Source organism: Bacillus sp. FSL K6-1338 (assembly GCF_038006965.1).
Classification (GTDB): Bacteria; Bacillota; Bacilli; order Bacillales; family Bacillaceae_G; genus Bacillus_A; species Bacillus_A thuringiensis_S.
This window is the reverse complement of the sequence record NZ_JBBOWI010000001.1, coordinates 2087970-2203312: the sequence shown is the minus strand read 5'-3', so window position 1 is coordinate 2203312 and position 115343 is coordinate 2087970. Positions and strand designations below refer to the sequence as shown.

Genomic DNA, 115343 nt, shown 5'->3' with positions numbered 1-115343 from the left:
TTAGTTCTTCAATTTTATCTTTTGAGCGTCCACAACCATATATGTTCCACCCTAATTCATGAAATCGATCAACCATCGCACGTCCTAACCCTTGTGTCACACCTGTAATAATTACAGACTTACCAATTTCTTTTCTCTTCATTTCGCTCATCCTCCTTCCCTATATATTACTCTCTTCATTTTTATTCAGCCATTTACTATAGTATCAACTCAACTCATACTTTAGTAATAGTTTTGATATTGCATACATAAACAAAAAAAGTAACCATCATGGTTACTTTTTGCTACCTATCTAAAAATTCATTGTTTATTTCATTATTGTTTTTACATTTCAACTTCTCTTTTCCACATTTCTCACACTAGTAAATATAAACTACACCTAATGTACCTTTTTTTAAAATCCTCATTATCCTGCATCTTAATAAAAATATATTTATGTTTACAATGCGATTCACCCAAATAATTTTTAAACCACTTTTTCAACACAACACATTCCACCTTTATGATAGAACCTTTATTTAGCTGCCTTATGACATACTTTTATTTAAATGTTCAATCTCATATTGCAATTTTTTAAATTGCTCAAAATGCATGGTAATAGATTGACTACTACCATAATCAACATTTTGTTTCACTAATATAACACCCGTATCATGAAAAAGCGCTTCAAGTTCTTTCCTAATAGAAACTTTCGCAATATGAGCTGTTTTAATTGCAGATAAAATTGCAATTTCATTAAACTTTAATTTTATTTCATTTGGACAAAATGCGTCTTCAACTAATATAACTTCATTACTATAAATTAGTGCAACAAGATTACTTGATTTGGCATCTGTTAAATCAACTTTTTTCATAATATCTTTCATTACATTTTGCCTCCTTTATTTTCATATATATTAATTATACAAATTTTTCAAAAAAATACTCAACTTTATTATATTAATTTTAACACACTTTTATTGAAATCCATGCTCCAAACGTTTTACTATCCCACAATTTTTATTGTATGAACCATCTGGACTATAACTCCATATAGTAATGTTAACAACTTATTATAAAGCAGGTGAAAATTATGCCATCAGTTGTAGGAAATTTAGTTGTACAAAATAGTAATGGTTCATTTAACTTAGGTGATTTCTACAACGTTTCTCCGAAAGAAAATACGAAAGCTTATAATGGCTCCGGCGCATCAAACGTTGGTTTTGTTGTTAATACTTTTAGCGGTGTTAGCGCGACCAATACATTTGATTCTGACCTTGCAGATCAAAACCAAGTGGGTACAGCCTAATCTTATGTTTAACTTTCTGTATAGAAAATTTTAATTTGTCTATACTATAATCAGGCTGTTTGACAGCTCTTGTTGATTTTGGAGTACCCTATCTTTTTCTCCCTTTCCCTGGGGCTCAGCAGCTAGCGCGAAGCTAGCTGCTTTTTCTTGTATTATTTATTTCATAAATCAGAAATAAAAGAAGCTGCCATTTAATATTCAGCTTCTTTTACGTTATTTCAATAATATCCATAGCGTTAAATACGTAAGTTTTATAAAAGGCGTCTGTACAAATTACAAATTGTTTTACCGGATTAATATGTACAACTGTCATGTAGCTTGTTAATATGTAGCCATCTTCAAAATATGTTATCAATATTTCTTTCTCAGACAGTAATGAATTTAATAATTTATCAGAAATTCTCTCTTTTGCTTCATTTGTTAAAAGCGGTTTTTGTACTTTTAATTTCTCTCCAATAATCTTTCTCATATTTAAAAGTTGTTCGGATATTACTGTAAACGGAACCCACTCTCTTTCTTCTTTTTGTATCTTTACATCGTTCATTTTTTATCTCCTTGATCATTTATACATTTATTTAGTCATACTATCCCTTAGTTATTTTTAATACTCACTAAACTCGGATTTACTTCTAAATTATAATTAGGTTATCCCTCTAAGGAACATTAGTTCTTATTATACACGAACTTACGTTCTTTTGAGAAGAGCCATACTTATTATTTTTTAACAAAAAACACAATTTTATTTACCTCTATACTTTCTTTTTCCTTTATCAAATAAACTTCTCATTTCTTATGTAAAATGAAATACATATAACAACTAAAAAGCGACTTCACACAAAGTGAAATCGCCTTTTTCTAAAAAATATTTCAAATTTTATTTTTCTATCCTAACTAATGTTCTTTCTGGAATACATAATTCATCTATATTAAAATGATTTATTTTTAATTTCAATTCCCCTACTCATTCCTTACCTTCATCACCAACCCAACAACTAAATAATTCGAAATAGTCTCCATCTTCCAAATAGCCTTCCATAATCTTGCATAAAGTTAAAAGTTTTTCTTTCGCTTCTTTTTTCCTTTACGTTTTGCCACTCGACAAATTCAATTCCCCAACTAGTTGAAACCTCATATGTGAAATTTGTTTGGAATTGATACTCTTGTACAATTTCAAGCATACTTTCATCTGAAAAACACGGTCCAAAAACAATTACATCATTAGAATCTGGAACCGTTAACTGAATTTCTACATTACAGCCTATGTAACTAGCTAAACTCATTTTATACTCCTCCAATATTCGTATAAAAAATACTTCATAGTATATTTATTCATATATAAAATCCCTACCCAAACAAAAAAGTTTTAAATTTTTTCGTTTATTAACCATCTATAACTGAAAACATATACTATGATGAACGAACTCACAAAGCATAAGAAAAGAGAACATTTACAACACTCTCTTTTCTTACATACTCTATGAAACTTTGCAAAACTGAATCAGTGATTTTTATTATTATATTTTATTACATAGGTTGTACTATTATATGTAACTCTCTCTCTGTATCCGATTTTTTCGGATGACGAAAATAATTAAGTTCGTACTTTAACACTTTATACTTAACCATCCCTATTTTAATCCCTTTCGTTTCTTTTAATATTGCTAATAAATCACTTATATTTTCATCATATGACTCAAATATTTTCGCGCCGCCCTCTCCCTGAAAGATTACTTTCATATATTCTCTCCACCTTAATTTATTGATATGGTAAATGACGCGTTTAAAGCGATTCATTCTTTATCCTAAAATTTTCATACTAAAAAGAACATCCTTTCCAATCGAATGCTCAGCTTTTTACTAATTATCCACGTTAAATATTTATTCAAAAACATTATATGTATTATTTTGTAAATTATGTTCGATACCCATTATTAAAGAGTAAATATATGTAACAAACTTGCATAATGAAAACCGTATCATATCTACTTCCATTGAAATAATTATAATTCCTTTAATTTAAACCCATAATTTCCCATTGTAATTCTTAATATTTAAATGTAATATTGTATTGTCTTACTATCTATTTATAACTCACACACTAATTAGAAAAGGGAACTCTATATGAGTTCCCTTTTCTAGTTATGATTACAGTCATTATTTCTTTTCTAGAAATTTAAATGTATCTTTAAATTCTTTATTATTCACTTTAATATTAGCATCTTTCAATAAATCATTGACTACTTGTTGTTTCCATTTACCTGTCGTATCTTCTAGTCTTTGTTGTTCTAAATCTTTACGAATTTTATCTTTTACTTCATCAAATGGCTTCAATTCTTTTTTATCCGTCACTTTAATAATATGGTAACCGTAAGTTGTTTTAACTGGATCACTTACTTGGCCTGCATCTAATTTATACGCAGCTTCCTCAAATTCTTTCACTGTTTGCCCAGGAGCAAAACCAGATATTTCCCCGCCCTGTTCCTTTGAACCAGTATCTTCTGAATACTGTTTTGCTAAGGCAGCAAAATCTTCACCATTATTTACTTTCTCCTTTATTTCTTTAGCCGTTTTTTCATCTTTCACTAAAATGTGACTTACTTTCATTTCTGGTTTATAGTTATCTTTCACATCTTTTTCTGTAACTGTTGCTTTGATTGCTTTCTCAAATGCAATTTCTGGCTTCATTTTTTCTTTTAATTCATCTTCATTTTTCAATCCAAGTTGTTCTAAAGTCGATTTAAAGTTCTCACCCATTTTATCTTTTGCTTCTTCTACTTTCTTTTTTGCTTCCTCATCTGAAACTTTATATTTATCTAGCAATGCCTTACTTAACATCATTTGATATAAAGTACTTTCTCCATATTGTTGTCGTAATTCTTTACTTAATTCTTTCTCTGTAACATTTCCTACTTTTGATGTTACTACGTTGTCTGAGGAACCACATGCAGATAATGCTAGCATCAAGCATGAAATAATCGTTCCAATAAATATCTTTTTCTTTTTCAATTCAAATACCTCACTTTTATCATTATGCAAATTAACTATACACAGTCATTGTGAAAACAGTGTGTTTTCTACATGTAATTCATTTCATATGAGTAGACTATGCATCATGTATTTTCATTTTTAAATATAAAGAGTTTTCTTACTATGTATAGTAAGAAAACTCTTTATATGCTCCAAAAAAATATAACTTCTATAGTTACTTAATAATTACATGTTCTTCAGGTATCCAACTATTCTGCCCGATATCTACCGCATTTCCCACTCTATCCCACACTCGAAAAGATGTCGATCCATCTATATTTCCTTTATAATTCATACATTCAGGCTCTTCATAATAATTTACTCTGTAGCCGACAGGATATTTCGAAGTTGCATAAAACCATTTCACCTTAAAATGTTTTAAATATGCCCACTGCTTATCGTTCCCTAAACAAATCATATCTTGCTCACCGCCTTCCCAATAACCTGTTAAGATTAAATATGGAATTTTCTGAGTGAGTGCACCTGTAAATTGAGGATTCATAGGGTTCTCATATAAATTTATTCCGTATCCATCAGGATATTTCGAAACTGCAATACCAATGCCATTCGGTTGCTGTGTATACACTATGTTAGGTTGATTTGCTTTGTTCGAATCTATAAACCAAGAAAGTGACTTATTTCCTACTAATCGATTCAGATCACATTTCCCAACCCCAGGAACATTCCCTGAATCCGTATATTGCCAAATATCACATGGATATGCTGGCTTATTCCCTCCATAACGAGGGATCCATACGAAATCAGCTTCAATATTACGTGCTCCAAATGATAAATACATGTGATGCCCTACATATAATCCTACTTTTTCCGCACCTAAACGGCGTAATTCATCAATAAATGCCTGTGTCCCGCCTTGCATATCTGCCATCGTTTGAACTTCTACGTCCGCCACCCAAAACTTAGCTGATTGATCACCACGATTCCAAAAATCTTGTGCCTCTTTCTTTGCATCAGCAATAGATATAAAACGGCAAAAAGCATAATTACCGAATGGGATACTATACTTTTTCATTTCACTAACATAATTTTGATACATAAAATCCACCGTATTAGAGCCATCTTGAACTCTAGCTATCACTAAATCTAGCTGAGATGCTGCAATATCCCAATTGATAGTTCCATTCCATTTTGAAATATCTACAATATAACCCATACATTCCAGCTCCTTTTTAATGTCTTATTCATAGCTTGTTTTATTGTAAGCCTTATCTCTCTAAAACTAGCTATCTATAATATAAATAAAAAGAATCGTTACTGTTTTTCAAAATATATTCTCTTTCAGAAATATTTCTATTAGCTTTAACATGTATGTCACAAAAAATATTATCATATTCGAAATATACCTTACTATTTGTTATGTAGTCTCATCCTATCAATTTAGGTATTGATCATTTTTACGGATATTAGAAAAAATCCTCCTATAGTATTAACTTAAAACTTCCAGTATCAATTCCCTTTCAGTTAATAAAAATCATTCCTCATTTTCTATATATTCTTAAATCAAAATTACTATCTTTCCATGAAATATGAGATTTAGAAAAATTTTAATTAATTGAAAATTATTCCTGTTAACCTACAATTGTCCAACCTGAACACTATTGGTGCATAAAAAAGACATTTTCTATTACTGAAAATGTCTTTTTATAGTCTAATAAAACAATTTTGGTGTTAAATCTTTATTTTGTAATTGTGTATTTTCACTGTTCATAACACAACTTGTAGAAAATAATATTGGGCTATCACAAACCTCATCATTCATTACATCACGAAATACATTGGCAGCAACACCTGTAAACGTTTGACATAAGTTAGAAATATCGTCATTGAAAAACTGAATGACTTCCGCAGTGAACACCGGAAAGACAACATTCGGTCCGCCAGGGAACTGAGGCTGTACCACAACTTGTTCAAAATAAGGATTGTTTTCTAGTGCTACTTGAAATAAATGAGCTATTTCAAATGCATCTAGTGGACAAGGAAATGGATTTACAATTTCATTCTCATTATTCGTTACAATAACTGTCACACTTACATTCCCAAATTGTACAAAAGATTTTAAAAACGTTGCTAACGCTCTCGCTTTTTCATTACTTAACGCATGCACTAAAATAATATAATTACCACCAACAGGAATAAGTGGCCCAACTGTAACAGTTGGATCAGCACCTATTGAATTTTTTAATTCATTAAAATATGTGATCCACGGTGGCGAAAGCTGAGCTTGTACATTTTCTTCCACTATTTTATACTACCTCCTTATACAATTCTTACTAACATGATATGTAACAAATTAAAAAATGTATTAGTTATATTAACTATTTTCGTATTTATTGATTATATTAATTAAACATTTTATTTCGCATTCTCAATTTCCCTTTTACATCTTTAAGCACTTTTACTACTATGAAATTCTTTATTATAAGCAAATCCACTGAAATTTCATATTATACTAATACGACTCTATATCCATTAAATTATAATACTCAATATTAGGAGCTGATTTCATGGAAAAAAAGCCTATCGTGTTCAAAATCCCACCAAATTCAAAGCTAAAAGTTACATTTTTCGGTCCTTGTAACGAAGTAATTACAAATGTGTCTATTATTAATCAACTATGCACCCCAAAATGTCAAACTATCACGCAATATCCAGACTTTAAGAAATATGTAACTGAAGTACGATCGTTATCCCGTTGTTAGTCCGCATAATGCACGATTTTCACAACTTTGTTACCTAAAATAACTGAGAAAGAAAATGACTGCATTCCTAGACTAAAATTACTCATTTTATGATATTCCATTGATAATTCATTGATTTTTTACACGTTTTTATTAAAAGGACATATATTATCGTATGGAGATTATCCACTCATAAAACCTATCTTTCTTTGGAGCGTACTTATTATGTATGCTCTTTTTTTATGTAACCGTCCCCTTCTAAATTGACCAACAATATATTAAAATTCTTTATGTACTCAAGGAGGTCAAATATGTTCAAGCTGCATCCAATACTACTCATCTTAGGATTGATTTTGTTTTTATATAGTGTAATCGCCTTTATGTTATTCTTTTCAGTGTACTAGCATTCCCTACACAAATTTATGTTCAATATGTAATTTCTATATAGTAAAGAAAAAACGTAATGATGCGATCTTTTATGTATTTCGTCTTTCTTGTTCTATAAAAAAACTAGTAAACTTACTAACACTGAGTTTTCACAAGCATGTTACTTATTTACATATTATTTTTTTCATTATCTGAATAAGGTTAAAGCCTCTACAAATTAAACTACACTTTACCTGTTTACTTATATATTTTAGAAAAACAATAATAATCCCCCACCATTTGGTAAGGGGATTAACTAAACCTACTAAAAAACATTTAATGATCTGTTTTATTTAATTGGAGAAGGAAATCTTGCCGCTTCAAAGTGAACCGTATTTAAACCATTAACATTTTGTACAATTACGCCCGCAATACTACTTTCTGCAAAAACTTCAACTGAATCTCCTGCTTCTAATTGAAGAATAGTAGTTACTGAAACATCATTATTAAAAAATACTCCTGTTCCAAAGAAATCATTATCTATCGCTATTGCTAGATTTCCATTTACACGAATTTCTACTCTAGCTCTGTAATTCACATTAAAATCATTTGGAGAAAATGTTATATTTCCTAATACACTATATACCCCTCTAGTTTTCGGAGTGAAAATGGATGTTACTGGATTATATTCATTCGCTAGATCAAATTGTTCATTTTGAAATAATACTTTAACAGGAGTATTTGCTAGAACAGGTTGATTAACTGTATTCACAGCTCTAAATGCCGATGCCCTTACAAGCTCCTCTTTCTTATCATCACAACACTTCACCTTTACATACTTCCTATCACATTTACTACTTTTTCTATAACAATCATGACTTTCCTTTTTGTAATCTTTACAATACTTACAGTAATAATAAGACATAGTTAGTCCCCCTTTACACTTATTTTTATATAGTATGCTATATAGATTAGAATAGCTTGGACGACCTGTTACTATTTTTAATAGAGTAAAAAACCCTCACCATTTCGGTGAGGATTTACCTTTAAGCTTCTGTAAACTCAATGTTTAATGACTTTATTTAATCGGAGAAGGAAATCTTGCTACTTCAAAATGTGCACCATCTTCTAAAGGACTTAAAACTCCATCTATACTACTTTGTGCATAAACCTCAACTTCATCCCCTGCATTCAATTGAACAATCGTCGAAACACTTACTACATTTCCAAAACTTATTGGACCAAAAAAGTCATTATCTATAGCTATCGCTGCGTTTCCATTCACACGAATTTCTACACGCGCTCTATAATTTAAAGTTGGATCGTTTGGAAAGAAACCAATCGTTCCAATAATAGAATATACTCCTTTAGTCTTCGGCATAAAAATAGATGTTGCTGGATTATACTCATTCGCTAAATCAAATTGTTCATTTTGAAATAACACTTTCACAAAAGTATTAGCAGGAACATTTTGATTCACAGTATTTCTAGCTCTAAATGCCGATGCTCTAACAAGATTGTCCTTGTTATCATGGCACTTACTAGTGTTCTTACAACAATCATGGTGCTTCTTTTTATACTCCTTACAATACTTACAGTAGTAATAACAAGACATACTAATTCCCCTTTCAAACTTATTACTACATATTATGTAAGATTGATTTATAAGGTTTGGACTAGCTATTTTTATTGTTCATAAGGGCGCTATTAACCTGCACCCTTATTTATATACACCACTTCATTCCTTACTAGTTATAAGTTGTATACAGTTCCATATGGAATAGTAAGAAAAGAACTTCCATACGGTGTAACATGATGTACTGGGTAAAAATACTCTACGGATGAGTAATATGGTTGTACTCCTTGCTGCTGCATTTGCATTTGTTGTTGCATTTGTAATGCTTGTTGAATAGCTTGGACTGTACTTTGTGCTCCACTATACGTTATAGACGTACCATACGCTGGTCGCATGCCAGCTTGAGAATTAAAATATGAATAAAACATGATTTTCAACTCACTTCCATATAATTTGTTACAAATTATATTATGATTCTTTATTTCAGTGGGTACTATAAAGCTAGTCCGCTCGCTTATATTCAAATGACAAAATAAAAAAGTAGCTGCTAGACTACCTCGAATTCTTCTTATCACCAAATGAAATGATATACATATTCTCCTGTTACACGCTCATCAATTCCCGCAACCCTAACGAACCTCAGTAAATCCGCCCCTTGAAGAAAATATACCGAAATCGTAACCGGTACTTGTGACCACATGAATTGATAAAGCTCATTCACTCTCTGATTCGTCGTAACAATTAAATCATTTACAGGTCCATGATTCCATGCAGAGGTTTGAACTGAAGTGAAAGAAAGATCTTTTCCATTAACCACTATTCTTGATACGCTTTGAGTTATGTCCACAATAATCCCCTCCAACATTACAAAAATCGGACCTTTTTTAGTTCATATTATTATAAATATTCTTAACTGCAATAAATGTTTAAGGCAAATCCCTAATAAAATTTTTTTATTAATATCCCTTAATTCCCATTACAATCATATAATTTCTAACCTTATTCAATTTTTGTAATTAAAATAAAAAGGCATCTTAATTAGATGCCCTTTACTTATCTTTTAATACAATTCTACTGTTAAAATAGCGATGCCGCATCTGATACAAGCGATAGAATCCTTAAGTTTATGAAACATACAAGAAACATCTTTATCTTCCCATGATAGAGAATTATTCAAGCTTAGGTTATTTATTGCAGTAAATAATCTAGAATTCAATTATTTGTTTTTTCTTTCTTGTTTTCTTTTTAAATAGGCGAAACTTTCTAATAATAAAAACAGACGATTTAATGTAAATGGTAACCCTGCAATTCAGAAGTTTGACACAATCCTGGAAAAAGCTTATAAAGAAAAGTGAGGTTCCGTTATTTTCACACTTAGAAGTGCAGTCATGTTATATACAAGTTAAAATACAGTTTTATAAGTGTGAACGAACTACAAAACTAAAAAACAAATAATAAGTTTGCAACATGTTTGCAAATACGAATTTTGCATATAAATTCGTGTAATATTGAAAGGAGTTTTACTTATGAAAGAAATTAAAACAGAACAAGAATTCAAAGACATCATCGCAAGCGAGGAGCCAGTAGTTGTTAAGTTCTTTACTACATGGTGCCCAGATTGCGTACGTATGGACAACTTTATCGGAGATGTAATGGAAGAGTTCAATAAATTTGAATGGTATTCTATTAATAAAGATGAGTTTCCAAGTATCGCTGAAGAGTATCAAGTAATGGGTATTCCAAGTTTACTTGTATACCAAAATGGTGAGAAGCTAGGCCACTTACATAGTGCTAATGCAAAAACTGAAGAGCAAGTTACTGAGTTTTTAGAAGCATACTAAAATAAAAGCCCTCTGGAAAATATTTTTCAGAGGGCTTTCATCTGTTTTCACAATTATCTTTTGATGTTTTTCATCGTTTAATGAATTACACCCTGTCATTATAAGAATAGTACATAGTAAGAAAAGTATTCGCTTCTTCATCCATCTACCCTCCTATCTCTTTAGTAAATAAACTCTAATTAGGTTCACACCCTGACTTTGTACTTTTCAACATATTTTTCCTTCACGAAACTTTGTTATCCCCTTCTTAAAAAGCTATAAAACGTCAACAATGTTTGTATAGACCCACACGACTTTCGTTTGATACTCTATTTATAGAAAGAAATTCCTTTAAAGAAAGGTGAGTGATTAAAATGGATACTCTTTCTCATAAAGAAGCTGATAAAGGTGCTATTGTCAGCATTATGGCCTACATATTTTTATCCTCTATGAAAATCATCATCAGTTATATTACCCTCTCTAGCGCATTACGTGCTGACGGTTTAAATAACTTAACGGATATCGGTGCTTCTTTAGCGATATTAATTGGTCTAAAAATATCTCGTAAACCTCGTGACCCAGATCATCCGTATGGGCATTCACGGGCCGAACAAATCGCATCACTTGTTGCGTCCTTCATTATGGCAACAGTCGGATTAGAAGTTGTTATTAGTGCCATTCAATCTTTCTTAAATCCGAAACAAGCAGCACCTAATGTACTCGCTGCATGGGTTGCTTTATTTTCTGCTGTCGTTATGTACTGCGTGTATTTGTATACGAAAAAAATTGCAGCACGAACAAAAAGTAAATCACTAGAAGCTGCTGCAAAAGATAATTTATCAGATGCACTCGTAAGTATCGGTACTGTAGTAGGTATTGTCGGTTCTCAGTTCCAAATGCCTATTTTAGACCCTATTGCCGCTTTAATTGTTGGTCTTATTATTTGTAAAACTGCATGGGAGATTTTCGTAGAATCTTCTCATATGCTAACAGATGGAATTGATCCTGATAAAATGGAGGAATACGCTGATGCTATTGAGCATATTGGCGGTGTGGAAAACATTGTAGATATTCGAGCACGTATGTACGGGAATCAAACGTACGTTGATATTACAATTGAAGTAGATGCTCGTATGGATGTTGGAGAAAGTCACTGTATTACCGACAACATCGAAGCTATGCTTCGCAAAAAGTTTGGAATTTACCATGCACACATTCATGTTGAGCCAATGAAAAAAGAACCTATTATGACATAGGTTCTTTTTTTATGAACGTTTTATGGAATATAACACATAAAACGAGCCAGCTACCGCCAGCTGCCCATCCTGCTAATATGTCAGATGGATAGTGCACGCCAAGATATATTCGGCTAACTGAAATAGATAATACAACAAAGCTTGCTATAAGAATAATTAGCAATTTTTTATGCAACGAAATACGATCTTCAGTAATTGTGACGTATGCAATAAATCCTAAAAAAGCCGTAGCATTCATCGTATGACCGCTCGGAAAACTATATCCAGTTGCAGTAACAAGCTGCGTAACATCAGGTCTTGCTCGTTCGTACCATAGTTTAAGCAGACTGTTTAAATAACGAGATCCGTAGTAATTAATTGTTAGAAGCAATGCACTAAGCAACTTTTTTCTAACGAGAAAATACATTACAAGAATAATGAGTAATGGGAAAAATATCCTTTTGGAACCGATAAAAGACACCCAAGTAAAATAGGTCGTCAAATAATCGTTTCGAAAGCTTTGAATAAAATGTGCGACTATATTGTCAAAATTCTCAATACAAGCGGTATGATACGAAAGTGATAATACGACAAAACAAATGAGTAACGTAAAACTTAGCAAGTATAAATGTCGATATCGTTTCACATACATAACCTCACTATGCAAAAAAATGGAGCGGTTGTTTTAGTTTTCCTCTCCATTCCTTTTTTATGCATAGTTTATTAAAAAATATAATTATTAATTTTTTGCTTCATCTCAGGGATATCTTCTCTTGTTACGGTAAAACGAATCACCTTCTCATCAAGATCAAGCGCCTCAGCGAATAATCCAGCTAAACCACGAGATTTTCTATCTACTTCCATAATAATTTCTAGTCGATCGTATGCACGTGGCAAGATTAATAATTCTAATTCATCTAATTTCCCATAATACTCTCCAGAAACTGGAATAAACTCAAATTCTTGTGCGAATGGAACTTGCTTACGTAATCGATGCGGTAATTCTTCACATTCTATATGACGTGCTTTAAACCCTAATTCATTTACACTATCTAAAACACTACTTAATAATGCATTGGGTAACACTTGAACGTAGTCGCGGTCACTTGGGTCTATACTATGTTTAATATCAAGACCTGTATGAATCCAAACCGTTTTCATATCAAGTGTAAGTGGTGCTTCAATTGGCATTGGAAAAGAAAATGGAATTTCAACTTTTTCATTCGGTTCTATAGAAAATGGTTCTGTTAAGCGTACTCGCTCTAAATCATACGTTGCTGTTACTTTTTTATCATCCACTTCTCGTACATACGACGTCGATAATGTTAAGTAAATGCTTTCAATTTGCTGGCTAACTGAACCTCCAGTTATATGAACATTTCCAACTATTTCTTCCCCAACAATATACTCATCTTTTTCAAGAACAGTATCTACCTTTGCACTCCCAATACCAACGCTTGCTAAAAACTTTTGAAACATGGAGTCTCCATCCTTTCTAAAGCAGAAGCTACATCTTGTTTTAAATCTTGTACATTCTCATAGTACGGCGTTTTTATTTGTAACATTCGCATAAGCATTTCGCGATTATAATTTTCCAAAGTTAATTCTTCGTACCATGGTTTTTCCTGTTTTTCATTAGATTCATATCCTGCATATAATAAAAATAACGAGAAATGACCGAGTGCATAAAAGTCGCTACGAAAGTGGACTTCTCGCATCAAAGCTTGTTCACCTTCGTAAGTTGTAGCTCTCTCATCACCCTCACCTTTCCATTTAGCCAATCCAAAATCAATAATACTAATTTGATTTTCTTTCATTAATATGTTTGGAATGCGTAAATCTCGGTGAATAATGCCTTCACTATGAAACACCGATACAATTTCTAATATTTCATATAAAATCTCAAAAACTTCACGTTCTGTATATACATACCCATCTATGAAAATATAATCTTCAAAATTTTTACCAGGCATGTACTCCATCACAAAGAAGCTCTTTTTCTCCCATATGAAATGATCATACAGACTAGGAATTGCATGATGATTTAATGTTTGTAAAATCATTTTCTCTTGTTCAAATGATTTTCTACCAGACTCATATCTTTGTTTACTTTGTCTTAATTGTTTTAAGACTTTATATCTATTTACTTGTAAATCATTAACGACATATGTGACCCCATAACTGCCCATTCCAATTACTGATTCAATTTTATAACGTTCTGCAACAATTGTATTTTTCCGCAGTGGTCTATCAAATAATGCTAGTACACGACGCCATTTCATCAGCTACTTGAAAAGAAGCTACGGCTTTTACGTTTTCTTTTATAATGTTGATGTCCATAACCAGATGAACGTCGTTTATAATCGCTACTTGAATACGAGCGCCCTCTACGACGGTAATCACTACTTGAATACGAACGATATTTTTTCTTTCCTAATAAAGAATCAATAATTTTTTTGAACATCCCTTCACCTCTTGAGTAAAATTTCATTTTAATTATACCAATAATTATTGACTATATTTGTGACAGGTTTGTAAAGAGTAAAAAAACGACGAGTTATGCCCGTCGTTACTTTCATTCATCCTCTTCATCAAAAACTTCATCAATCATGCATTTCTCTAATAAATACTCAAATGTAATATCTGCGAGATCTTCAATTTCTTCTCGTTTCGGGACGTACCCTCTTTCAATTAGTTGCTCATAAAAAAACTCCGCAATCTCTTCCGTATCAATCACGACTTCAATTTCCTTCATGAGCATCACTCCTTTATTTCTGTTTTATGAAAAAATCTCAAAATTATGTATATGAGATTAGAAAAATAGATTTTATTTTTTTATAGGTCATAAGCTTTGGACGAGATGCATACGATTGTAGTACAAGCTATTCAAAGGGGGAAATAATAATGGAAAATCAATATGAAGTAGGACAAACAAAAGAAGAGTTCATGCATGAAGATCAATGGGCAGACTCTCTTATAAAGTGGCTTTTTATTTTTTTAATAATTGTAGGCATACCTTATACTGCATATGTTGTTGTTCAATTTATTCTCTCTTTCTAGTTAACTATTTTTTCTCTGTCAATTTAACTAAATAATTATGAACAACATCCATTACAATTTTATATTCTTCATCTTTAAATGTATCGAACAATAATTGATAATCGTTATAAATATCAAGTAATCCATCAATGATTTCTTGACGATTCGTCTTAACACTCACTTTTTTCGAGTTGTTAATTGACTTTAACTTACCTAAATCTAATTTATTCATACCTGCTTTATCTTGTTTCAGTTTCTTCAAAATTGCATTTGCCGTTTGAGCATTGGCAAGTAACGTTAAATCTGACTCATCCGCTTCTAACCATTCACCATCCGTAATCCGTGACAATTCATAAATTGTATCTTCCCATGCGTCATTCTTATATCTCCATACTTCTGTACGAAAACCAACAATACGGAAAACATCTTTATCATATCCAGTTACTTGCACAAGATCACCAAACGTGAAATTATAATTTAATTCAATCCACTCCGTATCGCCCTTCTTCATATCTTGCTCTGTAACGTGCTGCAGCGTTTGCTCTACGTAAAAACCATCGTGATTATTGACTTCGTATACATAAACTCCATCTAAAACCTTCATATTTGTGATTTTCCCAACGGTTCCATATAGCGTAATCACGACTATGTCCCCTACGTTATATTTAGGTTGTTTTTTTCTTGCCATCTCTATCTCTCCTTTTTTTGACGTCGTGATTTTGATAACAGTATATGCAACCTACATAAAAACGCTTATCACAGAAGCTTATATTCATAAATTTTTTCAATAAAAATTATAATCTTATAAAATTTACGTTACACTCAAAAGAAAAGCTAGTAACTAGACTAGCTTCAAATCAATAAAAAAACATACAGAATACTTCACTTTAAATAAAGTAATGTATTCTGTATGTTTTCAAATAGTTTTTATCTATCTTGTATGTATAAATCCCAGGCTTCATCAAATATAGACATACTTTCTAGCATTCCGCTCAACTCTAAGTATGAACTAATTTCATCATAGTCTTCAGATTGCTTCGGAAAACTTAAATCATCATACATCGCCTCTGCTAAATCTGAAATTTCATTTCTAAATAAAGCTGCACGATGCTTCATCATATAATGGTAAAATGTCTTTTTCAAAAATATTCCCTACCTTTCTAACTTGGGTACATTATACAAGGCAAAAAAGAAAAAAACCAGCATAAAAGCTGGTTAAAAGTCGAAGTAATTTCTTTTTAATAGACGTGGTCTTCCCATTAATTCTTCATATGTTAGTTGTTTTGGTAAATCTTTCGTATAAATTAAAAATAACTGATCTTCAATTTCTTTTACTGTATGGTCTGATTGATAGTCCATCCCGCACGAGGAACAAGAAATACATGGTGTCTTTTGGATTTCAATGGCTTTCGTACCATCTGGTAATTCCCAATATACAGTATTCAAGCTTTCTTTCGCTTCTGTACTGTCACACCACATACAATTCATACTGCATCACCCTCAGTTTTTTTGTCGTTTTCTTCTAATTTAGCCATTTGTGCTTGATATTTTTTATCTTTTAATTGATCACGCTTATCACGTTTATCTTTTAAAGATGCATGAGTATCATTATCTTCGTAGTCTTTACGACGGTTCATACGCTGTAAGTCGTCTGGAACGAGGTTAAATTTCTTATCGCTCATAAGACCTGCGATACCAACATCTGAACGTTTTTCTTCGTAGTTCGGATAAATCTCTTTAAAGTATCCTTCCGCTCTTCCTGGAATATAGCTCTCTGGCTCTGGATACGTCGTAATAACACCTTCAAAGTTACGAAGTACAACTTTATCTGCACTTTGTGAGATTAAATAGTTTGGTTGAAGTGCAATTTTACCGCCTCCACCTGGCGCATCAACAACGAATGTCGGAACAGCATAACCAGATGTGTGTCCACGTAAACCTTCAATAATTTCAAGACCTTTAGATACTGGTGCACGGAAGTGACCGATACCTTCAGATAAATCACATTGATAAATGTAATATGGACGTACACGGATTTTTACTAAGTCATGCATAAGTTTTTTCATAATTGGAACGCTGTCGTTAATACCAGCTAAAATTACTGCTTGGTTTCCGACTGGAACACCAGCATTCGCTAACATTTCACATGCCTTTTTCGATTCTTCAGTAATTTCAATAGATGTATTGAAATGTGTATTTAACCATACTGGATGGTATTTTTTAATAATGTTACATAAATTTTCTGTAATACGTTGTGGGAATACTACTGGTGCTCTCGTTCCGATACGAATAATCTCAACATGCGGAATCTCTCGTAAATTTTTTAATACATATTCTAAAATTTTATCGTTAATTAGAAGTCCATCACCACCGGAGATTAATACATCTCGTACTTGTGGTGTTTCACTAATATAAGCAATCGCATCATCTAATTGTTTCTTCGGTACACCCATTCCAATTTGTCCACTAAAACGACGGCGTGTACAGTAACGACAATACATAGAACATTGATTTGTTACTAAGAATAGTACACGGTCCGGATAACGATGTGTTAGCCCTGGAACTGGTGAATCTTCATCTTCGTGAAGCGGATCTTCTAAATCATATTTTGTTTTATATAACTCTTCCGAAATCGGTACTGATTGCATCCGAATCGGACAGCGTGGATCATCAGGATTCATTAGCCAAGCATAGTACGGTGTAATGTTTAACGGGATCGTTTTCGTTGAAATTTTAACGCCCTCTTCTTCTTCAGGTGTTAAGTTAATTACTTTTCTTAAGTCATCTAACGTTTTGATCGTATTCGTTAATTGCCAAACCCAATCATTCCATTGCTCTTCAGTAACATCTTTCCATAATTCGATATCCTTCCAGTGACGATTTGGTTTGTATACATCATGTAACATTGCTATTCCCCCTTTTTATACGCTCATCCTTTATATAAGCAATAGTTATGCCAACTTTACATTGTTGATAAGTAAATGTGCGGAGAACCCTATTACATAAGCGAAAAAATATTTTTAAGCGTTGTATGAAATCAATACTTAACATTATATTCATTACTTTTTATATATGTAAACGCTCTTTTATTCGTGCAAACACACAAAAACCGCCGATTATTCGGCGGTTTTGTCGTACTTGCTCAGTTTATATTGAAGCGTTTGACGAGGGATACCTAACATTTTTGCGGCTTGTAATATATTCCCTTCCGTTTCAATCAACGCTTGATCTATTAATTCTTTTTCTGTTTGATGAAGTGCTTCTCTAAGTGGCAATATGCTCTTCTTCTTCGGAAGATTCTCTTTCCGAAATGTACGCGGTAAACAATTAGCTGTTAATGTATTACCTTCTGCAATTATGACAGCATGTTCAATCGTATGTTTTAACTCCCGGACATTTCCAGGCCACTGATAAGCTTGCAGTCTATCTTTCGCTTCCTCATCAATTTGAAGTACACCTTTTTTATAACTTTTATTATATTCTTTCAAAAAATAAGATGCTAATAATAGTACATCCTCAGTTCTTTCACGAAGCGGTGGGATATATAATGAAAATACGTTTAAGCGATAATATAAATCAGTGCGAATTTTATTCTCTCGTAAACATATTTCTGGAGGCTGGTTCATTGCGGTAATAACGCGAACATCTACTTTTCTCGTCTTATTATCACCAATTCTTCTAATGACTCCATCTTCTAACACTCGTAACATTTTTGCCTGCAAATCAAGAGGCATTGAATTCAGTTCATCTAAAAATAATGTACCACCATCAACAAGTTCAAATAGCCCAGCTCTTTCAATCGCTCCTGTATAGCTTCCTTTTGTCGTTCCAAACAATAAACTTTCTAATAACGACTCTGGTAAAGCTGCACAGTTTTGTGCAATAAATGGCTTGTTTTTTCTTTTAGAAGCTTCATGAATTGCTTGTACGAACAGTTCTTTTCCTGTTCCTGTTTCACCATATATTAAAACATTTGCGTCTGTTGGTGCTACTTTTTGTGCTAGCTCTTTCGTCTGTTTAAACCGCGTATCATTTGTCACTATCGTCTCAAATGCAGCATGCTTTTTAATCAATTTTTTTCTAGATGACCGTTTTATTTTCGACTGTAAATCAACAATTGTGTCAGTAAGTTTTTGAATTGTAGAGTAATCCTTTGCAATTTCAACAGCCCCGGCAATATTTCCATCTATAAAAATAGGTAACGTCGTATTTACTGTACAAACATCTTCACCATTTAAATTTTGATAATGCTGTACTTGATGTACGATAGGTTTTTTTGTATCTAATACTTTCATCAATGTACTCGTTTCCCTTGATAAAGACGGGAACACTTCTAACAAATGCTTCCCTAACACTTTTTCAATCTTGGATCCATCGTGTTTTGCAGCTACAGAGTTATAAAATATTGTAATTCCATTTTCATCTACAGCGTGTATAGCCTCATCAATGCTGCCCAAAATCGCTTCAATGACTTCTTGTGTCGAAACTGCTAGCAATGTCATCCCCCCTTTTGCCGAAAATCCAGCAATTACATGCCGGATTTTCGGCATACCTATGTGCGATTGTAAGCATGACGATTCCGTTCTATAATTTTGATCAATTTTATATTTTAATTAGTACGGCTTTTTCGAACACCCAGCTCCACCTAACTATTTTGCTTTACAGCCGAATTTTGAGGCGGAATTTTTACTGCTTTCGAATAGCTAGATAAATCTTTCACCCATATATTCATATCTTCCAACTTATCGAAAATGTAGCAATTATTCGCCAGTCTTCCTGTATACGTATAGCCTAATTGATGAAATGCAGCATTCATTCCGAAAGAAAGCGATCGAGCAATTGTATAGGAACAGAAAATAGATTTTTCTCGGAGCTCTTCCTCTAATTTAATTAGTAAACTTTTCATAAATCCATGTTTACGATATTCAGGTAAAGTAGCACAATTTGTTAATTCTGCATTCCCTTCTTTTATATTCATTTCTGCAGATGCTGTACTAATAATTTCCCCCTCAAATTCATACACGTAGTAAATTGTATCGTCTTCTTTCATCGTCTGTAATACATAACTCGCTTCATTTAAAGGTGTCGGATACACTTCAAATACTTTTCCGAATACAGTTGCTAATTCTTCTGCATCTTCTTCAGTCGCTTTTCTCAGCAGAAATTTCTCTGGAACTACTTTTTCTTTTATTTCTTTTCCTTTTACACCGCTTAATATAGTATCTTCCTCAGTCCAATGCATACTATTTCGTCTTTCATCATTATTATATTTCACAAAAAAGTATGCATCGTGTCCTTGAAAATAATGAGGTATCGTTGCTTCCAACAAAAAACCGAAAGAGAGCCATGTTGAAACATGCTCTCCCTTTCCTTTAATAATACATTTAGTGAAAGAATGTTTCTCTGCTAGTTCGTCAATTGTCTGTATAATACTTTCAACATTTCCTGTATAGTGGTCTACTCGGATACGTTTATTAAAATAATCTAAAACGCCTTCTACTGTATAACAATTCGTCTGTTCTCTAAAAGATTCATAGTATTTCATTTTTTCACCTCACACCAATCTAGTAATGTACATGCAATAATTTTTGCGGCAGCTATCATTTTATCAACTTCTATATACTCGTTTGGATAGTGTGCTACTTTTGTCTCTCCTGGACCAAATACTATAGTTGGTACACCTGAGATTTGTGTAAATAAACCTCCATCAGTCCCCCAAGGAGATGCTTCAATAATTGGTTCGTTCCCTTCGATTTCAACAAAGTTATGATGAAGTGCGGTAATAAGTTCATGATTTTCTTCTAATTCACCAGGAACCCATCTCGCTCCAAACCATTCTACTTCTACTGGATTTTCAACAAACCAATTGTCCACATCATTTAATTCAGCAATCCAATTCTCAAATTCTTCTTTTGCCGCCTCTATAGTCTCATTCGGCGCAACACCGCATCTTCCTTCTAAAATTAATTCATCGGGAACAGAACTTGGCCAACTCCCTCCTTCAATTTTCCCAATGTTAATTGGAATTGGAATCGGAATTCCTTTAAATAACGGATCTGTGATTCGACTATTTCTTTTCTCCTCTAGCTTTCTTACATGTTCTATAACAAACATACTTTTTTCAATTGCACTAACCCCTTCATAACGCGTTCCACCGTGTGCTGCTTTCCCTTTTACACGTAGACGAAACCACATGGAACCTTGTTGTTTCGGGAAAAACTTCATATTAGTAGGTTCTGGAATAATGACACCATCTGCCTTATATCCTCGTAATATAGTTGCTAATGTCCCTGCTCCGCCACTTTCCTCTTCTATTACACTTTGAAAATAGATGTCTCCTTTTAATTCAATGCTAGATTCAATAATCGCTTCCATCGCAAGCATGAGTGCGACATTTCCGCCTTTCATATCCGTCGTTCCACGGCCATATATACGATTTCCTATTCTCTCACCACTATAAGGATGATGTTCCCACTGATTCACATCCCCTTCCGGAACTACATCAATATGCCCATTTAATATCATAGATTTCCCGTCGCCACTTCCTTTTAAAGTTGCTACAATATTTGGGCTATCTGAAAAACTTGTACGGGGTGATACAAAATAAGGATGACCTTTCATTTTAGAAAAAGAAGGCTCCCAAATATCGAGGTCTAAACCTAATTCACGTAATTTTTCAATCACAATCGCCTGCGCACCGCTTTCATCACCAGATACGCTCTTTTCTTGAATTAATCGCTTTAAAAATTTTACACTTTCTTCTTCATGACTCTCAATATAATCACAAACTTGCTTTTTTAATTGCTCCACATATTACATCTCCCTTCATTCAATTACTAGTAAGTTAGAACTAATTTGAAAATCAGCTTCTGTATGTCGTTTTACATCTTCTACTGTGTATGGACTCATTAATTCTTGTAATATAAGTCCACTCGGAGTTACCTCCATGACCGCCATATCAGTAATAATTAAATCTACACATTTCTTTGAAGTTAATGGCAATGTACACTCTGAAACAATTTTTGCATTTCCATACTTATCAACATGATTCATCACAACAACGACCCGCTTCGCCTTTTGTGCTAAATCCATTGCTCCACCAATGCCTGGAACACGTTTTCCAGGTACAATCCAGTTTGCTAAATCACCATTTTCACTTACCTGTAATGAACCAAGAATCGTTATATCTAGCAAACCTTTTCGAATCATACCAAACGCTGTACAGCTATCGAAATAACTCGCTCCTGTTATAAGAGAAGTTGGTAAACCTGCTGCGTTACACAAATTTTCATCTTCATTCCCTTTACTTGGTGTTGGTCCCATTCCGACGATTCCATTTTCCGCATGAAACATAACATTTATATCGTCAGGCAAATGATTTGGTACAAGCGATGGTATGCCAATACCTAAATTTACAATCATGCCATTTTGTATTTCTTTCGCCGCTCGCCTAGCAATCTTATCTCTCACTTCTACGCCCATACCCATTTCCAGTTCACTCCTTCCGACGGTACAATATAATTTACGAAAACACCTGGAACGACGATTTCCTCTGGATCTAAACTTCCTAGCGGGACTATTTCTTCTGCTTCTACAATTGTTATATCCCCAGCCATTGCTACGTGAGGATTCATATTTCGTGCACTTTTGTCAAAAACAAGGTTACCAAACGGATCTGACTTTTTCGCATATACAATTGAAACTTCAGCAGTTAATGCTGTTTCAACTAAATATGTCTTACCATTCATTTCAACCGTTCGTTTTCCCTCTTCCACAATCGTATCAACACCTACATCAACTAAAACACCACCAAGACCAACACCACCAGCACGAATGCGCTCTGCTAATGTTCCCTGCGGAGAAAACTCAATTTGTAATCTTCCCTCGTTTAGTTGCCTTCCTGCATTTGGGTTGGAGCCAATGTGAGAAGTAATTAGTGATTTAACTCTTTCATTTGTAACAAGACGACCGATACCTACATCAGGAAATCCAGTGTCATTTCCAACCAAATTTAAATTTGTAACGCCTTTTTCTAAAATTGCCTGTATTAAAGATGGAGGGGATCCAATCCCTCCAAATCCCCCAAACATTAATGTCATATCATCATGGAACAAAGAAATTACTTCCTCAATTTCTTTTAATTTACCGAATGTATTTGTAATAGTTGTCATGCGATACTATGCCCTCCTTTTTGCATCATCTCTTCCACACTTTTAGAGAAAATTGAAAGTAATTCATCTAACTCGGAATATGTAGTTGTCATTGGCGGTGCTACTAGCAGTGCACTATCTTCTTTTCCTGCTTGCCCTGAAACTGCTTGGTATAAAAGCAGGCCATTTTTAGCTGCAACCGAAATAAGCTCCGACGCTTTTGTAAACGGTTGCAATTCTACTCCAATTAGCAACCCTTTTCCGCGCACATCAGCAATGATTGTCGATTGTTGTTGAACTTTCTGTAAGCCTTTTATTAAATATTCTCCCTTTTCTGCTGTTTTTTCAGGGAGATTATGTTTCTCCATATATTCAATAACAGCTAAAGCCGTTGCTGCAGACAATGGATTTGCACTTAACGTATGACCGCTCATTACTGAACGTGATCCACGTAATATTGGTTCCATAACACGATCACTTACAACTGTCGCTGCCATCGGTGTATATCCCGCTCCTAGCCCTTTACCAAGTGTCATAATATCAGGTTCTACACCCCAATGCTCCATCGCAAACCATGCTCCCGTACGACCAAGCCCAGTCATTACTTCATCCGCAATAAATAAAATATCGTAATGGTTGCAAATATCTTTAATGACTTTATAATAGTCTTTTGGCGGAACAACCGCGCCTCCAGCTGCTCCGATAATCGGCTCAGCAATAAAAGCAGCAATATGCTCTGCACCAATTCTTTCAATTGATCTTTCTAATTCAGTCGCACATGCCAGCTGACAAGTTGGATATACCTTTTGAACAGGACACCTGAAACAATATGGAGCTGGTATAGTCGGATAATCTTCCAAAATAGATACGAAACGTTGTCTACGTAGTGGGTGACCAGACATCGATAACGCACCCATCGTAATACCGTGATAACTCATCCATCTCGATAAAATTTTATGCTTACCTTGAATACCTCGCTCTTGAAAATGCTGAATTGCAATTTTCATAGCTGTTTCATTTGCTTCCGTACCACTATTTACAAAGAAACTCCAGTTCAAATCTCCTACACTTAAATCACTTAACTTCTTCGCTAATTTTTCAGCTGGTTCACTCGTAAACTGTGATCTATAAACAAAAGCAATCTCCTCAGCTTGCTTTTTAATAACGTCTGCAATCTCCTTTACGCCATGCCCAATACCTGCCGTAATTGCTCCTGACGAACCATCAAAATATTTATTACCATTTTGATCATACAAATAAACACCTTTTCCATGTGAAATCATTGGATACGGCTGACCAACAAGTGGTTTAATTAAGTAATCGCGCATAGCGCTCCCCCATTTCTCCAATTTGTATATATATATGAAGAAAATTGACGTTTCTTTCATAAAAAAGAATCCTCTGCAAAAGCAGTGAATTTATCAAAAAACTATTATAAAATATACAAATGAGTGCTTAAAAATACCTATAAAACAGAAAATTCAGAACTTAAAAATGAAGACCAACCCTTTTCTATACGCCCAAGTAACCCTCCCTTTTATATGAAATGACTACATCACCAAATGTTTTTATAGCATAATGCCAGCTGCCCTCAAATGCCGACATTCTGTACACTTCGACGGAACTCCCGTTAAACTCCTTCCTATTATCCTACTTTAAATTGCATATTTTAAAACAAATTTCGACAACGCTACACCTTTCTAATCAGTTCAGATTCATATTTAATATGTAAATTTTTCATTTTTAAACTATAAAAAAAGAACCGATTAACCACATTAATCAGTTCGTCATGACGCTCTCTTATGGGTTAATACTGTCAATTGCTAAAATAAATAGAAAAATCAAGTTTACAAATTCATCCTACAGCCTATAACACAAAACCTTTTCATAACTTCATTCACAATTACTATCAGGATATCCCTATCCCGAAGTGGCACCCCTTTCCTCAGATTCAAACTACCTTTCCTTTATAATTTATGTAGGACAATTATCACTTTGTATGTGTATTTGCCTATAATTAAAAAAAACCCTAGTTTTCTAGCGATTGCTGGACATGTATTCAATATGTTATTGAAATGCACTTTCAATTTGGCATTTATTTTACTTTCGTGCAATCATATGTACTGCTTTACTCTGCAAAATACTCGTAAGCACAAGCACCTCTTTATGACAACATATTTGTTGTAAATTTTTAATTTTCCCCTTTATAAAATCATTTTTTCGCATAACCGCTTTCTTGCTTCGCATATAATTTTAATGATGACAAAGGAGGAATGTTCATGTCTCAATCTGAAATTGAAAAATATGGACAAGAAGTTACGCAATACGAACAGCTCGCACGTTACTATCAGTTTCGTAATCCTAAAAAATATATAGAATTATATATGAAATATTGCGATGCACTTTCAAAACTTGTACAGGCGCATGAAACAAGGGATTCACAAGAAGCTACTTTACCGTCACATATAAGAATTTTTCATGCCGATCCAAATATACCGGCGGTTGACATTTTAGTAAACGGACAAAAAGTTATTAAAAATATTTCATTTAAGCAATTCAGCCCTTATTTATCATTAGTACAAGGTAAATACCGTATAGATATTGTCCCTGTCGGAAATGAAACTCCAATCTTTTCAGCATTGGTACCAATAATGGGAAATCATACTTATACTCTTGCTGCAATAAATAGTGATAATCACCTACAATTACAACCTATACTTGATAATACACATTTACCAGCTGGTCAAGCCAAAATACGCTTTGCACATTTCTCTCCAGATACCCCTGTTGTAAATGTCGATTTAAAAGATGGAGATCATTTATTTGAAAATGTACTCTTTAAACAGATAACAGATTTTTTGCAAGTTAGCCCCGGTACAGCGGATATTGAAATTTCACTCGCAAATAATAAAAACGTTTTATTGACTATACCGAAATTCAATGTTGAACCAAATGTTATTTATACAATTTCAATAGTAGGTTATTCAACTAAAGATCCTAAATTAGAAGCCGTTATACTCACAAATTAAAACAGTCTACACCATTCATTTGGTGTAGACTGTTTATTTTTGAAATGCAATTTGAAATTCTGTCCAATCGTTATCTGATCGACACATAATGGACCCATTATGTTTTTCCACAATTTGTTTACATACAAATAAGCCAATACCAGTTCCTAACTTTTTAGTAGTTACAAACGGTTCAAAAATCGTTTCTACATTTTCAGCTGGAATCATTGGTCCATTATTTTTTATCACAATTCGAATAGCTTGATCTTCTTCAAATACATCAATGATAATTTTTCGTTCTTCTTTCATTGATTCAAGAGCATCAATTGAATTCATTAATATGTTTAAAAATACTTGTCTCACTTCACTTCGATAACCAACAAGCGGAATTGGATACGGTAAATTCTTTTCAATTGAAACATTCGCATTGACCAAACTCGGATATAAGAATTGTATAATGTCTTGAAACAAGTCATTAAGCCAAAACCGTTCCGATTCATTCCACATTTCTTTTTTCGATACGAGTAAAAATTGCGAAATACGAAAATTTAATTGATCTAATTCATGCGAAATAATATCTAAATACGATAAACTCGGATGATCTGCCTTTAATAGTTTGACAAATCCCATAATGGAAGTAAGCGGATTACGAAATTCATGTACAAAACTAGCTGACATTTGCCCTAAAATCGTCAGCCTTTCTTTATGTGTTTCATTAATATATTGCTGTTTTTCCTCTAAATTCTTCGATATAATTTCCGAGTATTTTAAAACGGTATAATAAATTAATTTGTCAAAACAAGTATGTATTTTTTCCATAATTGGTTTCAATTCACGAGCGCTAACATCTAATTCACACATCGCTTCGAAAAGTTCATTTCTTCCCACGTTTGCGTTATAAACAAAATCTCCAATATTCGCATCTGCTCCAGCACGTTCAATAGCAATTTTCTCGCATAACGGTTGAAGATAATTTATATCTTTATCTTCCATAGTAAGTTCGATAATCAACTCTAGTAAATCCTCTCCATTTTGAACTACTTCTAGTTTAAATGGATCTTTTTCGGAAATTATCATTTTGTTTTTCCAGTTCTCTACGAATTGGTGCCTATTGTTTTTCAAGTGTGAACAAAATATTTCTTTAATATCCTTATCGATTGGAAAAACCTCCATTCCCTCCATTTCCATACGACGAATACCCTTTATATTTTGAATATTAACACAAAAAAGATGATTCGTTAATAGATTTTTGTCACATTTTGTTAATTTCTGTTGATAAAATTATTTTTTTCTTTCTTATTTAACTAATTGTATGCAAATACCCTTTTTCCTTCAAACATTTTCATTATTTCCGTAGTCAACACGACTTTTTTTGCATCATTTTTAATTCTTGCGTACAATAGAAAATGAAAGGTGTGAAAAATATGGTAAATAAAAATGTGGAAGATTATCTCCAAGAAGGCATTTACGGCCAAAAGCAAAACAAACCAGAAGAACGTAATATGTATTTAACTACATTACGTGAGCGTGTAGAAATCGCTTTAACGATCGGTCAAGTAATGCAAAGTAATGTATACTCTGAAGTGGCGGGTAGCATGCGCTCTTCTCAATCATTACAACTCCTCCTAAATGGTGGCATTGCTTACCCACATTTATCAAAATACATTAAATTAGCAAACGAAAAAAATGTTCCTTTTACAATTGTTCAAAATAAAGATACAAAAACACCAATCGGTTTAGTATTAACTCATGCTACTGCTGTAGATAAAGAACAAATTTATGTAGAAGATACTATTTTCAAACAAGAAATGAAGTAAAAGTTACACTTAATTAAATAGTTACTAGAAGCGTAAAAAACGAGTATGGAATCGTAAACATTTCCTACTCGTTTTTTTAGCGCAAAGTTTAAGTTTTTCTAATTTATTTTTTAATACATACTAATTTCATTTCTGTCATTTCTTCTATTGCATATTTAATTCCTTCGCGCCCCGTGCCACTTTCTTTCACACCACCATAAGGCATATGATCTACTCTGAACGTTGGAATATCATAAATCATGACACCACCAACCTCTAACTCATCGATTGCACGCATTGCTTTAAATAAATTATTTGTAAATACTCCTGCCTGTAAGCCGTAACGCGAATTATTTACTTGCTCAATCGCTTCATCAAATTCTTTAAATGTATTTACTGTCATGAGTGGACCGAATACTTCTTGGCACTGCACAGATACATGATTTGGAACATTTGTTAATACAGTCGGTTCAAAAATTCTTGCATCCCGCTTCTTACCACCGTGTAAAATAGTTGCTCCTTCCTTGATTGCTTCTTGAACCCACATATCAATTCGCTCTACATCTTTTTTTGAAATTAAAGCTGATACATCCGTTTCTTCAAGCAGTGGATCACCAACAACTACTGATTCCATCGCTTTCTTTAGCTTCGAAAGAAATTCATGCATTTTCGTTTCATGTACAAAAACACGTTGTACGGAAATACAAACTTGCCCATTATTAACAAATGCTCCCCATTTTACACGTTCAATGATTTCATCTGTTAACTCTACATCTTCATCAATTATAACAGCAGCATTTGATCCTAGTTCTAACGTAACTCGTTTTAACCCAGCCTTTTGTTTTATTCCGATTCCAACTTTTGGACTTCCGGTAAAAGTAATAGAAGCAACATAATCATTTTTAACGATTGCCTCACCCACCGTGGAGCCAGGACCAGAAATGATATTTAAAGCTCCATTTGGCAATCCTGCCTCTTCAAATAACTCAACTAATGCATAAGATGATAATGGCGTTTGATCAGCTGGCTTTAACACAACTGTATTTCCGGCAGCAATTGCAGGTCCAACTTTATGCGCAACTAAATTTAATGGGAAATTAAATGGTGTAATAGCCCCTATTACACCAATCGGCTTTCGGATTGTATATGCAATACGCCCATCCGCACCAGGTGCGGCGTCTAATGGCAATGTCTCACCATATATACGCTTCGCTTCTTCAGCTGCAAATTTGTATGTTTGAACAGTACGATCCACTTCTCCCCTAGCAGCACGTATTGGTTTTGCAGCTTCTTTTGCAATAATCTCTGCAAATTCTTCTCTTCTTTCATCCATTTTTTGTGCAACCTTCTCTAAAATAATCGCACGATCATATGCGGATAATTTATTCATTTTTGTCATTGCATTTTTTGCAGCAATAACAGCCTCTTTTACATCTTCTTCCGTTCCTTGTGCAATTTCTGCTAATATTTCTTCAGAATATGGTGCGTATAATGGTTTATACGTGTTTACAGATTTCCAATCTCCATTTATATATAAATGCTTTTTCATACTTCTTCTCCTTCCAAATATATGTATACAACAATAATTCACCTAGTGAAAGGTCTGGCTTATGTCATTGTATCATAGCCCCTATCCCTCAAAAAACATTATGCTCAAAAAAACTCTGCTATTTAGCAGAGTTTACGAGCTAATTTGCTCTTGTAATGAAATTTGTTTTTCATCTTCTAAAATAACAATCGATTCTACTATCTTTGTAACTTCCAATCTTTTTATATAGTGTCCATCTAATTCTTTCACACAAAACTTATAATTTTCAATTTCAATGGAATCCTCTTCAGCAATCTCTATATTCTTCGTTAAAATCCAACCACCAATTGTATCAACACCATCATCATCAATCCCTAAACCAAATAACGTATTCACTTCACTAACAAGTACTTTTCCCTCTAGTATCGTCTTCGTTTCACTAACTTGTTGAATTTCTGGCTGCTCATCCGTATCAAACTCATCCTGAATATCTCCAACAATTTCTTCCAGAATATCTTCAACAGTAACAAGTCCAGATGTCCCACCATATTCATCTATCAATATAGCAATATGTGTTCTTTCTTTTTGCATTTTTAAAAACAAATCATGAATTGGGATAGAATCGATAACTAAAATAATTGGTCTCATATATTGCTCTACTGTCTTTTTATTAACAACTTTATGTTGTACAAACTCAGTAAAAATATCTTTAAAATTCACAAAACCTATTACGTGGTCTTTATCGCCATCAACAACTGGATACCTTGTATATTTTTCACGAGACATTTTTTGCAAAGCTTCTTCAGCAGGCATTTCTTTACTTATAATATTCATTTCGGTTCGAGGTACCATTATTTCTTTTGCAATCCGATCATCAAATTCAAAAATTTTATTTACATATTTATATTCAGATTGATTAATTTCACCATTTTTATAACTCTCTGAAACTAACAACCGTAATTCTTCTTCTGAATGAACCTCATCATGCCCCTTCGGCGGTTTCAACCCTAGCAGCTTCGTAATGATTCGAGCTGAACCATTTAATATCCAAATAAATGGGAATGCAATACGATAAAAGAAAATTAACGGCTTAGAAACAAGCAAACTTACTTGTTCAGATTTTTGAATTGCAAATGTTTTTGGGGCCAATTCCCCTATTACAACATGTAAAAAAGTAATTAAAAAAAATACTAAAATTACAGCAAAAATGTCTGCTAGTTGAGTAGAGATATTCCAATTTGCAAAAAGCGTATCAAACATTTGCTTTAACGCAGGTTTACCAAACCACCCAATTCCTAAAGCTGTAACAGTAATTCCTAGCTGACAAGCAGATAAATATTCGTCTAAGTTTGTAATGACTGTTTTGACCGATGTTGCACGATTATTTCCTTCTGCAATTAAATAGTCAATTCGTGAACTTCTCACTTTAACAATTGCAAATTCTGCTGCAACGAAAAATGCCGTTAAGGCAATTAAAACAATCACTATACTTATACTATATATGTCCAAATACTTTTCCTTACTTACATTGTAAGCAAGGAAGCCACCTCCTACTTAATTATATTCAAGTGAAGTAAGCATTCTAATACTCTAACAAAATTCTACATTAGCAACCACCTTTTTATATATTATATGCATACATAAAAAAGATATTTATCATTATGATAATCTAATTCATTTACACTAGTCAAATTATTCTAAATGTTACGATAAAACATTTTTATTTAAACGAACTATTCTTCTCAACTCAATTTCGTGAAAAAACACTTTCTTTGCCGATTCCACACTTCTTTTGTCGCACTAGAAGGGAACTTACTTCATAGCTCGAAATCATTCAACAGGATATATATAGGAGGGATTATTTTGGAATATAAAACACCATTTATCGCAAAAAAATTAGGTGTTAGCCCAAAGGCTGTTGTCCGGATCGCGCAACAATTAAATCTTACGATAGAAAAAAACAAATATGGCCACTTTATTTTCACACAAGATGATGTCGATCAAATGTTAGAACACCATCTATTTCAAATAGAGCAGTCTCAAAATCCTCAACCTACTCAAAAGGCTTCCTCAAATGAGGTTGAAGAATTAAAAACTCAAGTCAATACAATTGTTCAAAACATATCATCGAATGATTTTGAGCAATTAGCTAATCAATTAAACACTATTACAAGAAGGCTCGATCGAATGGAAGAACAAATGCAAGATAAGGCAAATGATGTCGTCACGTACCAACTTTTACAACACCGTCGTGAAATGGAGGAAATGTTAGAGCGAATTCAAAAGTTAGAAGCTGCGCTAACGAAAGAAGAACCCATTTATATTACTCCTGATTCAAAACCAACATACGAACGAGAAAAGAAACCGAAGCGCCGCAAAATGATTTTTAGTATATTTGGATTATAATTTTTAGACCCTTATTAAAATAATAAGGGTCTTTTTTAATGAAGAGTTATATCTTATAAAAATATTATTCTCTTTATTATACATATTCACTTCGTTTTATTTCGTTAACATAATATTTTTACTGTATTCTGCAATTAATGCCTGTGCATGAGCATTCCCTTGAATCACATCACGAAATTCTTTTAAAGAATACAAATGCGTAACCCCTTTTCGAGCATGAATTCTTACTGGTACACCTTGTAAAGTATCATGAAACTGAAATGGATTATCTATCGGTTCAATTGGAAAACCGAGTGTAAGTAAATACATATACATTCTTTTTGTCACTGCTGCAATGTACCATTCAGCTTTTGTTTCTAACGCATGTATAAATAAAATAGCTGTTAACCTTTTGAAATGTCCTCTCCCACGAGATGTTTTCGAAATACTTAACTTGCCTATTTCATACACATTCTTCAAATCTTTTACTAAATCATTTTTAGAAAACGGATAGAAAAACTCAGAATTTGATTGTTCAGGTACCGTATACTTAATACATTCTACTGTACCAATAGGATGTTCATCTTCTATTAATAAAAATCGTGATGGATTTAAATTACGTTCTACAAACATTAAGTTTCTTTCTTCACAAAAATCTCCCCATAGTTGCTCGAACCCAAAATGTTCTTCCTTTGTTTGAACACGCTGGAACATATTTAACCGCCTTTCCCATCGCCGCTCTGTTTTTGATAACGCTTTCACTATCTATCATATAAGAACAAATCTTCGTATGCAACTAAAAATATTTATGACTTATTATATTCTGCAAAGTGAATTAGATTCCAATTTAATCGACTTTTATCCCGCGCTCACATTCCTTTTAATAACACATTCGTATCACTTTTCAAACCTAAATTACATTATGTTTCTTTCCATACAGCATATAATTCTTCTTAATCTAAAAAAATCCTTTATGAAAAAGGATTTCTTTTACTTCTGAATGCTTTTTAACCATTTTTCAAAAATTTGTACCATCCCATGTTTTCCAGCTAATTTCTCTTCCCCTTGTTTCGTCTTATATGGATATAACTGCAAGAAAACACCGCATCCAGACTCAATTTTTTTACTATGCATATGGCTTCCTGGATATACACAAATGACTTCATAAATTGACCTTCGATAATAGACTCGCTTTCCATCCTGTTCTTCTACATACTTTATAGACCAGTACTTATACATTTGCTCAGTTGCTTTTGTATTTCCGACATGCTGAAAAATATTGTACATTGGACTGTATTTCACTTCAATAATAATAGAAGATTTATATACGTAGTTCCCATCTTCTTTTACATAACAGTCTAAGCGAATATCTGGCTTCTTCGTATCCTCACCATTGTAAAAATTACTACCTTTACTTAATGCAATAAGAGGATGTGTTTCAATTAAATCATTAAATGCGACATGCACCTTTATATCATCTCGTTCTAAAACTACTGTCGTTCCATCTTGTAATCCATCTACATAAAAATGTTCTTGTATTTGTTCACGAATTGAGTTTCTAGCCTCAAAACCAATTTGCTCTAAAATTGAAATAACGATAAAAAAAGCGTAATATTCATACACTAAAAACGTTGGCTTATAAACAAATAATAACGATGGAGATTGATCCGTATATTGCGGGAGTACTTCTAAATGATGTAGTAATTGTTGATGTGGTATCGGTAAATCATGTAAGTTCATGTTACTTGTTTCAGTAACTTCCCTCCAAAACGAAGAGTGCATTAACATTTGAAAGTATTGTACATTTTCATGCACGATATGCGCCAATATTTTATATTCTTGTATTTTCATTGAGCTCTTTCGTAAATCGGCTTCTTTTAGTAAATGTATATTTTTATATTTTTGCTTCTCTCTATCGGTTACCGATCCATTTCGCTCAATTGTTTGTATAATCGTTTTTACGGCTTGAAACTCTTCTGATTTTTTCTTTTTTTCTCTTTCTAAGATTTCAATTGTTTGACGTAAAAAACTTTTAGCTTCAATTAAATAATGATAAAATTGCATCGCTTTATATTTAAGAAATGCATTTTCCTTACTATTTTTTTGTTCCATAAACTTACGATTATAATGTTTGGCATAAGGTTTTCTTTCTGCCACTATAGTTCCTCTTCTTGTTGGCTTTCGCTCTTTTCCTTCCCATTTATATGCATTTATAAATTTTGAACTTGATTCTATTTTCTTAAAGATTTGCTTTATCATTTTCATTTTTTGGGGTAACTTTCTAAGCAACACTAAATAAGAAGAATCCTCAATATCGCTAAGTGCAGAGAAAGTCTTTTTATAATAACCTCTATCCAAAATCAACTCATTTAAAATTGACTTCACATAGTCTTGAATCATTTCAAATTGATCATCAAAAAAGTTTTTCGGTACGATTTGAAAAGCGCCATAATACGTTGTATCTTCTATGCGCACTTCAAAATGGTATAAACCGCAGCGCCATGGATAAAAGAATTCTGTTTTCCCATGTTCATATATTAATACTCTTTGTTTTTTTTCATTTATTTCATATTGAGCCTCTTTTATATTTTTCTGTCCCTCATATACTTTATTCCATATAAAAGTAATATTCATTGGGATTTCATAATTATACTGCAATCTAATTGGTTTTAATTCTTGTACTTTATAAATACATTGAACCAATGCTGTAGTAGATGTACAAAGACGATTTAATAAAATATAATCTCCTTTCCCCTCATTTCCAATGATTAACTTTAATACAAAAGGGAGCGTTTCATTCGTATCAACGATTTTTGTTTCGTAACGCCCTTCATTTTGCATATCCATACAGCTCCAGTTCCCTACGTTTTTCTCGTATATATGCTAAAGAATGTTCAAATGTAGATACTCTGTTTGCAAGTGCAGATTGCAAAAGAGGTACTAAGGTCGCTCCCCTTTTGGCTTCTTCAGAAAGTAAAGACCCAACCATCATTTCGGTCCCTCTGATTTTCGTTAATACACGCTGCTTTATTTGTAAATCAAACCCCTCTTCTCTACTGATCATATAGGTATGGTTATTTTGGAACGGTATGTTTTGCAAATAAGTCGCAATTGCATTTGCACATCGGAAAGAAATTCCCTTAGACGCATCATGTGATGACAATACGACATGCAACTTATCTAATAGCTCTAATTCTTCTTCAGAAAACACTTCAATCATCGCTTTATTTCTCATCCAATTTATCCGAAATTCTCCCGCTGTTACTTTCAAAGGTGGGTGTAATACGACTTTCCCCTGTTCCATGCCCATCTCACAAAACGGAATTTTCTGTAACGTTATTAGGTTCGTTCGGTCTAATAATCGATCGGAGAGCTCTTTCGTTGTTTCATCAAAATTCACAGTACCTACAAATATAATATTTTCTCCAATTTCAATTGTTGATGGAATTGAATTCTCAATGTCCTGAACACCCTCATACAAGTTTAAAATACGATTTTTTGTTTCAAGTTGAAGAACAGAGAGAAATGGAGTAAACCAATGCTCAATATGAGACATGTTCATTTCATCAAAAACGATTATATACAGTTGATTTTGATTTTCTTTCGCCTTCATTAACGTCCTAACTAACTTCGTTTCACTTTCAATAAAAGTACCATTCGGATGAAGGTAACCAAGTAAATCATGTGGTTCTTGATACGATGGCGAAATTGGAATCCAAACCAATTCCTCCCCATACTGTAACCCTAATGCTTCTGCATAAGTTTGCACAAAACGTGATTTCCCAACGCCCGGTATACCACCAAGAATCGTTAATATATTTGTTTTTACACTTATATGGAAATTATAAATATCCGTTTCATCCAAATATAGCCCTTTATTATGCACCATACTTTGTACATACTGTAAAAAGGACGATTCACGCTCATCCCATTCCCATTCCTCTTTTTGCACTTTTATATCCTCTACTTCAACTATCTTACCTTCTTCATGCATTCGTTTTTTTAATTGCTCATACACATGATCACTTACAAAATATAATTGATCTTCTACCGCTATTTCTACATACTTCGTCCAGTCACTGCAGTTTATATATTTACATTCCCGTTTCTGTTCAAAATATGCGATTGAGCTAATTGATGACTTTAAGGATATGTTTCCATACAGTCTTCCATCATGCCACAATAATTCGGGAGGCTCAAAGTCTTTCGGAAATTTTGGCATAAGAAATGATAAATAACCGTTGCTAAGTTTTCGTTCTAAAGACTCTCTTTTTTTATTATTTGTAACTTTAGGTGCCGGAATCATTTTATAGCTGCTTGCTATTTCTTTCGGTTCTTCTGTACATATTAACTCCACGTATACATTTCCTCTTTCATAATAAAGACGAAACATCACTAATTGCTTTTCTAATTTCCTCTTCTTTAATTCCGAAAAGATTTTTTCATTCTTTTTATTACTACATACCCCTTCAAATACATATGGTTCATTTGCAAATTGTTCCTGTAAAGTGAATGGTATTGGCGATAAGCATTGTACAAAGAAATTCTCTCCACTCTTCTCTTTCTCAGCTTTTGTAAATTTCCCTAAAAATCTCATATAGTACATTCGTTTTATAAAACTTGGCTGAAGAGCTTTATGTAATCTCACCTTAGTCACCTTCTTTTTTCATACTATTCTTAGTGTATGAAAGAAACGAAAAACTAGAAATAAAAAACCTGACGTTATCCGCCAGGTTCAAAATTAAAACGTATATTAATGAGAAGGAAATGCTTTTTTCTCTTGTAAAATTGCATTATGAGCAATTTTCATTTTAGCAAGTACGTAACGTAATCGATCTTCAGCATTTTCATCTTTACTTTTTTGTAATTCCGCCAAATTTTCAACAGAACTTGCTAAATTTTCAATGACTCCTCTCAATTCAGGATGATGATTAAAAAAAGATTCTTGCACTAATACTTTCCTTAACTCACTAGCTAAATCAATTATTCTAGACAACTGTTCTTTTTCTTCCATTCTCATCCCTCCTGAATATCTTATGTAGTAAATATTCTCTAAACAAAGAAAAAAGCCCTTTAAATAAAAAGGACTTTTTACATTTTTATATTTCCAGTTAATAACATATACAGGGATGTGATAGCCGCAACAATAATTGCCCCCATCACATATCTCTCTGCACCTGCAAAACAACGGTTCCCTTGTTCTTTTCTTGCAAACGTGTAAACAATAATTCCAATTCCATACACAATTGAAACGAGTAGTAAATTCTTTAAACCAGCTGCATAAAGAAGCCATACAGAGTAAATCGAAGCAATTAAAGCTAACGCTCCATTTTTTAATTTAGCGTCTTTTAGCTCGTTTGTAATGACTAATTTTAATTGGAATAACGCTGATAATAAATATGGTAATAAAATTGATGTTGATGCAATGAAATACATAATTTGATATGTTGATTCTGAAAACAGAACGATGATAAATATAATTTGAGCAACACCATTTGAAATCCATAATGCCATGTGCGGTGTTTGCTTTTTATTTGTTTTCGTAAAGACTTTTGGAAATACGCCATCTTTTCCTGCTACATGAGAAATTTCAGAAACAAGTAAAAACCAGCCAATTAATGTACCGACAAGTGAAGCAACTAACCCGATATTAATCGCACCTGCCCCCCATGGACCAACAACATGCTCTAATACATGTCCCATTGACGGAGTTTCTAACACAGAAAGTTCGCCTCTTGTCATAGCTCCCATTGATAGGACAGAAATTAAAATATAAATGGACATTACTAAAATAAGCCCCATTACTGTTGCCTTACCAACATCTCGGCTATTCTTCGCTCTTCCGGATAATACAACCGCTCCTTCAACTCCAATGAAAACCCAAAGTGTTACAAGCATTGTATTTTTCACTTGACCAAGTATAGCGGAAACTGAGATTGTTCCTTCTCCCCAAAAATCATGTGTAAATGTGTCCCAGCGAAAGACTGTTACCATTACAACAATAAATAAAACGATTGGAACTAACTTCCCTATTGTTGCGATAACATTCATAATAGAAGCTTCACGGATTCCAAATAAAATTAGAAAATGAAGTGTCCATAATAAAAGTGATGCCCCAACGATAGATGCAACATTATTTCCTCCTTTGAAAATTGGAAAGAAATAACCTAATGTACTAAACAGTAACATAATTGTTGCGACATTACCTAAGATTCCTGCTAGCCAATATCCCCAAGCACTATTAAACCCAATATATTCACCGAAACCAGCACGTGCATAACTATAAATTCCACCTTCAAGTTCCGGTTTTTGTCTTGCTAACGTTTGATATACGAGCGCAAGTGGAATCATTCCCATCGCTGTAATACACCAGCCAATTATTATTGCGCCACTGTTTGCTCCTACTGCTAAATCATGCGGTAAACTAAAAACACCGCCACCAACCATCGTTCCAACTACTAATGCGATTAATGGAAAGAATCCTAATTTCTTTTCTATTTGTACCACCCCATCTGTCATTCTAGGTGTTATGTTCGTTCAACTATTAAAGTCACCTTTTTCTCTAATAGACGTTTCTCTTATATTTTTTCAGGAAAACATTACTTATTCTAAAAGAAAATGAACAAAAATGGAATACTTTTTTGAAAAAATGTATAAGTATGCACAAAAAAACCGCTCATTTTGTAATGAACGGTCATTTCAAACATATAAATTTGTATATTTCTTGTAAATTTAACGAAGTAAATTCTCTTTTTGTAAAAATTGTTTTGCGACTTCTTCACTACTTTTACCATTCACATTAACTTCATAATTCATTTTTCGCATTTCTTCATCTGTAATCTTTCCAGATAATTCATTTAATACCTTTTCAAGTTCAGGATATTTCTGTAACGTTTCTTTTCTTAATAATGGTGCTCCTTGATAAGGTGGGAATAACCCTTTATCATCTTTTAGCACTTTTAGTCCGTATTGCTCCAATTCACTATCTGTTGAATATGCATCAATTACGTTAACATCTCCAGATTGAATTGCGCTATAACGCAGCTTCGGCTCCATCGTTTTAACATTCGAGAACTTATAGTTATATAATTTTTGCATTCCTTTATAACCATCTTCACGATCAGCAAATTCCAATGTAAATCCTACTTTGGCTTCCTGCGCAACATTCCCTAAATCAGAAATAGTATTTATATTCTTTTGATCTGCTATTTTTTTCGGCATGGCTAGTGCATATGTATTGTTATACTCCATTGGCATCAACATAATCATATTATATTTCTTTTCCAGTCCAACGCGAGCCTGCTCATATACTTCATCACGATTTGTACTCTTTGGTTCTTCTTTCACGAAAGTAGATAGCGCTGTTCCTGAAAATTCTGGGTACACATCTACTTCACCTGATTTCAACGCTTCAAATACAAATGCTGTTTTCCCAAGACCTGGTTTTAATTGTACGTGTAAATCGGTATCTTGTTCAATAAGCTGCTTATACATTTGAATTAAAATTTCAGGTTCTGATCCAAGTTTGCCCGCAATAACAATATCTTTCTTTTCTGTACTCCAAAGAAATGGAGAAGCAATCATTACTACAACTATACATATCGTCAATATAACACGCTTAGAAGAGCGTTTCGGTCGTTCAAGTATGCGAAGTACTATATCAAAGAATAAAGCGAGTAACGCGGCTGGTACGGCCCCTAAAATGATAAGTGCATGATCATTTCGATCTATACCTAATAATATAAGCTTACCTAGCCCACCAGCACCAATGAGAGCTGCTAATGTAGCCGTTCCAACAATTAATACCATCGCTGTACGAATACCGGCCATAATGATAGGCAATGCAAGAGGAAGTTCTACCTTCCACAACCTTCTCCAACTATTCATCCCCATAGCTCTCGCGGCTTCTATTAGTGATTCATCTAATTCCCTTATTCCTGTATATGTATTTCGTAAAATAGGTAATAGTGCATACACAACTAATGCGATAATCGCTGGAAGTTTTCCGATTCCTACTAACGGAATTAATAGTCCAAGTAATGCAAGTGATGGCACTGTCTGCATTACCGCAGAAGTTCCTATTATAAATTCAGCCATTCGTTCTTTTCTTGTTAATAAAATGCCAAGTGGCACCGCTATAATTACTGCAAAAAATAATGAAATAAGCGATATTTGTAAATGCTCACTTAATGCAGTTAGTAATTCTATTTTTCGTTCTTGGAACGTTTGTATAAAATTAGTCACTGTTTAACCTCTTTCCTTCATTTGTTCAACAATGTAATTGACAATATGACGACTTGTTAACGCTCCAATATATTGACCGTTTTCTTCAACTGGAACGACCTCCTCGTCACGCACACGAACTAGCGCTTCTTGTAAAGAAGAATGTAATGATAGTGCCTGCCCTTCTAATTGCACACTTTGATCAAGCGGCAATACATCTGCTACACTTTTCTCCTCATACCAAGTTCGTCCACGATTTCCAATGAACTCCTCTACAAATTCATTTTTCGGATTATGTATAATTCCTTCTGGTGTATCTAGTTGAACAACTTTTCCTTCTTTCATAATACAAATGCGATCTCCAAGTGATAATGCTTCTTGCATATCATGTGTTACGAACACGATTGTTTTTTGAATCTTTTTTTGCAACTGTACAATATCCTTCTGAAGCTGTTCCCTACTTAATGGATCTAACGCACTAAATGGTTCATCCATAAGAACGATTTTCGGGTTTGCGGCTAATGCTCGCACGACACCGACACGTTGTTTTTGTCCTCCTGACAATTCATCAGGCATACGATCTCGATATATATCCGGATCTAATCCAACCATATGTAACAAGTCATCGACGCGTGCTTTTATTTCCTTTTTGCTCCATTGCCTCATTTCAGGAACAACTGCAATATTTTCAGCGATTGTCATATGAGGAAACAAAGCAATCTGTTGCAACACGTATCCTATATCCCAACGTAATTCGTTTATATTATATTGTTGAATATCTTTTCCATCGATTAAAATCGACCCTTCAGTCGTTTCGATTAAACGATTAATCATCTTCATTGTCGTTGTTTTCCCGCAACCACTCGGACCGATGAGAACAAAAAATTCTCCCTTTTTAATTTCTAAATGCAATGAATCCACTGCTTTCGTGCCATCTTCATACGATTTTGACACATGATTAAATTGAATCACAAATACAACTCCTTTACTGTTGTTTCCTTTATTTTGATGGAATATGGCATTCATTTCAAATGATACGCTTTTAAATTAAAAAAGAGCTCGCATTTGAGCTCTAACGATCGAACAATATTGTTTTCATAATAGCAGCATATTCGCGAACATACATTTTTCTCTTAGAACGAATTGGTGTTTCAGCAGCTAGTGCCTCCATCTTCATGCCTAAACGCTTTGCAATTATTTTCGTTCGATATAAATGATACGTATTACTTACAACTACCGCATGTTTCACATTATATAAATCCATACTAAACTTTAAGTTTTCATACGTATTTGTAGATTGATCTTCTATTAAAATACGACTCTCATCTATACCATGTACCATTAAATAGTTTCTCATGCTATGAGCTTCCGGTATATCTTCATCTTCTCCTTGGCCACCTGAAACAATTACTTTCGCTTCAGGATGGGAAAATAAATACTCCAACGCTACATCCAAACGATTTTGAAGAGATAAAGACGGTCTATCTCCAAATAACTTTGCACCCAGTATAAGAACGTACGGAGAGTGATAGCTCAACTTTTCACGAGCAACTTTGTTCATTCGAAACGTCATATAAATGATGTATAGTGGCGGTAATAATAAAATTATAAGAAAGATCCATTTGTTCATAAATAAGTATTCACTCCCTTTCTTGTTATTATATAGAAAAAGAAAGGGAGGCAGAAGTGTTTTTTCAAACGATTGATTTATTAGAAACATGCGCCGCTACTTTACGTTGTGATAGTACATAATAAATAGCGATTCCTAATGAGAAGATCAATATGCAGCTTAATACGTAAAACGGCAGCATGACTCCAACTTTAGATACACCCGCTGTAAACAACATTAATAATAAAATTCGTATTCCAGTACCAATTAGGCGAAATAAGCTGTCTACACGTCCCATTACTTCATTTGGAATTTCCTCCATCATCAATACATTTCTCGCCACTCTTGTACCCGCATTTCCAACTGCATGAAAAATTGCAAGTCCATATAAGAAAATTACGGAAGGTTCAATACTCATTGCGGTAATTGAAATTACATAAATGAACATCGTCATAACGATTGAAACTTCTGTTTTTACATATTTCATTATGAGTGGAATACAGATTCCTGCAACAACCGCTCCAACACCGTACATCATCCCCTCTATTGCGTATACAGAGGCATTGGCTTTAAGTATATCCGAAATATAAACTGGTATTAAATAATTTGCCATCATAACACCTATAAACGGCATATAAGTGGCCAGTAAGAACCAAAAGAGCTTAGGACGTTTTTTCATAAAGTGAATTCCTTCAAATAATTGCTTCTTAAATGTTATTTTTCTTTTCACTTCTTTTTTCTTTACGTACGGTATACATAAGAAAAGAAAAAATGCTCCAGCAAAAGTTAACATGTCTACTAACAAAATCCACTTCAAAGATACAATTTCAATTAAGAAGCTCGCGGCCGCTCCAGAAATAACTTGTGTTAACTGTCCTTGTATTTCCATCGTTCCACTTAAACTTTTATAATGTTCCGCTTGAAATATCTCTTGGTTGAACGCAAATATTGTAGGATAAAATAATAAATAGTAGAATGATCCGGCTATATAAATAAGAATATAGTGAATAGAATGATAAGGTTGCCCAGCAAATCCCCATATAAACATTATTCCAATTACAGCTATTCCGATTCCTTCGTTACATAGCAATAAAGATTTTCTTGAAAAACGATCAATACTTTGCCCAATGAATGGTGTTAATAAAAACATAATGAGGGTTGCAATGATAGAAACATAACCAAATGTTGTCTCTCCTCCACTCTCTTTAATTAACAGCCACGGAATCGTTATCATAACAATTCCGGAACCAATAGCAGATAGACTATTGGCCCCTAGAATGTAATACAAGCGAGAATCATGATAAAGGGAGGACATATCACTCCACTCCTAGTTGCTTTTTCACCTCTTTATATACGCTCATATATGCTTTTAACTCTTTAACTACATCATGAATTAATGGTTTCGCATCTTCCCCAAGTTCCCCATCTTGCACATGTAATCCATCAAGCACAACTTGTTTTGGAATTGCATTTGCATAAACACCTCTAGCGACCGTTCGCATGCTGTTTAATGCATTTATTCCACCTTTACCGCCACCAGCAACCGCTAACAACGCAACTGGTTTATGAATAAATTCACTACTACTTAAGTAATCTAAAGAGTTTTTCAGCGCACCGCTCATCGCATTATGATATTCTGGTGTACATAATACAACCCCATCCGCAGCTTTCACTAACGTTTTCAATTTTTTTACTGCCTCTAAATCACGTTGTGACTCTTCTCCATTGTATAAAGGTAACTCCTCGATTGCTAAATCATATAATTCCCCTTCAAATTGATCCGCAATATATTTTGCCACCACGCGAGTTCTGCCAAATTTTCTTGGTGTACCGTTAATAACGACTAGTTTCATGATTATTTCTCCCCTTTGTTTTTAAGTTCTACTTATATATTATCAGAAATTTCTATACAAAATACAATATAAAGAGTTAACTTGTTTCATAAAATAGTATGATAAACAAAAAAGAACTCATACTTTCGTATGAGTTTCGTACAATTACTTCGTTTCATCTCTCAGACTCAATGTACCTAAACTTTCATTTGCTTCAAAATGATTATATGCTTTTTCCGCTAATTTTTTCCGTTCTTCTGGTAATTCTATATATTTCATTACGTTTTCAATTATTTTTTCGTACGGAGTAAATACAATTCCCGGCCACTCTACCTCATCTTCTGGATTACTATTTTCGGAAATAATAAATTTTTTATTTGCGACTGCATAAGACACGCGAGGTGTTTCAAGAATTCCTGATAAGTAAAAATGAATATTTAATATAATTTTAGCTCTAGCAATCAATTCATTTCTAACAATTCCCCACGCATTATTTTTAAAAACTATATTTAAATTTGGGGCAATCGCTTTTAGATGATCAAAAATAGCTTGTCGCCTCGGATTAAGAGCACCTATAAACAGAATATCAATATCTTCAGTAATGTCATCTTCAAATGCATCTTTTTTTATTTCCAAAGTTGGAGCATAGTTCATTTTTACATGTTTTATTTCTTTTCCTACCCCTTTTTGTTTTAGCCATTCTATATTTTGTTTACTATAATCCCAAATCACTCTATCTTTTAATAATATTAAATAAAGGGGGTGCGCATATGGACTTCCTTCGTATAGCTGTTCTAAATTATAAATAATTGCATCTTTCGGAAGATGATTCGGGTTATATGCGTATGTATGTGCTCCAAAAACAACTGTATTCTTTACATTTTCCAGTATTGTTTCTGATATAATTACTGTATTTCCCTCCTGCTCCAACCGCCACTTTAAAGCTCGCGCAACATCTATGAAACTACCGTATGTCTTTGGGCATATAAAAAGACAATAATCATATTCTTTATTCAAATAAGCTTCCATTAATTTTAAATTATTTTTATATAAATCTACATCCGGATGTTTAAGTACTAACTCATTTGCATGTTTTCTTGCTACTTTATATAATCCAGCATAATAAGCAGCGATGCATCTTCTTAATTCGATTCTTTCACGATGTTCATCTAATACATCCATGTTTAAAAGAAGATTTGCGATACAATACGCTTTTAAATGATCACGATCATAATAATAGTCTAGTAGTGGCATCAATTCTTCATACGTATTTCCATGCACCGATTCTCCTAGTTCAATCGCCCATCGCATTAATTCCATGATTACTCCACTACTCCTTTAACCGAAAATGTATTTAATAAAATTTCGCATTATTCTCTACTACATTTGCTATATGAAATGGAATCTCTTCTTTAATCGATTCCAAATACTTTTGCGACACGGCCCCTAAATGTTTTTTATGAGGTATATAGAAAGCACTAATAGAAATTTCATAGTCAAATAAGTAATCATACACATGATAATCTACAAATAAAAGATCATCCTTTGGAAAAGGAATTTCCTTTCCTTGCAGAGCATACATCAAAGCAATATTGTTTTGAGATCGTAATCGATACAACCTTGCAAGTTGGTATAATGGTTCAGCCCGAGTTGGTCTATATTCCCACGCTTTTTGAAAATAAAAAACAGCTAATGCTAAATATTTCTCTTCTTGCCCTTTAACAGTTTCTTTTTCATCAGCATCTGTCACTTCATTTTGTTTATTTGCTGAACGATTTGCTAACTGCTCATAACAAAACCCTATTCGCAATAACGAATAGAATACCTCTTCAACCCAACCCCCTGCTTCCACTCGTTTTTTATACCATTTAATCGAATCTTCAAATTGACTTAAATGAAAATAAGTTTGGGCTAAATAAAATAAATATCTTATATGCAAATCTGGCGTTGTTTCTGGGTCGTTTATTCCTTGTAACAACAACCTCTCATCTCTTTCAAATTTATCAGCTTTACTCCCGCCATCTCCGGGATCATTCACGACAAGAGTCTCTAACCGATCTACCCTCGTATTGTAATTCGCTCCAACTTTTGAGCGATCTATATCCCAATACTCATGAGTAACACCGACAGATTTCCATGGTAAAGAAGCTTTCAAAAGACGTGTAAGCCAATATTTAATATGAACATCATATTGCAATGTAAGATAATGATCTTCCGTTAAGCTCGTTTTATCGAAATTCGGATCAACCTCTAAAATCATATCTGCATCTAATATTAATAAATAATCCGCTTCTGGATATGTTTTTTGCGCTAATGAAACAGCTAGGCTTCTGTTATAACCAAAGTTTTTAAACGGCTCATGATGAACCGTTCCAGGTATCTCATTTTCCTTACACCAATTTTCAATAATTTCAGGCGTATTATCCGTCGATCCAGTATCACAAATAGAAACAAAATCTACAATTGATTTTGTTGCATTTAAACATCTTTCCATAATTCTAGACTCATTTTTGACGATCATACAAAGACATAACTTTTTTTCTTCCTTTACAGACTTCACTTGCTCATTTCCCATTTAACCACCTCATATTTTATTAGCACGCTCTTCTCATATGTAACAACATTTTTTAGCTATACTGATGACATAAGCACCCTTTTACTATTTATGAAAACTTCATTTTATTTATTCTTACTTTTATGTTGGGACATATTTCATACTTCGCTTTATATTTGATACAATCAATGCCAAAAAATATAATATGGGAATCCGTACATTTCAAAGTCTAAGGGGAGGTTATATTTTGTTGGATTACATTTGGCTAGATGACAAATCACCAATTTTAGAACAACTACCAAGAAACTTTAAATCTGCAGCTATATTGCTACATCCTTTTATCCAAATGCCTTTAGGATGGGAAAAGTCTGTGAGAAAAAGACCATATGAGCACATCTATCCTAGCACTGAAGAAATCATTCATAATGGGAAATCCGTTTCTTGGAAGGAAATGATGTCTTGTAGTGGATTACATTCATACGCAGAATTAGCAATGGCCATGTTGACTTCCATTAGTGCCCTTTCAGAAGAATATAAAAGAGAGGATTTAGCTGAAAAGCTACATTCAAACTTAAAAAAAGATCTTTATTATCCAACAGAAGATTATACGTCTATATTTTTATTACACAAATTACTTAAACTCCTCGGTTCTAAAGGTGCAAGAAATCTATATTTCTCTGAACCAATTCTTGATACAAACGGATTATTACAGGTAAATAATACTACTCCATTAGATATTTGGGACATTAGCAATAATGAGTTAATTATTACTGGCGAAGACAATGAGTATGCGTTTATGAGTATATACGATTCCTTTACAACCTTATTATTAGCTAAAGAAGAAAATATAGAATATATTGTTCAATCAATGAATGTTGAAGCTGTCATTTGTGACAAAAAAACGATGATTGATTGGTATTTGTAAATTAGTAATTTCTTAAACTATAAAAAAGAAACTTGCGCTTATGCACAAGTTTCTTTTCAAAAACATCCTTATTTTTTTACAACTTCATGTCCACCGAACTGATTACGTAGTGCTGAAACTACTTTTCCATGGAATGTATCATCTTCCTGAGAACGATAGCGCATAAATAATGACATCGCGATTACTGGTGCCGCTGCTTGTAACTCAAGCGCAGTTTCAACAGTCCATTTCCCTTCTCCTGAAGAGTTCATTACACCTTTAATGCCATCAAGTTTAGGATCATCTGCAAATGCTTTTTCAGTTAAGTCCATTAACCAACCGCGGATTACTGATCCGTTCGCCCATACTTTTGCAACATCTTCATAATTGAAATCAAAGTCACTCTTATCTAGTACTTCAAATCCTTCAGCGATTGCTTGCATCATGCCGTACTCAATACCGTTATGAACCATTTTTAAGAAATGACCACTACCAACGCGGCCAGCATAAGAATAGCCATTTTCTACTGCTAAATCTTTAAATAAAGGTTCTAATTGGTCATAAATTTCTTTTTCTCCACCAACCATTAAACAAGCACCGTATCTAGCTCCTTCTACACCGCCAGATGTACCGATATCTACATAATGTAACCCAAAGCTTTTCGCTTCTTCAGCACGGCGTAACGTATCTTTATAGAATGAATTTCCGCCTTCAATAACGATATCACCTTCATCTAATAACGGATACACATCTTTTAATACTGACTCTACAACTTCTCCTGCAGGCACCATTACCCAGATCGTACGAGGAGCTTCTAATTCAGCGATCATTTCTTTTAATGTATGACGTGCAGTAATTCCTAGTTTTCCTGCCTTTTCTACAAGCTCTTTATTTACATCGTATACAACTACTTCATGCTTGTCTTCATGTAAGTGTTCAGCTAATGGGAATCCCATTTTTCCTAATCCAATTAAACCTAGTTTCATATTAATCAATCTCCCATTCTATACAAATATATTTAATATCGAAATTAATCCAAGTGCTACAACTGATAGTATAGTCTCCATTGCGGTCCATGTTAATAATGTTTCTTTCACAGTCATTCCGAAATATTCTTTAATCATCCAAAATCCCGAATCATTCACGTGTGATAAAATTAATGACCCTGCGCCTGTTGCAAGTGCTAGTAGTTCAACATTTACACCAGGTGTACTTGCTGCAATCGGTGCTACAATTCCAGCTGCTGTCATCATAGAAACAGTTGCCGATCCAGTTGCGATTCGGATTAGTGCCGCAATTCCCCACCCTAATAATATCGGTGAAATATGCGATTCTTTCGCCATATCTGCAATTGTCGTTCCAATTCCAGAATCTAATAGTACTTTATTAAATGCGCCGCCTGCACCAATCACTAACAATATGTTTGCAATTGGCCCAAGGCAATCATTTGTAAATTGTAATACTTTATCTTTAGAAAATCCTTTTGCATAACCAAGGCTAAAGAAAGAATAAATCGTTGCAATTAATAAAGCGACTATTGGATCTCCAATAAAGTGTAACACTTGTGCAAGTTGACTCGTTTTATGTAACGCTACTTCAGCAATGGATGCACCAAGCATAAGAAATACTGGAAGTAAAATAGTAAACAATGTATTTCCGAAGCTAGGAAGTTCTTTCTTCTTATCTCTTTCAATAAATTGCTCCGCTATATCTAATGGTACTTCCTTATGGATACGAGCACCAATCCATTTCCCGTAAAGTGGACCTGAAATAATTGCAGTTGGAAGTCCGACAATTAACGCATATAAAATTGTCTTCCCTACATCTGCTTTAAAAATACCAACTGCCGCCATTGCCGCTGGATGCGGTGGAACAAGTCCGTGTACGACTGACAGTCCTGCTACTAGCGGAATACCGATTGTAATAAGTGATACCCCAGTTTCTAACGCAATTGTAAATACTAACGGAATTAATAGGACAAATCCAACTTGGAAAAATACCGGAATCCCTACTAAAAATGCAACGAACATCATCGCCCAGTGAACTCGTTTCTTCCCAAAACGATTAATTAATGTGTTAGCGATACGTTCAGCACCACCAGATTCGGCCATCATTTTTCCAAGCATCGTTCCTAGTGCTAAAACTATTGCTAAAAATCCTAACGTATTACCAAGCCCTAGTTTAATAGAATCAATAATTCCTGGATCTTTTGGTGAAGTTCCAATTAAAGGCATTCCCATTGCTAATCCTACACCAATTGCTGTTAAAATTAATGCGACAAATGGATGCCATTTTACTACCGTAATAAGTAAAAGTAGTATGACAACTGCCGCTAGTACGATCCCAACTACCATTTCTCCCAATCCCCCTATTATTTACGTTGGAAAGCAGCTATACAATCAAATTCTTCTTTCAAGCGATTGTAAAGTCGTTCATACATATAAAACATTTCTAAATATATAGCCGTATTTTCTTTATTCGGTACATGGTGATGAACAATATCAATCCAATCCTTTACCTCTTCAAGAGAATCAATTTTTCCTACAGCATATAAAGCAACTGCCGCTGCCCCAAGCGCAGATGCTTCATGACTTTCAGGTACAAGCAATTCTTTCCCCATCATATCGGACAACATTTGTCTCCAAAATGCAGATTTCGCAAACCCTCCTGAAACTCGTATTTCAGTAAGTGGCCCTGTACAATCTCTAATTGCGAGTGCTACTGAATATACACTCATACAAACACCTTCCATCACTGCACGTATAAAATGTTCTCGCTTATGTTGAAGATTGATTCCAAAGAATGTACCACGAGCATTTGCATTCCAGTAAGGTGCGCGTTCTCCAGATAAGAAAGGTAAGAACAATAGCCCATCCGCTCCAGCTGGTACGCTTTCTGCATATTTAATTAATAAATCATAAGGATCAATTCCGAGCTTTCTTGCTACTTCTTGCTCTGGACTACCAAATTCATCACGTAACCATCTCAGTAATATTCCGCCGTTATTCGTTGGACCACCGATTACCCAGTGCTCATCTGTTAATGCGTAACAAAACGTTCTCCCTTTCTCATCTGTATTTATATTTGATGAGATTGTTCGAACCGCACCACTCGTTCCAATGGTAATTGCAGCCGCACCCGGTGATATCGCCCCAACTCCTACATTTGCAAGAACCCCATCACTTGCTCCTATGACAATTGGTGTCTCTGCACTTATCCCCATCTTCTGTGCTAATTCTGGCTTCATACCTGATAAAATATATGTAGTTGGTACAGGGGTTGATAATTGTTCTGGTGACATATGTAACATAGTTAAAACATCTTCATCCCAGTTTAATGTTTCTAAATTAAATAACCCCGTAGCAGAAGCAATCGAATAATCAACTACGTAGCGTGAAAATAATTGGTAAATCACATACTCTTTAATGGAAATGAATTTATAAGCACTTGTATATAACTCTGGTTCCTCTTCTTTCATCCATAACAATTTAGAAAGTGGTGACATCGGATGAATTGGTGTACCTGTACGTCTATAAATTTCATGCCCATTCATTTGTTGTAATAATTTTTCTGATTGCTTCGTACTTCGATTATCTGCCCAAATGATAGAACGCGTTAATGGCGCACCATTTTCATCTACTGCAATTAATGCGTGCATAGCTGTACTAATACCGATTGAAGAAATATCTTCTGGTAATACATTACCCTTTTCGATGGCAACGCTTACACTTTTGTATACAGCGGCACATATTACATCAGGATCTTGCTCAGCCCATCCGACGTTCGGTTGAATAATTGGGTAATCGATTGCATGTGATGCAATGACTTTTCCTTTTTCTGTGAACACAACCGTTTTCGTACTTGTGGTACCGATATCAATCCCGATTACTCTCCCCCTTGTTTCCATGCGAATCTTCCCTTCATTTCTAGCAAAATACGATTTAGTAAACCGTTTACATGAATTAGTATATAAAATATTTTTTTATTTATCAAGTTATAAAAAGAAAATTTTTTTCATATAAAAAAATAAATCTACTCATTCCATTTCACTTATACACTAAATTTAGCTACTCCTTGCGGTAAAATTACGTTATATTCGTTACGCAATACACTCTTTCCTCTCATTAACAACACATACATAGTCCTCCATACGTTCTACTCATTTGCATGAAGAAAGAGTTGAAAAGCAATATTCATTTTTAGCGGTCACGTAATATCGCTATCAAGCCAAGAAAAGTAACTACCCGCAGAATGAAAATTCTGTGCATTTTGCTCTTGTTTATTGTTTTAAGTTCACTAGTCCTTTTGTCTTGATAAAAATAGAGCGCGGCCCCTACTATTACTTTTTTATCTTGTAAATATATCTTGCATACTATAAAATTCAACAGTATTTTTATTTTTCAGAAAAATAAAACAATAATATAGAATTTATTGTATAATGTTGTAAAAAGATGTCGGAGGGATTTAATGTTAAATACAATATCTCAATTCACAATTAAGCTTTCATCAATTCTTTTATCACTCTTACTATTATTAAATTTACCTTATTTATTTATCACTCAACAAGGATTTACCTTTCAACCAATTTATTTTTTTAATCAGATCGTTACCATGTTAAAACAGGTCTTCTCCCTTGAATCATTAGTGATTATAGGATCAGACCCGAAGTTTGGCCATTTCAAAAAAACACCATTATTTCCAACTGTTTTAGAACCTTACCTATATTCATTTACTATATTATTTTCAGCCTTTTTTCTTGCTCTCTTTTTATCATCTAGCATGGCATTTTTTTATTTTTTAGCAAAAGATTATATAAAAAAATGGATAAACCGAATTGTGTTCATATTAGAAGCTGTCCCTGATATGATGATGATGATTTGTTTGCAAATATTTTTCATATGGGTACTTCAGAAATTTGGGGAATCTCCTGTCACTATTATTTCTTTTAATGAAAATCGAGCTTATTTACTCCCTATTTTATCATTAGCTGTCTTACCTACATTACAAATGTTTCGGATGATGGTGTTATACATAAAAGAAGAACAAGGAAAACATTACGTAGAGGTTGCATATGGAAAAGGCCTTTCATCAAGTTATATATTATGCATTCATTTATTCAAAAATATATCTATCCACTTCTTCCACCATTTAAAAACGATTTTTGTTTTCTTACTTTCTAATTTATTCATTTTAGAATTTGTTTTTAATATGGAAGGCATTATTCAATTTTTATTTAATAAGGCGTTTGTTTCACCTCCAGCTACATTTATTATACTTGTTATGATTATTTTACCGTTTTACGCCATTTTCCAAATAATCTCATTCATGATGAATAGATGGAAAAAGCAATTGAAAGGAGTATCATTATGAAATCTATTTGGAAATCAAAACGCTTTTTAATCGGCTTTACTTATTTATTCATACTTATTTCAGCTAGTTTTATTTATAGTTGGTTCTTTAAAGATAACATCCCAAAACCTCCTCAGTTACTTTACAATGAAAATAACGAATTACTTGGAAAGGCTCCCTTTCCACCATCGTTAATTCCACCTTTTGGATCTGATCGTTTTGGAGAGTCTGTTTTCTTACAAATTGTAGAAGGAGCAAAATTTACTATTTTATTAGCCGTGGCAATTAGCTTCTTTCGAATTTTATGCGGAACATGTATAGGAATCCTCTTAAGTTTATTTGCTCCAAAACTCAAGAGATTTTTCCAGTCATGCTCAGAAGTTTTTTATTATATTCCAACTCTATTTATCGCATTCATACTTATCACGCCCGTTAATATTGTAATCACGTCAAATGCTGATGGGGTAGATCCAAATATTTCATTTACATTTTATCAAGTACTCGTACTTATTTTCGTCGCTCTGCCTACACTTTCTTTATACATATCCTCAGAGGTTGATGAATTTATGAAACAAGATTACATCTTAAGTTCACAATTACTGGGGGCTAGTCGTTTTCATATTATTAAAAAACACTTACGAGTCTTATTACTTGACCGCTTATTTGTATTATTTATGGAACATATCGTCCAAACACTCATACTCGTTATCCATTTAGCGTTGCTTAACATTGTAATTGGCGGCATACAAATGCGTGAACTCTATGACGGAGTGCTCAAACCTGTTTCTCTATCTAATGATTGGGCAGGCCTTATTGGATTAAATCGTAATGAAATGAATCTTTCATGGTGGATTATTTTTTATACTCTCGCTTCATTCTTTATTACGATTCTATTTATTAAGCTTATGACCATCGGGATTCAAGATGCACTGAAAGCAAGAGATTCGCAAATTGTAGCAATTCAAAACGTTCCAGATCATAAAAAATTTGTTAAACATAAAGATTCTTTTTCGTTTGCAAATAAAGTAAACCTTTAATCGTTTCTCATTAATCAAGTATTAATTGGCATCGATATTAGTAGAAAATAAAGAAGATGATCCCTATTAAATACAGGGATCATCTTTTTATGCCGTCTAACTTTTTTTACATGTCCTTTGCTAGACTCACAATTTTTATATTTAAAGTGAATTATTTGCAATCACAATTATGTTTTTTAAAATCAATTACCATACGCCCTTGAATTCTACCTTGTTCCATTTCTTCGAATACATTTTGTACTTTATCTAGCGAACAAGTTTGAACAACCGGCACTACTTTTCCTTCTGCCCCAAACATAAACGCCTCTTCCAAATCTTTACGAGTACCAACTAGAGAACCAACTACTTCAATTCCATCCAGTACAAGTCGCGGGATGTTTAAGTCCATTGTTTCTACTGGTAGCCCTACTGCAACTACTTTACCGCAAGCACGTACTGCATCAACTGCTGAGTTAAAGGCTACTTTAGAGACTGCTGTTACTACCGCAGCATAAGCGCCACCAAGCTCCTCTTGAACAATTTTATCAGCAGGACCTTGAGAAATTGGATTGATAGTCATATCAGCACCAACTTCTTTCGCTAAGGCTAATTTGTCGTCATTAATGTCTACTGCGATTACCTTTGCACCAAATACATTTTTAGCATATTGGATAGCTAAGTTACCTAATCCACCGCAGCCATAGATTACAATAGGTTGACCAGGTTTAATATCTGATACTTTAATAGCTTTATATGTAGTTACACCAGCACATGTAATTGATGATGCTTGAGCAGGATCTAATCCTTCTGGTACTTTTACCGCATAATCAGCTGTAACGATACATTGTTCAGCCATACCACCATCTACTGAATAACCTGCGTTTTTAACTTCACGGCAAAATGTTTCTCTACCAGTTACGCAATATTCACAACGTCCACAAGATTGGAACATCCATGCAATACTTACACGGTCACCTATCTTTAGCGAATTAACATCATCAGCTATTTTCGTAACAATACCTACACCCTCATGACCAAGAATACGGCCATCAGTGTTACCAAAATCATGATTCGCAACGTGTAAATCAGTGTGGCAAACTCCACAATACTCTACATCTACTAACGCTTCACCTGAGCGTAACGGACGTAATTCTTTTTCAACCACTTCGATGTTTGCTTTGCTGTTTTTATTAACCACTACTGCTTTCATATGTGATCTCCCCTTTAGTGTTCTAGCGTTTTAATGAGTTTATCTCACAACTACTTTCCTCACTACTTTGGCTAGTTACCGTACCAAATTTAAGTATTCAATCATCATTACATGTTCATCATAACATGACACTTCATAAACAAATTGTGAAATTATGAACAATATTTGAATCATTACACAAATCGGTCTTTATTTTTAATTTTTAAAAATGAGAGTTTATCACTGACTATATGTAAGTCATACATTTCTAAAAGAAAAGAAAATAAATTAACAAACTTCTCAACGATAAAAAAAAGCTCTTTACTCAATATTTTCTACATTTAAACACTTAGTTTCACAGTAATAGCCTTTACCGCCAACATAAACTTTTTCTATTTTATTTTTGCTATTGGTTGCTAATTTAACTAATATTTCGGAAGGCGAGTGTAAAGAATAACCTTGTTCAAATACATAGACTTCTTTTTGCAAATAGTGCTGTTCATAAAGGTAGCAAGCTAATGCACCGTTTGAAGTTCCAGTCGCTGCTTCTTCATTAATGTCGTATAGTGGAGCAAAATTTCTGCATATAATTCGATTGTCATTAAAAGTATATAGATGCATCCCAACAACATTATAATACTTGCTGATTTCTTTAATTTTTTCAAAATTAGGTTGCAGTGCATGTAATTGTGTTTCGCTTTTTATAGGAATTAAAATATCTTTTAAGCCCGTGGAGACAATTTGGATTGGGTATTTATTGTCTATATCTTTAATGTCAAAACAGTCGGTGAACTCATTTGGAGATACAACATCATAGAATATCGGTTTATTTTGTTCCATGAATATGATGTCATCTGTTATGGTAATAGTAAGAACACCGCTGTTCGTTTCAATCGTATAGCGATTCTTGAAAATTTTATTTAAATGCATCAGTATCGCGAAAGAGCCAATTGTGGCATGACCACATAAATCAACTTCTTCTTTTGGAGTAAAATACTCAAATTTATAATCAGCAATTTCAGATTCTGATATAAATGCGGTTTCCGCATAACCCAGTTGTTTCGCTATTGTCATTTTTTGAGTAGTGGTCAATGTATTTGTATTCTCAATAAATACCACTCCTGCTTTATTTCCGCCTTTATGATCCTTGCTAAATGCACTTGCAACATAAACGGATATTTTCATAAGACACCTTCCTCACTTATAGTAAATTATATATAGAAAGCACTACATATAAATACAATTAGATAAATTATCCATAAAATACGAGACAAACTATTTTTAGCATTTGAACTCTCCAAAAATAGTTTGTCTACAATCTGAAAGCTCTTCATTTGAAGAGCTTTTTTATATTCGCTTCATCGAAATCGTTTCACGTATACTTTGTAAATTTTTTAGTGTTTCTTCTTGTCGCTGCAACGACAACCCTACATACAAAGTATCTAATAAGCTTAACTGTGCTAATCGTGATGAACTTGCTTCTGTACGGAATTCAGTCTCACGTGTTGATGTATATAACGTTATATCAGCAAGCTGACTTAATGCTGATTTCTTATAGCTCGTAATCGCAATAATTTTGGCCCCTCTTGCTTTCGCTACTTCTAACGCTTCAAGTAACCCTTTATTGCTACCAGAATGAGAAATGCCAATAACAACTGAATTTTCCGAGAGTAAACCTGCTCCCATAATTTGAAAATGCGAATCAGTATGAGCGATACAAGAAATACCCGTTCTCATAAACTTATGATACGCATCCATCGCAATAATACCAGAGCCACCATTTCCATAAAACTCAATTCGCCTTGCTTCTTGCAAAGCTCGTACAGCCTGCTCAAGTGCTGTTTCATTTAGCAAATGTAAAGTATCTTGCAGTCCTGTAATATGCGAATGAAAAACTTTTTTAGCAACAGTTACCATACTATCTTCTGCTGATACCTCTTCATGAATATTTTGCATCGGTGTATGTACAATTTCACGAGCTAATGTAATCTTTAAATCTTGAAAACCTTGCAAACCAAGGTGTTTACATAAGCGGAATATCGTCGCTTCGGAACTACTCGTAACTTCAGCTAATTCTGTAATAGATTTATGTACAACATCTTGTGGATGTTTCAAAATATGTTCGGCAATACTTCGCAATTTCGGTGATAAACCATTTAACGAAGCCTGAATCTTTCCAATCCCACTCCTTGTACCAGGCATAGCATATCCTCCTCTTCTATCGTAGCTTTATCCTGTAAAAACCGATTAGTTTAACTTTATTGTACCTAATTATTGAAAGAAGAAAAACCTATATTAGGGATTACTATAAATTTTAATTGCTCCTATGTATTCTGTCATACGATATAACAGAATTATTCATGCTTATGAATAATCCTCCCCATGTTTCACTGCGTATAATGCGGCTTGCGTACGATCATCCACTTCTAATTTAGCTAAAACGTTTGAAACGTGTGTTTTCACAGTTTGTTCTGTAATATGAAGTTCTGCTGCAATCTCCTTGTTGCTTCTTCCTTTCGCAATTTCGCGAAGTACCTCTTGCTCTCTTTTCGTTAACATTGAAAAAGGATTTTCTATTTCCTTCTTTACTGCGGTACGCCCCATTAATGCAGGTGTTACTTTCGGGTGAAAATTCGCATTTCCTTGATGTACTGCAATAATAGAAGCGACAAGTTGCTCAGGTTGTACTTCTTTTAATTGATAACCATCTGCTCCAGCTTCAAGTGCTGGTATAACATAATCTTGCTCTGAAAAACTACTTAATATAAGTACCTTTATCGTCTCATCGTATTGCTTTAGACGTTTTGTTGCCTCAATTCCATCCATTTTCGGCATCGATACATCCATTAGTACGACATCCGGTCTTTCTTTTTGCACGAAATGTAATGCCTCTTCGCCATTTTCCGCTTCCCCAATAATTTCAAATTCTTCTCTCGTTTTCAAAAAGAATACAAGTCCTCTTCGAACGATATGATGATCCTCAACTAGTAGCAATTTAATCTTCAATCTTATTCTCCCCTTCAAATCGGCAATTGAATTTCTATTTTTGTACCCTTTCTCAGCTCTGTTATAATTTGAAACGACCCCTTCATTAACTGAATACGTTCCTTCATACTTTTCAGGCCAAGTGCTGACTCCCTTACTTGCTCTTGTATAAATCCTATTCCATTATCTTCTATGTAAAAATGTAACTGGTTATTTTCTATTTTCAAAAGAACATGTACCTTTTCACACGAAGCATGCTTTTTACAATTATGTAGCGCCTCTTGGCTAATACGCCATAAAACTTCTTCTATTTCATCCCCAATTGAAACCATCCCATCAATTCGAACTTCCACTTGAACTCCTAATAACTTCCCGTAATTTTGAATTGCTTCTGCTAACCCTTTCTCTAATCCTTCAGGTCTTAATTGCCAAATTAATAGAGTCATCTCTTGTAATGCTTCTTGTGATAATTCTCCAATATAACTTAACATCTCTTGCAATTCTCTATCTTGCGTCATATTCAAAGTACCTTTCGCTGTTAGCATAATAGAAAATAACAATTGTTTTACTGAATCATGTAAATCACGTGCAAGTCGATTTCTTTCCGCTACCACTACATATTTACGTTCTTTCTCAACTAACTGAATACGTTGTATTGTTGTTCCAATTTGAAATGCAATTGATTCTAATAATGCTAACTCTTCCTCTGAAAAATGAGTCTTATGAGGCGCAGCCACATTTAGTAGACCAAATTTTTCTGATCCAGACCTAAGCGGAATTGTCGCATGATGTGTAACATCTTCTGTCTCTCCCCAATTACATTCAATTGCATCTTCTATTCGCTTACATTCAATAATATTAGTCGCTTTTTCTAATCTTCCATTCACAAAACGTTCTACACACCAACAGTTTCCTTCACACATCGGCTTCTTCTCTTGCCACGTAAGAGCCTCTGGTAAATTTTCGTCTACAAGCATGCTATGCTTTCCACTTTCATCAATAAAGAATATCCACCCTGTTTGTAAATTCATTACTTGTAACAATGTATGCAACACTTTTTCTAACATATCCTGTAAGTTTGTTGCTTCATTTAATAATTCAGCAATTTCTTTTAATGCTTCTAAACGATGCATCTCTTTTTCTTCAAAGTTCATTCTCATCACCAACTACAATTATAACATTAAGAAATTTCTAAATTCTATAAATAAAAAAAGAACCGAATTCCTTCAGCCCTTTCTTTATATCAATCATTTTATTATTGTTATTCTATCCAATGTTGGAATCAGAATTTTTGTTAACAAGCGATTCTACTTTAGCTGTCCGATAAAGATTGTCCACCATGAATATGCTGTAAACTTTCAGTAGTAACAACCATATTCGCTGCCGGCATTTGCACTTGATTCTTATGGAATATAGACATTAATTCAAATCTTACTTGTCTAGAAGTTTCAAAATAATCTTCTGGCTTTATTAAACCTGTAATACAAAATTCATAGCCAACATATTTCAGGTTAGGATTTAAGTCTGTAACACCGACGTATTTAAATGGTTCAACAGCCTCATCCTCTACTCTATAAAGAGTTTGATCCAATTTTTCATTGCATATAACACATACTTCTTCTAACAATTCCTTCACTCTTGTTGGATCTTCCTGATAACTTACCGTGATACGTTCAATTACACGCATCCATCCTTTATTAAAATTTTGTATCGTTCTAATCTCTCCGTGTGGGATGGTAAGTAATTTTCCTGACCATTCACGTATTTGCATAAAACGAATACTAATCTCTTCAATAGTTCCTGAATTTGTTCCGTTAAAAGTTACAAAATCACCAACTCGAAACTCTTTGTCCGCTAATCTTGCAAAGCCTAATATAACATCTTTTAGCATCTGTTGTGCAGCAAAACCGATGACAACTCCAGCTATCCCTGCACCTGCAATAATACTTTTTATATCTACAAATTGGCTAATTAAATATATGATAAGACTGATGATAATGATATATCTAAAAATAGATCGAATTACACTTTGAATTGTCTGCTCTACCTCTTCATCAAAAAAGCTTGATTTCCTAAAAAACCAATCAATAATACGGTTTATTACAAACGAAATAATGATTAAAACTAAAGCAAATAGCAAAAATCTTAAAAGTAAAAACTCCCTTACATAATTAAAAAATTCTTCAGTATACGTTAATAAACTCATCCATCCACTTCCTTAACTAATAAAAATTCTATACAAAGCCGCTATATTTTTTAAATTCATTAGACATTCTTCTATAAATATACCCTTTTTCATAGCCTAAAGGGAGCTGGCAATTGAAATTTTTTATGACTTTACTTTAAAACTACACTACTCATCTCAACAAAAGGAAAACATTTACATTATATCGAATAGTTCATTTGAAAATATTATTACTCACGGAGGTTACAACCAATGGGATATATTGAAGAACTAAGAGAAGTTGTTGGATCAAGGCCACTCAATTTAGCAGGCGTTGCGGTAGCTGTTTTCAATGAACAAGGACAAATATTACTACAACAAAGGCGAAATGGCATGTGGGGTGTCCCAGGAGGTTTTGTGGAACTTGGTGAATCTACAGAAGAAGCTGGAAGACGAGAAGTACTTGAAGAAACAGGAATTGAAATTGGTACACTTCAGCTGGTAAGTGTATTTTCAGGTAAAGAATTTTTTGTGAAATTACCGAACGGAGATGAATTTTACCCTATGACAATCGCTTACCTTTGCAAAGATATTACAGGTGGCTCGCTACAAGCTGATCGAGTCGAATCATTACATGTACAGTTTTTTAATTTAAATGAGCTACCACAAAATATTAGTCCATTCATAAAAAAATTAATTGAGCAAAATGTCGTCTCGGTTTAAACGCAAAAAAGAGACCTTTTTAAAGGCCTCTTTTTCATTTCACTTCTGCATGTAAACAAGATTTAAAATGTCCAAGTGCAAATTCATGCCCTTGCGCATTAAAAGATGCAACTGCCTTTTCATAAACAACAATTTTAAATCCTTTATTATACGCATCTACTGCTGTATGAAGAACACAAATATCAGTACAAACACCTACAAGATGAACTTCTTCTATTCCTCTTTCTCTTAACTTCATCTCTAAATCTGTTCCAGCAAACGCACTGTATCGCGTTTTATCCATATAATATACATTCTCAGCATTTTTATATGTTTCGTATACTTCTTGTAACTCACCGAATAAGTCTCTACCATTTGTACCTGCTATATTATGAGGAGGGAATAATTTCGCTTCGGGATGATATTCATCATTTTCTTCATGTTTATCAATTGCAAACACTACGTAATCTCCATTTTCAATATATTGCTTCGTTATATGTACAATTTCCTGTTCGATTTCTTGACCTGGTTTTCCGCAAGTTAAAGCGCCTTTTTCCGCTACAAAATCATATGTATAATCAATATTAATAAGAGCTCGTTTCATAACTACTATCTCCCCTTCTCCTGTTTCACAGTAAACAATAGAAAATTTGTTATTACGACATCGTATGTACTATTCGACATTTCAAATGAAATACCTACATTTTTCTTGTAAAACTTATCTTAATCAAAGTTTATCATAAAACAGGCACACAATGACAAAACATATACTTCCCATTAACAAGTCATAAGTTTGATAATTAAACGTAAGTTGATTAACGTCTTGTATAGTAAACCAAATTACTGACATGATTATACTAATCAAGAAGATACGAACATATCGATTCATACCTTCAACCTTTTTCTCCATCATAGTAGTAACAAGTGATTCCTTACTGCTTAATCGTACTAGAAAACGAAATAAATTATTCCCTATTACACCATTCCATCCAAACAAAAAAGCACACTACTTTTTTGAGTAATGTACTTTTTATTCTGATTAAGACGCAGGCTTTGTCTCAAATGTTGCTTGATTAAAACTAATAACCTTTCCTTTCGGGTCATTGTTTTCATACTGAACTGCAGTAATTGTATGACTACCTGTTTCCAGCGTCTTTTCTTTTAATTGTACTGTTGTCTGTGTTGTACTAGTTACTTGATGTTTATCTGTATACATTTGATCTACAAATATGAATGTTTCTTTATCACTTTGAAAATTAGAAAGTTCTAGTTCAACTTGCTGAATTAAAGTATCCTTTTTGATGAATACAGTCGGTATATTTCCATTTTCAGAAGTACCATCTGGAGTAATAACTTTTACTTTCCCTTCTCCAATTGACATTGCGCCTTCAGGAAATACAACCATATTCTCATCACTTGCGTTTACAACTTGTTCTTCCTGTTTTGATTGCGCGTCCTCTTTTTCCTGTGGAGCACCGCAACCTACTAATAACAATACAGACAATCCAGTGATTATGAATTTTTTCAAAATTCATCCCCCCTGTCATTTGATTATAATTTATTATACAAAAATAACTTTTAAAACTTTTATGAACATATAGAAGCTTGCTCACGATTAATGTATCATACTTTCCTTAATAGAACATTAATTTTTTTTATGAAATAAATAGTAATTCCTTCTTATTTATCATTTTAGCCCAACAAATCGATATAATACCCGCTCCAAAATAAAAAGACATTGATATGTCCAATGTCTTTTTATTTTGCACTTTAAAAAACAAATGTTGTGATTTCTTCTACTTCTTTTCTTGGAAGTTTTTTTGGCTTATCTTTCGGAAATCCGAGTGAAATAACCATATTTATTTGTTTTTCAGGCTCAATTTGTAAATATTGGCGCAGTTCATCTTGAGCTAGCAATACTGGCCCTGTCATTGGACAAGTACCAAGTCCCTTTGCATGTGCAGCTAACATTAAGTTTTGTGCCGCTAAACAGCTACTCTTAATCCCTTCTTCTTCCCAAACTGAATCTGGAACAAAAGCAATGGGATCAAATATCTTTTCACGAAACTTTGATTCATATGGTGTTGCCAAGCATACGATTAATACTGGTGCCTCAGAGAAAGCTGTCGCATATGGTCCGAAAGAACGCGTAAGTAATTTCCCTGCTTTCTCTTCTCCATTATCTGTTGCTTTTGCCGCAAGTTTATGTAAAGCATCCCATGTCATTTGTTCAATTTCTTTAATCTTCTCTCGGTTCATAATGACCAAGAATTCCCACGTTTGTGAGTTCGTATCGCTCGGTGCATAACGAGCACAATCAATTATTTCTTTTATATCATTAGTAGATACTTCTTGTTCTGTGAACTTTCTAACACTTCGTCTTCCGTGAATTACTTCTTTAAAACCTTCATAATTCATACATTAAATCCCCTTTTTACAGCGTTTTCAAATCTTGTCCTACGCTTGAATTATATCATGAAAAAAAGCTGAAGGAATATCAGCTTTTTTCTTCAATATTAGTTCATAACTTTAAACAATCTAATACTTTCTTCATATGCCACTTGGAGTTTCTTTGTAATTGGTCCTCTTTCGCCGTTTCCAAACTGTTCATCACCAATTTGAACGACTGGGAATATTTCAAGCGGCGTCGCTGTAAAGAAGCACTCATCAGCCTCATATACTTCTTGTAATGAAAACTCTCGTTCCTCTACTTCGATATGTAACTCTTTCGCTAATGTAATAACATAGTGCCGCGTAATGCCCTGTAGAATGAAATTGTCAGCCGGATGTGTAATCAATTTATTATTTTTCACCATAAAGAAATTCGAATGACACCCTTCAGTCACAATGCCATCTCGTACTAATATTGCTTCTTGATACCCTTGTTCATTTATTTTATTTTTAATCATGATATTTGGTAAAAGATTTAATGATTTTATATGGCAAAACTTCCACCTGATGTCCTCTTCTACCGTTACCTTAATCCCTGCCTTCATTGAAGCAACTGGTCTTGGGAACGAAACAAGATTTGCAAAATATGTCGGTTGTAAATCTGATTCATATACATGATTGCGTGGTTGTGCACCTCTTGATATTTGTAAATATACATTCCCATCTTCTTGAAATTGATTTTTTTCAATCATTTGATGTAACTCTTCCACTAATTCTTCCTTCGTAAATGGTGGAATTAGTTTTATTTCTGCCATAGAGTTAAAGAATCGTTCCAAATGTAAATCTAATAAATGAGGCTTGCCATCGTATAGTCTAAATACTTCATAAATACCATCACCAAATTGGAAGCCGCGCTCTTCTAATGCGACCATCGGCTGTTCTTCCTTCGTATTAATCATTCTCCCATTAAACAAGATCCACTCTTTATGAGTAGCTTTCATTCTTCCCCACTCCTTTATCACATGATTGATTTTATTGTACAACTTATGTCACCCTTAAAGAAGGAATTTTCTGTATTTTCACGAACAAAAAATACATCACTTCGTAAAAGTGATGTATTTTATCATTTATTTAAGGAAATATTTTTCAATATCATCTAACATAAGATTCGCAGCTTTAATACCGCCTGCTGTATTCCAGATTACTTCATCCACTTGGAATACTTTATTATTTTTAGAAGCCTGTAGTTGCTTAAAGAGTGGATCTTCTGTCCATTCCTTTGCTAACGAATTTCCTTCATTATTCTTATCTGCATCTTTATCAGACGTGAAATAAAATAAGTAGTCCCCGTCCATATTTGGAATTTGCTCTTTTGTAATTCCTTTTATCGCAAAATCATCTTTATCTTGTAATGGTGGTCGTTTAAATCCAATATCATTTAAAACAACTCCCGAGAATGAGTTTTTTTGATAAATACGAACATCACCTGGCACGAAACGAATAATAGAAACTTTAGAATTCAATTTATCGCCTAACTTCTCTTTCATTCCTTCAATACGTTTTTTATAATCATCAAGAGCTTTTTGCCCTTCTTTTTCTTTATTTACAGCTTTTGTATAAAGCGTAAAGTTTTCTTTCCAATCACCGCGTAATGTTTCTGCATAAACAGTTGGTGCGATTTCTTTTAGCTGATCATATATTTTTTCGTGACGCATTTTATTTCCGATAATTAAATCTGGCTTAAGCTTCATTACTGCTTCTAAATTAATATCACGTTCAGTTCCTACAACTTCCGTATTTTTTAATTCTTTCGCTACATGAGGGTACCATTCATCACCAGCACGTGGTTTCGTAGTCCCCACTGGCGTTACGCCCACAGCTAGGAGAGCCTCTGCACCTTCATTTGTTAAAACAACAACTTTTTTAGGTGTACCATTTACTGTCGTTTCGCCCATTGCATGCTTGACCGTATATGAATCTTTTGCTTTAGCTGATATATCATTTTCTTTTTTCTCTTCTTTACTACATCCTGCAATTACAACCATGAGTATCATAATGCAGAACATAATTAGTTTTTTAGTATGTATCATATGTCCTCCCTAGATGAAATCGATTATCATTAACAATTAAAGATTAATGTATACTACATACATTGTCAATGTATATCAGAAAACTTTTTTAATATATACCATTTCGATTCTATTGGCTTTTCTAATGTTTCTTTTTAACATATAGTGTATAAGTATGAAAATTTATGTTGTTATTACAATGCGTATCTGAGTTATACATAACAAAGATACGCATCCATATTGCATTATCATTTTAATTCCTAATATTGAGTATACTTAATATACGATGGATCATTATATACCCACTGATTTCCACCAAGGTTTAACCAGCCATTTTCATTTATATATACTAAATAAGATTCTGGAGGATTTAATTGACGGATAACTGCAGATGTAGTTGATGGACCACTTCTTAAATTTACATTCATCCCTTGTATATATGCAACCCCAATCGGACTTCCATCACTATTGCTTGTCTTTACAAAATTAATGTAAGAAGGATCATTATACACCCATTGTCCATTCCCCAAATCTAACCATCCGTTACTTTCCTGATATACAACGTAAGATTCTGGAGAATTTAATTGACGAATAACTGAGGAAGAAGTTGATGGACCATTTCTTAAATTTACATTTTTCCCAAGGATATAAGCGATTCCCTTCGTTTGAGGTGTCGGTTGTGGGTTTGGAGGTTGTGGATTTGGAGCTACTCCAAAAATAGCCGCTATTCCATTTGCATACGCTTGACTTAGATCTTCAATAAATTGTGGATTTTTTAATAAATTTGCATCAAACGTTGTATCAATAAAGGCAGTCTCAGTTAAAATTGCATCCATTGCGGTTTCTCTTAATACCGCATAATTTTCTTTTTTTGCTCCTCGATCACGAAGACCGTATTTTGTTAATACAGGATTTACTGCTGTATGCATCTTTTGTTGCTTTGCATATGCAGTGCTGCTGTTGGATAACGCATTATAAATATAGCTTTCAAAACCTGTACCCCCGCCGCTATTAATATGAAATGAAATAAAATAATCCGCACCAAAAGCATTAGCAATATTAGCACGTTCCGATAAGGAAATAAACACGTCACTATCACGTGTCATTTTAATTGTAATTGGGTAATTTACCGTTAAAATATCTCGAACGCGTCTAGCAATTTGAAGCGTTAAGTTTTTTTCTACTAAGCCATTACCAACAGCACCAGAATCATATCCACCGTGCCCTGCGTCTATAACAAGTTTCATTTTACTACCCCGCCCCTTTCTTGTAATATGTTAGCATTGCTACTCGTCCTATTTTATGTGAAATGTACAAGTTCTGTTACAATCACAAATAAAAAAACCGCCTTATGTAAGGCGGTTTCTATCATCTTGTTTTAACCAATTTAAAATAAATATATACGATTGATAGTGAATATAACGTATGCAAAATAAAATAAATAAAAGTACTATTCCAACACCACTATAAAGTAAACCGAACTTTAAAAAAACATTCACAAGTGGTGGAAAGTTCATTATATTTTGTAATGTACTAAGCATACAAAATATAATGAAAAAGACAGGGACGTATTGTAATTCATACGGCTTTCTTTTCTTAATCATTCTTTTCCGAATGATTATATGACATAGTTCTGCTACTATAAAGCACCCTCCAATTAATACAAGACCAGAAGTCATTGTCATACATCCACCTGCCTTATATTTATTGTATCGCATAAATAATCATCGTTATATTTTCTTCACATACGCTCCATCTTCTGAAGTAAAGCCAAAACTCTCTATGAAAGAATGCGCTTTTTCTGTTAATTCCTCTTGTAGCACTTTTATTTCTTTCACATTTCTTTGTTTCATCATTTCTTCAAATGTAAAATACGTATTTGTACCATAACCATAACCTTGGTAATCAAAATGAATAATTAGCTGTGATAAAACAGCTCGTTCCTCTTGAACACTATAATCTATTACACCAATATATGTATCATCAACTTTCACACAATACTGTACCTTTTTCTCACCTAAACTATGCGATTTAAACATTTCTTTAACAACGCTTTCATTTTCTATAGTAACTTTCTCAAACGTAATCATATGTTGTCCATCCTTTTACTATTATTGTATCAATAATACTTCCTATTTATGAAAAAAACCTTAAGACCGTATGCGATCTTAAGGTTTTTCTAATTACACTAAGCTATACGCACGTTTTGTTTCTTCATGGAACTTGTTCGTATCGTATTTATGCTCAACATAAATTTGGTGCCATACCATAAACGCAAGTACAGTCCAAATTTTACGGCTATAATCGCCTTTATCTGCACAATGTGCTTCCAGTAAGTTTAATACATACTGTTTGTCGATTAAATGCTCTGTCTTACTTTCGTTTATAATATTTATAGCCCAATCATGCATTTCGTCTTTTAACCAGTGACGAATTGGTACTGGGAATCCAAGTTTTTTACGATCTAATACGTGATCTGGAACGATTCCGCGTGCTGCTTCACGTAAAATAGCTTTCGTAGTTCCGTTAGCAATCTTAAGTTCAGTTGGAATTTTAGATGCAACATCGAATACTTCTTTATCTAAGAACGGTACACGAAGTTCTAATGAGTTTGCCATTGTCATTTTATCAGCTTTTAATAAAATGTCACCGCGTAACCATGTGAACATGTCAATGTACTGCATTTTACTTACATCATCATAATCTTTAATCTCGTTATACAATGGTTTCGTGATATCCATATAGTTAACACTTTCATTGTAATACTTCATTAATTCAGCTTTTTCTTCTTCACGGAAGATTTTCGCATTTCCATAGTAACGCTCTTCAATTGGTGTACATCCACGCTCTAGGAAGCTCTTACCTTTAAATCCTTCTTTAAGAGCACCACTCAATGCTTTTAGAACACTCTTACCTGGGCTAGGAATGTAAGAGAACATTTTTAGTGAGTTTGGCTCACGGTAAATGTTATAACCACCAAATAGCTCGTCTGCGCCTTCACCTGAAAGAACAACTGTTACATGTTTACGTGCTTCTTTAGCAACGAAGTACAATGGTACAGCTGCTGGATCAGCTAAAGGATCATCCATATGCCAAATGATTTTTGGGAACTCATCCATAAATTCTTTCGCTGAAATGAATACGTTATGGTTTTTAACGCCTAATTTCTCAGCAGTTTCTTTTGCAACATCAACTTCACTGAAACCACGTTGCTCAAAACCAACAGAGAATGTTAAAAGATTTGGATTCATTTCTCTTGCAATAGAAGCGATGATAGATGAATCGATACCACCAGATAAGAATGAACCTACTGGTACATCACTACGCATATGCACTTTTACTGAATCATATAGTACATCACGAATTGCTTGGATATGCTCCTCTTTCGTTGCACTTGAAGCATTGAAATAAGGTTTCCAGTAGCGATGGATTTCCATCTCTTTACCGATTTCTTTTACGAAATAATGACCAGGCTCGATTTTATTAACATCAATTGTTAATGTTTCTGGCTCTGGGCCATATTGGTACGTAAAATAATGTTGTAGTGACGTTGGATTAACGCCTTTATCTTCCATCACATGCATAATACTTTTCTTCTCAGATGCGAAGAATGTAGTATCACCTTGCTGTGCGATGTATAGAGGTTTAATACCGAAGTGGTCACGTGCACCGAAAAGTTTCTTCTCTTCACGATCCCAAATCATAAATGCAAACATACCACGAAGGTAGTCTACACATTTTTCTTTCATATGTGCATACAATGCAATAATAACTTCTGTATCAGATTGCGTTGCAAACGTTGCACCTTTTTCAAGTAACATTTCACGTAATTCTACATAGTTGTAAATTTCACCATTAAAAATAATTACATATCGATCATTTTCATAAGTTAGCGGCTGATGTCCTGCCTCTAAGTCAATGATACTTAAACGGCGGAAGCCAAATTGTACATGTTCATCACGAAAATATCCTTCGTCATCTGGACCACGGTGGAAAATCATCGTGTTCATATTTTCAAATTGATGTTTTTCTGTTTCTGAAAACTCTCTAGGGTTTTCACATAAACATCCTACAAAACCACACATACTTCTTACCCTCTTTCGGTTTTCATTCTGTTTCTATACTACTATATCAACCCTATTTATACTAGCATAATCAACTGAATATGGCGACCAAAAACTATAAAAAAATCACTCCATTTCACATTTTTAACAATTTTTTATGAAAACATGAAAACTAGGCACTCACCTTTCTCAGCTTTTGTCATATGATATTGCAAATTGATTTCTAGGAGGGAATACCATGAGTGAAGAAAAAAAAGATTCTTCTCGCCCACCGGTTCGTAATTACTTAAAGCAAATTGATGATTTCTTCGAGCAAACACCTCTTCGCAATGTAATCGCTGATTTAAATCATTTTTTCCAAAAAGGAAACCGTTTATTAACATTCCCTGTAGATTTATATGAAGTTGGTGAAGAACTCGTTGTTACAGCTGAACTACCAGGTATACAAAAAGAGCAAATCCAAATTGAAATACAAAGTGAATACTTAAAAGTCTCTGTAAAAGAAGAGATACTCGAAGAGGAAGAAGAAACATCCCATAACTATTATCGCCGAGAACGTTCCATTTCAGAAGCATCAAGATTGATTAAGTTGCCGTATTCAATTAATAAAAAAGCAGCAAAAGCTTCTTATCAAAACGGCGTATTAGAAATTCGGGCGCCGAAACTTCCCCAACAACATGACATTTTATCCATAGACTAATGCAAAAAAATAAGGGTGCTATGCACCCTTATTTTTAATCCACTAATCGCTTCATATCACGTATAATGTCTTCGTATGGCGTATTACTAATGCCACTATACTTTTTCATTACTTTTCCGTTTTGATCAATTAAATAAAATGATGTACCATGCATGACCTGACCGTTCTCCGGCTTATCTACAAGTGATTGGAAATTATCTTTTGAAAACTTTGTAATATCTTCTAACGAATATCCCGTTAATAAATTCCAGTTACTAGTATCCTCTGTAAACTTTTGAATAAATGCTTTCAGATTTTCTGGTTTATCAAGGTCTGGATCTACACTAAATGAAACAAACTGAACGTCTATCTTCTCTTCTTTTGCCATCTTTTGCAGCTTGGCCATATTTGCAGTCATTGGTGGACAAACTGTTTGACAATTTGTGAACATAAAATCTGCAACCCAAACTTTCCCTTTTAAATCTTTTGTACCAAATTGCTTTCCATCTTGATTTGTAAATTGGAAAGTTTCTAAATCCCAATTCAATGGTTTACGAAGCTTTGAACCTGATCCACTACATCCAGCAAGTACAAAGAGACAAAATACAACCATAAGACCAATTATTTTTTGATAACGCTTCATTTATAAACCTCTTTTCTCTATCCTAAATTTAAATAGGTTATGTTTATAATAACAAAAGTTAACACTACGAGAAAATTGTTTACTACATTTGTTCACGAAATCGTACGAATTTACGTATGTTACTTCTTTATTTCAAGCGAATTACTAGACAAAATATATTTTTTTACTATTATTTCTATAAATAGAAGTGATAAAACTATTTTTATTGTTACTTTTGTAAATACCTTTCCCTATTTTTTAACAATTCCTTAAACATTAATCCATGTTTTACACTGTATTCCTTAACAACATTTCGGTACAATACAAATACAACGATTTTAAATGAGGTGATGTTCATGGCAAAGCGCTATGAAAATATGGATAATGTTAGTACAAAAAAATCAATTCGCTCTTTTTTACGCTGGCGTAAAGAACGAAAGCAAAACAAAAAAGATTTTTCTTTCTTAGTAGAACAATCACCCGTTAAACAAAGTGCATTTTTGCAAAGTAATGTAAAAAAAACGACTGTCACATGGATTGGGCATTCTACTTTTCTTATCCAAACGAATGGACTTAATATATTAACAGATCCAGTATGGGCCAATAAATTAAAGCTAGTTCCAAGACTTACAGAACCTGGACTCTCTATAGAAGCACTACCTAAAATTGATATTGTCCTTATTTCACATGGTCATTATGATCATTTAGATTTTTCAACTCTTCGTCAGTTGAATGATGATGTTCTATACCTTGTACCTATCGGATTAAAAAAATTATTTACTCGTAAGAAATTTAAACATGTAGAAGAGTATAAATGGTGGAAAAGTACGATAATTAACGAAGTTTCTTTTCACTTCGTACCTGCTCAGCACTGGACGAGAAGATTCTTATTTGATATGAATACGTCTCACTGGGGGGGATGGATTATTGATAATGAAACGACTATGGAAACCATATATTTTTGTGGCGACAGTGGCTATTTCCAAGGTTTCAAAGAAATTGGTGAACGCTTTTTAATTGATATTGCTCTTATGCCCATTGGCGCTTATGAACCAGAATGGTTTATGAAAGTATCTCATGTTTCACCTGAAGAGGCTGTGCAAGCTTATTTAGATTTAAACGCTACTCATTTTATACCGATGCATTACGGATCATTTGCACTCGCCGATGAAACACCTCGTGAAGCAATAACTAGACTTCGAAATAATTGGAATTTGCGCATGTTACCATGGGAACAACTGCATGTACTCTTTTTAGGCCAAACTTTTATTTATAGTAACGCAACAAATGATAAGCAAATAAATGAAAAAATTGAAACTTTACATGTGTAACGTAGCGACTGATTTTCTACATCTAACATATAATATAGAAAATCCTATAGTGAAGGCTTTTACGGACAGCCCGTTACCTAACCTCTTTGCTCCAGCTAAATTTTGAGGTGGGAGTTTTACTGTCCGCAAATTGCGGGATAAAGGGTGTTTTCTATGAATAGATATTTACAGACTCGCTATATCATTAGCGGTAGTGCCTGTATAGCTCTTCTTATTTCTTACTTTCTATTTACATAAAAAAGCTACTTGAAATATATTTTCAAGTAGCTTTTTTATTACTCTGCTAAATACATAAATCCGATTGCACCCGGACCTGTATGAGTACTAATTATAGGCGTTGTATAGAAAATTTCTGATTGAGCAAACCCACTCACTTTTTCAACCGCCGCTTTCATACTTTCAGCTAAAGGAATTGCTTTCGCATGTGGAATTGCAACAGCCTTTACAACTTTTCCAGCTGTATCTTGCTCAAATAACTTAGCTAATGTTTTTACAATTTGGCCTTGGCTACGAACTTTCGTTACAGGATTATAAACACCGTCTTCAAGACTAGCAATTGGCTTTATATTAAGCAGCGAACCGATAAACGCTTTTCCTTTACCGATACGTCCACCCTTCACTAAGTTTTCTAATGTATCTACTACTACATATAAACGAGTATTCTTTCTTACTTCATCTACACGTTTTAAAATTTCTTCTAGTGAGCGCCCTTCATTTGCCATTTTTGCAGCTTCAATTACTTGATATGCTAAAGCATGTGTAATAAATTGAGAATCAACAACTGTTACTTTTGTATCGGTCATTGATGCAGCACTATTTGCAGTTGCTACAGTACCACTCATTCCACTTGTCATATGAATGGAAAGTACTTCACTTCCATCTTCACCTAACTTGTTATACATTTCTACAAATGTACCCATTGCTGGTTGCGATGTTTTTGGTAATTCCTCTGATTTAAGCATTTCTTCAATAAATTCATCTGGTTGTAGATCAACGCGATCTAAATATGTTTGTCCATTTACAGAGATTGATAATGGTAGAACATGAATGTCATACTTCTCGATTACTTCTTGTGATAAATCTGCCGTTGAATCTGTTACAATTTTAATTTTTTGCATATTATATTCTTCCCTTTCCAATACGCTCTCCTTGTTATTATACTAGTATTCCCATTGCTTTCAACAATTTGGAACGAAATTTCATCAAATTAATTATATTTTTATATCTAAAATGAAAAAGACAGAGCTCCTAACCCTGTCTCTACTCTATATCATGCATTTTTTTCAAGAGTATTTGTTTTATATACATTTAAATAATCATTCCACTTCAAACAATTTTGTAAATATTCACGGAAAGAATATGCAAATCTTGGATGTTTTTGTTTTTGAATTTTTGCAATAAATAATTGAAGACGAGACTGAATTAGAAACGATAATGGATGCTGCGCCTGTAGGACAGGGATTTCGAATATTTTAATACAATCCCCTGTTGAATGAGTGAAATAAAAACTTTTCGTAATCACAATATCAATCCTCTTTTTCATTGGATTTTTGAACTTCCTCTACTTTGCGTTGTAACACGTTGTTTAACGTGGAGTAAAATCAGACTTATATGATTTCTGTAGTCCTTATGGCTAGAAGATTTATACTCTATTCATCTCCACCTAATCCATCTTCCCATCCTAAATATCTCCGAGACGGGAATCTCATTATCCATCAATTGTTTAATACATTTAGTATAAGCTTATAAAAGCGCAAAGTTTGTCTAAATTTTGGAGATTCTATAATTTTTTTCTTCTATATATTGTATACGTTTATAGCTATAGTATAACCAATAAATAAAAAAGTGCCTTTATAACGAGGCACTTTTCGACTGCATTTCTTCTCTTTTCTTTTTCCTCTTACTAACAACCTTTGATAAAGCAATACTTACTTCATAAATACAAATAAGCGGCACCGCAACTAAACTATGAGATAAAAAGTCAGGCGGTGATATACAAGATGCAATGATAATCAGTGCTACGTAAGCATATCTTCTTATTTTTATTAAAAATTCCGCCGTAAGTATTCCAATACTAGTTAAAAACATTACAACGACTGGTAATTCAAAAATCACAGCAAATGGGACTGTTAAATTAAGTACAAAATGAAAATACTTTTCTGTCGTAAACATCGTATTAAACATTTCATTACCTATCGTAGTTAAAAAGTGAAATAGAAATGGCATTACAATAAAGTATCCAAAACATAAACCTGCAATAAATAATATAGACAATACCGGTATATACATTATTGTCATCTTTTGTTCATTTGGATGTAAACCCGGTTTTACAAATAACCAAATTTGTATAGCAGCAAAAGGAATTGTACAAACGATAGCAAATACTGTAGCAATCGAGAAAAAAATCCACAATACATCACTTGGACCGAGAACAGTTAATTTCATTGGTAAATCTTTTACAAGCCAAAAATAAATATCCTTTGTAAAAGTAAATCCGATAATTAAAAATAGTACAAAGGATAACACCGTATATATTACTCTTTTTCGAAGCTCAACAATATGTTCTACTACGCTCATTTCCCGATCTTCCAACTCGTTCACCACACTTTATTTATCCATTACAAGGAAAATACATTACATTTTTTCTTTCTTTTCCTTTTCTTGAAATGCGTCATCTGTCAATTCTTTCGTTGATTTTTTAAACTCTTTTAACGTTTCCCCTAAAGCCTTCCCGATTTCCGGCAATTTTTTAGGCCCAAATAAAATGAGTACTGCTACTAAAATTAAAATTAACCCTGGAAAGCCAATATTTGAAAACATTTCCCCATCCCCTTTATTAGTAGTTTCCTTGTCCTATTATTACATAATTTTATTTTGTCAAAAAAGTTTGAAAACGTCAACAAATCCATTGCCTTTTGTCAAAAAAATTCAAAAATATAATCAATTATACAAATTTCATTTTCTATTGCCCTTGTGTATGATATGGTAAGGGAAATGACATATTATTTCATGATAGTAGAAAGGATTTGCATTATGACTGAAAAAATGACACGAATGACCCAATTTGTAAAAGAAGAAATTGCAAATGCAATTACACATGGTATCGGTGCCATTTTAAGCATCCCTGCCTTAATCATATTGATTATTCATGCTTCTAAGCACGGTACCGCATCAGCTGTAGTTGCATTTACTGTTTATGGTGTAAGCATGTTCTTACTGTACTTGTTTTCAACATTGCTACACAGCATCCATCATCCTAAAGTTGAAAAAATATTTACTATTTTAGATCATTCAGCCATTTACTTATTGATTGCTGGCACGTATACTCCTTTTCTACTTATTACACTTCGTGGCCCATTAGGATGGACGTTACTTGCTATTATATGGACACTTGCAATCGGAGGTATCGTCTTCAAAATTTTCTTTGTACGTCGCTTTATAAAGGCATCAACTTTATGTTACATCATTATGGGCTGGCTCATAATCGTTGCCATTAAACCACTTTATGAAAATCTAACTGGACATGGTTTTTCACTACTTTTAGCAGGTGGAATTTTATATTCTGTCGGAGCTATATTCTTCCTTTGGGAAAAGCTACCTTTCAACCATGCCATATGGCACCTGTTCGTTTTAGGTGGTAGTGCGATGATGTTCTTTTGTGTACTCTTTTATGTCTTACCTACAGCATAATAAAAAAGGTTTCAACTTATAGTAAGCTGAAACCTTTTTTACTACTTATGTAATTGTGATGCGATAACTTCCTGTGTATGCTTCGTTAATTCTTTAATATCCATATTCGCATAATCTTCAGGTGTAATCGGCTTAGAAATTGTTACTGTTGCATGAGCTGGCTTCATACGATTTCCATTCGCTTCAAACATCTTATATGTACCATCTAACGTTACAGGTAAAATTGCTACACCTGACTTTACTGCAAGATGAAAACTACCAGCCTTAAACTCTCCAACTTCGCCACCCTTACTTCTTGTCCCTTCTGGGAAAATTACGATAGAATGTCCATTCTTTAATAGCTCGATTCCATCTTTAATTGCTTTAAGAGATTGACGACGATCGCTACGATCCATAAATACACAATTCATAAGTTCCATCCAAGTTGGCACAACTGGGAACTTTTTAATTTCTGCTTTTGACACGAATCCAATTGGTTTATTTAAGTAACCTAGTAAAACAGGGATATCCATATTACTTTGGTGATTACTTACAACTAGTACCGGCTTGTCTTTCGGAACATTTTCAAGCCCTTTCACTTCTACTGTCCCTCCAGCTACACGTACCATTTTCTTACCAAACCAATTTGTCGTTTTGTACACAGCATTATCTTTTTCTTTTGGCGCCATCGTATTTACTTGTCTTTTAAGACGCCACATTCTCGGTGTAATCGCAATTACGATTAAAATTAAATAAAAGATTTTAAAAAACGTTTGAATCATACAGAACCCCCACCTATTATCATTCCGACCTTCATTATACTAGACAAACGAAGGAAAAAGAAGAAAAAAAGTCCAAACATCAAGTGTTTGGACTTTTTAAGGCATTCTATATTAGAAACGTTTTGCTAATTCACGAGCATTAGCAATTGCTGCTTCTTTAATTTCTTGTGCTTTTTCAGGGTTTGCATTCATACCTTCAACTGCAATATATTCAGTTTCATTTACTCCGACAAATCCTAATACAGTTTTTAAGTGATTACGACCGAAGTCTACAGCTGCGTATGCTCCTTCAGAATATACGCCACCTGTTGCTTGAATGTGAAGTGCTTTTTTACCTTCTAATAAGCCAACTGGACCATTTTCAGTATATTTGAATGTTTTACCTGCGATTGCTACGTTATCTAAGTATGCTTTTACTACTGGTGGATAGCTAAAGTTCCACATTGGAGTTACGAATACATAACGATCTGCATGCATAAATGTTTCTAAGTTTGTGTTCATTGCTGCTACTTTTTGTTGTTGAACTTCAGTTAAAGTTTCAAAGCCTTCACCTGCTGCAAATTTACCCCAAGCACCAAATACATCTGCATCGATTGCTGGTACAGTAGTATTGAATAGATCAATTGTTACAACTTCGTCTTGTGGATGCTCGTTTTTATAAGCCTCGATGAAAGCTTCCCCTACTGCCATTCCGAAAGAACCTTCTGCTGAATTTGGATTTGCTGTGATAAATAGTACTTTTGTCATTGTATTCTCTCCCTTTTTTCTCTTTATCTTTAATTCAAGATTTATTTTTCGAAAGTTAATAACTTACCTTATGTAAGTATAATACAAAAAGTTTTAATTAATGTCAATAAAAAATAGCTACTTTTTTTTCGTAAGTTAATGATTTATTTTGTTTCTTTAAAATTTAGTATACAGATATTAAGACTCCTCATACAAAAAGGCTATCTCTATAATTTATAGAGATAGCCTTTTATTACATATTATTTTTGAAAAACATGTTTTACTTTTTCAGCTGGAATGTTACTTCCACCTCTACCTTTTACATCTTCAATCATCATTGTAATAACCATATCTGGTGAATTCAAATCAAATGCAGCGAACCAGCCTAGTTCTTTTCCTTCGGCCTCTTTGGATACTTTTAATTCCGCTGTACCTGTTTTTCCAGCAAGAGTCATTCCATCAATTTTAGCAATTTTCCCTGTACCATCCGGATCATTAATTACTTTCGTCATAGCAGTTTTTAATATATCCTGATTTCCTTTAGAAATTACATTTTCTTTCCAAGCTTTTGGTTGTTTATCTGTTTTAATAATATACGGTGATGGAATCGTTCCATCATTTACAATTGGCGCATACGTTAAAGCTAAATGAAGAGGAGTCATTAATACTTGCCCTTGTCCATATCCTGTATCTGCCATTTGAATATCATTTTTAATACCGTCATTTGCAATTTTAGAAGCAGGGAATCCATATTCAATTGGTAATTTTTCATCGAATCCGAATTTTTTCGCTTCACTCATAAACTTGTCTTTTCCGATTTTCAATGCTTCTTGTGCGAAGTAAATATTATCCGAGTATTTCATCGCCTTATCAAAATCAATCGGATTTGCATCTTTCACACGCGTTACATAATAATTACCCCAAGAAGAATCTTTTGTCCATTTTAATCCTTCAATTTTTAACTCTTCTTTTGGATCAATCGTTTTCGTTTCAAGACCAATTGCAGCTGTAATTGGTTTAAATACAGAACCTGGTACCGATAATTGTGTAAAGCGATTCGTCATCGGTTTTTTCGGATCATTATTCCAAGCTTCGCGTTGTGCTTTCGATGTTCCTCGTGCAATTAAATTCGGATCATATGCTGGACTACTTACTAGTGCAATTGTTTCTCCACTTTTCGGATTAATTGCTGCACTTGAACCAGCTTCGCCCTTCATTTCATTGTACGTTTTTTCTTGAACAGCACTATCAATAGTTAAAGTTACGTTTTCTCCATCAACAGCATCTGTTTTTGCCAAGTTTTTAATTTCTTTTCCTTGTGCATCTTCTACAAAGACACGGCCACCTTTTTTACCGCGTAGCTTTTCCTCTAATACTTGCTCTAAACCAGCTTTACCAACTGGATCATCAGCTTGATAGCCTTTCTTTTGAAGCGTTTTTAAATCTTCAGCATTTACCTTTCCGATATAACCAGTTAGATGAGCTGCCGCTTCCCCTAATGGATATGTACGAACATTTACAGGTTTTGTTGAAACACCTGCTAAATCAATGTACGTATTTTGCGTTGCCCCTTCAGGCAAAATTCCAATTGGTACGAGATACCCTGGTTTTACCCATTTAGCAGCTAATTTTTGATCAATTTCTTCTACAGTCATATTTAACAACTTCGCTACTGTCTCTTTCGTTTGCGGAGCAGTATCGTCTAATTTTTCTGGAACTATTCCAATTTCAGAAGCTTTCCCATTCGTTGCAAGACCTTTTCCATTACGATCGTATATTTCACCACGTTTTGGCTGTGTTGTCTGCATACGCACTTTACTATCTTTCGTCATACCAGGGAAAATAAAATCAGGAGTCCAATCTATTTTCCAAGATTCTTTATCTCCATCTTTTTCTTTCACCATTTTTGCTTCATGGCCAAAAGTAATTTTACCACCAACTGTATCCATGCTTACTTTAAAAGGAACAGGGCCTTCATCTTTTTTATCTTCTTTTACTTCCCCTGTTTCTACCTTTAAGTCTTTTACTTCGATACCAGAATAAATTTTTTCATATTTCTCAGTAAACTCTTTCTTTGAAATATCTTTTTTTGCATTTTTTGATAGTTGATCATACATATCTGCAAATTTTTGTTTATTCCATGCTTTTACATATGTATCAAACGCTTCTTGTGGTTTTTCTTCTTTACCGCATCCAACTAACATGAATGTTAAGCAAAGAAAAAGAATCCCCCATATCTTTCTCAATCCATTCTCCTCCTCTTTCTATATTAGTAATTTTGAAAATTTTAGCATTTTTTACATGCTACCTATCATTATAGCACTATCGAATCTCATCTATAAACTTATATTGGTGAATATAAATAAAAAGATTGATGCGAATTCTCACATCAACCTTTTTTATTATTGTTGTTTCTCATATACATGGTAATAATACGTATACGGGTTTTGTTCATCCGTTAAACCTTTTTCCACAAAAATCTCTTTCCAATTTGTCATATCCATTTCTGGGAAGAATGTATCTCCTTCAAATGCATAATGGATTTTTGTTATATACAATTTGTCTACATAAGGTAAAAAGAGATCATAAATTTGCGCCCCGCCAAAAATAAAAATCTCTTCTTCATTTTTACATAGTTCAAATACTTCTTCTACAGAATGAACAACTTCACATCCTTCAACGTGATATCCTTCATTACGAGTTACAATAATATTACGTCTTCCAGGCAGCGGTCTACCAATCGCTTCATAGTTCTTTCTTCCCATAATAAGCGGGTGACCCATCGTTGTTTTCTTCACGTATTGTAATTCACTCGGTAAACGCCAAGGTAAATTATTATCTTTACCAATTACTCTATTTTCGTCCATTGCGACCATAAATGAAACAATCATTTTTTCATCTCCTCTACAATTATACTGCAACCGGTGCTTTAATTGCTGGATGCGGATCGTATCCTTCAATCGTTAAATCTTCCATTTCAAAATCGAAAACAGATTTCACATCTGAATTTAATGTAAGTTTCGGGAACGGACGTGGTTCACGTGCCAATTGCTTTTCTACTTGTTCAAAATGATTTGTATAAATGTGTGCATCTCCAATTGTATGAACAAATTCTCCTACTTCAAGACCACATTCATGTGCAATTAAATGTGTTAGTAGTGCATAACTTGCGATGTTAAATGGAATTCCAAGGAATATGTCACCACTTCTTTGATATAACTGACAAGAAAGTTTTCCGTCCGCTACATAAAACTGGAATAATGTATGACAAGGCGGTAATGCCATACTCGGTACGTCTTCAGGATTCCAAGCAGAAACGATTAAACGACGTGAGTCTGGTGTTTTTTTAATCATTTCAATTACATCTTTTAATTGATCAAGTGTCTCACCGGCTGTCGTTTTCCAAGCACGCCACTGTTTACCGTATACGTCTCCTAAATAACCATATTTATTTGAGAAATCATCATCTTCTAAAACGTTCTTTTTAAACAATTCCATTTGCTCATCGTACTGTACTTTAAATTCTTCATCTTGTTGTGAGCGAAGACCAAAATCAGTCATGTCAGGACCAGTATACTCGTCACTTTCCACCCAGCTCTTAAATGCCCATTCATTCCAAATATTATTATTATGCTGCAATAAATAGCGAATATTTGTATCACCTTTCATAAACCAAAGTAGTTCACTTGCTACAAGGCGAAATGGTACTCTTTTTGTCGTTAATAAAGGAAATCCTTTACTCAAATCAAAACGCATTTGATATCCAAATACAGATACAGTTCCTGTCCCTGTACGATCTTCTTTCTTCGTACCATGTTCCATTACATGGCGGCATAAATTTAAGTATTCATTTTCAGCATGTTTCATATGTAGGAAAACCTTCTTTCAATCGTATATGCAATTTATCATAACATGAAAAATGGTAAAGTTAATAATCCTAATTAATAAAATTTCTCCCACTAATTCTTACAAAATTATTAACTTTCCAAATTTAAAAAGGTTTTCATTTTCTATTACCGAAAGTATAGTGCGGTAGAACAAAATTTATATTTGGAGGTTAGAAGTATGTCTAAATTTGGAACGCCTGTTATGACTTCTTTACAAACAACGGTTGAAAAAATGATGAAGGATTTAAATGTTCCTGGTGCTGCTGTCGCTGTAATAAAAGACGGTGAAGTTATTATTTCAGAAGGTTTCGGCTATCGTAATATAGAAACAAAAGAGGCTGTTACACCGCATACTCGATTCGCAATCGGTTCCTCAACGAAAGCTTTTGGCACACTTTCATTAAGTTTGTTAACACAACAACAAAAATTTAATTGGGATAGTCCTGTCCAGTCTTTTATACCTAACTTCTCTTTATCTGAAGTACTTGCTAGCTCACAAGTTACCGGACGAGATTTAGCTTCTCATCGAACCGGTGTAAGCCGTCATGAGGCTCTTTGGTATAGCTCTTCCTTATCTCGAAAAAATCTCGTTGAAAAAATAAAACATTTACCACTTGATGCGCCGTTCCGAACAGCGTTTCTATATAACAACTTAATGTATACAACAATCAGCTACATTGTGGAAAATATTACAAATCAAACGTGGGAACAATACGTTACAGAACATATTTTAGAGCCTTTAAATATGAATCAAACAAACTTCTCTGTTACAGATTCACAAACTACAGATGATTATGCTTTACCTTACGTTGAAAATGAAGGTAAAATAAAAGAAGTTCCATTCCATAACATCGATACAGTTGGAGCTGCTGGGTGTATTAATTCTACAATTGAAGATATGGCAAATTGGGTCCTTCTTCACTTAAACAAAGGTAAATTTGGAAATCATGAATTAATCTCCTCTGAATTATTACAACAAATGTATACACCACATAATTCCATTCCAGATCAACCAGTTTTATCACTTCCTGAATCTCCATTAAATAGTTACGGTCTTGGTTGGTTTATTAGCGCTTACCGTGGTAATAAGGTAATTCATCATGGCGGTAATATTGATGGGTTTTCAGCACTTGTTTCATTCATACCAACAGAAAACATAGGCCTTGTCATTTTAACGAATGCTGGAGGAACATTACTTCCTACTTATCTCGCTAATCAAATTTATGACGAACTACTTGAATTAGAATCCATTGATTGGCATAAACGTGCTGTAGAAGATACTGAGAAAATGAAGGAAATGATGAAAGAAGCAACTGAATCGCTTCCTGAACAAATTAAAGGGACTACACCTTCTCACAAGTTAGAGGATTATACTGGTACTTTTGAACATCCTGCATACGGAACATTACAAGTATACAAACAAGATGATTCGTTATTTGTACAATTTATGGAGATGAAGGTTCAATTGCACCATCATCACTACGACATCTTCTCTGCAAAAATTGACTTATTCCAAATGAAAATGAGTTTATTATTCGCTTATGAAATGAATGTGAGTGGTGAATTCCCATCTCTTCAGTTACATGTGCCAGCTATGTTAAGTACTCAGCCGCTGACATTTAAGAAAATCAAATAATTATTTTGATGGTAAAAAATAAAGGTAGGTGCGAATCACACCTACCTTTTCTATTTCATATCCATCTTATCTGGTTGAAACCAAATCGGCTTCGATAGTTCAAAGTTTTTATGATCTTCTAATACAATATGAAGACGCTCTAACGTATCCTCCAACATATGCGGTGCTGCTCGTAATGTCCAGACAACTGATGAGAAAACTGTCATGCCAACGTACACCGCATATAATTTCCAGAACTCCTCTGGTATTCTCTCATTAAAGTATCCTTCTATTTGTCCGATTGAATATGGAATACTAATGTCTCTTGCAAATAGTGCAATTTTTACGAAATCATGCAGTGGGTCGCCCCAGTCATAACCATTAAAATCAACTACACCTACATATCTCCCATCCCGTACAATTATATTTTCTAAATGAAAATCATCGTGTTGAAATCGATTTGGGCGATCCTTTACATACATTTCATTTTCATCTATAAACTTAATAATTTTATCATCATTTTCAATTTTAATTCCGCATGTTTTATACGCCTCTAAATATTTCCTATGTTTTTTCATTGCTCTTTCATACCACGGAAGTATATTCTTAGGAGCTTCAAGTGTATGCATTTTCGCTAAATCTTTTCCTGCCTCTATGCCAATATCATATTGTTCTTTTGGTGAATACGTAGACAATAGTCTCTTCGCATCTTCCCCTTCTAAATATGAAAAAATACTATAGCATACACCTTCTTCTTCCAATATACCTATTTCAATTGGCCTTTGTGCCTGTACGTTACACTTTACCATTTCATTTAAAATTTGAAACTCTATTTTCTTTCTTTCATACTCTTTTATATCGCCTGTCCGAAATAAATATTTTTCATTATTCGCACTCATAATTATATATTTCTTGTCAGGCGAAAAACCTTTAGAAATTTCTTTAATATCCACTGCATCTTTTACAATTTGTATATTGTTTTGCTGCGCTGTAATTATCTTCATATCTATTCCCCTTACATTTCTGCCTTTGGTGTATAGGCAACTTCTACAATAAATCCATTCGGATCGTAAAAATCAATCGTATAGTAACCTTCCGAATAATGATTCATTTCAATTGGACCACGTATTACCTTCACTTTCGTACTAGAAAGAAAATCTGCTACTTCATCAACTACTTCTCTATGAATAGCTTGATAACAAATATGTCTAGGCCCTAACGTCCTTACGATTTCCTCATCTACTTCTTTAAAATATATTTCACTTTCTCCTGTGCTATATGCTACTTCATTTAACTTTCTCCATCCAATTATGGAAAACAACTTATTATAAAAAGAAATGGACTCCTCCAAATTCGCTACCCAAAATTCAATATGATGAATGCCTGCTCGAAGTGTATTCATATTAAGAATACGCTCCTTGTACTACTTCCACAATTTCCATCGGCTTATGAACCATATAATCTGGTGCATCTTTTTTCACTGTTTCAATGACATCATATCCCCAAGATACCCAAATCACGTTCACTCCAGCCTTTTTACACGCTGCTACATCTCGCTGTTCATCACCAACGTATAACATATCCTGCTCTGTTATCTTTTTCGATTTTAAAAATCTTTTTATCATTTTATCTTTACCAAACAGATTTTTAGAACAATACACTTCTTGTATATTTTCTATATCATTCTTGTGTAAAAATGCCCGAATATGCTCTTCTGAGTTAGATGATATAACCGCAATACCGTATCCTTTTTTATATAGTTCATCTAATACATCCTTCATCCCATGAAATAAAACAAGATCTTTTATAGCAGGCTGATATAATTTATAAAACTCCAACGCTAATATCGGTAATTTATACAGTGGTACATCGAGTTGTTTACATCTCTCTGGCATCGTTAATTTACGTAAATGTTCAATTTCTTCTTCCTTTACCGTTTTATATCCGTGCTTTTCAGCAATTTGATTATAAATTGGTACAAATATATTTTGCGAATCTACTAATGTGCCATCAAAGTCAAAAACAATGTATTTTTGCATCTCCATACTCCTTTTACTTCTTTTTTCTAAACCTATGTTATTCAACAACATAGTTGTCTGTCCCTTCTATAAACATAAAAAAGAACAAGATTTTCTCTTGTTCTTTTTAAGACAACCATTTCGGCGGTACATTTGTATTCCAATAAATATTTCCTAACTCATGATGTCCAGAGTATCCATCATCAAAACGGTGATAATGGAAATTAAAATAATAACCATCTTGCGGCGGATGATCTCTTCTTACATGGAAACGCAATAAATCATTTCCTGATTTCGTATCGTAGACGTGAAAAATCTTTTCATTATTTCCACCAGCTGGTTTTTGAGAAATCGCTAATGATTGTAGTGAGTCTTCTGGTACATCACTAGCAAGCTCAGCAATTGCCTCTTCAATTTTCGGTAATATTACATCTTTAAATTCATCTTCAATTACTGGACCAATTTTAGTACCAAACTTTTGCATCGACTGCTTCTCTGCTTCTTGCATTGCATAAGTAATAAAAGTATCGGTGGTTAACCTGTCATTCGTTTCTTCATATGTATAGGACGTGCTCTCCAAACTTTGTTGCCCAGCTGTGCTCGTAGGCTTGTCCGCAGCTTTGGCATTATCAAGCAATATGGAAGGAGGCGTCACTAAACCAAATGTAAATACGGTAATTAATGCGACTAAGGTTTTTCTAAACCAATTTGGCATTTATGTTCCCTCCCCTTTCACTCATTATTTTTTATATAACGGTGGTTTCTTCTATTATACAAAATGATTATAATTTTTGCACTTTACAATTTTGTTAACGTTCACATATTTTTCACTTGAATATGAAATTGTAAGATTTCATACAATATTAATACCACAATATTGAGGAGGCACTTGAATGACTTTAGATGTCATGTATTCCGCCGCAAGCATACTCGTTTTAGTATATTTTATTTATCAATGTGTTACAGACTAGAAAAAGAGCCGTCAATGGCTCTTTTTTTATGGTAAAAATACAATCCATACAATTAATAAAATAAAAACAAAGCCACCAATCACAGCTGGCAATAAATAAAACTGGGCAAGTATAACTATTGCATACAAGAGTATTGCTGGTAGTAGTAAATAACGATCTGCCTTCCACCTTAGCAAAAGTAATTTTCCTTCTTCACAATATAAATGAAGAAACATTTTTTTCGTAAATTCATTCCAATAATCACGCGCATAGCGAGAAATTGCAACTACAGTAAATACAAGAACAATAGCTGCAATCCACCTTGGAGTCATGATTATACTTGCAGTACTCATACATACAATTTGAATATAAAATATTCGTGCAGTACTTGTACGGAAAAATTCTTTCAAAAAAGATTCGATAATAAGAGAATCTGCTTTTTTTCCTAATAGTCTTTTAGAACGCGGAAACATCCACGGTTTTTTATTCGAGCTACTCGGTTTAGCTGCATGACCACCAACTTGCATAATTCCGCTCGTCCAGCGCATGCTTTCCTCTTTTTCTTTCTCGATTTCTTTAAAAAAGAACTTTTTATAATTCATTTTCTCTTTTACTAATACACTACTTAAGAAAATTACTAGACCGATAAATAGAATTGAATAATATAGATTTTTATAAATAAAAAATAAACTAATTCCAAAAAAGGACAAGCTCATAGAAAATACTACATTTTTTACAATCCATAAAACCCATCGTTTCCCCACCTGTACATGAATAAATCTTGTTAACAACGACAACATAAATCGAAATATAGTAAAGAATACCCAAAATAATACGACTTGTATCTCTGTTACTCCGATACTTTTCATCAACACTGGTAACATAATAACGACTACTATTACATTCGTTATCGCTATTCGAACAAATGTGTACATCATGCCATACTGGACTAATTTTCGCATATGTGTTGCATACGAAATTAAAAATAAACTATCCGCTTGCTCAAAAAACGAACGAACTCCTCTCGGATATGTTACTAGATAAAATGCGAGTAATCCTAATCCGAAATAAATCGTCTCTTCCATTGATAATTCATTTATCCATAGTGACCTATAATAGATTCCCATAAATATAAGTGTTGGAATAATAATATATAACGCGACTGTCCAATCTGTTACCGAACATATAGAATTCCACTTCCGCTGGAGCTCATGACATAATCTTTTATAAAATTGTTGTTTAATCATGTTGTTCACGCCTTACAATTATATCAAAACAGTCTAGTAATGAGCTATCCGGCATTTCCGCTAACATTTGAATAGATTCTAAATGTCCATCTGCGACTAATGTACCTTGTGAAATGAGTAAAAATCTTTCACAAATTTTTTCAGCAGTATCCAATACGTGCGTACAAAGTAAAATTCCTGCTCCGCGCTCTTTTTCTTTATATAAATAACTTAAAAACTCTTTCGTAGCTACTGGATCTAAACCGATAAAGGGTTCGTCAATTATATAAAAATCTGGCTCAGTTAAAAACGCCAATATTAGCATCGATTTTTGTTTCATACCTTTTGAAAACTTTGATAAATATTCATGTTTATGCTTATCCATTCGAAAAGTATGTAATAATTGTCCCGCTCTTTCTTCCCAGCTTCCCATTTCACTTCCACGAGCTGCCATTAATAATTCAATATGTTCCCAGAGCGTCAAGTAATCATAGTATGTTGGATGTTCTGGTACGTATGCATACGGATTTTTCTTTTCACCGAATGATATTTCACCGTCCATATTTACAAGTAATCCCAGCATCGTTTTTATCGTCGTACTCTTCCCAGCACCATTTGCTCCAATAAGAGCAACTAGTTCACCTTTTTCGATAGAAAAAGCTATATCACGAATTGTTTTTTCACCTATTTCATATCCAGCTGAGCGGATATTTACTTCTAACATGCATTTCCCCTCTTTCCATTTCCAATACAATCAAGGAAAAAGAATAACATATAACTATCTATATATCATTATAAAATATTTATTTTTATGGCAGGAAAAAACATTTTTTAACAGAATACTAAATGTTTGATTACATTTTATTGGAGTGGATAATATGTCTTTTCAAATTCGTGAAGCAACGATAGATGATATAGACGCACTTTGTTCTTTAACGAAAGAATTAAAAGGTTCCTCTATTTCCTATGAAGATATGAACAATCGATTACAATTCGTACAAATGAGTCCGTTTGATTTTTTATATGTTTACGAGGAAGAAGAAGCTATATTTGGATTACTTGGATTTCGTATACGTGAAAATTTAGAAGATGTAACACGTTATGGAGAGATTTCAATTATTAGCGTTGATTCTAACATACGACGTAAAGGCATTGGACAAGTTTTGATGGATTATGCAGAACAATTAGCAAAGAAACATAATTGCATTGGCACATGGCTAGTTAGTGGAACAAAAAGAGTAGAAGCTCATCCTTTTTACAAAAAATTAGGCTATGAGGTAAATGGCTACCGATTTGTAAAACATTTTTAAACTACTTATAAATTGAAGGGGCTATAACTATGACAAACATTAAAGCAATTTTCATTGATCGTGACGGTACAATTGGTGGTGACACTACAATACATTATCCAGGATCTTTTACATTATTTCCATTCACAAAAACATCCTTGCAAAAACTAAAAGCTAAGAATATAAAAATTTTCTCTTTCACAAATCAACCTGGGATTGCAGATGGAATAGCAACTGTAGCCGATTTTGTACAAGAATTAGAAGGCTTCGGTTTTGATGATATTTATGTATGTCCTCATAAACACGGTGATGGTTGTGAATGCCGTAAACCGAGTACAGGCATGCTGCTTAAAGCAGCAAAAAAACATGGGCTTGATTTAACACAATGTGCTGTAGTTGGTGATCGCTGGACTGATATTGTTGCAGGAGCAAAAGTAAATGCGACAACGATTCTAGTCCGAACAGGAGCTGGGTATGATGCTTTGCATACGTACCGAGACAAATGGGCACATATTGAACCAAACTACATTGCAGATAACTTTGAAGATGCAACAAACTGGGTTTTAAATCAACTATAATACAAAGGTAGCAAGTTCCCTTTTGATAAGCAGACATTGCAATTCAAATTATATTTTTTATTACTAACAGCAATTAACGTAAAGAAGGAATAGCTTAGTGGCTATCCCTTCTTTATTGACTTCTATCATTTACATTTGTTATCTGTTTTTATTGAGTATTCTCATCGTTTTTATACTCCAAAATATCCCCTGGCTGACACTCCAAAGCTTTACATATCGCTTCTAATGTTGAAAAACGAACCGCTTTTGCTTTCCCATTTTTCAAAATAGAAAGATTCGCCATCGTAATTTCAACCTTCTCCGAAAGCTCCGTTACACTCATCTTTCATTTTGCTAACATGACGTCAATATTAATAATAATTGTCATATCCGCCACCTCAAACTGTCAAATCATTTTCTGATTTTATGTTAATTGCTTCTTGTAGAAGGCGTTGAAGGATAGCGGTAAAAACAGCGCTAACGAACGAAGCAAAAATGATAATAAGTCCCACTAACCCAATAGGAGGTTCCATTTTCTTCACTATAAAATGAAAAAGTGGCAAACCTAATACATACAAACCACTGATTGTAACTGCACAGCGCTTTATATTCTTTAACGACTTTACAGATAATTCCGAGAACGCTGTGTTCTCGTCAATATACTGTAAAAGATTGAAAGCCTGATAAAGAGCAACATAAAAAGGCACAGCTGCTCCATACATCACAATAAAAACAAGATATTTTATCGGAGCGATATTAGGATACAAATTCGCTACAAAATTCGCCATTTCCGGCACTAAAAATATGCATAAGGCAAGCACTGCAATTCCAGAAAGAAAAATAATTACTTTTAAGAACGTTGTTGAACTTCATTTAAGGTTCATTTACAATAACTCACTTATTTAATGACAACATAATTTATCGTTTAACAATAAATAAATATCGTTTTATCGTTATTGTCATACTTTTTAATTTAGGAAAAAATAAAAAAGTATTTCTCATTACAAAGAAATTCTTTTTCTTGAAAATGCCTCTTTCAACTTAATTTTTTAAAACGTTAATTCGTAATGGAAATAACGATTATCTCTCAAATAACCATTTTCAGCATATAATCGTTGTGCTGATAAATTATCAATCTCTGTTTGTAATTTTACACCTTTTGCTCCATTTTCTAATGCGTATTCTTTAGCAGCTTCTAATAATTTTTTACCTGTTCCGGCTCCACGCTTCGCCGCTTGTACAAATAAATCATTTAAAATCCATAATTCTTTCATTGAAATGGAAGAAAATGATGGATATAGTTGTGTGAACCCAATATATTCGCCGTCTTCAACTGCTACGAAAATAACGGACTCTTTTTTCTCAATTCGGTTTCGTAAAAATACTTTTGCCCCTTCTAAATCAGAATCCTGCCTATAAAACATGCGATAGTTATTAAAAACTGATGCTAGTCCATCTAAATCTGCAATTGTTGCCTCATATATTCTCATTTTACTCCATTCCCCTTCCAATACTGTCTCATTATATCCGTTGCCCATTTAGGCTGGTGTATTTCTTCTTTCGGCATAAACTCTTTCATTATTGGTTTTATATCCAATATAGGAGTGCCATCAATAGCATCTAATCCCTCAACAATAATTGATTTACCTTCTCTTTTGATCACCTTTACAATTGTTACACCTATGCGATTCGGGCGATTTTTCCCGCGCTGTGCAAAAATACCTACTTCAGGATAATCCTTATTATTTCTAGGATGTCTAGCAAAATACTGAATTTGCTCGTCAGTTACTTTATGAAAATAAAAAACAACTTCAATATGAGAAAAATCTTCAATCCCTTGTATACTTTCTTCTGCATACATTTCAGTTAAAGTTATACGGGATCTTACTTCTCCCCACTCATCATCTTTTATTTCCTTTCTTTCATTATGTACAAATGCGATTGGTTGAACTGAAAACATGCGCATTCCCCCTTAAATGTAACCACTTACATTATAAAATATTTTCTGAATGTTTTCCAGATATATGAATTTAGTTTACATAATATAATTACATTCTATCTAGAGCTACCTTGACTGCTTCAATTGCATGTATATGAGTCGTATCAAATATCGGGACAGATACGTCTTCTTGCTTTATTAATAACCCTATTTCTGTACAACCTAATATGATTCCCTGTGCTCCTTTTTGCACTAACTCTTCGATGACTCTTTTATAATATTCTCTAGATTGAGATACTATTTTTCCTAAACATAATTCTGTATATATTACTTTATTTATTTCTTTTCTATTTTTTTCTGATGGTACTATTACTTTTATATTATTTTCTTCTATACGTGACTTATAGAAATCTTGCTCCATTGTATATGTAGTTCCAAGCAGACCAACCTTTTGAATGTCTTTTCTTTTAATTGCTTTTGCAGTTGCATCAGCAATATGTAAGACTGGAATATCAATTTTCGCCTTTATTTTTCCAACTACCTTATGCATTGTATTTGTACAAATGATTATAAAGTCTGCTCCTCCCTTTTGTAATGAATATGCCGCATTCCCTAGAATTTCTCCAGCACCATCCCAATCTCCGCTAGACTGACATCGTTCAATCTCTTCAAAATCCACACTATTAATCAAACATTTTGCTGAATGTAGCCCTCCTAATCTCTCTTTTATTTCTTCATTAATAATTCGATAATATTCAGAAGTTGATTCCCAACTCATACCACCTATAAGACCTATCGTTTTCATATAAACAACACCTACCTAAACTTTTTTATAAAACTAATAACAACGTTTTATTGTATATATTATACATAATAAAACAAGACTTTAAGTTTGAAATATAAAGTCTTGTTTTACGGAATTTAATATGGAAATAATAAAGAGTAATTGTACTTTCATTTCCAAGGAAATTTTTATAGAATATTCTGAAATTAACAATCTGATGTTTTTATAAATTCTTTATACTTATAATTAAAACACTCTCGATACAACGCTTTGATTTCATCATATGATGGAACACGTGGGTTATTAGCTGGGCTACCACTTTCAATTGCATCTGATGCCATTTTAGAAATAGCATTTTCAAATTCAATTTCATCGATTCCATATTCTTTTAAATTTGGAATACGAAGATCAAAGCAAAGTTTTTTTATTTCCCCAAGCGTGTAGTCTGCTACTTCCTCATCAGAATTCGAATACAAATCCTTATTTAAACTACGTCCAATTTTTGCTAACCTTTTCACTGCACTTGTTTTTGTAAACTCTAACACTGTAGGTAATAGTATGGCATTTGATATTCCATGCGGTACATGAAATAATGCTCCCACTGGCCTTGACATTCCATGAACTAATGTAACTGATGCATTAGAAAATGCAATTCCAGCTTGTAAGGAAGCAATCATCATCGCTTCTCTTGCCTCCATATTACGTCCATCTTCATATGCTATACGTAAATATTTCATAATACTTTCAATAGCTGAAAGAGCAAGTACATCTGTAAGTGGCTGTGAAAATTTAGAAATATAAGCTTCAATCGCATGACATAACGCATCTATTCCTGTTGCTGCCGTAATTTGTGGTGGTAACGAACTTGTCAAAACTGGATCTATAATTGCTACTTTCGGTATAAAACTAGGATGCTTCATCATCATTTTTACATCTGTTTTTTTATTCGTAATTACTGCTACACTTGTAACTTCCGATCCAGTACCAGAAGTTGTTGGAATTGCAATAAGTGGTAGTGGATTGTTTTCTATTTCAATATCCTTTTCGACATAATCCTCAACTTCTCCACCATTTGTATATAAAACCGCTACTGCTTTCGCAGCATCAATACAACTTCCACCACCAATACCGATAATAAAATCACACTTTTCCTCTTTACAAAGAGATAAGGCTTCTAACACGTGTATATTTGTAGGTTCAGCATCCACTTTATTATATGTACTAACAGTAATACTTTTCTTATTTAGTTGTTGTATACACTTTTCAAGATATCCTAATTTCTCCATAATTGTATCAGTAACTATAAAAGCTCTTTTCCCTAACTTTTTTGATTGTTCCCCAAGTTTTTCAAGCGAATTCCTTCCATATAATACCGACTTTGGCATACGAAACTCAGAAACTTCTTGCAAGTACTCCACCCCTTCTTATCCTATTTAATATTTTATGATATAAATTATCGATTTGATGAATCTTTACGATTCGAATTTTTAATAGAGTCCTGTTAAAGTATAGAACGCGATAACTAAAAATACAGCAACCGTTTTCAAAACTGTAATAGCAAATATATCTTTATAGGACTGTTTATGTGTTAATCCTGTTACTGTAAGAATAGTAATAATAGCCCCGTTATGCGGTAGTGTATCCATTCCTCCTGATGCCATTGATACGATACGGTGCATAACTTCTAATGGAATATCAAATTGATTGGCCGCTGCAATAAATTTATCTCCCATTGCACTTAATACTATTCCCATTCCTCCTGATGCAGAGCCTGTAATTCCAGCTAAAATATTCGTCGTTACTGCACCATTCACTAACGGATTTGTGAAAGTAGCAGAGATGCCATCTCTCATAATTACGAAGCCTGGAAGTGCTGCAATGACACCACCGAATCCAAACTCAGCTCCTGTATTCATCGTTGCAAGTAGCGCTCCACCAATACTTGTATTCAATCCAGCTTGGAAACCTGTTACTACTCGCTTCCAATATAATAATAACGTTGTTAAGATCCCTATAATAAGTGCCAATTCTACAGACCAAATTCCTACTACTGCACTTAATTCTACTTTTCCAAATGCTTTCATACCAATTGCAGAAAAATCAAAACCGCTTGGATACCACTTTGGTATCATAATAGTAAACACTTTATTCATTACACCTACTAAAATAAGTGGTATAAATGCAATAAGTTGTTGTGCTCTTGTAATTTCAATGTTATTAATTAATGGCATATTTTTTTGTTCTAATTGCAAAGATGCTGCCATTTCAGTATTTCCATCATTAAAACCAAAATATCCTTCACCTGCCGCTTTTGCCTTCTTACGTCTACTCTCTAAATATAGTAAACCTAATGTAAGAACAAAAATTGCTCCTACAATGCCGAGTATCGGTGCAGCATAAATATTCGTTTTAAAAAATGTTGTAGGTATTACATTTTGAATTTGTGGTGATCCAGGTAGCGCATCCATTGTAAACGTTACTGCTCCAAGAACAATCGTTCCAGGGATTAAACGCTTTGGAATATTAGCTTGTCGAAACAACTTAGCTGCGAACGGATAAACAGCAAACACTACTACATACACACTAACACCACTATACGTTAAAATAGCCCCCATTAATACAATCGCTAATATAGTACGTTTTTCACCAACTAACTCAATAATCGTTTTTGCGATAGAATCTGCAATTCCTGACATTTCCACTACTTTTCCAAATATTGCTCCTAATAAAAACACAGGAAAATATAACTTTATAAATCCAACCATTTTCTCCATAAAGATATTAGAAAAGAAAGGTAATACATAACTAGGTTCTGTCAAAAATACTGCAAATAATGCAAATATCGGTGCGAATAAAATAACAGAAAAGCCTCTATATGCTACGAACATAAGTAAACTTAGTGCTAATAATATAATAACTAACTCCAATTTTACCCCTCCATTAAACAGAATATTCTAAAATTTATTGATAAACTTCTACTAATCTTTTAATTCTGACATCACTCCTCTTATTCATACAATTTTTTCATGCTAAAAATGTCTAATTATAAATATTCGATTACATATGAAAAATCCCTTTAAACAGAAACGAATTCCTCATCATACGTTATAAAGGGATTGTTAGTACCTATATTTACTGATTTATTAAAATTTTTCTTACACAAAAATGATACAGTTCTTCAACATCTTTCACTATGTAAGTCGCACTAACTTCAGTCAGTTCTTTCTCACAGCCATAGCCATATAAAACACCAATTGAAGCAATTCCATTCTGATTCGCACCTATTATATCGTGCTTTCTATCACCAATCATTATCATTTCTTCTTTATTTAGTTCTTCATTTGTTTGTAAAATATGAGCAATTATTTCTTCTTTTTTTATTCTCGTACCATCTAAATTACTTCCAATGATATCTTCGAAATAATTCGTTAATTGAAAATGCTCTATAACTTGTTTCGCAAATACAGTGGGCTTTGAAGTAGCTACGAATATGCGATTTCCTGAACTTTTTAATTGTTGCAAGAGCTTCAGAATCCCCTCGTATACATTATTTTCAAACAATCCACGCTGCTTTAAATACTCACGGAAGTAAAAAACTGCACGTTCAACCTCTCCTTCACTCATATTATATCTCTCTACGAATGATTGCTGAATAGGAGGACCTATAAATGAATCTAACTCACTTATATGTACTTCTTCAATTCCTACTTTTTTTAACGCATACAAAACCGAATTTACAATCCCTTCTTTCGGATCCGTTAAAGTTCCATCTAAATCAAATAGAAATGTTTTATACATGTTTCATTCCTCCACTTAATTTGCTGTATAAATAACTGCTAACATCTCTTCCACTTCTCCCTATTATACTATCATTATCTATTTTTTCGAAAAATCAATTTCCATATGTCACATACTTTCAGTTACAAAATACGATAGATATGATAAAGTAAAAAAGTTACAATTATTTTAATAGAAACTGGTGAAACAAATGTCAATTACGTTAATTTTTATAATGGCTTTCACAATTGTAATCCACGCAGTTGAAACAAGCTCTTATAGTATTCGATTAGCGGGGGTTCGTTTAAAGAAGATTGCTGTCGCATTATCCGTCGTAGGAATCGTATTACTCATTTCAAGAACGTCAAACTTACTACAAGCCTTTTTACTTGGCGGGATTGTGGACGAAGCAAAACTAGATCCTTCTATTGATTTAGAGCATATTATACGTCTTGTACTATTATCTGCTTCTATCGGTACATTGCTTGCGATTATACTGTATCCAACTTTGACAAAACTATTTGGATATGTCATTCAAAACTTTGAAACAGACGGTTCTTTCATTCGAATGATGAAAACGAATAACATTCAAAAATTAAAGTACACAAAAAAATATGTCCGCTTTCCAAAGTTAGAAATGATTCATAGACTGCGTATCGGTGGTATTCCAAAGCGTATTATGCTTATTAACATGTTTGCTACTGCTATTTATACAGCTGGGGTACTTTCTGCCCTTTACGCTTCTTTTTTAAATCCAGATTATGCAACAAATGCAAGTACAGCTTCTGGCCTTGTAAATGGTTTCGCCACTATTTTATTAACTGTATTACTCGATCCACGCATTGCTCTTTTAACAGAACGTGCTTTACAATCAGAAAGCGGTGCTGAATCTATGAGTAAAATGTATGGTTGGCTAATGATTTCTAGACTTCTCGGCACATTATTGGCACAACTACTATTTGTACCAGGTGCTTACTGGATTTTATGGATTATTGAACTTATGCATTAATTTACTAGAAAGGTGAATTTATCAATGAAGATCAAAACAGAGAAAGATATAATTCGCTTAATAGAAAACGACGAATGGATGATGAATGTATTACAAATGGCAAAATCACTAGAGTTACCTGATTGGTGGGTTTGTGCCGGCTTTGTTCGTTCTAAAATTTGGGATACTTTACATGACTATGAAGCTAAAACGGCTATGCCTGATGTTGATGTGATTTATTATGATAGTCTACATCAAGATGAGATATACGAACAATCATTAGAAACGAAATTAATGAATATTGATGCTACTATTCCTTGGTCTGTAAAAAATCAAGCTCGTATGCATGTAGTGAATAATATGCCACCATATTCTTCTTCTGTTAATGCTATTTCTAAATTCCCTGAAACAGCAACGGCTTTAGGAGTTACACTTGATGAACTAAACAATGTTATATTAACAGCCCCATGTGGTATTGAAGATGTCCTTTCCTTACAAGTGAGACCAACAGCTCATTTTCTTAAATCGAAAGAACGATTACATATGTACAAAAACAGAGTTATAAAAAAGAATTGGCAAAGTAATTGGCCTAACATCACAATCACATATCCAGAAATTTAGAAAGAGTGCCTCTCATTTATAGAAGCACCCTTTTCTTCATTTCAAAAAATGTATGACTGTTTCTGCAAATCTATCTGCTTCCTCATAATGAGGTGAATGACCGCTCTCTTCAAATACGATATACTTGCCGTTTCGGGCATCTTTATTAAATGTTTTAATTTGTTCTTCACACGTTACTACATCATGTTTTCCTACTATTAATAACATTAGATTTTGTACATCTTTTATTTTTGATAATAATGATGTATGACATGCTCCCTCTAATTTTAATCTATCAAAGTGCATTTTGGAGCGATTTGAAAATATTTCCCACTCTTCATCACTGTATAAACTCTCATCTGTCCTATCTTCCTTATTATTGTAAATCTCCATTCTTTTTTCTTCTAATTCAGCGCTTAATCTTATATAAGCTTCTAACAACTCTTCTGAACTAGCATCGCTAGATGAATAAGCAAAGCACTCTTTTGCTACTTCTTCTTTTCCATACTTTTTTAATAAATGCCCTGTCTTTTGCAACAAAGCTCTACTTGTTAATGCAAAATCAAAAGTTGGTCCTTCAAATATTATTTTCTCTATTGAACTTGGATATATCGACGCATAAAGCAATGCTACATATCCACCGAAAGAATGTCCAATTATAGACCACTTCTCAATTTGTAATACTTTTTTTAATTCCTCACAGTCTTCAATCAAATCATTTAATCCAAAAGCTTCGTCTTCAGTAATTTTTTCTGAACGACCAACACCTCTTTGATCTATCATAATTACATATAGAGAATCTTTTAAACGTTCCGCTTGATGAAATGAAAAATCATAACAACTCTCTCCTGGTCCACCATGCAAGTATAAGACTGGCTTATTTTTAGGATTTCCATGTGTTTCAACGTATAGCTTTTTCCCTCTAATATTCATATACTCTCCTGTTTCTATCAAATTCGCCATAAACATCACCATCTTCTTTTTTCACTGAATATTATAACATTTAATGTTAAATAATCCCTATTACATTTAAGAAGACGATAATGATTGCGAGCGGTGCTACAAATCGAAGTAAACATGCCCAACAAGTAAATACTTTCTTTCCATAATTTCCACCTACAAAAAACTCTGCTTCTAGTATCTTCTTTTCCATTTTGAATGAAACGAAAATACTAATAAATAGTGCTCCAAGTGGCATTAATATATTACTAGATAAGAAGTCTACTGCATCAAAAATATTCTTTCCGAAAATCGTAATATCACTCCATACTCCAAATGATAACGCTGATGGTATACCTACTAAGAAAATGCCGAAACCGATCAGCCATGATAATTTCGTTCTCTTTTCTTGTTCACCATTTGCTAATGCTGAAACAACAGTTTCTAGTAGAGAAAATGCCGATGTTAATGTCGCAAATGTAAATAGTGCAAGGAATACTGTTAAGAAAAATCCACCGAATGGGATTTGACTAAATACAGATGGTAATACGATAAATAGTAATCCAGGTCCTTCTGTCGGCTCCATTCCTAATGAAAATACGGCGGGAAAAATGGCAAGACCTGCAAATAAAGAAACAAATAAATTCAATCCAACAATTGTTATTGCTGATTTTGGTAAACTTTCTTTTTTATTTAAATAGGAACTATAGGTAACCATAATTGAAATCCCGATACTAATTGCAAAGAATGATTGCCCCATTGCGAACAAAATACTTTCCGAAGTAATCTTTGAGAAATCTGGTTGTAAGAAAAACTTTACACCTTTCATAGCATCATCAAGTGTTAACGAACGAATAATAAGAGCGACAAATAAAACGAACAATGCTGGCAACATATATTTACTTGCTTTTTCAATTCCGTTTTGTACACCCTTTGATACAACCCATATCGTAATGAACATAAAAGCGAAATGTCCCATAATAGCCCAAGTGGGATTCCCAATTGTTTCAGTAAATAATGCTCCGTAATTTTGTCCCGGTGCAATTAGTTGTCCAGTAATTCCTCTGAATAAATAAATTAACACCCATCCACCTACAACACTATAAAATGAAAGTAGTATAAAACACGTTCCAACACCAAGGCGTCCAATCCAGTGCCACCCTGTATTTGGTGCAATACTTTTAAATGCGCCAACTGCTTGTTTCTGCGTACTACGTCCAATCATAAATTCAGCTATAAGTAGTGGTAATCCAATTAATATAGTAAATAATATAAAGATTAAAAAGAATGCTCCTCCCCCGCTCTTCCCGGCGATATAAGGAAACTTCCATATTGCGCCAAGTCCAATTGCTGATCCTGCTGCAGCCATTATAAAACCTAATTTCGAAGTCCATTGCTCCGTTTGTTTCATCTCATTTTCCTCCTAATTAAATCTTTTTATATAGATAAATAAATTTTATAGACCTATCCAAATAAACCCTCCACTTCTTTTTCCATATAATAAAAAAATGGCCTAGCATCTCTATATAAAGAGACGCTAAGCCATTTACTTAACGCGGTACCACCCTTATTGATTCCATTATGAATCCACCTTAGTAGTAATCGTTTGATTACAAACCTAATATCGAAGGTTAACCGTTAAGATTTACTAAGAATGTGATTCCGTTCCACCTTACTGCTCCTAGGCGAGTTCAGGATGTCATTTGACTATGTCGCACCAACCCATAGCTCTCTGTACAAATACATGACCTTACTACTCCTATTCAACACATTGTAATATTTAGAATATATTTTCTTTTGAAATTAATATGAAGTATATCGGTTATATTTGTAACTGTCAAGGGGTATATTAATTTTTTGTCGAAATGGTTCATATTGATAACTCACTTTTACTAAGCTTATTAGCAAAAGAAAGAGTCTATATTTTCATCTTTTCAAACGAACTATAAAAAGAATCTTCGCGATAATCGCGAAGATTCTTTTTACGGTATAAGACGAGTACAATCTCTCGGAAAAGCACTCGCCTCTCGTACATTTGTTAATTCTAATAGTTTATATACAATCCTTTCTAACCCAATTCCGAAACCTCCATGCGGGGGACAACCGTATCGGAATGTATTTAAATAAGATTGAAATTTCTCTGGGTGTAATCCTTTTTCTTTAAACGAAGCGAGTAACATTTCATAATTATGAATTCGCTGTGCCCCTGACGTTATTTCTAACCCTTTATATAATAAGTCGAATGAATCAGTAATAGCTGGATTCTCTTTATTTTGCATCGTATACATCGGTCTCGCTTCTTTCGGATAATGTGTAATGAAAACAAATTCACTATTATATGTTTCCTTTACATATTTCCCTAGTAACTTTTCACCTTCTGTATCTAAATCCCCTACAGGAGATTCTTTACGATACTTACTTTTCAAAATTTCTTGTGCTTCTAACAATGTAATTTTAGGTATTTCAGTAATAACAGGTACTTCTATTTGTAATAGTTGTAGTTCTATTTCACATTTTTTCGCTACTTGTTGAAACATATATCGTAAAACATCCGTTTCTAGTTGCATCACTTCATAAAAATCATGAATAAAACCAAGTTCTACGTCTAACGATATATATTCATTCAAATGACGGGAAGAATTATGATGTTCCGCTCTATATACAGGTGCAATTTCAAAAACTCGTTCTAACCCACCTGCCACCATCATTTGCTTATAGAACTGTGGTGATTGTGCTAAATAAGCTTCTTTTTGGAAGTATGGAAGCTTAAAAACATTTGCTCCTCCTTCTGCCCCTTGCGAAACAATTTTCGGCGTAAAGATCCGTGTGAAATCGTTCTCTATAAGAATTTCACTAAAGCTCTGAACGAGTGTAGATTTCACTTTAAAAATCGCTGCGGTTCGCTCATGCCTTAATGATATTACTCGCTCATTAAGTAGTTGATCTAAGCCCACTTGTAACTTCTTTTTATTTATTTCAAATGGAAGTGGTTCTGCACCGTTTATTACTTTCACTTCATGAGCAAGTACTTCAACACCCAATTCTGTTTTCGACGTCTCGACTATTTCACCGATTACATGGACAACACTTTCTACATCAACTTTATATCCAGCCAATCCATTCTCTAATACACATTGAATTACTCCTGTTCTGTCCCGTAATAATAAAAAACTAACATTTCCAAGATGCCGAATTTTTTTTACCCATCCTTGAAGTAATACAACCTTTCCACTTTGTTCCATACATTCTTTTGTGAGTGAACGCTTCATTATTGAATTCATTATTTTTCCCTCCAGTAATTTTATATTTATTTACGTTATTGTTGTCATCGTCATCATCCACGGTCACTCACCCCCTTTCAAAGAATACAAAAATCCGCCCCTATAAATAGGGACGGATTTTTTTCCGCGGTACCACCCAAATTGTCATACTGACCATCTTAGCCCTGATAACGGTAGGTACCGTTTGCTTTTACTAATAATCACGTTCAAAGCAACACTCACAGGTGTCTTTCCATCATGCGGTATCACAACCTTCTCAGCAACCGGCTGCTCTCTGTAGACCTTTGCACCATGTACTTTTCCTGATCATCACTTTTTATATTTACAGAGTATTCTAACTTCTAACTTTATAAAATGCAAGATTTTTTTTGAAACATTCTGATTTTCTAACTCCTAACTGCTTCTAAAACGGGAAAAGTTAATTTTGTAATACATATTCTTATGTATCAAATCCGAAATTACACATCTAATATTTTCCTATTTTTTACATAAAAACCGTATTTTTCACGCATATTAATAAACAAATTTAAAGTGAGGTGTGCATATGCAAAAAGCAATTAGTTTCTTTCTCCTATTGTTTTGCCTAATTGTAGTAAACGAAACATACGCCTATTCACCAAAATCTTTACCAATCTCTCAAAACTCTGGTCAATGGCTAGTGAATATTGATAAACCGAAAAAAACAAACAAAAATATGCTTCAAGCTAAAAAAACTGAATTTCAAACATATCATTTTTCAGTAAAGAATATCGGGAATAGTGAAGTATATAACGTAAACGTCGAAGTATTCCGCAACGAACCAAATAAGAAAACGAAATATGAACTCTTTTCCCTAAAGGAAAGTCGTTTAGCAAGTGGAAAAACTGGATTTGAACACGCTAATTTACCTGTTGCTACAAAAGCGGATGAGGTTGATGTTATTATTACATGGCAAGAACACCCATTCCGATTGATGCGAAATGGTCAAAAAGTTGAATCTAGAAAATTTAAAGAACATTTTGTTTTTAAAGAAGCTAAAAAGTAAATGGGATACGGATATATTCACACTATCATTGATATAGCTTTATTTACTAGTACCAGTTCGTAAGCAAATTAAAAAGTCGTGGCTTATAATGCCACGACTTTTTATATTAATTCGTACTAATGCCTCTCGCTGCCCAAATACGATCGATATCAGCAGCATGTTGTCCGCCATATAAAAGAGCATCTGCTTGCTTAATCGCTTTTGCTCCATCACTGAATTTAGAGTTTGGTGTTAATGACCAGTGTGATTGTAAAATGATTTTTGTTGCTACATCACGGCCAAAAGCTTGTGCCATTTCGTATTGACCTTGTGCCCAAATTTCACCATCATCATGCACTTCATTCGTTATATCTTTCGGATATACTTTATTCGTATCTAATCGGCGTAAGCATGTTGGATCTGAACTAGAGTAAGCTGTCGCATCCCATTCTCCAACACATGCTTTTCCGTATCCTGTAGTCGATACTGCATCTTCATATGTAGCACCTAAGAAGTCGCCAAATCCTTCTCCCATCGCTCCGCCTTCTGCTGAACTACCAAAGCCAGGAACTTGGTTATCTTGAATCGAATGCCCATACTCATGTGCGATAATACCAGCATCTTCTGCATCATCAACACCGCCAGTACCGAAAGTTAAAGCTTTTGTTGATGGAGAATAGAATGAATTATCATCAGTTGTACCATTAACATTCACTTTTATCGAACGGTTATTAATATTTTTAAAACCTAACCCTTGAATGTAACGCTGTAATGTATCGATATGATAATACGACATCACATCTTCAAAGCTATCATTTGCACGTGTATAGTTAAATTGTAAATTCGTAGATTTTGTTTTCGCTTTTGAAGAAATCGTTACATATTCTCCAATTAAAAATCCTGTTCCATCTAAACCTTTTAACGTAACAGTTTTCAGTTGGTTCGTTAGAGCTGTTGAATCTGCATCGTTATTATCTTTTAAGCCTACTTTACTACCGCTAGATACTACTGGGTTAGGTAAAAATACTTTTCCTGACCCTTCAGCTTTTCGGTTTATATCAACCTTTTTAATTAACTTTCCATTTTCTGCATCAATAAATGTTTCCCATGCACCAAATGGATTATTAGAATGGACTACAACTTTATATACTGGACGAGCCATTCCTTCTTCAACAATATATCCGAATTCTTTCTCTGTAGGAGCCCATAAGTTTTGCTCACTTGCTTCTCCAACATACGCCATTGATTTTTGTATTGCATCTTTTTCACTAATTTTTGTCGTTACTTCCTTCACACCTGTAACAGGCTGATAATCAGAAACAGCGAGTACTCCCTTTCCTTCTCCGTTAAGAGTAACTGTAATTTGTTTTGAAAATACAGGAGCACCGTTAACAACTTGTTGGAACCTAACATATGAAGCTACTGACGTTTCTGTTGTAGAAATATATTGCAAGTCTGAAAGGTCTGCCTTCAATCCATACTGCGCAGCATTTTCTTTTAAATATTCAGTTGCTTTTTTCTGTGGCGAATAAGCTTCTAACTTTACTTGCTGTTGTTTTTCCAATGCCGAAACCGTAGAAATCGTCCCCATTACTAACGGCACAGTCATTGCCATTGCCACCATTTTTTTATTAAACATAGAACCACTCCCCCTAATAAAGTAGCTCAACCTTATCCCGTTACCACTCAGCAATCATTCTCCACAAAATGGAGGGATAAAAATTGAATCTAGGAGTAATTCTCTATGGACAATTCTATTACCTTTCCATTTGAGGTAAGTGAAATTTTCTCAATATTTATGTGTAAAGTGAAAACAATACTGTAGAAATATATTTCTACAGTATTGTTTTCGGTACGCTATGAAAAAAGAAAATTGCTAGTAATCCTATCGAATGTATAGTCAAATAAATTCTAATCATACAAAAAAGGAAGTTGGAATCATTCCAACTTCCTTTTTTCTTTAATTAGCCGCACTTAATTTAATTCTAAGTTTTGTCTCACCTAAAGAAAGTTCATCGTCTTTGTTCGTTAAGTGACCAAATGTAAATTGTTTAATGAGTAAGTTTTCTTCCAATAAATCTTTATGGTTCGTTAACGTTCGCTGTAGCTCTACTTCTGTATCGAGAATAACATCGACTCGTAAATTAACTGGTAAATTCAACTGTTTACGATATTCTTGAACCGCACGAATGAATTCACGCGCTACTCCTTCTTGTAACAATTCTTCCGTTACATTCGTATCTAACATAACTGTGTATTGTCCGTTAGTCGTATTAGAGAATCCTGATTTTGCAACTTTCTCAACTAACACATCTTCAGCAGTTACAACTACTTCTTCTCCTGGTGTTGCTTCGTAAACTGCTCTTCCTGTTGATACAAAGTTTTGCACTTCTTCTTGTGATAATTGTTTTAGCCAACCATTCACTGCATTCACATTTTTACCGAACTTCGGCCCCGCTGTTTTAAAATTAAGCTTCAATTGATATGATGTGTATTTTGTTTCATCGAGTTCAACATGGAACGCTTTTACATTTAACTCATCCATAACGATATCACGATAAGATTCCCAATCCATATCATTCTCGTTATGCTCAAGTAATACAAGTTCTGCTAGCGGCTGTTTTACTTTTAAAGAATGCTGATTACGGTTACTTCTTCCAAGTTCAACAACTTGTAAAACAGCATCCATTTCCGCTTCTAATTTCGGCTGAAGTAGTGATTCATTGACAACTGGATAATCAGCTAAATGAACACTACTTCCTTCTAAATTAAGATGAATGTCTTCCGCGACAAACGGTGTGAATGGTGCAATTAATTTACTAATTGTTACAAGTACTTCATGAAGTGTCTCATACGCAGCAGCTTTTTCAGCGTTCATACCAGATTCCCAGAAACGATTACGTGAGCGTCTTACATACCAGTTACTCACTTCATCTACAAGTGCTGCAATTTCACGAGCTGCATTCGTAAATTGATAATCATCAAGTGCTGTTCTCACTTTTTTCGTTGTACTATGCAATCTTGATAATACCCATTCGTCTAATTTCGTACGCTTTACATCATACGTTTCTTTCGGGTTATACTCATCTAAATTTGCATATAAAACGTAGAAGCTATACACATTGACTAATGTATCTACAAATTTAGATTTCGCTTCCAGTACGGTTCTTTCAGAAAAACGCTTCGCATTCCACGGAGCACTATCAACAAGTAAAGCCCATCTTAGCGCATCTGCACCAAACTTATCTACTAAATCAACTGGATCTAGTGCATTCCCTTTACTTTTAGACATTTTCTGCCCTTCTTCATCTAAAACATGCCCTAGTGATAACACTCGTTTATACGGTACTTTTCCTGTATACAGTGCTGAGACTGCTAATAAACTATAAAACCAGCCGCGTGTTTGATCAATTCCCTCTGCAATAACATCAGCTGGAAACTGCTCTTCAAATAACTCTTTATTTTCAAATGGGTAATGATATTGTGCAAATGGCATGGAACCACTATCAAACCAAACATCAATTACTTCTGGTGTACGATTCATTGTGCCTCCGCATTTTTCGCAGCAGACTTGAACTTCATCTACATAAGGCTTATGCAATTCTAAATCTTCCGGTGTTTCTTTCGTACTATGCTTTCTTAATTTGGCAATGCTTTTCGGCGCAAACTGATGATCACAACTTTCACATTCCCATACGTTTAATGGCGTTCCCCAATATCTATTTCGGCTAATATTCCAGTCTACCATATTTTCTAAAAACTTACCAAAGCGTCCATGTTTCATATGATCCGGATACCAAGTAACTGAATCATTATTTTGTAAAAATGTATCTTTAATTGCAGTTGTTCGGATTAACCAACTTTCTCCTGCATAATAAAGAAGTGGTGAATCACAACGCCAGCAATGTGGATAGCTATGTTCATATTTTTCTTTATGATATAGTAAACCTTCTTTCGCTAAATAACGAACAATGTCAACGTCACAATCTTTTACAAATTTACCTTTCAAAAATGGTACCGCTTCTGTATACTCACCTTTTTCATCTACAACGTGCAAGAATGACAATCCTTCACTTTGAACAACTCTATAATCGTCCTCTCCATATGCTGGAGCAATATGAACAAGTCCTGTACCACTATCTGCCGTTACAAACTCTGCTGCGATAACGCGGTAACCATTTGTAACTTCTTTCATCGGAAATGGCGCTGTATAAGATGTGTTTAATAATTCTTCGCCTTTATGAACAGATAATACTTCATAGTTTTCTTTTAATACTTCTTGTACACGTTCTTTCGCAACAATGTATACATGACCTTCTTGTTTTGCTTTAACATATTCCATATTTGGATGTACAGCAAGCGCTACGTTTGCTGGAAGTGTCCAAGGTGTCGTTGTCCAACCTAAGAAATACTCATTTTCACTATCTTCCACTTTAAACTTCACAGTTGCACTTAAATCTTTTACTGTTTTATACCCCTGTGCAACCTCATGTGAGCTCAATGAGGTTTGGCAGCTTGGGCAGTATGGTGAAACTCTATGTCCTTTATATAACAATCCTTTTTCATGGATCGTCCCCAAAATATGCCATACACTTTCGATATATGGATTCTCTAAAGTTACATATGGATCATCCATATCTACCCAATAACCAATACTTTCAGTGAATTCACGCCACTGCTTTTCATATGTGAAAACACTCTCTTTACACTTTTGAATAAATGGTTCAATACCATATTCTTCGATCTCATGTTTACCAGAAATACCAAGTTGCTTCTCAACACCTAGTTCTACAGGTAAACCGTGTGTATCCCATCCTGCTTTTCTTACTACTTTATAACCAGCCATCGTTTTATATCTTGCTACTAAATCTTTAATTGCCCGACCAAGTGCATGGCCGACGTGTGGTAAACCGTTCGCCGTTGGTGGCCCTTCATAAAACACAAACGATTGCGCGCCTTCTCGATTCTGAATTGATTGTTCAAAAATGCTTTGTTCGTTCCACTGCTTACGAATACGTGTTTCTCTCCCTACAGCTGACTCTTTTACATCTACTTTCTTCATCTACAATCACTCCTTTGAATGTTTTAAAAGCACACAAAAAACCCGCCCCTATGAAGTAGGGACGGGTTTACCCGCGTTACCACCCTAATTCTATTAGCTTTTCACTAATAGCGCTTAGCAACGTACTATCATACGTGTTCTTTGTAACGGTAGACATCCGTCCGGGCTTACTCACTTTCAGCCTCGGCTCCTCGGAGATGATTTTCAAATAACTTCTGCCCACCGGCTTTCAGCAATATACCGGCTCTCTGGAGAACAGTTCACTATTTTACTCTTTCTCGTCTTCAGATTTGTATACTTTATTAAAAGTTATTTTATGCCATTTGACAACTAATTGTCAACTAATTCAAAATATATTCTTATCCTTATCCCCTATTCTTATACAATTACTTTTCAAATTCTCGCAATGCTGCTAAATTTTCATCATCCTCAATAAGTTCAACAAAGAATCCCGAGTCATCCTCACGAAGGACAATTTCAAGCTCTTCCTTCGCCTCTTCATTTCTATTTAACTGTGCTAAATAACAAGCACGATCATATCTTGCTAACAAATCACTTGCATCCATTGTTAATACTTCATTTGTTATTTTTTCTGCCTTTAGTGTTTGGCCGGCACCATGATATGAAGACGCTAAAGAAAGAAGAATTACTGTTTCATTTGGATGATGTATAGAAGCATTTTCTAATACTTGAATTGCCTCTTCAAACCTTTCTTGACTTTGATATATTTCTCCTAAAGCAAGAAATGCTCTACTTACGAACGGTGTTTGCTCCGTTAATTGTAAGGTAATCTTTTCTGCTTTTCTTTCTTCCCCTGCTTTAAAGAATACTTGTGCTTGCAGAAGAAGAGTATCATAATCATCTGGTAGTTCTCGAACCATTTGCTTCGTTAATTCCAAAGCATCTCTTAACATATCTTCTTCCTCGCACTCAACGAAAAGATTTACAAGTTGCTTCGCTACTTCATAATCCCATTTATTTTCTAGTGAGGTGTGCAGAATCTCTATCGCTTCTTTATTCATCTCTACATTCTCATAAAATAGCGCAAATCGCTGTGCTGCCATACTATTTTTCGGATTTAACTTTAAAGAGATTTCATATAAATCAATTATCATAGTAACCATTGAAATTTCTTTCGCACGATTTTTCATACGATAAAAAGCTCTCGTAATGATAGATCGTTTCGGCTGTTCATGCAGCTGGCGTTCAATCCATATTTCCGTAACCGCAGCTGCAGCATACATGAATGCTGTACTTCTTTCTGCTTTTTTCACCTTTAACGTATGAAGAAAATCTCGTATGTTAGACAATTTTTTATGTTGCTCTACTGCTTTTACATAAACATCAAATATACGTTCATTATCAAAATCTTTTTGTATTACTTTCATTGCAACTTCAATTGCTTTTACATTTCTTTTTTTCACTAATACTTTTGCATAATGATATAGAACTTCTATATGCTCACCATCTAATTGTAGCGCGTATTCAATCTGTGCTTGTTCTTTATCTATTTCATTCATCGCACCGTACACATATGCAATCGCATCTAAACGCCATATTTCAGGTACTTCTTCCGCTAATTGTTCTAGTTCAGTCAACAATTCTTCCTGAAGATTCATATCTACTGAAAGCTGTGCCAAATATTCCATATTAATATGCAACGGCTCTTCTTTCATCGCCTGAACCATATGACTTTGTTCTTTAAAACGGTTTTCTTCTTTTTCGTATATTTCCGCAAGCTGTAAATGTACACCTACGAAATTCCCATCAAGCTCTAAACATGTTTCATACGCTTGTTTTGCTTCCGTCAATTGTCCTAATGCCATAAGTGTTTCACCAATTCGGTAATACGGTAATGCCGTTTCCTTTTGTTCTATCGCCTTACTATATCTTTTCATCGCTTGGCCGTACTGTCCAATAGATTCATATAAAATACCTGCATAACAACCGTACTCACTTACTTCATTTCTTTCTTTGTGTAACGTTCTTAAAAACGCTATACCTCGTTGTACAAATTCCGTTCCTTTAATTCGATTCACATATTCATCTAACGCACTTGCTACATTATAATCACTTTTCTTTATACCATTTTCTAACTTAGATAGCGCTACTTTAAACCCTTCTTCATTTCCACCAAGTTCAATTTCAGCATCCCATAAAACCATTCCTGCATTCATGAGGAAATCTTGGCTCTTTTCAATTTGCTTCTCAAGACCAAGAATATATTCTTTTGCTTCCTTGTATTGTTCTCTTGCCATATAAACTTGTGTAAGTCCGAAGTGAGAATAAACATCCTCATCATTTTCTTCTAAAGCACGATTATACAATACTTCTGCTTCTTCCAAGCTATCATTTTGAAAATGATAGTCACCTAATTTTACGTAAAGAGATGCTTTATCATCACAATTCTCAATACCGTTTAATAAAATTTCTTTCGTACTTTCCTCATCCTTCAAATCAGATTCGTATATTTCCGAAAGTTTTGTATAAATGTAAGGTGCATTACTATCCAAATGAATCGCTACTTTAAGCCCTTTTATTGCTAAATATAATTTTCCTAGTTGATGTGCACATCTCGCTCGTTCATACCATACATGTGCTTCATATTTATATTCTTTTAACAAGTCATTAAAGATTTCATATGCTTCTTCATATCTTTCTAAATCTATTAATATTATACCGTGATTCGTTAAAGTAAACCTTTCAGGACTACGCTCTAACGCAACTTGAGAGTATTGCAATGCTTTTTCAGATTGATCAATATACATATAGGATAAAGCGAGAAAACTCCAAGCAATAGGCTGATCTGCGTCTAATTGTAACGATGAACGAAAGCTTGAAATTGCTTCTATATAACTTTCCTGCTCAAAAGCATATCTTCCATTTATCAAATGATATAATGCACGATTATTTTTCTTCTCAACGCTTGTCAGCATTTGCTCGGCTTTGTCTACTTCCTGAAGACGAATAAAACACTGTGCACCATGCAATTTAACAAAGTCCGAGTTCGGAAACTTTTCCATTAACTTATCGATACAATATAAAATAAATTCTTTATCTACTTCAACATCTAAGTGCTTTATCGTATATAACCACGTATTTGGATTATCACTCGTTTCTTTTAAAAATTGTACTAAGTTACTAATTCCCTCTTTGTCATGTTCATCTAAATGATCCGTAAGAGAAAAAATAGATTTAAAATAACGATTTTCTTCTTCACTTAGAAACGCTAGTTGCTCCTTCTTTTCTTTCGGAACAAACGTGATTGCTAAACAGCCTGTATAACGATATTTTTCTTGTAATTTACTATATTCCACAAGAACTGGTTCTATAAAGTTTGGATCTTGAACATAGAAAGCTTGCAATGTATCATCATATCCAGATAGAACTTGTACGTGTGAAGCATGCTCAATATCTATACTTAATAAAACAGGAATTCCTTCGTCAATCAGTCTCTTATAATTCTCTTCATTCCCTTTAAAATAACGATATTCATAACCTAATTCTTCTAAATAAGAAACCGTATCTGAAAACTTCGAACCTGTCATATCAAAAATAAACTCTGCTATTTCATCTTGTGTACGTTTCTCTCCCCATATACGCAACATCATCTCTAAACTTGTCGGAACACAATAATTATCCTTTTGTACAATAGAAACTATCGGCAAGTGAACCTTTTTTCCATCCGGATTTTTTTCTAAATTATGATATAAAGATTCTTTTAAACTCTTTTCTTCTCTTAATAGCTTTTGTAAATCTGCAAACTTATTCATTTTGTACAACGCTTCTGCACGTAAATGTACAAAGTAAGTATTATAGGCATGATATGGCAGCTGAGTATTTATGTTATCTATTACCGCTAACATTTCTTCATATTGCTCTAAATCTAATAAATACTTTACCTTCTCAAAATGAAAATATGGTACTTGTGGAAACTTTACAATCGCATCATCAATTAACTGTATTGCACGTTTTTGTTCCCCTTTATTCGCATACAATTGTGATAATAAATAGGTAGATAACTCTTCACAATCTTCATGCTGTATGCCAGCAATAAATTGTTCTTCCGCTTTCTCCCATTCACCTGTATGCATATAAACGTAGCCCCATTTATCAAAGACTGCACGTGTACTGTACTCCTCTGCTTTTTTCATATACATTAGCGCTTCTTCGTTTCGTTTCATTTCTAAAAGACATCGTACTAACGTAAAATATGTTTTCGCTAAAAAATCTGCATCTATTTCTTCTTTACCTAACTCTTCTAAAGAAGATTTTAACAACTGCTCTGCTTCAAGAATTTTTCGCTCATCAATTAACTCATCACAATATAAAGAGAGCGTTCTCATATTTGGGAATTTTTTATAAGCGTAGCGAATGAGAAATGAACTGCATTGGTGCATAAGCCCTTCATCAGTAAGGCGAATTAATATATCAAACTCCTTATGCGAAGGAATATTGGCAAGCCAATTCTTCACATAGGATAAAGTATTCGTTTCTTTTATATATGCAATTTCATTATTTATTTCCTGTAATCCGTCTACAAATCTCTTATCTTTCAAACAAGTTTCTAATTGCTTAAAATCTAGCATGCATTCACCTCGAATTTATATTTATACTGCTACTTGCTTAGATTTTACACACCATATAGTATGTATTCAACTAAAATCTCTTATAATGGATGGTATTAATTAATATTATTCAAATTTATAACAAAATATAGTAAAAATGATTGTTTTTCTCTGTATTTTGTTTGATTATATAGAATAACGTAACATGTGTATCCTATCTTTTGTCAGTTAAAAACAGTACATGAAATTATACCGGCGATAATTTAAATATATCGGCGATTTTCAAGATATATCAGCGATTATACGGTGAATATCGACTTACCAACAAAAAATGACATTTTTCTCATTCATTAAATCAGGGTACTCCTTAAATATACAAAACGGATACCCTATTTGACCCGCTATATACTGTGCAACATTTTTCTTTGAATTCAAATTAACACAACTTCTAACCTCCTGTAGAGCAAGAATATGTGGAGAAATAGTTCGAATTTCCTCACAAATAGCTTCTAATCTCTCCAACCAAAGACTATCATGGTTCCGTATATTGAAGGTAGCACTCCTTAATAAATCACTATCTTTCAACATTCTATTTCACCAAATGTAATTTTCATATTCGGAGCATATACTAAAAAAGAATGAAGATGAAATGCCTTAAAAAATCGTAGTTCAGCTTCATATTGAGCTAGCGCATTATCATATGTTAATCCTCTGGCTATTAAACGTTCTACAAATTGTTGCTTATCACCCGGATCACCTGCAATCCCCTCTTCTTTTAATGATTGATACAAATCGTTTTTATCATTGTGATGCATATTTGAATCTAAAAAGTTCACTTTATCGCTTACTCTACATTCAATATTTTTCACACCTAATTCACTTAAATATATCGGTATTTTCATGCCTATATTGCCATCTTTACCATTTCTTTGCGTATCACTTTCAAATAATTTCTGCAAAACACCTAGCTGAATAAATTCCGATTGTTTCTCCCCATCTAGTAAATAAGAAGCCATATTAGAAATCCAATGTGGTTCAAAACAGATTATTTTCCCGCCTCCTTTTATATACAAAACTAAAGTTCTCTATATAATAGCCGTATTCCTACACTTTTCTTAAAATTTCAAAGCAAAAAAGCTAGTGTATTTTTAATAATACACTAGCTTTTTATTTGGAAGAAAAATTTAACAAGTACAATCACAATCAAAACAATCCGTACAGTCTAAATCGTCACAATCTGCTTTTCTCTTTCTTTTGTTTCTTTTAAGATAATAATACAGTAGCCCAAACAATAGTATACAAATAACAAAAGCTATTATTGCTTCTGTATACTTATTTTGAGTCATAAAACCAATTCCACTTCCGCCTGAAATAAAAATTAGAATTAAATAAATCCAGAACATCTATGTAAATACCTCCATTACTATATATCTTAAGATAATATCCATATAACACTAGAGGAAATGAATAATCCCATACCATTACCGCTTAATACACCAGTAGTTATTCTTAGCAAATTTGAGCTACTTCTCCATTTCCACTTTTGGGTGAACCCATCGATAAGTAACGGCATTTGAGCGAAAAATGATAGTATGATTGCCAAAAGAAATGAAGGTGTCATATAAAAATAAATTGGAAACATTAAAATACCAATAAGCATGCCTGTACAACGCGCACATAAAGGTATGTACTTTTGTAGTTTAAAAAAACTCCTATCTAATCTTCTATGACAAGGAATTTGTAAAATAAAAGTTCGAATCAATATGAATCACCCTCTCTAAAAAGATTTTAATTGATTTTGCAAAAAAAATATATATCCAATAAAAAAACAAACCAGGTTTATACTAGACCCAGTTTGTCAGTTTACTACTATGTTACATTTCCTCAGGTGCCTCCACCCCAAGTAAACGTAATCCTTCTTTTAATACAACCGTCACAGCATAAACCAATGCGTGTCTGCTGTCTTTTTCTTTGCTCTCTTCTAATATACGAACATTACCGTAATATTTATTGAATGATTGTGCTACATCTAATACATATTTCGAAATAATCGATGGCTCATTTTTATTGAAAGCTGCTTCAATTATTTGCGGGAATTTATTTAGTAATTTTACGACACTCCAGCTATGATCGTCTTTTAAAGCAAATGTACATGTTTCAAATTCTACACTTTCTTTTCTTAAAATAGAACAAGCACGTGCATGTGTGTACTGTACGTACGGGCCTGTTTCTCCTTCAAATTTCAGCATGTTTTCTAATGAGAATTCAATATTGTGCATACGCTCATTTTTTAAATCGTGGAAGATGACTGCACCAACACCGACTTGCTTTGCTACTACTTCTTTTTGTTTTAAGTTTGGATTTTTCTCTTCAATATTTTGTTTTGCAAGTTCGATTGCTTCTTCGAGTACTTCTTCAAGTAAAATAACTCTTCCTTTACGTGTCGACATTTTCTTACCATCTTTTAAAATGAAGCCAAACGGTACGTGTTCCATACCATCAACCCAAGTATAGCCAAGTTTTTTTAATACAGTGAAAAATTGATTGAAATGTAAGCTTTGTTCTGGACCAACAACATATAGCGCTTTATCAAACCCATAAGTGTTTTGACGATATAAAGCTGCTGTTAAGTCACGCGTTGCATAAATCGTCGCACCATCTGATTTTCTAATTAAGCAGGGCGGCATTCCTTCTTCTTCTAAATTAACGACTAATGCGCCTTCTGATTCTTCAAGCAAATCATGCTCTTCTAAAATCCCAATAAAATCTTCCATTAAGTTATTATAAAATGCTTCTCCTTGAAAATTAGTAAATTCAACACCGAGAAGTTCATAAATGCGAGAAAATTCTTTAAGGGACTCATGACGGAACCAATTCCAAAGCTCAACAGCTTCTTCATCACCTTCTTCTAATTTCTTAAACCAAGCACGCCCTTCTTCTTCTAGTTCTTCGTCGTCTTTTACCTCTTCATGGAATTGAACGTATAACTTAAATAATTCACGTATTGGATCCTCTTTAACTACTGCTTCATTTCCCCATTTTTTATATGCGGTAATTAATTTTCCAAACTGCGTTCCCCAATCACCAATATAATTGATTCCTACAACTTCATAGCCACATTTTTCAGCGATATGTTTCAGCGAATTTCCTATCATTGTAGAACGTAAATGCCCCATCGAAAAAGGTTTCGCGATATTAGGAGAGGAATAATCAATTACTACTGTTTTTTCACAGCCAAAGTGGTTTTGACCGAACTCTTCTTTCTCAGCTAAAACTGTTTTTAATACTGCATCACTTACAGTTTCACGATTGAAAAATACATTTACATAAGGACCAACGGCTTCTACTTTCATAAAAAACGGATTATTTAATTTCTCAGCAACTTCCTTTGCGATAATAGCTGGTGCTTTTTTGTATTTCTTTGCTAATGAAAAGCATGGGAACGCTGCATCTCCAAATTCATCTTGTTTCGGTGTTTCAATTAAATCTAAAATTTGTTTTTGCGTTAGTTCATTCGTGAAAATATTAGATAAACTTTCCGCAAACTGCATTTTATAATCCATGATTTAACCTCCTTATTTTTTAAAACACAAAAAACTCGTCTCTAAAAAAGAGACGAGTTTTAACCCGTGGTACCACCCTTGTTGTTCGTTACGAACCACTTTCCCGTTTATAACGAGGACAGGGGGCCTCGGCTTTCTCTACTATTCGTTCAAGAAGCATCTCCGAAGTGCGCTTCATCTTTTTCTTCCGTACTAGGCTCACACCATCCCCAGCTCGCTTTCCTTCTAAAAAAGACTACTCTCTTCATCACAGACAGTATATTTAATTAATTATTGCTTATTATACATCTTTTCAAACAATTAGCAAGGGTCAATTACACCAAAGTGAAACTTAGCACTTTTTTTTTTGTATACGTGAAAATTGTGTTTTTCAAATCTAGAACTACGGAAATGATCTTTTAATACGACACGCTTTCTCGCCACTCGCTTCGCCTCCGCAATTGTTTCATCAGTAATATCATGATACAAAGCGAAGTGTTTTAATCCTTTAATTCCGTCAGATTCTATGACAGTTTCTTCA

General features: G+C 33.8%; 114 protein-coding genes, 4 pseudogenes and 4 other annotated features (2 of these 122 cut by a window edge). Of the genes and pseudogenes, 21 read left to right on the top strand and 97 right to left on the bottom strand.

All coding sequences use genetic code 11. The annotated features are described in order from the left end of the window. From NZ044_RS11485 to NZ044_RS11475, 3 genes and pseudogenes are all read right to left on the bottom strand, one after another. Nucleotides 1-142 carry the beginning of an SDR family oxidoreductase gene (locus NZ044_RS11485; RefSeq protein ID WP_000823053.1) on the bottom strand. It extends 566 nt beyond the left edge of the window, so 142 of the gene's 708 nt are visible here — the first part of the coding sequence; its start codon is at nucleotides 140-142; the stop codon falls past the left edge of the window. A gap of 142 nt (nucleotides 143-284) precedes the next feature. Beyond that, a pseudogene (locus NZ044_RS11480) lies at nucleotides 285-486 on the bottom strand (hypothetical protein). A 41-nt stretch (nucleotides 487-527) separates the two neighbouring features. Continuing rightward, complete coding sequence (locus NZ044_RS11475; RefSeq protein WP_000651908.1) at nucleotides 528-866, bottom strand: hypothetical protein; 339 nt, start codon at nucleotides 864-866, stop codon at nucleotides 528-530. A gap of 206 nt (nucleotides 867-1072) precedes the next feature. Between NZ044_RS11475 and gerPF the strand changes: the two genes are divergently transcribed. Beyond that, entirely contained in the window at nucleotides 1073-1288 is a 216-nt protein-coding gene (gene gerPF, locus NZ044_RS11470; RefSeq protein WP_001141569.1) for a spore germination protein GerPF, read from the top strand. 208 nt (nucleotides 1289-1496) lie between these two features. Here the strand turns inward: gerPF and NZ044_RS11465 are convergent, their stop codons facing one another. From NZ044_RS11465 to NZ044_RS11440, 6 genes and pseudogenes are all read right to left on the bottom strand, one after another. Beyond that, the gene (locus tag NZ044_RS11465; protein WP_002162812.1) at nucleotides 1497-1832 is read right to left on the bottom strand and encodes a YolD-like family protein; all 336 of its coding nucleotides are present in this window, start codon (nucleotides 1830-1832) and stop codon (nucleotides 1497-1499) included. Between the two features lie 330 nt (nucleotides 1833-2162). Beyond that, a pseudogene (locus NZ044_RS11460) lies at nucleotides 2163-2568 on the bottom strand (hypothetical protein). Nucleotides 2569-2812: 244 nt separating this feature from the next. Beyond that, on the bottom strand, nucleotides 2813-3025 hold the full coding sequence (locus NZ044_RS11455) for a hypothetical protein (protein WP_000864274.1): 213 nt from the start codon (nucleotides 3023-3025) through the stop codon (nucleotides 2813-2815). A gap of 417 nt (nucleotides 3026-3442) precedes the next feature. Continuing rightward, nucleotides 3443-4294 (bottom strand): peptidylprolyl isomerase PrsA, encoded by an 852-nt coding sequence (locus tag NZ044_RS11450; RefSeq protein WP_000727339.1) that lies wholly within the window; start codon nucleotides 4292-4294, stop codon nucleotides 3443-3445. A 196-nt stretch (nucleotides 4295-4490) separates the two neighbouring features. Beyond that, nucleotides 4491-5489 carry a glycoside hydrolase family 25 protein gene (locus tag NZ044_RS11445; protein WP_000540669.1) on the bottom strand — a complete coding sequence of 333 codons (999 nt, stop codon included), beginning with the start codon at nucleotides 5487-5489 and terminating at the stop codon, nucleotides 4491-4493. A gap of 495 nt (nucleotides 5490-5984) precedes the next feature. Next, nucleotides 5985-6575 (bottom strand): hypothetical protein, encoded by a 591-nt coding sequence (locus NZ044_RS11440; protein WP_000392278.1) that lies wholly within the window; start codon nucleotides 6573-6575, stop codon nucleotides 5985-5987. A 265-nt stretch (nucleotides 6576-6840) separates the two neighbouring features. Here NZ044_RS11440 and NZ044_RS11435 point away from each other — a divergent pair, with 265 nt between their 5' ends. Further along, nucleotides 6841-7035 (top strand): hypothetical protein, encoded by a 195-nt coding sequence (locus NZ044_RS11435; RefSeq protein ID WP_000412557.1) that lies wholly within the window; start codon nucleotides 6841-6843, stop codon nucleotides 7033-7035. 694 nt (nucleotides 7036-7729) lie between these two features. Here NZ044_RS11435 and NZ044_RS11430 read toward each other — a convergent pair. From NZ044_RS11430 to NZ044_RS11415, 4 genes are all read right to left on the bottom strand, one after another. Further along, on the bottom strand, nucleotides 7730-8305 hold the full coding sequence (locus NZ044_RS11430; protein WP_000122940.1) for a hypothetical protein: 576 nt from the start codon (nucleotides 8303-8305) through the stop codon (nucleotides 7730-7732). 153 nt (nucleotides 8306-8458) lie between these two features. Then, nucleotides 8459-8995, bottom strand: coding sequence for a C1q-like domain-containing protein (locus NZ044_RS11425; RefSeq protein ID WP_002162813.1), 537 nt, complete (start codon nucleotides 8993-8995; stop codon nucleotides 8459-8461). Nucleotides 8996-9132: 137 nt separating this feature from the next. Beyond that, entirely contained in the window at nucleotides 9133-9384 is a 252-nt protein-coding gene (locus tag NZ044_RS11420) for a DUF3947 family protein (RefSeq protein ID WP_000500101.1), read from the bottom strand. A 143-nt stretch (nucleotides 9385-9527) separates the two neighbouring features. After that, nucleotides 9528-9803 (bottom strand): hypothetical protein, encoded by a 276-nt coding sequence (locus NZ044_RS11415; RefSeq protein ID WP_000355694.1) that lies wholly within the window; start codon nucleotides 9801-9803, stop codon nucleotides 9528-9530. Between the two features lie 679 nt (nucleotides 9804-10482). On the opposite strand from NZ044_RS11415, the gene NZ044_RS11410 reads away from it, so the two are divergent. Then, a complete protein-coding gene (locus tag NZ044_RS11410) occupies nucleotides 10483-10797 on the top strand; it encodes a thioredoxin family protein (RefSeq protein WP_000658787.1) in 315 nt (104 codons plus the stop codon). Between the two features lie 353 nt (nucleotides 10798-11150). Beyond that, complete coding sequence (locus NZ044_RS11405; protein WP_000380385.1) at nucleotides 11151-12032, top strand: cation diffusion facilitator family transporter; 882 nt, start codon at nucleotides 11151-11153, stop codon at nucleotides 12030-12032. Here NZ044_RS11405 and NZ044_RS11400 read toward each other — a convergent pair. The 5 genes from NZ044_RS11400 to NZ044_RS11380 all read right to left on the bottom strand — a co-directional run bounded on the left by NZ044_RS11400 (nucleotide 12022) and on the right by NZ044_RS11380 (nucleotide 14766). Next, nucleotides 12022-12657, bottom strand: a complete 636-nt coding sequence (locus NZ044_RS11400; RefSeq protein ID WP_002082842.1) for a phosphatase PAP2 family protein — start codon at nucleotides 12655-12657, stop codon at nucleotides 12022-12024. The two genes, NZ044_RS11405 and NZ044_RS11400, sit on opposite strands and share 11 nt — an antisense overlap. A 77-nt stretch (nucleotides 12658-12734) precedes the next feature. Then, the gene (locus tag NZ044_RS11395; RefSeq protein WP_000486635.1) at nucleotides 12735-13490 is read right to left on the bottom strand and encodes a sporulation protein; all 756 of its coding nucleotides are present in this window, start codon (nucleotides 13488-13490) and stop codon (nucleotides 12735-12737) included. Next, complete coding sequence (locus NZ044_RS11390) at nucleotides 13472-14293, bottom strand: serine/threonine protein kinase (RefSeq protein ID WP_000872072.1); 822 nt, start codon at nucleotides 14291-14293, stop codon at nucleotides 13472-13474. The genes NZ044_RS11395 and NZ044_RS11390 overlap by 19 nt, the downstream gene beginning before the upstream one ends. Continuing rightward, nucleotides 14293-14475 carry a hypothetical protein gene (locus NZ044_RS11385; protein WP_000473371.1) on the bottom strand — a complete coding sequence of 61 codons (183 nt, stop codon included), beginning with the start codon at nucleotides 14473-14475 and terminating at the stop codon, nucleotides 14293-14295. Before NZ044_RS11385 ends, NZ044_RS11390 begins: the two co-directional genes overlap by 1 nt. A gap of 111 nt (nucleotides 14476-14586) precedes the next feature. Then, nucleotides 14587-14766 (bottom strand): YozD family protein, encoded by a 180-nt coding sequence (locus NZ044_RS11380; protein WP_000658451.1) that lies wholly within the window; start codon nucleotides 14764-14766, stop codon nucleotides 14587-14589. Between the two features lie 149 nt (nucleotides 14767-14915). Here NZ044_RS11380 and NZ044_RS11375 point away from each other — a divergent pair, with 149 nt between their 5' ends. Continuing rightward, the gene (locus tag NZ044_RS11375; protein ID WP_000431485.1) at nucleotides 14916-15071 is read left to right on the top strand and encodes a DUF3930 family protein; all 156 of its coding nucleotides are present in this window, start codon (nucleotides 14916-14918) and stop codon (nucleotides 15069-15071) included. 4 nt (nucleotides 15072-15075) lie between these two features. Here the strand turns inward: NZ044_RS11375 and NZ044_RS11370 are convergent, their stop codons facing one another. The 10 genes from NZ044_RS11370 to NZ044_RS11325 form a co-directional block, all read right to left on the bottom strand. Next, nucleotides 15076-15738: a hypothetical protein gene (locus NZ044_RS11370; protein ID WP_000101498.1), complete on the bottom strand. Its 663-nt coding sequence runs from the start codon at nucleotides 15736-15738 to the stop codon at nucleotides 15076-15078. A 239-nt stretch (nucleotides 15739-15977) separates the two neighbouring features. Beyond that, complete coding sequence (locus NZ044_RS11365; RefSeq protein ID WP_000750717.1) at nucleotides 15978-16193, bottom strand: YozE family protein; 216 nt, start codon at nucleotides 16191-16193, stop codon at nucleotides 15978-15980. 72 nt (nucleotides 16194-16265) lie between these two features. Next, the gene (locus NZ044_RS11360; protein ID WP_000995766.1) at nucleotides 16266-16538 is read right to left on the bottom strand and encodes a YokU family protein; all 273 of its coding nucleotides are present in this window, start codon (nucleotides 16536-16538) and stop codon (nucleotides 16266-16268) included. Then, a complete protein-coding gene (ablA, locus tag NZ044_RS11355) occupies nucleotides 16535-17956 on the bottom strand; it encodes a lysine 2,3-aminomutase (RefSeq protein ID WP_000902145.1) in 1422 nt (473 codons plus the stop codon). The genes NZ044_RS11360 and ablA overlap by 4 nt, the downstream gene beginning before the upstream one ends. Nucleotides 17957-18166: 210 nt before the next feature. After that, nucleotides 18167-19552 (bottom strand): arginine utilization transcriptional regulator RocR, encoded by a 1386-nt coding sequence (rocR, locus tag NZ044_RS11350; protein WP_014895234.1) that lies wholly within the window; start codon nucleotides 19550-19552, stop codon nucleotides 18167-18169. Between the two features lie 143 nt (nucleotides 19553-19695). Further along, a complete protein-coding gene (gene ablB / locus NZ044_RS11345) occupies nucleotides 19696-20595 on the bottom strand; it encodes a putative beta-lysine N-acetyltransferase (RefSeq protein WP_000878599.1) in 900 nt (299 codons plus the stop codon). Further along, on the bottom strand, nucleotides 20592-21860 hold the full coding sequence (locus NZ044_RS11340; RefSeq protein WP_000436696.1) for a peptidase: 1269 nt from the start codon (nucleotides 21858-21860) through the stop codon (nucleotides 20592-20594). The genes ablB and NZ044_RS11340 overlap by 4 nt, the downstream gene beginning before the upstream one ends. 15 nt (nucleotides 21861-21875) lie before the next feature. Next, nucleotides 21876-22538 carry a CoA transferase subunit B gene (locus NZ044_RS11335; protein ID WP_000525278.1) on the bottom strand — a complete coding sequence of 221 codons (663 nt, stop codon included), beginning with the start codon at nucleotides 22536-22538 and terminating at the stop codon, nucleotides 21876-21878. Then, the gene (atoD, locus tag NZ044_RS11330; RefSeq protein ID WP_000208111.1) at nucleotides 22523-23221 is read right to left on the bottom strand and encodes an acetate CoA-transferase subunit alpha; all 699 of its coding nucleotides are present in this window, start codon (nucleotides 23219-23221) and stop codon (nucleotides 22523-22525) included. The genes NZ044_RS11335 and atoD overlap by 16 nt, the downstream gene beginning before the upstream one ends. Then, complete coding sequence (locus tag NZ044_RS11325) at nucleotides 23218-24528, bottom strand: aspartate aminotransferase family protein (protein WP_001205879.1); 1311 nt, start codon at nucleotides 24526-24528, stop codon at nucleotides 23218-23220. The genes atoD and NZ044_RS11325 overlap by 4 nt, the downstream gene beginning before the upstream one ends. A 951-nt stretch (nucleotides 24529-25479) precedes the next feature. Between NZ044_RS11325 and NZ044_RS11320 the strand changes: the two genes are divergently transcribed. Continuing rightward, nucleotides 25480-26229, top strand: a complete 750-nt coding sequence (locus NZ044_RS11320; protein WP_000083279.1) for a DUF4397 domain-containing protein — start codon at nucleotides 25480-25482, stop codon at nucleotides 26227-26229. A gap of 33 nt (nucleotides 26230-26262) precedes the next feature. Here NZ044_RS11320 and NZ044_RS11315 read toward each other — a convergent pair whose 3' ends face one another. Next, nucleotides 26263-27396, bottom strand: a complete 1134-nt coding sequence (locus NZ044_RS11315) for a BA2291 family sporulation histidine kinase (protein ID WP_340949749.1) — start codon at nucleotides 27394-27396, stop codon at nucleotides 26263-26265. Between the two features lie 236 nt (nucleotides 27397-27632). Between NZ044_RS11315 and NZ044_RS11310 the strand changes: the two genes are divergently transcribed. After that, nucleotides 27633-28025, top strand: a complete 393-nt coding sequence (locus tag NZ044_RS11310) for a YueI family protein (RefSeq protein WP_000247560.1) — start codon at nucleotides 27633-27635, stop codon at nucleotides 28023-28025. A gap of 103 nt (nucleotides 28026-28128) precedes the next feature. Here NZ044_RS11310 and NZ044_RS11305 read toward each other — a convergent pair whose 3' ends face one another. Together NZ044_RS11305 and NZ044_RS11300 are read right to left on the bottom strand one after the other, a co-directional pair. Beyond that, a complete protein-coding gene (locus NZ044_RS11305; protein ID WP_098505735.1) occupies nucleotides 28129-29553 on the bottom strand; it encodes an aldehyde dehydrogenase family protein in 1425 nt (474 codons plus the stop codon). 132 nt (nucleotides 29554-29685) lie between these two features. Further along, a complete protein-coding gene (locus NZ044_RS11300) occupies nucleotides 29686-31041 on the bottom strand; it encodes a hemolysin family protein (protein ID WP_000356246.1) in 1356 nt (451 codons plus the stop codon). A 354-nt stretch (nucleotides 31042-31395) separates the two neighbouring features. Between NZ044_RS11300 and racA the strand changes: the two genes are divergently transcribed. Continuing rightward, nucleotides 31396-31938: a chromosome-anchoring protein RacA gene (gene racA / locus NZ044_RS11295; RefSeq protein WP_000456012.1), complete on the top strand. Its 543-nt coding sequence runs from the start codon at nucleotides 31396-31398 to the stop codon at nucleotides 31936-31938. Nucleotides 31939-32034: 96 nt separating this feature from the next. Here racA and NZ044_RS11290 read toward each other — a convergent pair whose 3' ends face one another. The 12 genes from NZ044_RS11290 to NZ044_RS11235 all read right to left on the bottom strand — a co-directional run bounded on the left by NZ044_RS11290 (nucleotide 32035) and on the right by NZ044_RS11235 (nucleotide 46156). Next, complete coding sequence (locus NZ044_RS11290) at nucleotides 32035-32631, bottom strand: hypothetical protein (protein WP_000487795.1); 597 nt, start codon at nucleotides 32629-32631, stop codon at nucleotides 32035-32037. 276 nt (nucleotides 32632-32907) lie between these two features. Beyond that, nucleotides 32908-34758, bottom strand: a complete 1851-nt coding sequence (locus NZ044_RS11285) for a hypothetical protein (protein WP_002162815.1) — start codon at nucleotides 34756-34758, stop codon at nucleotides 32908-32910. Next, nucleotides 34748-36565: an AAA family ATPase gene (locus NZ044_RS11280; RefSeq protein ID WP_118961732.1), complete on the bottom strand. Its 1818-nt coding sequence runs from the start codon at nucleotides 36563-36565 to the stop codon at nucleotides 34748-34750. Before NZ044_RS11280 ends, NZ044_RS11285 begins: the two co-directional genes overlap by 11 nt. A 105-nt stretch (nucleotides 36566-36670) precedes the next feature. Next, a complete protein-coding gene (locus NZ044_RS11275) occupies nucleotides 36671-36931 on the bottom strand; it encodes a hypothetical protein (protein ID WP_000391447.1) in 261 nt (86 codons plus the stop codon). A gap of 77 nt (nucleotides 36932-37008) precedes the next feature. Then, entirely contained in the window at nucleotides 37009-38436 is a 1428-nt protein-coding gene (locus NZ044_RS11270; RefSeq protein ID WP_340949747.1) for a basic amino acid/polyamine antiporter, read from the bottom strand. Between the two features lie 213 nt (nucleotides 38437-38649). Next, on the bottom strand, nucleotides 38650-40161 hold the full coding sequence (locus tag NZ044_RS11265; RefSeq protein ID WP_098505733.1) for an ABC transporter permease/substrate-binding protein: 1512 nt from the start codon (nucleotides 40159-40161) through the stop codon (nucleotides 38650-38652). Nucleotides 40162-40164: 3 nt separating this feature from the next. Further along, the gene (locus NZ044_RS11260) at nucleotides 40165-41112 is read right to left on the bottom strand and encodes an ABC transporter ATP-binding protein (protein WP_098505732.1); all 948 of its coding nucleotides are present in this window, start codon (nucleotides 41110-41112) and stop codon (nucleotides 40165-40167) included. Between the two features lie 100 nt (nucleotides 41113-41212). Beyond that, the gene (locus NZ044_RS11255) at nucleotides 41213-41770 is read right to left on the bottom strand and encodes a YdcF family protein (RefSeq protein ID WP_001045713.1); all 558 of its coding nucleotides are present in this window, start codon (nucleotides 41768-41770) and stop codon (nucleotides 41213-41215) included. 64 nt (nucleotides 41771-41834) lie between these two features. After that, nucleotides 41835-43064, bottom strand: a complete 1230-nt coding sequence (locus NZ044_RS11250; protein WP_000097155.1) for an MFS transporter — start codon at nucleotides 43062-43064, stop codon at nucleotides 41835-41837. A gap of 1 nt (nucleotide 43065) precedes the next feature. Continuing rightward, nucleotides 43066-43602: an NADPH-dependent FMN reductase gene (locus NZ044_RS11245; RefSeq protein ID WP_000780355.1), complete on the bottom strand. Its 537-nt coding sequence runs from the start codon at nucleotides 43600-43602 to the stop codon at nucleotides 43066-43068. 144 nt (nucleotides 43603-43746) lie between these two features. Continuing rightward, nucleotides 43747-44901, bottom strand: a complete 1155-nt coding sequence (locus NZ044_RS11240) for a glycosyltransferase family 1 protein (RefSeq protein WP_340949744.1) — start codon at nucleotides 44899-44901, stop codon at nucleotides 43747-43749. 34 nt (nucleotides 44902-44935) lie between these two features. Then, nucleotides 44936-46156: a tetratricopeptide repeat-containing glycosyltransferase gene (locus tag NZ044_RS11235; protein WP_000526224.1), complete on the bottom strand. Its 1221-nt coding sequence runs from the start codon at nucleotides 46154-46156 to the stop codon at nucleotides 44936-44938. A 139-nt stretch (nucleotides 46157-46295) separates the two neighbouring features. On the opposite strand from NZ044_RS11235, the gene NZ044_RS11230 reads away from it, so the two are divergent. Then, nucleotides 46296-47060: a DUF2711 domain-containing protein gene (locus NZ044_RS11230; protein WP_025989024.1), complete on the top strand. Its 765-nt coding sequence runs from the start codon at nucleotides 46296-46298 to the stop codon at nucleotides 47058-47060. A 68-nt stretch (nucleotides 47061-47128) separates the two neighbouring features. Here NZ044_RS11230 and gnd read toward each other — a convergent pair whose 3' ends face one another. Genes gnd through gntK form a run of 3 tightly spaced genes read right to left on the bottom strand, consistent with a single transcriptional unit; the run spans nucleotide 47129 to nucleotide 50946 of the window. Continuing rightward, nucleotides 47129-48025, bottom strand: coding sequence for a phosphogluconate dehydrogenase (NAD(+)-dependent, decarboxylating) (gene gnd, locus NZ044_RS11225; protein WP_000765981.1), 897 nt, complete (start codon nucleotides 48023-48025; stop codon nucleotides 47129-47131). Between the two features lie 18 nt (nucleotides 48026-48043). After that, the gene (locus tag NZ044_RS11220) at nucleotides 48044-49393 is read right to left on the bottom strand and encodes a GntP family permease (RefSeq protein WP_000260204.1); all 1350 of its coding nucleotides are present in this window, start codon (nucleotides 49391-49393) and stop codon (nucleotides 48044-48046) included. 17 nt (nucleotides 49394-49410) lie between these two features. Beyond that, nucleotides 49411-50946, bottom strand: a complete 1536-nt coding sequence (gntK, locus tag NZ044_RS11215; protein WP_000449998.1) for a gluconokinase — start codon at nucleotides 50944-50946, stop codon at nucleotides 49411-49413. 560 nt (nucleotides 50947-51506) lie between these two features. On the opposite strand from gntK, the gene NZ044_RS11210 reads away from it, so the two are divergent. Together NZ044_RS11210 and NZ044_RS11205 are read left to right on the top strand one after the other, a co-directional pair. Beyond that, complete coding sequence (locus NZ044_RS11210; protein ID WP_000935302.1) at nucleotides 51507-52409, top strand: ABC transporter permease subunit; 903 nt, start codon at nucleotides 51507-51509, stop codon at nucleotides 52407-52409. After that, nucleotides 52406-53425, top strand: coding sequence for an ABC transporter permease (locus tag NZ044_RS11205; RefSeq protein WP_000836579.1), 1020 nt, complete (start codon nucleotides 52406-52408; stop codon nucleotides 53423-53425). Before NZ044_RS11210 ends, NZ044_RS11205 begins: the two co-directional genes overlap by 4 nt. A gap of 151 nt (nucleotides 53426-53576) precedes the next feature. Here the strand turns inward: NZ044_RS11205 and adhP are convergent, their stop codons facing one another. The 6 genes from adhP to NZ044_RS11175 form a co-directional block, all read right to left on the bottom strand. After that, nucleotides 53577-54614, bottom strand: coding sequence for an alcohol dehydrogenase AdhP (gene adhP / locus NZ044_RS11200; RefSeq protein ID WP_000649140.1), 1038 nt, complete (start codon nucleotides 54612-54614; stop codon nucleotides 53577-53579). 300 nt (nucleotides 54615-54914) lie between these two features. Beyond that, on the bottom strand, nucleotides 54915-55778 hold the full coding sequence (locus tag NZ044_RS11195; protein WP_000704327.1) for a PhzF family phenazine biosynthesis protein: 864 nt from the start codon (nucleotides 55776-55778) through the stop codon (nucleotides 54915-54917). A gap of 162 nt (nucleotides 55779-55940) precedes the next feature. Further along, nucleotides 55941-56795: a MurR/RpiR family transcriptional regulator gene (locus NZ044_RS11190; RefSeq protein ID WP_001119651.1), complete on the bottom strand. Its 855-nt coding sequence runs from the start codon at nucleotides 56793-56795 to the stop codon at nucleotides 55941-55943. A 162-nt stretch (nucleotides 56796-56957) separates the two neighbouring features. Then, nucleotides 56958-57599 (bottom strand): two-component system response regulator CasR, encoded by a 642-nt coding sequence (gene casR, locus NZ044_RS11185; protein ID WP_000694630.1) that lies wholly within the window; start codon nucleotides 57597-57599, stop codon nucleotides 56958-56960. Nucleotides 57600-57613: 14 nt separating this feature from the next. Continuing rightward, the gene (casK, locus tag NZ044_RS11180; RefSeq protein ID WP_170925745.1) at nucleotides 57614-58711 is read right to left on the bottom strand and encodes a two-component system sensor histidine kinase CasK; all 1098 of its coding nucleotides are present in this window, start codon (nucleotides 58709-58711) and stop codon (nucleotides 57614-57616) included. A gap of 179 nt (nucleotides 58712-58890) precedes the next feature. After that, nucleotides 58891-59784 carry a mechanosensitive ion channel family protein gene (locus tag NZ044_RS11175; RefSeq protein ID WP_000055429.1) on the bottom strand — a complete coding sequence of 298 codons (894 nt, stop codon included), beginning with the start codon at nucleotides 59782-59784 and terminating at the stop codon, nucleotides 58891-58893. A 231-nt stretch (nucleotides 59785-60015) separates the two neighbouring features. Between NZ044_RS11175 and NZ044_RS11170 the strand changes: the two genes are divergently transcribed. Then, nucleotides 60016-60465, top strand: a complete 450-nt coding sequence (locus NZ044_RS11170; protein WP_000540506.1) for an NUDIX hydrolase — start codon at nucleotides 60016-60018, stop codon at nucleotides 60463-60465. Between the two features lie 34 nt (nucleotides 60466-60499). Here the strand turns inward: NZ044_RS11170 and NZ044_RS11165 are convergent, their stop codons facing one another. The 9 genes from NZ044_RS11165 to asnB form a co-directional block, all read right to left on the bottom strand. Further along, nucleotides 60500-61048 carry a cysteine hydrolase family protein gene (locus NZ044_RS11165; RefSeq protein WP_000816791.1) on the bottom strand — a complete coding sequence of 183 codons (549 nt, stop codon included), beginning with the start codon at nucleotides 61046-61048 and terminating at the stop codon, nucleotides 60500-60502. 435 nt (nucleotides 61049-61483) lie between these two features. Continuing rightward, entirely contained in the window at nucleotides 61484-61972 is a 489-nt protein-coding gene (locus NZ044_RS11155; protein ID WP_000713494.1) for a hypothetical protein, read from the bottom strand. 242 nt (nucleotides 61973-62214) lie between these two features. After that, on the bottom strand, nucleotides 62215-62862 hold the full coding sequence (locus NZ044_RS11150; protein ID WP_001105348.1) for a nitroreductase family protein: 648 nt from the start codon (nucleotides 62860-62862) through the stop codon (nucleotides 62215-62217). Between the two features lie 98 nt (nucleotides 62863-62960). Further along, nucleotides 62961-63836: a D-amino-acid transaminase gene (gene dat, locus NZ044_RS11145; RefSeq protein WP_000648395.1), complete on the bottom strand. Its 876-nt coding sequence runs from the start codon at nucleotides 63834-63836 to the stop codon at nucleotides 62961-62963. Nucleotides 63837-63962: 126 nt separating this feature from the next. Beyond that, nucleotides 63963-64925 (bottom strand): ABC transporter substrate-binding protein, encoded by a 963-nt coding sequence (locus NZ044_RS11140; protein WP_000581983.1) that lies wholly within the window; start codon nucleotides 64923-64925, stop codon nucleotides 63963-63965. A 239-nt stretch (nucleotides 64926-65164) separates the two neighbouring features. After that, on the bottom strand, nucleotides 65165-66151 hold the full coding sequence (locus NZ044_RS11135) for an N-acetylmuramoyl-L-alanine amidase (protein WP_000779884.1): 987 nt from the start codon (nucleotides 66149-66151) through the stop codon (nucleotides 65165-65167). A 102-nt stretch (nucleotides 66152-66253) separates the two neighbouring features. Next, complete coding sequence (locus tag NZ044_RS11130; RefSeq protein WP_000200457.1) at nucleotides 66254-66583, bottom strand: hypothetical protein; 330 nt, start codon at nucleotides 66581-66583, stop codon at nucleotides 66254-66256. 51 nt (nucleotides 66584-66634) lie between these two features. Beyond that, nucleotides 66635-66994 (bottom strand): GNAT family N-acetyltransferase, encoded by a 360-nt coding sequence (locus NZ044_RS11125; RefSeq protein ID WP_000627501.1) that lies wholly within the window; start codon nucleotides 66992-66994, stop codon nucleotides 66635-66637. A 93-nt stretch (nucleotides 66995-67087) separates the two neighbouring features. Beyond that, nucleotides 67088-68989, bottom strand: coding sequence for an asparagine synthase (glutamine-hydrolyzing) (gene asnB / locus NZ044_RS11120; protein ID WP_000333819.1), 1902 nt, complete (start codon nucleotides 68987-68989; stop codon nucleotides 67088-67090). Between the two features lie 217 nt (nucleotides 68990-69206). Here asnB and NZ044_RS11115 point away from each other — a divergent pair, with 217 nt between their 5' ends. Then, on the top strand, nucleotides 69207-69668 hold the full coding sequence (locus NZ044_RS11115) for an Hsp20/alpha crystallin family protein (protein WP_001288086.1): 462 nt from the start codon (nucleotides 69207-69209) through the stop codon (nucleotides 69666-69668). 34 nt (nucleotides 69669-69702) lie between these two features. Here the strand turns inward: NZ044_RS11115 and NZ044_RS11110 are convergent, their stop codons facing one another. Next, nucleotides 69703-70290 carry an SCO family protein gene (locus NZ044_RS11110; RefSeq protein WP_000833341.1) on the bottom strand — a complete coding sequence of 196 codons (588 nt, stop codon included), beginning with the start codon at nucleotides 70288-70290 and terminating at the stop codon, nucleotides 69703-69705. A 335-nt stretch (nucleotides 70291-70625) separates the two neighbouring features. Here NZ044_RS11110 and NZ044_RS11105 point away from each other — a divergent pair, with 335 nt between their 5' ends. Further along, nucleotides 70626-71600 (top strand): MBL fold metallo-hydrolase, encoded by a 975-nt coding sequence (locus NZ044_RS11105; RefSeq protein ID WP_098505730.1) that lies wholly within the window; start codon nucleotides 70626-70628, stop codon nucleotides 71598-71600. 275 nt (nucleotides 71601-71875) lie between these two features. On the opposite strand, the gene NZ044_RS11100 is transcribed toward NZ044_RS11105, so the two are convergent. The 4 genes from NZ044_RS11100 to NZ044_RS11085 form a co-directional block, all read right to left on the bottom strand. Beyond that, nucleotides 71876-72718, bottom strand: a complete 843-nt coding sequence (locus tag NZ044_RS11100; protein ID WP_014894780.1) for a DegV family protein — start codon at nucleotides 72716-72718, stop codon at nucleotides 71876-71878. Nucleotides 72719-72870: 152 nt separating this feature from the next. Beyond that, nucleotides 72871-73122, bottom strand: a complete 252-nt coding sequence (locus NZ044_RS11095) for a DUF2535 family protein (protein ID WP_000629010.1) — start codon at nucleotides 73120-73122, stop codon at nucleotides 72871-72873. A gap of 329 nt (nucleotides 73123-73451) precedes the next feature. Further along, on the bottom strand, nucleotides 73452-74177 hold the full coding sequence (gene tatC / locus NZ044_RS11090; RefSeq protein WP_000117643.1) for a twin-arginine translocase subunit TatC: 726 nt from the start codon (nucleotides 74175-74177) through the stop codon (nucleotides 73452-73454). A gap of 57 nt (nucleotides 74178-74234) precedes the next feature. Continuing rightward, a complete protein-coding gene (locus NZ044_RS11085; RefSeq protein ID WP_000492443.1) occupies nucleotides 74235-74420 on the bottom strand; it encodes a twin-arginine translocase TatA/TatE family subunit in 186 nt (61 codons plus the stop codon). A gap of 213 nt (nucleotides 74421-74633) precedes the next feature. Between NZ044_RS11085 and trhA the strand changes: the two genes are divergently transcribed. Continuing rightward, nucleotides 74634-75290: a PAQR family membrane homeostasis protein TrhA gene (trhA, locus tag NZ044_RS11080; protein WP_000136889.1), complete on the top strand. Its 657-nt coding sequence runs from the start codon at nucleotides 74634-74636 to the stop codon at nucleotides 75288-75290. A 41-nt stretch (nucleotides 75291-75331) separates the two neighbouring features. Here the strand turns inward: trhA and NZ044_RS11075 are convergent, their stop codons facing one another. The 5 genes from NZ044_RS11075 to NZ044_RS11055 form a co-directional block, all read right to left on the bottom strand. Further along, the gene (locus NZ044_RS11075; RefSeq protein WP_000616579.1) at nucleotides 75332-76051 is read right to left on the bottom strand and encodes a lysophospholipid acyltransferase family protein; all 720 of its coding nucleotides are present in this window, start codon (nucleotides 76049-76051) and stop codon (nucleotides 75332-75334) included. Between the two features lie 111 nt (nucleotides 76052-76162). Continuing rightward, on the bottom strand, nucleotides 76163-76798 hold the full coding sequence (locus NZ044_RS11070) for an FMN-dependent NADH-azoreductase (RefSeq protein WP_000170033.1): 636 nt from the start codon (nucleotides 76796-76798) through the stop codon (nucleotides 76163-76165). 239 nt (nucleotides 76799-77037) lie between these two features. Next, the gene (pbpC, locus tag NZ044_RS11065) at nucleotides 77038-79023 is read right to left on the bottom strand and encodes a penicillin-binding protein 3 (RefSeq protein ID WP_001227237.1); all 1986 of its coding nucleotides are present in this window, start codon (nucleotides 79021-79023) and stop codon (nucleotides 77038-77040) included. A 156-nt stretch (nucleotides 79024-79179) separates the two neighbouring features. Then, complete coding sequence (locus tag NZ044_RS11060) at nucleotides 79180-79668, bottom strand: dihydrofolate reductase (RefSeq protein WP_000637208.1); 489 nt, start codon at nucleotides 79666-79668, stop codon at nucleotides 79180-79182. 19 nt (nucleotides 79669-79687) lie between these two features. Beyond that, nucleotides 79688-80644, bottom strand: a complete 957-nt coding sequence (locus NZ044_RS11055; RefSeq protein WP_081143866.1) for a thymidylate synthase — start codon at nucleotides 80642-80644, stop codon at nucleotides 79688-79690. 198 nt (nucleotides 80645-80842) lie between these two features. Between NZ044_RS11055 and NZ044_RS11050 the strand changes: the two genes are divergently transcribed. Then, nucleotides 80843-82300: a serine hydrolase gene (locus NZ044_RS11050; RefSeq protein ID WP_000032719.1), complete on the top strand. Its 1458-nt coding sequence runs from the start codon at nucleotides 80843-80845 to the stop codon at nucleotides 82298-82300. 50 nt (nucleotides 82301-82350) lie between these two features. Here NZ044_RS11050 and NZ044_RS11045 read toward each other — a convergent pair whose 3' ends face one another. From NZ044_RS11045 to NZ044_RS11020, 6 genes are all read right to left on the bottom strand, one after another. Then, the gene (locus NZ044_RS11045) at nucleotides 82351-83283 is read right to left on the bottom strand and encodes an aminoglycoside phosphotransferase family protein (RefSeq protein ID WP_016077781.1); all 933 of its coding nucleotides are present in this window, start codon (nucleotides 83281-83283) and stop codon (nucleotides 82351-82353) included. A gap of 11 nt (nucleotides 83284-83294) precedes the next feature. Then, complete coding sequence (locus NZ044_RS11040; RefSeq protein ID WP_001094667.1) at nucleotides 83295-83681, bottom strand: VOC family protein; 387 nt, start codon at nucleotides 83679-83681, stop codon at nucleotides 83295-83297. Between the two features lies 1 nt (nucleotide 83682). Beyond that, entirely contained in the window at nucleotides 83683-84318 is a 636-nt protein-coding gene (locus NZ044_RS11035; RefSeq protein ID WP_001174980.1) for an HAD family hydrolase, read from the bottom strand. A 106-nt stretch (nucleotides 84319-84424) separates the two neighbouring features. Further along, entirely contained in the window at nucleotides 84425-85012 is a 588-nt protein-coding gene (locus NZ044_RS11030; protein WP_001134421.1) for a YpjP family protein, read from the bottom strand. Nucleotides 85013-85294: 282 nt separating this feature from the next. Next, nucleotides 85295-86494 carry an ABC transporter permease gene (locus NZ044_RS11025; RefSeq protein WP_000595437.1) on the bottom strand — a complete coding sequence of 400 codons (1200 nt, stop codon included), beginning with the start codon at nucleotides 86492-86494 and terminating at the stop codon, nucleotides 85295-85297. After that, nucleotides 86487-87197 (bottom strand): ABC transporter ATP-binding protein, encoded by a 711-nt coding sequence (locus NZ044_RS11020; protein ID WP_000895248.1) that lies wholly within the window; start codon nucleotides 87195-87197, stop codon nucleotides 86487-86489. The genes NZ044_RS11025 and NZ044_RS11020 overlap by 8 nt, the downstream gene beginning before the upstream one ends. A gap of 154 nt (nucleotides 87198-87351) precedes the next feature. On the opposite strand from NZ044_RS11020, the gene NZ044_RS11015 reads away from it, so the two are divergent. Next, nucleotides 87352-87783, top strand: coding sequence for a GNAT family N-acetyltransferase (locus NZ044_RS11015; RefSeq protein ID WP_000009776.1), 432 nt, complete (start codon nucleotides 87352-87354; stop codon nucleotides 87781-87783). A 29-nt stretch (nucleotides 87784-87812) separates the two neighbouring features. After that, on the top strand, nucleotides 87813-88340 hold the full coding sequence (locus tag NZ044_RS11010) for an HAD-IIIA family hydrolase (RefSeq protein ID WP_000181782.1): 528 nt from the start codon (nucleotides 87813-87815) through the stop codon (nucleotides 88338-88340). Between the two features lie 148 nt (nucleotides 88341-88488). Here NZ044_RS11010 and NZ044_RS11005 read toward each other — a convergent pair whose 3' ends face one another. The 8 genes from NZ044_RS11005 to NZ044_RS10970 form a co-directional block, all read right to left on the bottom strand. Further along, complete coding sequence (locus NZ044_RS11005) at nucleotides 88489-88662, bottom strand: helix-turn-helix domain-containing protein (protein ID WP_015945765.1); 174 nt, start codon at nucleotides 88660-88662, stop codon at nucleotides 88489-88491. 55 nt (nucleotides 88663-88717) lie between these two features. Further along, nucleotides 88718-89164: a DUF2975 domain-containing protein gene (locus NZ044_RS11000; RefSeq protein WP_025989017.1), complete on the bottom strand. Its 447-nt coding sequence runs from the start codon at nucleotides 89162-89164 to the stop codon at nucleotides 88718-88720. Between the two features lie 204 nt (nucleotides 89165-89368). Beyond that, nucleotides 89369-89809 (bottom strand): GNAT family N-acetyltransferase, encoded by a 441-nt coding sequence (locus NZ044_RS10995; RefSeq protein WP_001223866.1) that lies wholly within the window; start codon nucleotides 89807-89809, stop codon nucleotides 89369-89371. Further along, entirely contained in the window at nucleotides 89806-90279 is a 474-nt protein-coding gene (locus NZ044_RS10990; RefSeq protein ID WP_000493250.1) for an SAM-dependent methyltransferase, read from the bottom strand. The genes NZ044_RS10995 and NZ044_RS10990 overlap by 4 nt, the downstream gene beginning before the upstream one ends. A gap of 88 nt (nucleotides 90280-90367) precedes the next feature. Further along, nucleotides 90368-91063, bottom strand: coding sequence for an aspartate/glutamate racemase family protein (locus NZ044_RS10985; protein WP_000848566.1), 696 nt, complete (start codon nucleotides 91061-91063; stop codon nucleotides 90368-90370). Between the two features lie 185 nt (nucleotides 91064-91248). After that, the gene (locus NZ044_RS10980; RefSeq protein WP_001158664.1) at nucleotides 91249-92451 is read right to left on the bottom strand and encodes an iron-containing alcohol dehydrogenase; all 1203 of its coding nucleotides are present in this window, start codon (nucleotides 92449-92451) and stop codon (nucleotides 91249-91251) included. Nucleotides 92452-92529: 78 nt separating this feature from the next. Further along, nucleotides 92530-93969, bottom strand: coding sequence for a GntP family permease (locus tag NZ044_RS10975; RefSeq protein ID WP_000424340.1), 1440 nt, complete (start codon nucleotides 93967-93969; stop codon nucleotides 92530-92532). Between the two features lie 205 nt (nucleotides 93970-94174). Then, entirely contained in the window at nucleotides 94175-94840 is a 666-nt protein-coding gene (locus tag NZ044_RS10970) for an HAD family hydrolase (RefSeq protein WP_000278487.1), read from the bottom strand. Between the two features lie 190 nt (nucleotides 94841-95030). Between NZ044_RS10970 and NZ044_RS10965 the strand changes: the two genes are divergently transcribed. Then, entirely contained in the window at nucleotides 95031-95828 is a 798-nt protein-coding gene (locus NZ044_RS10965) for a lipid II flippase Amj family protein (protein WP_000028912.1), read from the top strand. Nucleotides 95829-95852: 24 nt separating this feature from the next. Beyond that, nucleotides 95853-96428, top strand: coding sequence for a nucleotidyltransferase family protein (locus tag NZ044_RS10960; protein WP_340949743.1), 576 nt, complete (start codon nucleotides 95853-95855; stop codon nucleotides 96426-96428). Between the two features lie 36 nt (nucleotides 96429-96464). Here the strand turns inward: NZ044_RS10960 and NZ044_RS10955 are convergent, their stop codons facing one another. The 3 genes from NZ044_RS10955 to aspS all read right to left on the bottom strand — a co-directional run bounded on the left by NZ044_RS10955 (nucleotide 96465) and on the right by aspS (nucleotide 100627). Next, entirely contained in the window at nucleotides 96465-97370 is a 906-nt protein-coding gene (locus NZ044_RS10955; RefSeq protein WP_001284944.1) for an alpha/beta fold hydrolase, read from the bottom strand. A 46-nt stretch (nucleotides 97371-97416) separates the two neighbouring features. Next, nucleotides 97417-98757: a sodium-dependent transporter gene (locus NZ044_RS10950; RefSeq protein ID WP_098505728.1), complete on the bottom strand. Its 1341-nt coding sequence runs from the start codon at nucleotides 98755-98757 to the stop codon at nucleotides 97417-97419. 116 nt (nucleotides 98758-98873) lie between these two features. Next, nucleotides 98874-99122: a binding site (T-box leader), on the bottom strand. Nucleotides 99123-99328: 206 nt separating this feature from the next. Then, nucleotides 99329-100627: an aspartate--tRNA(Asn) ligase gene (gene aspS, locus NZ044_RS10945; RefSeq protein WP_001084710.1), complete on the bottom strand. Its 1299-nt coding sequence runs from the start codon at nucleotides 100625-100627 to the stop codon at nucleotides 99329-99331. A gap of 105 nt (nucleotides 100628-100732) precedes the next feature. Beyond that, nucleotides 100733-100946, bottom strand: a binding site (T-box leader). 225 nt (nucleotides 100947-101171) lie between these two features. Between aspS and NZ044_RS10940 the strand changes: the two genes are divergently transcribed. Then, nucleotides 101172-101651, top strand: coding sequence for a hypothetical protein (locus NZ044_RS10940; RefSeq protein WP_001167924.1), 480 nt, complete (start codon nucleotides 101172-101174; stop codon nucleotides 101649-101651). Between the two features lie 106 nt (nucleotides 101652-101757). On the opposite strand, the gene NZ044_RS10935 is transcribed toward NZ044_RS10940, so the two are convergent. From NZ044_RS10935 to NZ044_RS10895, 9 genes and pseudogenes are all read right to left on the bottom strand, one after another. Next, nucleotides 101758-103269 carry a M36 family metallopeptidase gene (locus NZ044_RS10935; protein WP_000482263.1) on the bottom strand — a complete coding sequence of 504 codons (1512 nt, stop codon included), beginning with the start codon at nucleotides 103267-103269 and terminating at the stop codon, nucleotides 101758-101760. A gap of 321 nt (nucleotides 103270-103590) precedes the next feature. Further along, on the bottom strand, nucleotides 103591-106692 hold the full coding sequence (gene ileS, locus NZ044_RS10930) for an isoleucine--tRNA ligase (protein ID WP_098505727.1): 3102 nt from the start codon (nucleotides 106690-106692) through the stop codon (nucleotides 103591-103593). 54 nt (nucleotides 106693-106746) lie between these two features. Then, nucleotides 106747-106986 (bottom strand) — a binding site (T-box leader). Between the two features lie 92 nt (nucleotides 106987-107078). Then, nucleotides 107079-111281 carry a bacteriocin-processing peptidase family protein gene (locus NZ044_RS10925; RefSeq protein WP_118961735.1) on the bottom strand — a complete coding sequence of 1401 codons (4203 nt, stop codon included), beginning with the start codon at nucleotides 111279-111281 and terminating at the stop codon, nucleotides 107079-107081. A gap of 321 nt (nucleotides 111282-111602) precedes the next feature. Next, nucleotides 111603-111848, bottom strand: a pseudogene (locus NZ044_RS10920) (hypothetical protein); the annotation flags it as partial. Next, nucleotides 111842-112327: pseudogene (locus NZ044_RS10915) on the bottom strand (methyltransferase); the annotation flags it as partial. The pseudogenes NZ044_RS10915 and NZ044_RS10920, both read right to left, overlap by 7 nt. Nucleotides 112328-112444: 117 nt before the next feature. After that, nucleotides 112445-112663: a hypothetical protein gene (locus NZ044_RS10910; protein WP_000498604.1), complete on the bottom strand. Its 219-nt coding sequence runs from the start codon at nucleotides 112661-112663 to the stop codon at nucleotides 112445-112447. 29 nt (nucleotides 112664-112692) lie between these two features. Beyond that, nucleotides 112693-113022, bottom strand: coding sequence for a DUF2085 domain-containing protein (locus tag NZ044_RS10905; RefSeq protein ID WP_000621478.1), 330 nt, complete (start codon nucleotides 113020-113022; stop codon nucleotides 112693-112695). A 112-nt stretch (nucleotides 113023-113134) separates the two neighbouring features. Beyond that, nucleotides 113135-114823, bottom strand: coding sequence for an arginine--tRNA ligase (gene argS, locus NZ044_RS10900; protein ID WP_098505724.1), 1689 nt, complete (start codon nucleotides 114821-114823; stop codon nucleotides 113135-113137). A gap of 45 nt (nucleotides 114824-114868) precedes the next feature. Further along, nucleotides 114869-115083, bottom strand: a binding site (T-box leader). A 40-nt stretch (nucleotides 115084-115123) separates the two neighbouring features. After that, a protein-coding gene (locus NZ044_RS10895; RefSeq protein ID WP_340949740.1) for a class I SAM-dependent methyltransferase crosses the window boundary here: on the bottom strand, nucleotides 115124-115343 show its final stretch. It continues 557 nt past the right edge of the window; the window shows 220 of its 777 coding nt (coding positions 558-777); its start codon lies beyond the right edge, outside the window; the stop codon is at nucleotides 115124-115126.

Coding starts and splice junctions, on each gene's coding strand:
- trhA (WP_000136889.1), top strand. CDS start 74,634: ATGACTGAAAAAATGACACGAATGACCCAATTTGTAAAAGAAGAAATT.
- NZ044_RS11335 (WP_000525278.1), bottom strand. CDS start 22,538: ATGGGTATGGGCGTAGAAGTGAGAGATAAGATTGCTAGGCGAGCGGCG.
- NZ044_RS10925 (WP_118961735.1), bottom strand. CDS start 111,281: ATGCTAGATTTTAAGCAATTAGAAACTTGTTTGAAAGATAAGAGATTT.
- NZ044_RS11005 (WP_015945765.1), bottom strand. CDS start 88,662: ATGAGTGTAACGGAGCTTTCGGAGAAGGTTGAAATTACGATGGCGAAT.
- NZ044_RS11135 (WP_000779884.1), bottom strand. CDS start 66,151: ATGAAACTTGTTATAGACGCAGGGCACGGTGGATATGATTCTGGTGCT.
- gntK (WP_000449998.1), bottom strand. CDS start 50,946: ATGGAAACAAGGGGGAGAGTAATCGGGATTGATATCGGTACCACAAGT.
- NZ044_RS11375 (WP_000431485.1), top strand. CDS start 14,916: ATGGAAAATCAATATGAAGTAGGACAAACAAAAGAAGAGTTCATGCAT.
- argS (WP_098505724.1), bottom strand. CDS start 114,823: ATGGATTATAAAATGCAGTTTGCGGAAAGTTTATCTAATATTTTCACG.
- NZ044_RS10985 (WP_000848566.1), bottom strand. CDS start 91,063: ATGAAAACGATAGGTCTTATAGGTGGTATGAGTTGGGAATCAACTTCT.
- NZ044_RS10950 (WP_098505728.1), bottom strand. CDS start 98,757: ATGAAACAAACGGAGCAATGGACTTCGAAATTAGGTTTTATAATGGCT.
- NZ044_RS11100 (WP_014894780.1), bottom strand. CDS start 72,718: ATGCAAAAAATTAAAATTGTAACAGATTCAACGGCAGATTTATCACAA.
- NZ044_RS10995 (WP_001223866.1), bottom strand. CDS start 89,809: ATGAGAATATATGAGGCAACAATTGCAGATTTAGATGGACTAGCATCA.
- NZ044_RS11320 (WP_000083279.1), top strand. CDS start 25,480: ATGTCTCAATCTGAAATTGAAAAATATGGACAAGAAGTTACGCAATAC.
- NZ044_RS11430 (WP_000122940.1), bottom strand. CDS start 8,305: ATGTCTTATTATTACTGTAAGTATTGTAAAGATTACAAAAAGGAAAGT.
- NZ044_RS11370 (WP_000101498.1), bottom strand. CDS start 15,738: ATGGCAAGAAAAAAACAACCTAAATATAACGTAGGGGACATAGTCGTG.
- gerPF (WP_001141569.1), top strand. CDS start 1,073: ATGCCATCAGTTGTAGGAAATTTAGTTGTACAAAATAGTAATGGTTCA.
- NZ044_RS11170 (WP_000540506.1), top strand. CDS start 60,016: ATGGGATATATTGAAGAACTAAGAGAAGTTGTTGGATCAAGGCCACTC.
- atoD (WP_000208111.1), bottom strand. CDS start 23,221: ATGACAACTATTACAAATACATTCGGTAAATTAAAAGAAATTGAGGAA.
- NZ044_RS11420 (WP_000500101.1), bottom strand. CDS start 9,384: ATGTTTTATTCATATTTTAATTCTCAAGCTGGCATGCGACCAGCGTAT.
- NZ044_RS11285 (WP_002162815.1), bottom strand. CDS start 34,758: ATGCAAAATGAAGGGCGTTACGAAACAAAAATCGTTGATACGAATGAA.
- NZ044_RS11240 (WP_340949744.1), bottom strand. CDS start 44,901: ATGGAATTAATGCGATGGGCGATTGAACTAGGAGAATCGGTGCATGGA.
- NZ044_RS11205 (WP_000836579.1), top strand. CDS start 52,406: ATGAAATCTATTTGGAAATCAAAACGCTTTTTAATCGGCTTTACTTAT.
- NZ044_RS11025 (WP_000595437.1), bottom strand. CDS start 86,494: ATGATTAAACAACAATTTTATAAAAGATTATGTCATGAGCTCCAGCGG.
- gnd (WP_000765981.1), bottom strand. CDS start 48,025: ATGAAACTAGGTTTAATTGGATTAGGAAAAATGGGATTCCCATTAGCT.
- NZ044_RS11220 (WP_000260204.1), bottom strand. CDS start 49,393: ATGGTAGTTGGGATCGTACTAGCGGCAGTTGTCATACTACTTTTACTT.
- NZ044_RS11435 (WP_000412557.1), top strand. CDS start 6,841: ATGGAAAAAAAGCCTATCGTGTTCAAAATCCCACCAAATTCAAAGCTA.
- rocR (WP_014895234.1), bottom strand. CDS start 19,552: ATGACATTGCTAGCAGTTTCGACACAAGAAGTCATTGAAGCGATTTTG.
- NZ044_RS10910 (WP_000498604.1), bottom strand. CDS start 112,663: ATGTTCTGGATTTATTTAATTCTAATTTTTATTTCAGGCGGAAGTGGA.
- NZ044_RS11425 (WP_002162813.1), bottom strand. CDS start 8,995: ATGTCTTGTTATTACTACTGTAAGTATTGTAAGGAGTATAAAAAGAAG.
- NZ044_RS11190 (WP_001119651.1), bottom strand. CDS start 56,795: ATGCCTGGTACAAGGAGTGGGATTGGAAAGATTCAGGCTTCGTTAAAT.
- NZ044_RS11310 (WP_000247560.1), top strand. CDS start 27,633: ATGGTAAATAAAAATGTGGAAGATTATCTCCAAGAAGGCATTTACGGC.
- NZ044_RS11070 (WP_000170033.1), bottom strand. CDS start 76,798: ATGACAAAAGTACTATTTATCACAGCAAATCCAAATTCAGCAGAAGGT.
- NZ044_RS11085 (WP_000492443.1), bottom strand. CDS start 74,420: ATGTTTTCAAATATTGGCTTTCCAGGGTTAATTTTAATTTTAGTAGCA.
- NZ044_RS11060 (WP_000637208.1), bottom strand. CDS start 79,668: ATGATTGTTTCATTTATGGTCGCAATGGACGAAAATAGAGTAATTGGT.
- NZ044_RS11405 (WP_000380385.1), top strand. CDS start 11,151: ATGGATACTCTTTCTCATAAAGAAGCTGATAAAGGTGCTATTGTCAGC.
- NZ044_RS11305 (WP_098505735.1), bottom strand. CDS start 29,553: ATGAAAAAGCATTTATATATAAATGGAGATTGGAAATCTGTAAACACG.
- NZ044_RS11125 (WP_000627501.1), bottom strand. CDS start 66,994: ATGATTACGTTTGAGAAAGTTACTATAGAAAATGAAAGCGTTGTTAAA.
- NZ044_RS11315 (WP_340949749.1), bottom strand. CDS start 27,396: ATGGAAATGGAGGGAATGGAGGTTTTTCCAATCGATAAGGATATTAAA.
- NZ044_RS11395 (WP_000486635.1), bottom strand. CDS start 13,490: ATGTTTCAAAAGTTTTTAGCAAGCGTTGGTATTGGGAGTGCAAAGGTA.
- NZ044_RS10970 (WP_000278487.1), bottom strand. CDS start 94,840: ATGTATAAAACATTTCTATTTGATTTAGATGGAACTTTAACGGATCCG.
- NZ044_RS11255 (WP_001045713.1), bottom strand. CDS start 41,770: ATGAACAAATGGATCTTTCTTATAATTTTATTATTACCGCCACTATAC.
- NZ044_RS11110 (WP_000833341.1), bottom strand. CDS start 70,290: ATGAAGCGTTATCAAAAAATAATTGGTCTTATGGTTGTATTTTGTCTC.
- NZ044_RS11455 (WP_000864274.1), bottom strand. CDS start 3,025: ATGAAAGTAATCTTTCAGGGAGAGGGCGGCGCGAAAATATTTGAGTCA.
- NZ044_RS10955 (WP_001284944.1), bottom strand. CDS start 97,370: ATGGCGAATTTGATAGAAACAGGAGAGTATATGAATATTAGAGGGAAA.
- NZ044_RS11275 (WP_000391447.1), bottom strand. CDS start 36,931: ATGGAAGAAAAAGAACAGTTGTCTAGAATAATTGATTTAGCTAGTGAG.
- NZ044_RS11050 (WP_000032719.1), top strand. CDS start 80,843: ATGTCTAAATTTGGAACGCCTGTTATGACTTCTTTACAAACAACGGTT.
- NZ044_RS11140 (WP_000581983.1), bottom strand. CDS start 64,925: ATGATACATACTAAAAAACTAATTATGTTCTGCATTATGATACTCATG.
- NZ044_RS11290 (WP_000487795.1), bottom strand. CDS start 32,631: ATGTTCCAGCGTGTTCAAACAAAGGAAGAACATTTTGGGTTCGAGCAA.
- NZ044_RS11235 (WP_000526224.1), bottom strand. CDS start 46,156: ATGGGAAATGAGCAAGTGAAGTCTGTAAAGGAAGAAAAAAAGTTATGT.
- NZ044_RS11015 (WP_000009776.1), top strand. CDS start 87,352: ATGTCTTTTCAAATTCGTGAAGCAACGATAGATGATATAGACGCACTT.
- NZ044_RS11195 (WP_000704327.1), bottom strand. CDS start 55,778: ATGAAAATATCCGTTTATGTTGCAAGTGCATTTAGCAAGGATCATAAA.
- NZ044_RS11045 (WP_016077781.1), bottom strand. CDS start 83,283: ATGAAGATAATTACAGCGCAGCAAAACAATATACAAATTGTAAAAGAT.
- NZ044_RS11390 (WP_000872072.1), bottom strand. CDS start 14,293: ATGAAATGGCGTCGTGTACTAGCATTATTTGATAGACCACTGCGGAAA.
- ablA (WP_000902145.1), bottom strand. CDS start 17,956: ATGTTACATGATGTATACAAACCAAATCGTCACTGGAAGGATATCGAA.
- adhP (WP_000649140.1), bottom strand. CDS start 54,614: ATGAAAGCAGTAGTGGTTAATAAAAACAGCAAAGCAAACATCGAAGTG.
- NZ044_RS11040 (WP_001094667.1), bottom strand. CDS start 83,681: ATGAATACACTTCGAGCAGGCATTCATCATATTGAATTTTGGGTAGCG.
- NZ044_RS10990 (WP_000493250.1), bottom strand. CDS start 90,279: ATGTTTTCAGTTCAACCAATCGCATTTGTACATAATGAAAGAAAGGAA.
- NZ044_RS11105 (WP_098505730.1), top strand. CDS start 70,626: ATGGCAAAGCGCTATGAAAATATGGATAATGTTAGTACAAAAAAATCA.
- NZ044_RS11150 (WP_001105348.1), bottom strand. CDS start 62,862: ATGAATTATGAAGGTTTTAAAGAAGTAATTCACGGAAGACGAAGTGTT.
- NZ044_RS11475 (WP_000651908.1), bottom strand. CDS start 866: ATGAAAGATATTATGAAAAAAGTTGATTTAACAGATGCCAAATCAAGT.
- NZ044_RS11465 (WP_002162812.1), bottom strand. CDS start 1,832: ATGAACGATGTAAAGATACAAAAAGAAGAAAGAGAGTGGGTTCCGTTT.
- NZ044_RS10935 (WP_000482263.1), bottom strand. CDS start 103,269: ATGTTTAATAAAAAAATGGTGGCAATGGCAATGACTGTGCCGTTAGTA.
- NZ044_RS11250 (WP_000097155.1), bottom strand. CDS start 43,064: ATGTCCTCCCTTTATCATGATTCTCGCTTGTATTACATTCTAGGGGCC.
- NZ044_RS11175 (WP_000055429.1), bottom strand. CDS start 59,784: ATGAGTTTATTAACGTATACTGAAGAATTTTTTAATTATGTAAGGGAG.
- NZ044_RS10960 (WP_340949743.1), top strand. CDS start 95,853: ATGAAGATCAAAACAGAGAAAGATATAATTCGCTTAATAGAAAACGAC.
- ileS (WP_098505727.1), bottom strand. CDS start 106,692: ATGAAGAAAGTAGATGTAAAAGAGTCAGCTGTAGGGAGAGAAACACGT.
- NZ044_RS11325 (WP_001205879.1), bottom strand. CDS start 24,528: ATGCGCGATTACTTAATTAAACCACTTGTTGGTCAGCCGTATCCAATG.
- tatC (WP_000117643.1), bottom strand. CDS start 74,177: ATGAGCGTAGTAGAACATATTGTTGAGCTTCGAAAAAGAGTAATATAT.
- NZ044_RS11270 (WP_340949747.1), bottom strand. CDS start 38,436: ATGACAGATGGGGTGGTACAAATAGAAAAGAAATTAGGATTCTTTCCA.
- ablB (WP_000878599.1), bottom strand. CDS start 20,595: ATGAAATACTATGAATCTTTTAGAGAACAGACGAATTGTTATACAGTA.
- NZ044_RS11075 (WP_000616579.1), bottom strand. CDS start 76,051: ATGATTCAAACGTTTTTTAAAATCTTTTATTTAATTTTAATCGTAATT.
- NZ044_RS11035 (WP_001174980.1), bottom strand. CDS start 84,318: ATGCAAAAATACATTGTTTTTGACTTTGATGGCACATTAGTAGATTCG.
- NZ044_RS10940 (WP_001167924.1), top strand. CDS start 101,172: ATGCAAAAAGCAATTAGTTTCTTTCTCCTATTGTTTTGCCTAATTGTA.
- NZ044_RS11410 (WP_000658787.1), top strand. CDS start 10,483: ATGAAAGAAATTAAAACAGAACAAGAATTCAAAGACATCATCGCAAGC.
- dat (WP_000648395.1), bottom strand. CDS start 63,836: ATGAAAGCTACTCATAAAGAGTGGATCTTGTTTAATGGGAGAATGATT.
- NZ044_RS11385 (WP_000473371.1), bottom strand. CDS start 14,475: ATGTTCAAAAAAATTATTGATTCTTTATTAGGAAAGAAAAAATATCGT.
- NZ044_RS11445 (WP_000540669.1), bottom strand. CDS start 5,489: ATGGGTTATATTGTAGATATTTCAAAATGGAATGGAACTATCAATTGG.
- NZ044_RS11010 (WP_000181782.1), top strand. CDS start 87,813: ATGACAAACATTAAAGCAATTTTCATTGATCGTGACGGTACAATTGGT.
- asnB (WP_000333819.1), bottom strand. CDS start 68,989: ATGTGTGGTTTTGTAGGATGTTTATGTGAAAACCCTAGAGAGTTTTCA.
- NZ044_RS11210 (WP_000935302.1), top strand. CDS start 51,507: ATGTTAAATACAATATCTCAATTCACAATTAAGCTTTCATCAATTCTT.
- NZ044_RS11245 (WP_000780355.1), bottom strand. CDS start 43,602: ATGAAACTAGTCGTTATTAACGGTACACCAAGAAAATTTGGCAGAACT.
- NZ044_RS10965 (WP_000028912.1), top strand. CDS start 95,031: ATGTCAATTACGTTAATTTTTATAATGGCTTTCACAATTGTAATCCAC.
- casK (WP_170925745.1), bottom strand. CDS start 58,711: ATGCATCGTTTAGAAGCATTAAAAGAAATTGCTGAATTATTAAATGAA.
- NZ044_RS11130 (WP_000200457.1), bottom strand. CDS start 66,583: ATGACTTCTGGTCTTGTATTAATTGGAGGGTGCTTTATAGTAGCAGAA.
- NZ044_RS11055 (WP_081143866.1), bottom strand. CDS start 80,644: ATGAAACATGCTGAAAATGAATACTTAAATTTATGCCGCCATGTAATG.
- NZ044_RS11020 (WP_000895248.1), bottom strand. CDS start 87,197: ATGTTAGAAGTAAATATCCGCTCAGCTGGATATGAAATAGGTGAAAAA.
- NZ044_RS11165 (WP_000816791.1), bottom strand. CDS start 61,048: ATGAAACGAGCTCTTATTAATATTGATTATACATATGATTTTGTAGCG.
- aspS (WP_001084710.1), bottom strand. CDS start 100,627: ATGAATTCAATAATGAAGCGTTCACTCACAAAAGAATGTATGGAACAA.
- NZ044_RS11380 (WP_000658451.1), bottom strand. CDS start 14,766: ATGAAGGAAATTGAAGTCGTGATTGATACGGAAGAGATTGCGGAGTTT.
- NZ044_RS11115 (WP_001288086.1), top strand. CDS start 69,207: ATGAGTGAAGAAAAAAAAGATTCTTCTCGCCCACCGGTTCGTAATTAC.
- NZ044_RS11360 (WP_000995766.1), bottom strand. CDS start 16,538: ATGAATTGTATGTGGTGTGACAGTACAGAAGCGAAAGAAAGCTTGAAT.
- NZ044_RS11030 (WP_001134421.1), bottom strand. CDS start 85,012: ATGCCAAATTGGTTTAGAAAAACCTTAGTCGCATTAATTACCGTATTT.